General features: G+C 36.9%; 96 protein-coding genes and 1 pseudogene (1 of these 97 running past the window's edge). 24 read left to right on the top strand and 73 right to left on the bottom strand.

The features are described 5' to 3' along the window. A protein-coding gene (locus tag AB3M96_RS05610) for a tetratricopeptide repeat protein (protein ID WP_412966599.1) crosses the window boundary here: on the top strand, window positions 1-226 show its 3' portion. The gene continues 2,420 nt to the left of window position 1, outside the view; 226 of the gene's 2,646 nt are visible here — the last part of the coding sequence; its start codon lies beyond the left edge, outside the window; it ends in the stop codon at window positions 224-226. 531 nt (window positions 227-757) lie between these two features. Here the strand turns inward: AB3M96_RS05610 and AB3M96_RS05605 are convergent. The 32 genes from AB3M96_RS05605 to AB3M96_RS05450 form a co-directional block, all read right to left on the bottom strand. Then, window positions 758-1,762 carry a LacI family DNA-binding transcriptional regulator gene (locus AB3M96_RS05605; protein WP_412966598.1) on the bottom strand — a complete coding sequence of 335 codons (1,005 nt, stop codon included), beginning with the start codon at window positions 1,760-1,762 and terminating at the stop codon, window positions 758-760. Between the two features lie 101 nt (window positions 1,763-1,863). Further along, the gene (gene iolE / locus AB3M96_RS05600) at window positions 1,864-2,760 is read right to left on the bottom strand and encodes a myo-inosose-2 dehydratase (protein WP_412966597.1); all 897 of its coding nucleotides are present in this window, start codon (window positions 2,758-2,760) and stop codon (window positions 1,864-1,866) included. 25 nt (window positions 2,761-2,785) lie between these two features. Then, window positions 2,786-4,717, bottom strand: a complete 1,932-nt coding sequence (gene iolD, locus AB3M96_RS05595; RefSeq protein WP_412966596.1) for a 3D-(3,5/4)-trihydroxycyclohexane-1,2-dione acylhydrolase (decyclizing) — start codon at window positions 4,715-4,717, stop codon at window positions 2,786-2,788. A gap of 65 nt (window positions 4,718-4,782) precedes the next feature. Further along, complete coding sequence (locus AB3M96_RS05590; RefSeq protein WP_412966595.1) at window positions 4,783-6,243, bottom strand: CoA-acylating methylmalonate-semialdehyde dehydrogenase; 1,461 nt, start codon at window positions 6,241-6,243, stop codon at window positions 4,783-4,785. 33 nt (window positions 6,244-6,276) lie between these two features. Further along, entirely contained in the window at window positions 6,277-7,137 is an 861-nt protein-coding gene (locus tag AB3M96_RS05585; RefSeq protein ID WP_412966594.1) for a class II fructose-bisphosphate aldolase, read from the bottom strand. Window positions 7,138-7,158: 21 nt separating this feature from the next. After that, entirely contained in the window at window positions 7,159-8,154 is a 996-nt protein-coding gene (gene iolC, locus AB3M96_RS05580; RefSeq protein ID WP_412966593.1) for a 5-dehydro-2-deoxygluconokinase, read from the bottom strand. A 41-nt stretch (window positions 8,155-8,195) separates the two neighbouring features. Further along, entirely contained in the window at window positions 8,196-9,014 is an 819-nt protein-coding gene (gene iolB / locus AB3M96_RS05575; protein WP_412966592.1) for a 5-deoxy-glucuronate isomerase, read from the bottom strand. Between the two features lie 68 nt (window positions 9,015-9,082). Continuing rightward, a complete protein-coding gene (gene iolG, locus AB3M96_RS05570) occupies window positions 9,083-10,108 on the bottom strand; it encodes an inositol 2-dehydrogenase (protein ID WP_412966591.1) in 1,026 nt (341 codons plus the stop codon). A 238-nt stretch (window positions 10,109-10,346) separates the two neighbouring features. Beyond that, window positions 10,347-11,072, bottom strand: a complete 726-nt coding sequence (locus tag AB3M96_RS05565; RefSeq protein ID WP_412966590.1) for a glucosamine-6-phosphate deaminase — start codon at window positions 11,070-11,072, stop codon at window positions 10,347-10,349. Continuing rightward, window positions 11,050-11,994 (bottom strand): ROK family protein, encoded by a 945-nt coding sequence (locus AB3M96_RS05560; RefSeq protein ID WP_412966589.1) that lies wholly within the window; start codon window positions 11,992-11,994, stop codon window positions 11,050-11,052. The genes AB3M96_RS05565 and AB3M96_RS05560 overlap by 23 nt, the downstream gene beginning before the upstream one ends. Before the next feature lie 277 nt (window positions 11,995-12,271). After that, on the bottom strand, window positions 12,272-13,315 hold the full coding sequence (locus tag AB3M96_RS05555; protein WP_412966588.1) for an ABC transporter ATP-binding protein: 1,044 nt from the start codon (window positions 13,313-13,315) through the stop codon (window positions 12,272-12,274). Window positions 13,316-13,350: 35 nt separating this feature from the next. Beyond that, window positions 13,351-15,060 carry an ABC transporter permease gene (locus tag AB3M96_RS05550; protein ID WP_412966587.1) on the bottom strand — a complete coding sequence of 570 codons (1,710 nt, stop codon included), beginning with the start codon at window positions 15,058-15,060 and terminating at the stop codon, window positions 13,351-13,353. A gap of 60 nt (window positions 15,061-15,120) precedes the next feature. Next, complete coding sequence (locus tag AB3M96_RS05545; protein WP_412966586.1) at window positions 15,121-16,107, bottom strand: extracellular solute-binding protein; 987 nt, start codon at window positions 16,105-16,107, stop codon at window positions 15,121-15,123. Between the two features lie 52 nt (window positions 16,108-16,159). Continuing rightward, entirely contained in the window at window positions 16,160-17,152 is a 993-nt protein-coding gene (locus tag AB3M96_RS05540) for a CehA/McbA family metallohydrolase (RefSeq protein ID WP_412966585.1), read from the bottom strand. After that, on the bottom strand, window positions 17,149-17,610 hold the full coding sequence (locus AB3M96_RS05535; protein ID WP_412966584.1) for a hypothetical protein: 462 nt from the start codon (window positions 17,608-17,610) through the stop codon (window positions 17,149-17,151). Before AB3M96_RS05535 ends, AB3M96_RS05540 begins: the two co-directional genes overlap by 4 nt. A 47-nt stretch (window positions 17,611-17,657) precedes the next feature. After that, complete coding sequence (locus AB3M96_RS05530; protein ID WP_412966583.1) at window positions 17,658-18,416, bottom strand: sugar phosphate isomerase/epimerase family protein; 759 nt, start codon at window positions 18,414-18,416, stop codon at window positions 17,658-17,660. 28 nt (window positions 18,417-18,444) lie between these two features. Continuing rightward, window positions 18,445-19,416: an aldo/keto reductase gene (locus AB3M96_RS05525; RefSeq protein WP_412966582.1), complete on the bottom strand. Its 972-nt coding sequence runs from the start codon at window positions 19,414-19,416 to the stop codon at window positions 18,445-18,447. A 56-nt stretch (window positions 19,417-19,472) separates the two neighbouring features. Further along, window positions 19,473-20,210, bottom strand: a complete 738-nt coding sequence (locus tag AB3M96_RS05520; protein ID WP_412966581.1) for an MgtC/SapB family protein — start codon at window positions 20,208-20,210, stop codon at window positions 19,473-19,475. Window positions 20,211-20,507: 297 nt separating this feature from the next. Beyond that, the gene (locus AB3M96_RS05515) at window positions 20,508-21,632 is read right to left on the bottom strand and encodes an ROK family transcriptional regulator (RefSeq protein WP_412966580.1); all 1,125 of its coding nucleotides are present in this window, start codon (window positions 21,630-21,632) and stop codon (window positions 20,508-20,510) included. Window positions 21,633-21,839: 207 nt separating this feature from the next. Beyond that, the gene (locus tag AB3M96_RS05510) at window positions 21,840-22,652 is read right to left on the bottom strand and encodes an inositol monophosphatase family protein (RefSeq protein WP_412966579.1); all 813 of its coding nucleotides are present in this window, start codon (window positions 22,650-22,652) and stop codon (window positions 21,840-21,842) included. A 21-nt stretch (window positions 22,653-22,673) separates the two neighbouring features. Further along, window positions 22,674-23,783: an ABC transporter ATP-binding protein gene (locus AB3M96_RS05505; RefSeq protein ID WP_412966578.1), complete on the bottom strand. Its 1,110-nt coding sequence runs from the start codon at window positions 23,781-23,783 to the stop codon at window positions 22,674-22,676. Window position 23,784: 1 nt separating this feature from the next. After that, window positions 23,785-25,476 carry an ABC transporter permease gene (locus AB3M96_RS05500; protein ID WP_412966708.1) on the bottom strand — a complete coding sequence of 564 codons (1,692 nt, stop codon included), beginning with the start codon at window positions 25,474-25,476 and terminating at the stop codon, window positions 23,785-23,787. A gap of 76 nt (window positions 25,477-25,552) precedes the next feature. Continuing rightward, complete coding sequence (locus AB3M96_RS05495) at window positions 25,553-26,611, bottom strand: ABC transporter substrate-binding protein (RefSeq protein ID WP_412966577.1); 1,059 nt, start codon at window positions 26,609-26,611, stop codon at window positions 25,553-25,555. Between the two features lie 17 nt (window positions 26,612-26,628). Then, entirely contained in the window at window positions 26,629-27,444 is an 816-nt protein-coding gene (locus tag AB3M96_RS05490; RefSeq protein ID WP_412966576.1) for an HAD family hydrolase, read from the bottom strand. Continuing rightward, window positions 27,441-28,439 (bottom strand): LacI family DNA-binding transcriptional regulator, encoded by a 999-nt coding sequence (locus tag AB3M96_RS05485; protein ID WP_412966707.1) that lies wholly within the window; start codon window positions 28,437-28,439, stop codon window positions 27,441-27,443. The genes AB3M96_RS05490 and AB3M96_RS05485 overlap by 4 nt, the downstream gene beginning before the upstream one ends. Before the next feature lie 227 nt (window positions 28,440-28,666). Further along, a complete protein-coding gene (locus AB3M96_RS05480) occupies window positions 28,667-29,509 on the bottom strand; it encodes a carbohydrate ABC transporter permease (protein ID WP_412966575.1) in 843 nt (280 codons plus the stop codon). An 18-nt stretch (window positions 29,510-29,527) separates the two neighbouring features. Next, window positions 29,528-30,397 carry a carbohydrate ABC transporter permease gene (locus AB3M96_RS05475; RefSeq protein WP_412966574.1) on the bottom strand — a complete coding sequence of 290 codons (870 nt, stop codon included), beginning with the start codon at window positions 30,395-30,397 and terminating at the stop codon, window positions 29,528-29,530. 104 nt (window positions 30,398-30,501) lie between these two features. Next, on the bottom strand, window positions 30,502-31,806 hold the full coding sequence (locus AB3M96_RS05470; protein WP_412966573.1) for an ABC transporter substrate-binding protein: 1,305 nt from the start codon (window positions 31,804-31,806) through the stop codon (window positions 30,502-30,504). A 124-nt stretch (window positions 31,807-31,930) separates the two neighbouring features. Continuing rightward, entirely contained in the window at window positions 31,931-33,325 is a 1,395-nt protein-coding gene (locus AB3M96_RS05465; RefSeq protein WP_412966572.1) for a 6-phospho-beta-glucosidase, read from the bottom strand. A gap of 29 nt (window positions 33,326-33,354) precedes the next feature. Beyond that, window positions 33,355-34,269, bottom strand: coding sequence for a carbohydrate kinase family protein (locus AB3M96_RS05460; protein WP_412966571.1), 915 nt, complete (start codon window positions 34,267-34,269; stop codon window positions 33,355-33,357). Between the two features lie 270 nt (window positions 34,270-34,539). Further along, the gene (locus AB3M96_RS05455) at window positions 34,540-35,424 is read right to left on the bottom strand and encodes a helix-turn-helix transcriptional regulator (RefSeq protein WP_412966570.1); all 885 of its coding nucleotides are present in this window, start codon (window positions 35,422-35,424) and stop codon (window positions 34,540-34,542) included. A 395-nt stretch (window positions 35,425-35,819) separates the two neighbouring features. Continuing rightward, window positions 35,820-38,537: a sugar-binding protein gene (locus AB3M96_RS05450; RefSeq protein WP_412966569.1), complete on the bottom strand. Its 2,718-nt coding sequence runs from the start codon at window positions 38,535-38,537 to the stop codon at window positions 35,820-35,822. A 321-nt stretch (window positions 38,538-38,858) separates the two neighbouring features. On the opposite strand from AB3M96_RS05450, the gene AB3M96_RS05445 reads away from it, so the two are divergent. The 4 genes from AB3M96_RS05445 (at window position 38,859) to AB3M96_RS05430 (ending at window position 42,668) form a co-directional block, all read left to right on the top strand. Further along, window positions 38,859-39,587 (top strand): GntR family transcriptional regulator, encoded by a 729-nt coding sequence (locus AB3M96_RS05445; RefSeq protein ID WP_412966568.1) that lies wholly within the window; start codon window positions 38,859-38,861, stop codon window positions 39,585-39,587. Between the two features lie 145 nt (window positions 39,588-39,732). After that, a complete protein-coding gene (locus AB3M96_RS05440; protein ID WP_412966567.1) occupies window positions 39,733-40,956 on the top strand; it encodes a Gfo/Idh/MocA family protein in 1,224 nt (407 codons plus the stop codon). A 9-nt stretch (window positions 40,957-40,965) separates the two neighbouring features. Next, window positions 40,966-41,949: an ROK family protein gene (locus AB3M96_RS05435; protein WP_412966566.1), complete on the top strand. Its 984-nt coding sequence runs from the start codon at window positions 40,966-40,968 to the stop codon at window positions 41,947-41,949. Beyond that, a complete protein-coding gene (locus tag AB3M96_RS05430) occupies window positions 41,946-42,668 on the top strand; it encodes a glucosamine-6-phosphate deaminase (RefSeq protein WP_412966565.1) in 723 nt (240 codons plus the stop codon). The genes AB3M96_RS05435 and AB3M96_RS05430 overlap by 4 nt, the downstream gene beginning before the upstream one ends. 43 nt (window positions 42,669-42,711) lie before the next feature. On the opposite strand, the gene AB3M96_RS05425 is transcribed toward AB3M96_RS05430, so the two are convergent. Then, complete coding sequence (locus AB3M96_RS05425; protein WP_412966564.1) at window positions 42,712-43,515, bottom strand: helix-turn-helix domain-containing protein; 804 nt, start codon at window positions 43,513-43,515, stop codon at window positions 42,712-42,714. A 218-nt stretch (window positions 43,516-43,733) separates the two neighbouring features. Between AB3M96_RS05425 and AB3M96_RS05420 the strand changes: the two genes are divergently transcribed. Next, on the top strand, window positions 43,734-44,348 hold the full coding sequence (locus AB3M96_RS05420; protein ID WP_412966563.1) for a YesL family protein: 615 nt from the start codon (window positions 43,734-43,736) through the stop codon (window positions 44,346-44,348). A 276-nt stretch (window positions 44,349-44,624) separates the two neighbouring features. Beyond that, window positions 44,625-45,488: a phosphatidylinositol-specific phospholipase C/glycerophosphodiester phosphodiesterase family protein gene (locus AB3M96_RS05415; protein WP_412966562.1), complete on the top strand. Its 864-nt coding sequence runs from the start codon at window positions 44,625-44,627 to the stop codon at window positions 45,486-45,488. A 55-nt stretch (window positions 45,489-45,543) separates the two neighbouring features. On the opposite strand, the gene AB3M96_RS05410 is transcribed toward AB3M96_RS05415, so the two are convergent. From AB3M96_RS05410 to AB3M96_RS05360, 11 genes are all read right to left on the bottom strand, one after another. Further along, a complete protein-coding gene (locus tag AB3M96_RS05410; RefSeq protein WP_412966561.1) occupies window positions 45,544-47,652 on the bottom strand; it encodes a DUF5054 domain-containing protein in 2,109 nt (702 codons plus the stop codon). 27 nt (window positions 47,653-47,679) lie between these two features. Beyond that, window positions 47,680-48,438, bottom strand: coding sequence for a sugar phosphate isomerase/epimerase family protein (locus AB3M96_RS05405; protein WP_412966560.1), 759 nt, complete (start codon window positions 48,436-48,438; stop codon window positions 47,680-47,682). A 38-nt stretch (window positions 48,439-48,476) separates the two neighbouring features. After that, complete coding sequence (locus AB3M96_RS05400; RefSeq protein ID WP_412966559.1) at window positions 48,477-49,445, bottom strand: aldo/keto reductase; 969 nt, start codon at window positions 49,443-49,445, stop codon at window positions 48,477-48,479. Then, window positions 49,442-50,224, bottom strand: a complete 783-nt coding sequence (locus AB3M96_RS05395) for a glycerophosphodiester phosphodiesterase (RefSeq protein WP_412966558.1) — start codon at window positions 50,222-50,224, stop codon at window positions 49,442-49,444. The genes AB3M96_RS05400 and AB3M96_RS05395 overlap by 4 nt, the downstream gene beginning before the upstream one ends. Before the next feature lie 192 nt (window positions 50,225-50,416). Then, window positions 50,417-51,700, bottom strand: a complete 1,284-nt coding sequence (locus tag AB3M96_RS05390; RefSeq protein WP_412966557.1) for a CehA/McbA family metallohydrolase — start codon at window positions 51,698-51,700, stop codon at window positions 50,417-50,419. A 24-nt stretch (window positions 51,701-51,724) separates the two neighbouring features. After that, window positions 51,725-52,591, bottom strand: a complete 867-nt coding sequence (locus tag AB3M96_RS05385) for a carbohydrate ABC transporter permease (protein WP_412966556.1) — start codon at window positions 52,589-52,591, stop codon at window positions 51,725-51,727. Between the two features lie 3 nt (window positions 52,592-52,594). Beyond that, window positions 52,595-53,470 (bottom strand): ABC transporter permease subunit, encoded by an 876-nt coding sequence (locus AB3M96_RS05380; protein ID WP_412966555.1) that lies wholly within the window; start codon window positions 53,468-53,470, stop codon window positions 52,595-52,597. Between the two features lie 217 nt (window positions 53,471-53,687). Beyond that, window positions 53,688-55,091, bottom strand: coding sequence for an extracellular solute-binding protein (locus tag AB3M96_RS05375; RefSeq protein WP_412966554.1), 1,404 nt, complete (start codon window positions 55,089-55,091; stop codon window positions 53,688-53,690). Between the two features lie 137 nt (window positions 55,092-55,228). Further along, a complete protein-coding gene (locus AB3M96_RS05370; RefSeq protein WP_412966553.1) occupies window positions 55,229-56,254 on the bottom strand; it encodes a LacI family DNA-binding transcriptional regulator in 1,026 nt (341 codons plus the stop codon). Window positions 56,255-56,673: 419 nt separating this feature from the next. After that, a complete protein-coding gene (locus AB3M96_RS05365) occupies window positions 56,674-59,805 on the bottom strand; it encodes an alpha-mannosidase (RefSeq protein WP_412966552.1) in 3,132 nt (1,043 codons plus the stop codon). 369 nt (window positions 59,806-60,174) lie between these two features. Next, window positions 60,175-62,133, bottom strand: coding sequence for an HNH endonuclease (locus AB3M96_RS05360; RefSeq protein ID WP_412966551.1), 1,959 nt, complete (start codon window positions 62,131-62,133; stop codon window positions 60,175-60,177). Between the two features lie 104 nt (window positions 62,134-62,237). Here AB3M96_RS05360 and AB3M96_RS05355 point away from each other — a divergent pair, with 104 nt between their 5' ends. Next, window positions 62,238-63,212, top strand: coding sequence for a M20/M25/M40 family metallo-hydrolase (locus AB3M96_RS05355; protein ID WP_412966550.1), 975 nt, complete (start codon window positions 62,238-62,240; stop codon window positions 63,210-63,212). 34 nt (window positions 63,213-63,246) lie between these two features. Here the strand turns inward: AB3M96_RS05355 and AB3M96_RS05350 are convergent, their stop codons facing one another. Beyond that, entirely contained in the window at window positions 63,247-63,468 is a 222-nt protein-coding gene (locus AB3M96_RS05350) for a hypothetical protein (protein WP_412966549.1), read from the bottom strand. A 348-nt stretch (window positions 63,469-63,816) separates the two neighbouring features. Continuing rightward, complete coding sequence (locus AB3M96_RS05345; protein WP_412966548.1) at window positions 63,817-65,181, bottom strand: VWA domain-containing protein; 1,365 nt, start codon at window positions 65,179-65,181, stop codon at window positions 63,817-63,819. Between the two features lie 261 nt (window positions 65,182-65,442). On the opposite strand from AB3M96_RS05345, the gene AB3M96_RS05340 reads away from it, so the two are divergent. The 3 genes from AB3M96_RS05340 to AB3M96_RS05330 all read left to right on the top strand — a co-directional run bounded on the left by AB3M96_RS05340 (window position 65,443) and on the right by AB3M96_RS05330 (window position 68,358). Then, window positions 65,443-67,173 carry a methyl-accepting chemotaxis protein gene (locus tag AB3M96_RS05340; RefSeq protein ID WP_412966547.1) on the top strand — a complete coding sequence of 577 codons (1,731 nt, stop codon included), beginning with the start codon at window positions 65,443-65,445 and terminating at the stop codon, window positions 67,171-67,173. A gap of 191 nt (window positions 67,174-67,364) precedes the next feature. Beyond that, window positions 67,365-67,874, top strand: a complete 510-nt coding sequence (locus AB3M96_RS05335; protein WP_412966546.1) for an SMI1/KNR4 family protein — start codon at window positions 67,365-67,367, stop codon at window positions 67,872-67,874. A 25-nt stretch (window positions 67,875-67,899) separates the two neighbouring features. Beyond that, the gene (locus tag AB3M96_RS05330) at window positions 67,900-68,358 is read left to right on the top strand and encodes a DUF2691 family protein (protein ID WP_412966545.1); all 459 of its coding nucleotides are present in this window, start codon (window positions 67,900-67,902) and stop codon (window positions 68,356-68,358) included. A 27-nt stretch (window positions 68,359-68,385) separates the two neighbouring features. Here the strand turns inward: AB3M96_RS05330 and AB3M96_RS05325 are convergent, their stop codons facing one another. Together AB3M96_RS05325 and AB3M96_RS05320 are read right to left on the bottom strand one after the other, a co-directional pair. Continuing rightward, window positions 68,386-68,823, bottom strand: a complete 438-nt coding sequence (locus AB3M96_RS05325; protein ID WP_412966544.1) for a hypothetical protein — start codon at window positions 68,821-68,823, stop codon at window positions 68,386-68,388. Window positions 68,824-69,007: 184 nt separating this feature from the next. Continuing rightward, complete coding sequence (locus AB3M96_RS05320; RefSeq protein WP_412966706.1) at window positions 69,008-70,177, bottom strand: SEC-C metal-binding domain-containing protein; 1,170 nt, start codon at window positions 70,175-70,177, stop codon at window positions 69,008-69,010. 238 nt (window positions 70,178-70,415) lie between these two features. On the opposite strand from AB3M96_RS05320, the gene AB3M96_RS05315 reads away from it, so the two are divergent. Both AB3M96_RS05315 and AB3M96_RS05310 read left to right on the top strand, forming a co-directional pair. After that, entirely contained in the window at window positions 70,416-71,540 is a 1,125-nt protein-coding gene (locus tag AB3M96_RS05315; RefSeq protein WP_412966543.1) for a hypothetical protein, read from the top strand. A 73-nt stretch (window positions 71,541-71,613) separates the two neighbouring features. After that, entirely contained in the window at window positions 71,614-71,793 is a 180-nt protein-coding gene (locus AB3M96_RS05310; RefSeq protein WP_412966542.1) for a hypothetical protein, read from the top strand. Window positions 71,794-71,874: 81 nt separating this feature from the next. On the opposite strand, the gene AB3M96_RS05305 is transcribed toward AB3M96_RS05310, so the two are convergent. The 9 genes from AB3M96_RS05305 to AB3M96_RS05265 form a co-directional block, all read right to left on the bottom strand. Next, the gene (locus tag AB3M96_RS05305) at window positions 71,875-73,824 is read right to left on the bottom strand and encodes a metallophosphoesterase (RefSeq protein WP_412966541.1); all 1,950 of its coding nucleotides are present in this window, start codon (window positions 73,822-73,824) and stop codon (window positions 71,875-71,877) included. 264 nt (window positions 73,825-74,088) lie between these two features. Continuing rightward, window positions 74,089-74,625 carry an NUDIX hydrolase gene (locus AB3M96_RS05300; RefSeq protein ID WP_412966540.1) on the bottom strand — a complete coding sequence of 179 codons (537 nt, stop codon included), beginning with the start codon at window positions 74,623-74,625 and terminating at the stop codon, window positions 74,089-74,091. Window positions 74,626-74,639: 14 nt separating this feature from the next. Continuing rightward, window positions 74,640-76,127, bottom strand: coding sequence for a hypothetical protein (locus AB3M96_RS05295; protein ID WP_412966539.1), 1,488 nt, complete (start codon window positions 76,125-76,127; stop codon window positions 74,640-74,642). 167 nt (window positions 76,128-76,294) lie between these two features. Continuing rightward, a complete protein-coding gene (locus AB3M96_RS05290) occupies window positions 76,295-76,789 on the bottom strand; it encodes a hypothetical protein (RefSeq protein ID WP_412966538.1) in 495 nt (164 codons plus the stop codon). 295 nt (window positions 76,790-77,084) lie between these two features. Beyond that, window positions 77,085-77,234, bottom strand: coding sequence for a hypothetical protein (locus tag AB3M96_RS05285; protein ID WP_412966537.1), 150 nt, complete (start codon window positions 77,232-77,234; stop codon window positions 77,085-77,087). 25 nt (window positions 77,235-77,259) lie between these two features. Continuing rightward, the gene (locus AB3M96_RS05280) at window positions 77,260-78,183 is read right to left on the bottom strand and encodes a hypothetical protein (protein WP_412966536.1); all 924 of its coding nucleotides are present in this window, start codon (window positions 78,181-78,183) and stop codon (window positions 77,260-77,262) included. A gap of 128 nt (window positions 78,184-78,311) precedes the next feature. Continuing rightward, a complete protein-coding gene (locus AB3M96_RS05275; protein WP_412966535.1) occupies window positions 78,312-78,701 on the bottom strand; it encodes a hypothetical protein in 390 nt (129 codons plus the stop codon). Between the two features lie 118 nt (window positions 78,702-78,819). Continuing rightward, window positions 78,820-79,302, bottom strand: coding sequence for a peptidoglycan recognition protein family protein (locus AB3M96_RS05270; protein WP_412966705.1), 483 nt, complete (start codon window positions 79,300-79,302; stop codon window positions 78,820-78,822). Between the two features lie 14 nt (window positions 79,303-79,316). Continuing rightward, window positions 79,317-81,779: a tetratricopeptide repeat protein gene (locus AB3M96_RS05265; RefSeq protein WP_412966534.1), complete on the bottom strand. Its 2,463-nt coding sequence runs from the start codon at window positions 81,777-81,779 to the stop codon at window positions 79,317-79,319. A 314-nt stretch (window positions 81,780-82,093) separates the two neighbouring features. Between AB3M96_RS05265 and AB3M96_RS05260 the strand changes: the two genes are divergently transcribed. The 3 genes from AB3M96_RS05260 (at window position 82,094) to AB3M96_RS05250 (ending at window position 84,980) form a co-directional block, all read left to right on the top strand. Further along, window positions 82,094-82,819 carry a CBS domain-containing protein gene (locus AB3M96_RS05260; RefSeq protein WP_412966533.1) on the top strand — a complete coding sequence of 242 codons (726 nt, stop codon included), beginning with the start codon at window positions 82,094-82,096 and terminating at the stop codon, window positions 82,817-82,819. Between the two features lie 445 nt (window positions 82,820-83,264). Further along, on the top strand, window positions 83,265-84,158 hold the full coding sequence (locus AB3M96_RS05255; protein ID WP_412966532.1) for a hypothetical protein: 894 nt from the start codon (window positions 83,265-83,267) through the stop codon (window positions 84,156-84,158). A gap of 522 nt (window positions 84,159-84,680) precedes the next feature. Beyond that, the gene (locus AB3M96_RS05250; protein WP_412966531.1) at window positions 84,681-84,980 is read left to right on the top strand and encodes a hypothetical protein; all 300 of its coding nucleotides are present in this window, start codon (window positions 84,681-84,683) and stop codon (window positions 84,978-84,980) included. A gap of 353 nt (window positions 84,981-85,333) precedes the next feature. Here AB3M96_RS05250 and AB3M96_RS05245 read toward each other — a convergent pair whose 3' ends face one another. The 5 genes from AB3M96_RS05245 to AB3M96_RS05225 form a co-directional block, all read right to left on the bottom strand. Further along, the gene (locus tag AB3M96_RS05245) at window positions 85,334-85,930 is read right to left on the bottom strand and encodes a hypothetical protein (RefSeq protein WP_412966530.1); all 597 of its coding nucleotides are present in this window, start codon (window positions 85,928-85,930) and stop codon (window positions 85,334-85,336) included. 697 nt (window positions 85,931-86,627) lie between these two features. Beyond that, complete coding sequence (locus tag AB3M96_RS05240; RefSeq protein ID WP_412966529.1) at window positions 86,628-86,900, bottom strand: hypothetical protein; 273 nt, start codon at window positions 86,898-86,900, stop codon at window positions 86,628-86,630. Between the two features lie 223 nt (window positions 86,901-87,123). Next, entirely contained in the window at window positions 87,124-88,401 is a 1,278-nt protein-coding gene (locus AB3M96_RS05235) for a hypothetical protein (protein WP_412966528.1), read from the bottom strand. Next, entirely contained in the window at window positions 88,394-88,954 is a 561-nt protein-coding gene (locus AB3M96_RS05230) for a sigma-70 family RNA polymerase sigma factor (protein WP_412966527.1), read from the bottom strand. The genes AB3M96_RS05235 and AB3M96_RS05230 overlap by 8 nt, the downstream gene beginning before the upstream one ends. 170 nt (window positions 88,955-89,124) lie before the next feature. Beyond that, entirely contained in the window at window positions 89,125-91,377 is a 2,253-nt protein-coding gene (locus tag AB3M96_RS05225; RefSeq protein WP_412966526.1) for an ankyrin repeat domain-containing protein, read from the bottom strand. A 461-nt stretch (window positions 91,378-91,838) separates the two neighbouring features. On the opposite strand from AB3M96_RS05225, the gene AB3M96_RS05220 reads away from it, so the two are divergent. The 4 genes from AB3M96_RS05220 to AB3M96_RS05205 all read left to right on the top strand — a co-directional run bounded on the left by AB3M96_RS05220 (window position 91,839) and on the right by AB3M96_RS05205 (window position 94,554). Then, complete coding sequence (locus AB3M96_RS05220; protein ID WP_412966525.1) at window positions 91,839-92,399, top strand: sigma-70 family RNA polymerase sigma factor; 561 nt, start codon at window positions 91,839-91,841, stop codon at window positions 92,397-92,399. Then, window positions 92,392-93,075, top strand: a complete 684-nt coding sequence (locus tag AB3M96_RS05215; RefSeq protein WP_412966524.1) for a hypothetical protein — start codon at window positions 92,392-92,394, stop codon at window positions 93,073-93,075. Before AB3M96_RS05220 ends, AB3M96_RS05215 begins: the two co-directional genes overlap by 8 nt. Window positions 93,076-93,607: 532 nt before the next feature. After that, the gene (locus AB3M96_RS05210; protein WP_412966523.1) at window positions 93,608-93,904 is read left to right on the top strand and encodes a hypothetical protein; all 297 of its coding nucleotides are present in this window, start codon (window positions 93,608-93,610) and stop codon (window positions 93,902-93,904) included. A gap of 68 nt (window positions 93,905-93,972) precedes the next feature. After that, a complete protein-coding gene (locus AB3M96_RS05205; protein WP_412966522.1) occupies window positions 93,973-94,554 on the top strand; it encodes a HEAT repeat domain-containing protein in 582 nt (193 codons plus the stop codon). 275 nt (window positions 94,555-94,829) lie between these two features. Here the strand turns inward: AB3M96_RS05205 and AB3M96_RS23650 are convergent, their stop codons facing one another. Then, window positions 94,830-98,279 (bottom strand): immunoglobulin-like domain-containing protein, encoded by a 3,450-nt coding sequence (locus AB3M96_RS23650; protein WP_489672275.1) that lies wholly within the window; start codon window positions 98,277-98,279, stop codon window positions 94,830-94,832. Between the two features lie 252 nt (window positions 98,280-98,531). Between AB3M96_RS23650 and AB3M96_RS05190 the strand changes: the two genes are divergently transcribed. Then, the gene (locus tag AB3M96_RS05190) at window positions 98,532-98,654 is read left to right on the top strand and encodes a hypothetical protein (RefSeq protein ID WP_412966521.1); all 123 of its coding nucleotides are present in this window, start codon (window positions 98,532-98,534) and stop codon (window positions 98,652-98,654) included. An 874-nt stretch (window positions 98,655-99,528) separates the two neighbouring features. Here AB3M96_RS05190 and AB3M96_RS05185 read toward each other — a convergent pair. Next, complete coding sequence (locus AB3M96_RS05185; RefSeq protein ID WP_412966520.1) at window positions 99,529-100,479, bottom strand: DNA/RNA non-specific endonuclease; 951 nt, start codon at window positions 100,477-100,479, stop codon at window positions 99,529-99,531. Between the two features lie 733 nt (window positions 100,480-101,212). Next, complete coding sequence (locus AB3M96_RS05180; protein ID WP_412966519.1) at window positions 101,213-102,166, bottom strand: LCP family protein; 954 nt, start codon at window positions 102,164-102,166, stop codon at window positions 101,213-101,215. Between the two features lie 586 nt (window positions 102,167-102,752). Between AB3M96_RS05180 and AB3M96_RS05175 the strand changes: the two are divergent. The 3 genes and pseudogenes from AB3M96_RS05175 to AB3M96_RS05165 form a co-directional block, all read left to right on the top strand. Next, window positions 102,753-103,250, top strand: a pseudogene (locus tag AB3M96_RS05175) (peptidoglycan recognition protein family protein); the annotation flags it as partial. A 57-nt stretch (window positions 103,251-103,307) separates the two neighbouring features. Beyond that, on the top strand, window positions 103,308-103,589 hold the full coding sequence (locus AB3M96_RS05170) for a peptidoglycan-binding domain-containing protein (protein WP_412966703.1): 282 nt from the start codon (window positions 103,308-103,310) through the stop codon (window positions 103,587-103,589). Between the two features lie 148 nt (window positions 103,590-103,737). Next, the gene (locus AB3M96_RS05165) at window positions 103,738-104,661 is read left to right on the top strand and encodes a PspC-like choline-binding domain-containing protein (RefSeq protein WP_412966518.1); all 924 of its coding nucleotides are present in this window, start codon (window positions 103,738-103,740) and stop codon (window positions 104,659-104,661) included. A 321-nt stretch (window positions 104,662-104,982) separates the two neighbouring features. On the opposite strand, the gene AB3M96_RS05160 is transcribed toward AB3M96_RS05165, so the two are convergent. The 8 genes from AB3M96_RS05160 to AB3M96_RS05125 all read right to left on the bottom strand — a co-directional run bounded on the left by AB3M96_RS05160 (window position 104,983) and on the right by AB3M96_RS05125 (window position 115,070). Continuing rightward, entirely contained in the window at window positions 104,983-105,600 is a 618-nt protein-coding gene (locus AB3M96_RS05160) for an NUDIX hydrolase (RefSeq protein WP_412966517.1), read from the bottom strand. Further along, window positions 105,601-106,449, bottom strand: a complete 849-nt coding sequence (locus tag AB3M96_RS05155; protein WP_412966516.1) for a hypothetical protein — start codon at window positions 106,447-106,449, stop codon at window positions 105,601-105,603. A gap of 6 nt (window positions 106,450-106,455) precedes the next feature. Next, window positions 106,456-107,598 carry an ABC transporter substrate-binding protein gene (locus AB3M96_RS05150; RefSeq protein WP_412966515.1) on the bottom strand — a complete coding sequence of 381 codons (1,143 nt, stop codon included), beginning with the start codon at window positions 107,596-107,598 and terminating at the stop codon, window positions 106,456-106,458. A 63-nt stretch (window positions 107,599-107,661) separates the two neighbouring features. Further along, window positions 107,662-109,347 (bottom strand): ABC transporter permease, encoded by a 1,686-nt coding sequence (locus tag AB3M96_RS05145; protein WP_412966514.1) that lies wholly within the window; start codon window positions 109,345-109,347, stop codon window positions 107,662-107,664. Then, window positions 109,331-110,434 (bottom strand): ABC transporter ATP-binding protein, encoded by a 1,104-nt coding sequence (locus tag AB3M96_RS05140; RefSeq protein ID WP_412966513.1) that lies wholly within the window; start codon window positions 110,432-110,434, stop codon window positions 109,331-109,333. The genes AB3M96_RS05145 and AB3M96_RS05140 overlap by 17 nt, the downstream gene beginning before the upstream one ends. A 61-nt stretch (window positions 110,435-110,495) precedes the next feature. Next, window positions 110,496-111,530: an ABC transporter substrate-binding protein gene (locus tag AB3M96_RS05135; protein WP_412966512.1), complete on the bottom strand. Its 1,035-nt coding sequence runs from the start codon at window positions 111,528-111,530 to the stop codon at window positions 110,496-110,498. A gap of 652 nt (window positions 111,531-112,182) precedes the next feature. Further along, complete coding sequence (locus AB3M96_RS05130) at window positions 112,183-113,286, bottom strand: response regulator transcription factor (protein WP_412966511.1); 1,104 nt, start codon at window positions 113,284-113,286, stop codon at window positions 112,183-112,185. A 5-nt stretch (window positions 113,287-113,291) separates the two neighbouring features. Next, window positions 113,292-115,070 (bottom strand): cache domain-containing sensor histidine kinase, encoded by a 1,779-nt coding sequence (locus tag AB3M96_RS05125; RefSeq protein WP_412966510.1) that lies wholly within the window; start codon window positions 115,068-115,070, stop codon window positions 113,292-113,294. Window positions 115,071-115,343 lie beyond the last annotated feature (273 nt).

Below are 115,343 nucleotides of genomic sequence, written 5' to 3'. Positions count from 1 at the left end.
ACAAGATGTTAGTCTATTTTATAAAGAACCACTAGACCAGCTATCGATTTCAATTGAAGAAACAAAGAATCTAGTAGAACAACACAAACAAAACCTAACAAAAATGAGAGTTAACCCGGATCTCTACTATGATCCATTAAAACTATTTGAAACAAAACTCGTCAAATACGAACGCATTAACAAAAAACAATGGGTCAAGGATACAGGTTACTTGTCCCAGGTGTAAAAATAAGTTTACTATCCCCCATAAAAGGGACAGTAACCTATGCCGCCATAAGATGACTTCGGTATTGTACCGGAGTCATCTTATTTAATTCCACAGATATTGTTTATTAAACACTACATTCGTTAACTCTCTTAAACTTTTACACTCATCCACTTCATCCTAAAAATGACACAAAGCACCTTTTTAAATTCCATATATGCCTATCATCACAATAATATAAAAGCGTTTATAGAGGGACAGGGCCCTATACCATGGACAGCCTTTTATGAGATATTTATATCAACAGATATCTCCCAAATTGAGCTGAAGGACTCGTCAATACATTCTATTCATATAAAAATCACCGTACAAAATATCCTTAATACACGGAATCCCAATTTAAGAATAAGCCTCTAACCCTTTTAATAGATATAAAAAAAATGCCCAGTTTAATAACCAAGCATTCTTCAAAAAAGCAAATTAGTAGCCATGTTTCCGGCGTTTCAAAAACTATTCTCTTCAACCACAGTAAGATATATTTCGATTTTTCCCCTAACAAATACTTAAAACCCCTGAGGATCCTCTTACAATTAATTCAGGAACAAATAGAATTTGTTCTTTCTTCTCTTTGTGCTCTTCAATTTCTTCTAAAAGAAGCTCGACAATCTTTGAACCCATTTCTTCAACCGGTTGTGCAATCGAGGTTAAAGCAGGCACTGTTGTCTTTGCTAAAATGGTGTTGTCGAAGCTCACAATTGATAAATCTTCCGGTATACGTAATTGGAGCTCTCTTGCAGCCTGGAATGCACCTACTGCTAATAAATCATTTATTGCAAAGATTGCTGTTGGCCTATCTGACCGATTTAATAATTTAGAGGCAATAGTATACCCATTGGCTGCGGATGCATCTGTTCGGGTAATATTTTCTTCGTTAACTTGTAACCCATTATCTTGATAAGCATCACGGTATCCATATATACGCAAGTTACTACTACGCACATTTTCTCCGATAATTCCAATATTTGAGTGGCCTAAGGACAAAAGGTGATTTGTTGCTAAATAGCCACCCTTATAGTCATCTATAGAGACCATATGTACCGAAATAGAGGGATTATGCTGGGCAATCATAGCAACTGGCAGTTTGTTAGTAATTAAGTCTTGCAATATATCGTCACTCTGGAATCCAGATGAAAGAATCAGCCCATCCACCTGTTTTCGACGAAGAAGTTCAATATATTTTGCTTCCTTTTCGAGATTGTAGTCAGTACTGCACATTATTACACTTAGCCCTAGTTGATGAGCTCTATTCTCAATATGACGTGCTATTTCCGCAAAAAAGGGATTAGATATATCTGGAATAAGGAGACCGATAGTATTCGTACGTTTTCCAGTCAAGGCTGACGCTACAGCACTTGGATGATAATTTAATTCCTCCATTGCGCGAACAACCTTTTCTCTTGTGACAGTACTAATCCTTCCTCTATTGTTTATCACTTTGGATACAGTAGCAATTGAAACATTTGCTTTTTCTGCAACATCATAAATCGTGACCTTCATTATAAAAATAATCCTCTCATGACATAATTCAGTTATTATACCACAACAACTCGAGGGGTACCGCTAATCATTCTAGTTGTGGATGGACTTCACTAGTAAGACTAGATTCCAGCTGTTTCTCTTATATACTTTCGTGCAATCAATGCATACTCTAGAGGATTAGCTTTTGCAGGATCCTGCTCAGCTTCTACAAGCATCCATCCCTTATAATTCTTATCTGATAAGAACTGAAACACAGGGCTAAAATCGATCATTCCATCTCCTGGCACTGTAAAGACTCCCTCTTTCACAGCTGTTAAAAAACTTAATTTTTCATCTCTTACTCTTTGAGCAACCTCTTCTCGAATATCTTTTAGGTGCACATGTTTGATTCTTTCAAAGTGGCGTTCAAGAACTTCAAGATGGTTCTCCCCTGAAAACACGAGATGACCTGTATCATAAAGCAATGAAACTAAACTTGGGTCTGTGAGCTCCATAAGTTTATTGATTTCCTCAGTCGTTTGAACCCCTGTACCCATATGATGATGGTAGACTACATCCATGCCTTTTTCTTGCGCCAGCCTCCCTAATTCATGTAGACCATCTGCAAGCTTCTCCCAATCTTCTTGGGTAAAAATTGGCTTATTATCAAATAAAGGAGTTTCAATTTGCCCTTGAATACTGTGGCCTTGCTCAGAAACCACAATAACCTTTGCTCCCATTTCAAATAAGAAATCTCTATGCGTAATAAAAGCCTCAACAGTTTCGTTTAATGGCTTTGTAGTTAAAAAAGCACTAAACCATGCACTAGCGATATTTAATCCCCGTAAACGAAGTGCTTTTTTTAGAACTTCTGGATTCTTCGGATACTTATTTCCAACTTCTGTCCCTTGGAAACCAGCAAGCGCCATCTCACTGACGCATTGCTCAAATGTATTTTCTCCGCCAAGCTCTGGTAAATCATCATTTGTCCAGCCAATTGGTGCAATCCCGATCTTTACAAATTCATTTGAGAACATACTGTTCGTCCCCCGCTCTATTTTATTAATATTTACGTGCTTTCTCTAATTGTTGGTTGCGCTCAACAGAAACAGACGTTTCACTTTCGTTCTTTGTAACTTCTGCAACCCCAACATTCCACCATGAATCATAGCCATTTGTCATTGTTTTTGGGAGGACCTTAATATCAAGTAATGTTGAAACAGTTTGTTTCTTTGAATCCTCAAGTGCTGCACGTAACTCATCAACTGTTTTTACTGTATATGTTTTCACTCCATATCCTGCTGCACTTTGCGCATAATCGATTGGAATGATTGGACCAGTTAGTTGGTTTGTTTCATGGCTTCTTTTACGAAACTCAGTTCCAAAGCTACCCATACCGTTTGACATCTGAAGATTGTTAATACATCCAAACCCGGCATTATCTAATAAGATGACGTTGATTTTTTTCCCTTCCTGAATGCTTGTTACCAACTCAGAGTGCAACATGAGGTAACTTCCATCTCCGACCATCACATAAACTTCCTTTTCTGGTTCAGCTAGTTTCACTCCAAGTGCACCAGATATCTCATAGCCCATACAAGAGTAGCCATATTCCATGTGGTACGTATTAGGAGCACGATTTACCCACATCCGTTGCAAGTCTCCAGGTAAACTTCCGGAAGCACCTACAACAATTGCATCCTCAGCAATTCGTTGGTTCACTTCGCCAATCACAGCTGTTTGTGTTAATGACGACCCTAATACCTCTTCGTATTCCGCTAACACTTCATCAAGATGCCCGCTTACCTCCGGTTTATAGCCTTCTTTTCCGTAAGTAGTTTGATAGAGACGATTTAATTCAGCAGCCCAATCATTCTTCGCCACTTCAATTTCATTCAGATAATCAGTTTGATATCCCACTTTCTCTAACTCATTGTCTAATACTTCAAAAGTTGCTTTCGCATCTGCAACAACCTTCACCGCATCTAATTTCGAAGCGTGAAATTCGGAGATATTAATCGTTAAAAATTCTACATTTTCTTGTTGGAATAACTGTTTTGAAGCGGTTGTAAAATCTGTGAATCTAGTACCAACTCCAATAATTAAATCTGCGCTTTTAGCAATTCGGTTTGCCGCTAGGTTACCAGTAACCCCAAGTCCACCCAGATTCATTGGATGATCGCTCTCAGCTGCACTCTTACCTGCTTGCGTTTCTGCAAAAGGAATTTTATATTTAGCCGCAAAACGCTTTAATTCTTCTCCTGCTTCTGAATAGCGCACGCCACCGCCACAAACAATCAGAGGTTTCTTTTTACTTGTTAATAAAGCTACTGCATCTTGTAATTCAGCCTTTGTTGGTTGTCTTCTCTCAAAGCGATGAACACGTTTTTTAAAGAAATACTCTGGATAATCATATGCTTCCCCTTGTACGTCCTGTGGTAAAGCAATTGTTACAGCACCCATATCAGCTGGATTTGTTAAAACCCGTACTGCATTAAGCATTGCTGTCATTAATTGCTCTGGACGGTTAACCCTGTCCCAATACTTGCTGACAGGTCGGAACGCGTCATTTGTAGAAATAGATGCATCGTAGGTTTGCTCAACTTGTTGTAGTACTGGATCTGGTTGGCGTGACGCAAATGTATCACCAGGCAGTAAAAGGACCGGGATGTTGTTCGCTGACGCGGTTGCTGCGGCTGTTATCATATTGGCAGCGCCAGGACCTACCGATGATGTACAAGCCATGATTTGTTTTCGGTGTTTTTGTTTTGCGAAAGCGACTGCCGCCTGTGCCATACCTTGTTCATTTCTTCCCTGATAGACCTCTAAATCTCCACTATCTTCCTCTAAGGCTTGACCCATACCAAGTACATTTCCATGTCCAAATATCGTAAATATCCCTTTAAAAAGTCTTTGTTCTTTACCATCAACCTCAATAAACTGCTGATTTAAAAATTTCACAAGTGCTTGAGCTGTTGTTAGTTTCATATACATACACCTACCTTACAAAGAGTTGTTTTGAAAAACCGGATAGGTACTCTATCCGGTTTTACCATTCCTTACACCCAGCGAGATGTTACCATCTTCTTACGAGTATAAAATTCTACTCCGTCTTTCCCATTTGCATGTAAATCTCCGTAGAAAGAATCCTTCCAACCCGAGAATGGGAAGAAAGCCATTGGTGCCGGAACACCAATATTGACACCTAACATACCTGCATCAATTGTTTCACGGAACTGACGTACGCTACCACCGTCTTTTGTAAAGATACAAGCGCCATTTGCAAAACGAGATTGATTTGCTAGGTTGACCGCTTCAGCAAGATTTTTCACACGCGCAATTGAGAGAACAGGAGCAAAAATTTCATCTTGCCATATTTTCATTTCCTCTGTTACTTCGTCAAAAATAGTTGGGCCTACAAAGTAGCCTTTTGCTTGTAGCGCTTCATCTTGGCGACCGTCACGTACAAGCTTAGCCCCCTCATTTATTCCTTCTGCAATGTATTGTAGCGTTCGTTGTTTGTGTTGCTCACGGATAACTGGACCTAAGAAAACATCGTCTTCTAATCCATTTCCGATTTGAATTTCATTTGATTTTTGAACTAACAGCTCGATTAATTGATCCGCAATGTCTTCCTCAACAGCTACGACTGCACACGCCATACAACGTTCACCCGCCGAACCAAAGGCAGCAGCAATGATTTGCTGTGCAGCATTTTCAAGATTCGCGTCTTTTAATACGATGGAATGGTTTTTCGCTCCTGCCAGTGCTTGCACACGCTTTAAGTTATCCGTTCCTTTTTTGTATACATACTCAGCAACTGGTTGTGAACCAACAAACGAAATAGCCTTAACTGTTTTATTTTCAAGTAATCCATTTACGACATCGTGAGCACCATGAACAAGATTAAGGACTCCTTTCGGCAACCCTGCTTCTTCAAATAATTCGGCAAGACGGTTTGCTAGTAAAGGAGTACGTTCAGAAGGTTTTAACACAAATGTGTTACCTGTAGCAATTGCTAGAGGGTACATCCAGCAAGGAACCATCATTGGGAAATTAAATGGAGTAATTCCGCCAACAACTCCAATTGGGTATCGATACATCCCTGATTCTAATCCTGTCGCGATGTCTGGTAATTGGCTACCCATCATCAGTGTTGGTGCGCCCGCAGCAAACTCCACACATTCAATTCCGCGTTGAACTTCTCCATAAGCCTCTGTAAGGTTTTTACCATTTTCTATTGTGATAAGTTCTGCTAATTCATCCCAGTGCTCCACTAAAAGCTGTTGATACTTAAATAGAACACGAGCCCGCTTTGGTACAGCAACTTGACTCCATGAATCAAATGCTTCTTTCGCTATTTGTACAGCATGGTCAAGCTCTTCACGAGTTGAAAGTGGGACATGGGCAATTACTTCCCCAGTCGCGGGATTATAAACTTCTTGTGTATTTGTTGTTGTTGATTCTACCCATTCTCCACCAATATAATTTTTTACAGTTTTTATAATAGTTTGTGTCATGACTGTGCCTCCTAAGTTATTACATCTCTTTATCTACTTTACGTTTGCCGTTTGTTTCGCATAGTTTTCTAGATTAAGTAATCTCATCTTGTGTTTCGCTTCTTCTTTTACAGCATCCATCGGGCGCTTAAACCAATCAATACGGTCAAAACTTCCCACATTTTTATTTACTTCCTGTCGCAAGGTATTACCAAACGCCATTCTTATTGCAGTACCTATATTGACTTTCCCAATATTTGTGGAAGCTAGCTTCTTTAAATCCTCATCCGGTATACCTGTAGAACCATGCATAACGAGTGGGATACTTACTAGTTTTTCAATTTCACGTAATCTATCAAATTGGACATATGCAGTTTGTTCTTCCATTCGATGTACAGTCCCTACAGCAACAGCTAACGCATCAACCTCTGTCTCTTCTGCAAATCTTTTTGCTTCAAGCGGATCTGTTAATGCACCCGTACCTAACGTCGGATCACTATAGCCTACCGAACCTATTTCGGCTTCCACAGGAATCCCAAATGCTTTGGCCATTTGAACAATTTCTTTTGTTGTTCTAACATTCTCCACAAATGGTAATTGAGACCCATCGTACATAACAGAGCTATAGCCACTTGCAATTGCCTTTGCTACTGTTTCATAATCTTTACCATGGTCAAGATGTACAACAACAGGAACCTTAGCCTGTTCCGCTAGCCCTACGAGAAGCTTACCAATAATATGAATAGGCATATGCTGAATCGCTACCTTGTTTGTCGCGATAATGACGGGTGCACCAATTTCTTCAGCTGCTTCTATAACGGCTTGTGCATCCTCATAACCAAAAACATTAAATGCTGGAATCGCATATTTATTTTCGATTGTACCTTGTAATACATCAGTTAATTTAGCTAGCATTACGTTATCTCACCTTTCTTATCAAGCACGAACAGCCGTTTTTAAAAACTCATCGATATCTTCGACCGTTGGCATTGCTTCTGAGCAGCTATGGCGAGAAATCACAATTGAAGCAGAGGCACTTCCGAATTCCATAGCTCTTTCAACATTCCAGTCTTGCAGTAAGCCATAGATAAATGCGGATGCATAAGAATCTCCTGCGCCAAAGGTTTTAAGTACATTTGATTTAAAAATCCCGCTTGAATGCTTACTTCCATCTTTCAGATATGCAATGGAGCCATTTTGACCGTGCTTGATTACAACGATCTTAGCATGGTAACTGAACCATTTATTCGCTGTTTTATCATCGTTAGATTGGTGCTCTTTCACAAATTGCTCCATCATATCAAATTCTTCACGTGTTCCAATAATGACGTCACATTTTTCTGCAGCCAAGTTGTAGTAAACTGCAGTTTCCTGCGCCGACTTCCATGTATAAGGGCGATAATCTAAATCAAAAACGACCACTACATCATGTTTTCTTGCATACTCTAGTGCAAGGAATACAGCTTCTCTTGATGGACTCGCAGCTAAAGCAGTTCCCGAGACTAATAATGCTTTTGCTGATTTAATATACGCTTCCGAAACATTACTTGTATCAAGTTTAAGATCCGCAACATTGTCACGGTACATCAGAATGCTGCAATCTTCCGGACTAAGAATCTCTGTAAAAGCAAGCCCAGTAACAGTCCCAGTATGATCATCTACTACATTTGAAGTATCGATATTATTTTCATTTAAGTAATTTTTAATAAATCGGCCCATCTGGTCATTTGATACTTTGCCAATAAATCCACTCTGTAAGCCTAAGCGAGCGGCACCTATTGCAATATTTGCAGGAGATCCTCCCACATACTTCGTGAAGGTTCTTGTCATCTCCATCGGTCGATGGATTTCATTTGCATTTAGGTCCACACAAAGTCTACCAATTGCGATTAAATCTAAAGGACGATCTATAGGAAATGATATTCCGTTCATAGTGCAACCTCCCATTCTTTATGCAAAACAAATTTTATACATTACTTTGTTTGCATGACATTTTTAAATAACCATTCATGATCCGGATCATTATAAAACTTCCATGTACGTACTGGCCCAGCCATGACATTTAAATAATATGAACTATATCCTGGTACAGATGAAACAGGATGATATCCCTCAGGGACTAACACTACATTTCGATGTTCAACCGCCATAGTTTCATCTAAGCTTCTATCATCGTTATATACTCGCTGGAACACAAATCCTTGCTGTGGATTAATCTCATGATAGTACGTTTCTTCTAGGTACGATTCATGTGGTAGATTATCCTGATCATGCTTATGTGGCGGGTAGCTCGATGTGTTACCGTCTGGTGTGTAAACCTCAACAACTAGTAAACTATCCGCTGACTCTGATTCTGGTAAAATATTATGTACCGTTCTAGACATATGACCGTAGCCACGTGCTTCAACTCCAACATCTTCTGGCGTAATTAAACGCGCTTCATATGACCCTTTACCAGGAGCTAAGCAAACGGCAACCTCTAAATCAGTTTGAGCATTGATTTCATATTGGTCATCATTCGGTACATAAACCGAGTATGCTGGCGTACCTTCAAACACACTCATTCTTTTACCAATATTCTCAAATGCTTTTTTATCTGTTTTCACATCAGCACGACCGCTTAAAAGAACAATACAAGCCTCTTTATCTCCAGTTTGCTTTGAAAGTGTTTCACCTTGTTTTAAGGAGTACACTTCAAAACCAACATACTTCCAGCCTGCATTCTCGGGAGTAACCTCTAAAATCTTTCCCTCTTTATCACGTTCCTTTGGTTTAACAATCAACCGAGACATTTTATTCCTCCTTTTAGGTTAAGCGCTTAACTAAAAAAGCTACTAGATACCCATTCCCAAGCTTCAATCTATTTAACTACATTAAGTCCTATTTCTTTAAGAGCAACAGGGCGTTTTTCTTTTACAGAAAGCTTCGCTGCATATGCTAATAACTCAGCTTGTAATCCATCGTCTCCACTACAAAGGACAGGCTTTTTCTCAGCTATCGATTCAATAAATGCATTGAGTTCTGCTACATATGCTTCTTGGTATCTTTCAAGGAAGAAGTATTTTGGCTTATCGCTTGTTACCGCTTGGTTAGTACTAATTTCAACATTCGTTGGTTTTTCATTCGCAACGGTAACAACGCCCTTGTCACCAAATACCTCAATACGTTGGTCATAGCCATACGCAGCTTTACGGCTATTATCAATTACACCTAAGGACCCATCCTCAAATGTAACTGTGATAATTGCTGTATCTACATCATCGTGTCTAGCGAACATCGGATCCACTAGATTTGCCGCATTTACATAAATCTCTTTTACATTTTGTCCAGAGAGATAACGAATCATATCAAAATCATGGATGGTCATATCAATAAACATTCCACCTGACCGTTGAACATACGCTTCCGGTGGAGCCTCAGGGTCACGAGATGTAATCTTAATAACATGTGGTTTACCTACCGTTCCACTGCGTACTTCCTCAAATGCCTTACGGAAATGCTTATCAAATCTACGATTAAACCCAACTTGGAAATACACACCTGCTTCCTGTGCTGCTTCAATTGCACGCTGTGTTTCTTGGAAATTAAAGCTTATCGGCTTTTCACAGAAAATATGTTTTCCAGCTTTTGCTGCTTCTACAATGATGTCAACATGTGTATCTGTACTCGAACAAATAAAGACAGCGTCTATTTCTGGGTCTGCAAGGACTTCTTGGTAATCATTTGTTACATAATCTACTGACGTTTCAAGCTTTGTTCCTCTGATATGATCTAGATACACATCGGAAATCGCTTTCAATTTTACCGATTCTGACTGCAGTATATTCCCCGCATGTATTTGACCAATTCGACCAGCACCTATAATTCCAACATTAACTATTCCCATCACAAAACCACCTTTTATGAGTTCACTTCAAAAGTTAAGGTAAGCGCTTAACCAACCTTATTTTTATTATAAATATGAAACTGTATGACCGCAAGAGTAAATTTAGAAGATTCATATTATTATAGATAATATCACTTCCTTTTCTAACATGCTTAGCACCATTTTATAATGTTCAATAGGAACGGTTCTGTGGTTTTGAGTGACTTGGAGAACCGTTCCCCGGATTCTCGTATATAATTTACTTTAGCTTACTTGCAGCCCCTTTATCTAAAAATAGGCTTATGTTCCGGTGATTTTGTAACCAACTTGCGGGAATATCAGTTGTTATCTCTCCTTCTAGTCCTGCCTTCACTATATCTGCCTTTTTCTCACCATTTGCTATTAAAATAGCCTTGTTGGCTTCCATAATATGCTTCATGCCCAGAGTTATTCCTAATGGGGCATCTATTTTTTCATCAAAATATTTACCAGATACTTGTTTTGTCACCTGGTCTAATTCAATTACATGAGAATAAAGAGCAGGGTTTACTCCAGGCTCATTAAATCCAATATGCCCGTTCATCCCAATTCCTAAGAGCATTAAATCGATTGGGCCATTTTTAAAAATAAAGTCATCTACTCGGTGACATTCATTTTCCAGATTTGATGCCAGGCCATTAAAATAACATATCTTTTCTTCAGCTATTGAGAGGGGTTTAAAAACTTTATTGTAAAGTGTATGATGGCAACTTCCTTTTATATTTTTCCCTAACCCAACCCACTCATCCAAACTTACGAACTTGCAATCTTTAAAACTCACTTTTTCATCATTATGTGCTTCCACTAACAATTCATATGTACGTAAAGGTGTAGTACCTCCCGCAAAGCATAGAAAACTTGTAGGTTTATCATTAACAAAGTCAATAATACAGTCTGCTGTTACTCTTGATAATTGTTCATAATCATGTAATACTTTCTTCTCCATATTTACCCTCCTCCTCGCAAAGTACTTTATTTTCTAGACCAAATGCAATTGCACCAATTGCACCCGCTATTTCTCCCAGCTTTGATTGTTCTATCGCAACAGGGATTGGAGTATAGTTAGCAATTTTCTCTTCAATGAGGGGGATGAGCTCTCTTAGGGATTGAGAAACTCCTCCTCCAAGGATAATTTTCTCTGGGTTCAAAAGACTAACAACATTTGAAAGTCCAATAGATAGGTAACGAAGGAATTCATTTATTATTTCAACTGCTTCCTGATCTCCCTGTTTGTATAACGAGAATAATTGTTTGGGGTTTACTCCGTGCTTTGCTAAAAATGTACCAGATGTCTTTTGCTCAAAAAGGCCAAATTGACCAATAGTGTTTTTCGCACTGTTTTCAAAATCTTCTTCGAGAATAAAGTATGCAACTTCTCCTGCCATAAAATGTTCACCTTGAATAAGGGAATCATTAGCTACAATTGCGCCTCCCACACCTGTGCCAATTGCAATAAAAACGAAATTACGCATATTCTTTGCTGCTCCAAGCCATTTTTCTCCTAATGCTGCACAGTTTACATCATTGTTCACATAAACAGGAATAGGAATGTGTAACATTAGTTCTTTCTTAAACGGGAAGTTTATCCACCCTAATGAAGGCGCATCAAGAATAACTCCACTATTACTGTCTGTTGTACCCGGAATTCCAAAACTAATAAATTGCAATTGGTAAATGGAAATATCTGCTTCCTCTAAACAGGTAAGAATTGAATTTTTAATAATAATGATATTATTAGTAGTAGATATTTTTCTTCTATAAACAATGTTCCCTACTATATCTGTTATGCAAATCAATATCTTTGTTCCACCAACATCTACACCCATAAAATATTTCTTTTCCGATTCTCTAGAATTAGAAATGACCATTCTAAACGCCTCAATTTCTTTTTATATTGTTACAGTCTATTTTTTAGTTTGTTCTTGATGTGAACTAACCTACTTAAAAAAGTAGCATTTTCAGCACCATGGTTAAAATACCAACTTATTATCCGATACTTTTTCACCAGTATTAAATAACTGTATCCATGACGTCTGAAAACGCTAGTGTTTTTTTCTATTGCTCTAATTTATTCATTTATGCCATTTCTATTGAATTCTCTATCTGCGTATCTCTATAGTTCCATCATATTTAGTATTACTAATGTTATTCTTCAAAAAGGATATACTTTCCTATTTCAATCTTTATTCTGTCCCCTACCTTATACTCTTTCTTCGTTTCAAGAGTAAAGCTGGTATTTTCATTTATCTTTACTTCAATTTGTACATAGTTTCCACGGTAACTTGAATCAGTAACTTCTACATCCAAGGCGTGTTCGCTTATTGAGTCTACTATTATATTCTCAGGTCTAAAACTAATGCAGGTTTTAGTTGTATCTTCACTCTTCATATTCTGTAATGGTAGAAACTTGTTTCCATCGATAAAAAACTTATTATCCTTTATCTCCCCATAAAGAAAGTTACTTTTTCCTACAAAGTTAGCAACGAACTTATCATTTGGATTTTCATAGATTTCCTTTGGTGTCCCAACTTGGCTAACCACTCCATTATTCATAACTGCGATACGATCTGACATTTCTAATGCCTCTTCTTGGTCGTGAGTTACATATACTGCGCTAATTCCTAGCTTTCTTTGAATATCTTTAATATCTTTCCTCATTTTAATTCGTAACTTTGCATCTAGATTACTTAATGGCTCATCAAATAATAATACTTGCGGTCTTAGCACCATTGCTCTTGCTATCGCAACCCGTTGCTGTTGACCACCACTAAGTTGATTCGGATACGAGTCTACAACATGTTTTAAATCCACTAGACTTAGACTCCAATCCACCATTTCCTTAATATAGTTTTTATCCTTCTTCTGAATTTTCAATCCATAAGCAATGTTTTCAAATACTGTCATATGTGGCCATAAAGCATAGTTTTGAAATACGAAGCCCACATTTTTTTCCCAAGGTTGCTGGTTCGTTGTGTTCTTCTCGTTAAATAAGATTGATCCACTTTGCACTTTTTCAAATCCTGCAATACAACGTAATAATGTAGTTTTCCCACAACCAGAAGGTCCTAAAAGTGTAAAAAACTCACCTTTTTTTATCGTAAAGTCAATTCCTTTTAATACTTCTACTTTTTCAAAAGCTTTATATACATTTGAAATTTTAATATCAGTCGCTAATACCTCATTAGACATCTTTGTTTCCCTCCTAGACTAACTAGAACAATAAATTAAAATGGTCTTGTTCCTCTTGAAAATTTTGTAACGATAAATAACGGAACATAGATACAAATCATCAGAACCACACCCATTGCAGCAGCTACTCCGAAGTTTGATCCGGATGTTAGTGCATTTTCAAATATTACAACAACCATTGTGACCCATGGTGGTCTGTAGAGGATAATTGTTGAGCTAAGTTCTGCCATGATCATTAAGAATGCTAATGTTCCTCCGGAAACAACTCCACCTATCATGAGTTTAAATGTAATATCCTTAAAAGCTTTAAAAGGTGTTGCTCCACTAATTAGTGCCGCATCCTCTAAGGAAGCAGGAATTTTATATAAGGTGGACTCTGCGCTTTTTACGGTAAACGAAAGTTTTCGTAAGAAATACGCTAACACGAGTATGATCCATGTTCCTGTAATCATAACAGGTGGCTTATTGAAAATAATGACCAAACCGATAGCAAAAACAGTTCCCGGAATTATATAAGGGACCATTACCATGAAGTTTAAGAACTTCGAGATAAAAGGATAGCGTTTCCTAACGATAACGTACGCAATACCTGTTCCAAAAATAACGGAAATAAATATGGCTACAAAACTTAGGAAGAAACTTATTCCAATAGGTCGCAAGCTATCACTAAAGAGGTTAACATAGTTTTGAATTGTAAAATTATAAAGCAATACTCCCCATTTCCATTCCATGAGTGAAATAACTAAAAGCGTGAAATGTGGTAAGAAGGATATAAAAAGAACAGCCGAAATGAAAAATCCAATCATATACTTCAGCTTTTTAGAAGGTTGCTTTAAATGAATTTTTCTAGTGACGATAGAAGAGTAACTTTTCTTTGCAATAATATATCGTTGTGCCATTAAAGCAACGGTCGAAATAACAATCATGATAACACCCGCTGTAGAGGCCATTGATAAATTTTCTCCAACCTCACTAACAAACTCTTTATATACTAACGTCGGTAGAACCTGATAAGATCCACCAATAACCGCTGGAGTTCCAAAGTCAGAAAATGCCGATAACCCCGCCATTAGCATACCCGTAATAACTCCTGGTGTAGCTAGCGGTATTTCAATTTTAAATATGGTTTTTAACCGATTTGCACCAAGATTCATGGATGCCTCAATATGAGAGTTATCCTGAGAGCTAAATGAATCAAATGTTAATAAAAAGATAATCGGAAAAATTAGCCATGTAATAACCCATATAACACCTATTTCTCCGTATAAACTAAAGCTCAATTCCCAACCTGTTAGCTGGTTTATAAATTTATTAACTACCCCATATCTACCAAATAGAATAAGCCACGCATACGCACCTAAAAACGGAGGTGAAGCTGTTGCTAATGTAATAAAGGTAAGGATTGTATTTCTATTTTTAAAATTATATCTTGAAAGAAAATACGATAATGGAACTGCTATTATCGTTGCAAAAATCGTTGAGAAAATGGTTACCTTAAAGCTATTAAACAATGCTACAAGGTACCTTTCTTGCGTAAAGAAGTATGTAAAATTGCTTATCGTATATTGTCCATCATTGGTTTTAAATGCAGCTATTGCTAAATAAATTTGTGGAACAATGATGGCGAAAATTGTGATTAATATACAAATATACGAAAATATCATCCACGGACTTTTAAGCTCACTGTAGTTTATTTGTTGCTTCCACCCACTGTTTCGCACATAATCACCCTTATCATGTAACAATTTTAAATAGGAATAAAGCGATTGTTAACTCACATTAACAATCGCTTTTAACACTATTTTTTAACGGAGTTCATTAAATTTCTCAATAATTTCTTCATTTGATATTGTATCGGCTTGGATTAAATTATAATTACTTAAATCTACAAAGCCCTCTGGTGGTTCTACATCGGTACGGGCAGATCTTCGTAAGACTTCGTTTCGTACGATCTCATGAACTTCCTTTGATCCCATAAAATCAATAAACGCCTGCGCATTTTCTAGGTTTTTTGCACCAGCAACGATTCCTAATGCATCAATTTGGTTTGTAATTCCATCTTCTGGGTAAATCATTTTTACTGGTAAATCTAAAAGCTCCCATTTTGCACCTAAATCTTCATTGATAAAACCAACTGGGAGTTCTCCATCCTTTACAGCATTAAACATTGCTGTTGATCCATCTAATACCTTCGAATTTTTTAAAAATTCCCCCACAAAGTCCCAATCATACAACGTTGCTATTCCTTTAACGATTGTTATACCTGTTCCAGATTTACTAGGGTCAGCTAATGCAATTTGCCCCTCAGCTAGCCATTTACCATTTGGATCAGCCAATTCTTTTAATGTTTTCGGATAATCACTTTCGTTTTTAACTAGGTCTGTATTCACAAATATTGCCTGTGGTAGGTTAGAAAATGCATGCCATTTATTATCTGGGTCTTTAACAATCATATCCTTATCTGTTGGCGACTCGTACGCTTCAAACAAATCTTTGTTTAGTTCATAGGAAACAATCTCTCCACCCCAGAGTACATCTCCGGCAGTGTTTTCTTTCTCTGCTTTTAATCTTGCTAGAAGTTCTCCTGTTCCAGCATTAATAACTTCAACCTTGATGTCAGGATACTTCTCATTAAATTTCGCCAATATCGGATCAGTAATTTCTTCCCCATTTGCAGAATAGATTACAAGTTTCCCAGACTTTCCGTCACCTTCCGTTCCTTGCGATGAACAACCAATAAGTGAAATAAGTACTACCAAACTAATTACCAATAAATTAAGCTTCTTTGCCATCCGTAATTCACTCCCTTTAATTTTTTATAATTCTATCTATAAACTTTTAGAATTACCTGACGTAAATAGGATTTGTAAAACCTATCATTGTTTTAACACCTTCAAATATCCCGTGTAGTTCTGCATAGAAGTACTTAACCCCGTCTAGGTTTAAAGGAGTTTCAACTTTAGGGTTCTCTTTTGAAATTTGTAGTTTCTTTTCCATCCCTTTGTTGCTATTTATTATTACTTGTAAGGTTTGGTCTTCCAGTTTCCAACTGCCATTCCTTACTTCGAAGTCTACTTCTACTTTGATATTTGGTAGTTCCAAAGTATCTATTGCCACTCTATCTCCTATAGAGTAAGACTTGCCTTCTCTATCAACTATATCCATAAGGAGTAAAGGCCCCATCGAAACACTTATTCTCCCGCTTTTTATAGCATCTAAGATCGTATCATCCGATATTTCTTTCCCTTGATCTATTTGTAAAAACGTTGCTGCCACCGGTTGTTCATTATTACTCGAGCGATGCCAGTCCCTTCCACTCACTCCTGAGATTTCATTTCCTTTGTTTAATCTATCAAGCCATAGGTCGAAGGCTCTCCTATTGCTTTTTTTAATAGATGGAAAGGTTTCAGACCATACTTCGATGTAATCTACTTCAGTCCAATCCGTTATTTGATATTCCCAGAAGCACCCTGTACAAATCGGACTGCCAATTCGGTAAGGATGAACAATCCCAGCAAGTCCACCTTGCTGATGGATTCTTTCAATTCCTTTATGTATTTCGACTGGGGAGAGATCTCGCCAATCTGCATAATCCTTAATTCCAAGTGCCACCATATGGCCATAAAAAGTAGTCCATTCCAACCCTCTTGCAACATAAACACCTGTCTCTTCCATTACTGCTTCCCTATCAACTAATCCTGACATTGTGTTATGGTCTGTTAGTGCAATCCCTTGAAGTCCGAGTTCCTTTGCTTTCCGAGCCATTTCAAGTAAGGTATGCGTTCCATCACTATGCGGAGTATGTGTGTGTAATTCAAATGGGTACCAGTTCTTCAATTAACATCCACCCCCCACACCTCTAATTGATACTCAACCTTTTCAGAAATGACACAATGCATGTTTAACATAACCTTCCATTGCCCTGGCGGGTTAATGTCAGAAACAATTCCAGGAGATGATTCTTTTTCGGATATTACTAACTCCAAGGTTGAATCATGTCGATGGGTTGCCCCTCTAAATTTATTTGGGTCATCAAATGACAATGTTATGTGATTTTGTAGAGGTAAAAAGTCCCTCCACTTTTCCATTCCGTCATAATTTCCTTGATACCCGTACTTATCAAGGCTCTCGAGAATCAACTTTTTCGATAGTTCCTCATCTTCTAATTTTTTTGGTGAATAACTAAAGAATACTTTAATTGTTTTGTAGGCCTCTTTAACATAAAAGGCATGCGATGTATGAGTTCGATCACAACTTGGATTTACTCGTCCCTCAAATGAATACAATAGATTCATCATTACCCTCCTTGACCTTGCTAGACTTACAGGATGTCTGAGATAGATTAGATGTGCACTTTCTCAGAGATTTTTATTAAGTTTGATAGACTAAGTTCTAAACTATCTAAAGGGTTTCCTGGACAGAAATCCTGTTCAACACAATAGTATTCAACTCCGTTTTTCTCACCCCATTCTAGTATTGGTCCAAAGTCTATAGCCCCAGTACCTATCTCAGCAAAATACTTTTGCTCATCATTGGTCATATCCTTAAGATGAAGAACAGGGATACGATTAGGGTATTTTTTTATAAATGTTAATGGGTCAATTCCTGCGTATTTAACCCAATACGTATCAATCTCAGGGTAGATGGAAAGGCCATCCTGTTCCTCAAGGATATATTCAAGAGCAAATTTTCCACCAATTTGAGTTTTGAACTCAAAATCATGGTTATGGTATCCGACTCGATAACCCTTTGCTTTTTTGGAAACTTCTAATAGGTCTTGCTTAGCTTTCAAATACCCCTCAAGATTTTGCATGTCATCTTCTAGGTAATGACAGAAAAAATCAGTTGTGCCGAATAAATCTGCTTCCAGGAGTACTTTTTCAAGTTCATGATTCATACGATCCAGACTAATATGCATACCAGCAACTTTTAGCCCTGTTTCTTTTAAAACCTCTGTAATCTCTTCAACTGAGTAATCATAGAGTCCATCAATTTGTACAGACTGCCAGCCCATTTTTTTCAGTTCTCTCAACACACCTGGGAAATCCTTACTTATTTCATTTCGCAGTGTATATAATTGAGCAGCAAATTTATGCTTCATAAGGTATTACCCTCTTCCTTGTTTTATCTTAGTTTTTACTCGTAACAACTTCGTCCAGTAGATTTAAATAGTCGATTTCTAATTTAGTTAGTTGGACTTCTGATCCTTTGATTGATGAAAATAACTCATCCACCTTTTCAGGACCAATAATTGCCGCTGTTGGAAATGGCTGATTCAATACATATGCAAGTGCAATTTCTATGGGAGTAACACCCTTTACTTCCGCAAGCATTTTTGCACGGTTATATCGCTCCCAGTTTTCATCGCTGTAATAAACACGTACGAATTCTTCATTTTCTCTATTTTCTGGTGTAAAGCGTCCACTGAAAAATCCGCCTGCCTGTGAAGACCATGATAATAAAGGAAGCTGACTACCCTTATGCCATTGGGCCATTTTCTCCTCTACTGATACACAACCTGGCCACCTCGGTACGTTACACTTTGCTAGGCTTAAGTTTGGACTATTAAACATAAAACCAAGTAAACCATTCTTTGACGCATAATCATTCGCCTCTTGGATACGTTCATGTGACCAGTTGGACGCCCCAATTGCATGGAGCGTACCTGTAGCAATATGTTTATTAAGCGCTTCCATTATTACTCCAACTTCTACATTTTCGTCGTCCCGGTGAAGTGCATAAAAATCAATATAATCTGTACGGAGCCGTTCCAGGCTTTCAGTAATGTCCTTTGTGATTGAAGTAGAATTTAGTCGATTTCCCGGTTCACCATCATCCGGATGAGCACCTTTTGTAAGGATATAAACTTTATCACGAACACCTCTTTTTTCAATCCATTCTCCTAATACTGCTTCACTATTAATATATTGATGCGCAGAATCAAATGTATTTCCACCAACCCCGAAAAACTCATCCATTATTGAAAAGGCACTTTCCTTATTATCAAGCTGATAAAAGCTTGCTGTTCCCATAATCAGTCTAGAGATATTTTTTTCAGCGGCTTTGTTATCTTTCAGGCAACGTAGTGTTATATAATCCATTGTCATCATCCTTCTCATTACAATTATCTGAAACCAAAAATGTTAAACTACTATTTTTAATGATTTGCATTTACGTGATTGCTATTTTTATAAATCTCTACTTTTCGGTTTGATACCTCGATAACCCCTTCAATCTTCTGAATTGCCAGCAGAACATGCTCCAACCCTTTGTGTGCTTTAACCTTTATTTTTAAACAAACATTATTATCTTCGTCCTTAATTTGAGACGTTTTAATTTTCAATATATTGATATTGTGTTTTCCTAGAGATGAAGTGATTTCGCCTAAAACTCCTGGTTGATTTTTAACAACACATTCTAAATCCCATTTTGATCTCCGGATAAGTCGTTCTTCTACATGAGGGAGTACAGTTAATACTAATAACACTAATGTTGTAGTAGCGATTGCCATTAAGTAGTTCCCTGAACCTACTGCAAGTCCTATTCCCATAGCAACCCAAAGAGATGCCGCTGTCGTCAACCCTGATACTACTAGGTTGGGCCTTACTAATATTGCTCCTGCCGCTAAAAATCCAATCCCGTTAATAACCTGTGCTGCTAATCGTGCCGGGTCGTAACGAACGTTAGGATGGTCAATCCACTCTAAAAATCCGTAAATTGATAATAGCATCAACAAACAACTTCCCAACGAAACTAGTAAATGCGTTTTTAATCCTGCAGTTTTATTTGAATACTCTCTTTCCCATCCAATTAGGCATCCAAGCAATGCAGATAAAAATAGACGTTTGACGAAAAGAAGATCATATGTGTTGATATGTAAGTCTAGGAAGTCCATTTACTTCCCCCTGTTCTTAAGTAGTTTGTTACTGGAGTGAAAGATAGAAAGATAGTTTAAAATGGGTATTTTATGTAAAAATCATACAAGAATTTAAATATTCCACTGAGGCTATATTTTTATGCTTACTATCAGTTAGTTAGTTTGTTTTTGAACAAAACTAACTTAATTAAAATATAAGCGTTTTCAATTAACTGGTCAATACTTTTTTAAAGAATTTTCTAAATCTTTATTCTTCAGTAAATTCCCTTTTTAAAAGAGAACAAAATAAAAAACTGATTTACCATGTAAACCAGTTTAAATAACAGTATCCTTTACTTGTGAGAAAGCGAAAGACATAATTCCTAGCGCCCCTATATTATCCTTCATACTATCTTTTTCAATCGCAAACTCTATGGGTGTAATATTTTTTATTTGCTCAATAATTACCGGTTTTAATAACATGAGCTGTCTCCCTGCTTCTCCTCCAATAATTAGCTTTTCCGGGTTTAATAAACTAATTATATTCGCTAGACCTAAACACAGTGTTTGGATAAATTGATCGACCAACAAGCGAGTTTCCCCATGTAGCATTTGATAGTTTTGAATAAGTTCATTGAAAGGAGTAGGTATTTTCTCAAATGCGAGAAGTGAAGCTTTTTTATCAAACGTTCCAAATTCACTTAGCTTGTTTCTCTCCATATTTTGCAAGTCTGACTCGAACGCAAAATAACCTATTTCTCCAGCCATGAAGTTCTTCCCTTGAACTAAACTTCCATTGGCCATAAATGCTGCCCCAATTCCTTTTTCAATTAAGACATAAGCAAAATCGTCGATATTTTTTGCATTTCCTAGCCATCTTTCACCAAGTGCTAAACAGTTGACATTATTATTAATAAAGATGGGTTTATCAAAAAAATCCTTCATGTACTTAGTTAAATGAATGTTTTCCCAATGCAGTTCTGGTGAATCAATAACAATTCCTTCAGCACTATCGGTTATTCCGGGAATGCAAAATCCGATTGCAATAATTTGCTCAACTGAAATAGTGGACTCTAAAATACATTTTTGAATGGCATCGCGAATATCATAAAGTTCTCTTGCGTGAGCTACACTTTTGGTGAATACTACATTCCCATCTAGGTCGGCAATACACACTGTTACCTTTTCGCTTTTAATTTCAACACCAATTCCATAAGCTGAAGCCGGATTAAACCCTAACTGAATAGCGCGTCTTCCACCTTCCTTTGTAGATTCACCATATCCTTGTTCTACAACAAATTTTTTTTCAATTAATTGATCTACAATGGATGATACTGTTGAACGACTAATTCCCAGGTTACGAGAAATTTTCGCACGACTTATTGGTTGCTCGTTTCTTATCGTTTCTAATACAAGCTCCCGATTGATTTTCTTAATTAATTCAATATGACCTATTTTCATAGAAAACCTCTCAATAAAACTATTTAATAGTTCCATCATAACTCACGACTACTATTAAATGTAAGATACCATTTTTAATATTATGAAAGCTAGTTTTCTGTTTATGAGTAAAATAATAGCTCTAAAAGTAGAAAAGACCCTTGGAAAATTTTATTCCTAAGAGCCTTTTTTATTAGGGAGCAAACATCTGGTGTTTTTATTAGTAATCTAAACTCTAATCTTACTTAAGTGTCCCAGTATCTCCTGATGCACTCCTCCATTGCTGCACATATAGTGTTTAAATGACAAATCAAAAGGGCTACCATCTAACTGAGTCACGGTTCCACCTGCTTCTTCTACTAGTAGTGTGCCTGCAGCAATATCCCAAACATTTAGGCCTGGTTCCCAGAAGGCATGTAATCTACCTGCAGCAACATATGCACAATGTAGTGCTGCAGAACCAAAAACTCGTATATTTCTACATAGAAGACCAAGTTCCTGAATTCCTCTAAGTACTTCACTTCGATTATGTTCAAGCTCAGACGGGAAGCCTGTAGCTAACACGCTTTCTGCCAGCTCCGTCCCTGAAGCAACTTTTAATGGGACATCATTCAGATAAGCTCCCTTGCCCTTTTCTGCCCAGAACATTTCATCATTACTAGGGTTATAGATTACTCCTGCTTGAATTTCCCCATAGCAGATTAAAGCAATTGAAATAGTGTAGTTAGGAAGCTGATGTACATAGTTTGTTGTACCATCGATTGGGTCGACTACCCACACATAAGGCTCTGTTTTCATTTTTTCAATGAAACTTTCCTTGCTCTCATGCGAAAGAAAGATACTTTCTTCTCCGTGCACCTGGTGGTCCGGAAATGCTTCAAGTATTCTTTCACGAATGAGTGTTTCGGATAGTTGATCCATTTCTGTGACCAAATCAACCGCTGAACCTTTTTCTTCAATTGAATATTCTGTGCCAATTCGTTTCGTTAACATTTCACCAACTTCTCTTGCTGCTTTTATACCGACTCTTACCATTTCCATCAAAGATACTCTCCTTTACGGTTAGCGTTTCTCTAAAAGACTTACACATTCCTTTTTGAGATGTAGGGTAATTTCTTCTCCATTACTTTTCATTCCATTTTTGATATGTTCATAATCCGTAAAGGTAATTAGAGTTTCCCGACTAAATTCAATGTCGTATTCAACACTATTACCGAAATAGGTTACTCTACGTACAATTCCTTTAAAAGATCCTTGGTCATCAATTTTCCAAAATTCCGGTCTCACAACGCAGTCTACCTCATTTCCTTCGTTGACGAAAAATTGAGGGTCGCGGTTGATTGAGATTACATTATCTAAAAGTTTAATTGTCACTTCAGTAGAACCAACATCTACTACCGAAGCCGGTATGAAGTTTGCTTTCCCCATAAAATCCGCTACGAAGTGATTTTTAGGTTTAATATAGATGTTATGCGGGCTATCTGCTTGCTGGATTTCCCCCTTGTTCATAATGACAACTTTATCAGAAATAGCCATTGCTTCTGTTTGATCATGTGTCACATATAGGCTAGTAATACCTAACCGCTGCTGAAGCTTCCGTAGTTCATCTCTCATATATTCTCGCAATTTCGCATCCAGGTTAGATAATGGCTCATCAAATAGTAATACCTTTGGTTCCGTTACAATTGCACGAGCCAATGCAACACGCTGTTGTTGTCCACCTGATAATTGCGCAGGTAACCGATCCTTGAACTCCTCAAGGTGCATTAAGGCAACAACGCGATTTGTTCGTTCCACAATCTCTTCCTTTTTCAGTTTTTTAATCTTTAAGCCATATGCTATATTTTCATAGACTGATAGATGCGGGAATAACGCATAGCTTTGAAATACCATTCCAACATCGCGCTTGTTTGGAGGTACCATTGAAACATTTTTATCACCAATGATAATGTCCCCTGAAGTCGGAAATTCAAATCCTGCTAACATACGAAGTGTTGTGGTTTTCCCACAGCCTGAAGGACCAAGTAGAGTCACCAATTCACCCGCATTAATTTTTAAATCCAGATTTTTAACAGCTACAAAGTCATCTCCACCACTTTCAGATGGAAATCTTTTAACTAATTGTGAAAGCTCTACTGGTGCTGAATTCACCTTAACTGGTACTTCTATCATGTTAAGACAACCTCCGTTTCTTTGATCCTAGTTGATTTACAAGTAATTCTAGTAATCCGATGACTGTTAAAATGATTACGATTAGAATAATACAGTATGCAGCTGCTGCTCCTAGGCGGCTTGCCTCTACTTGAGAGAGAATTGATACAGTCATCAGGTTCCAGCTAACTGAAACAAGGAAAATCACTGCACTTATTGAGGTCATCGAGCGAACAAATGAATAGACAAGCCCAGAGAAAAAGGCTGTTTTCATTAATGGTAATGAAATTGACCAAAACGTTTTAAATGAGTTAGCCCCCAAGATTGTAGATGCCTCTTCAATCGATTTATCTACCTGCCTCAAACTATTAGTACCTGCTTCAATTCCAACTGTAATGTTCCGGAAGGTAAATGCAATAATTAAAATCGCAGCTGTGCCTGTTAGTACCAATGGTTTACTATTAAAAGCCAATATGTACCCAATCCCAACAACTGTTCCTGGAACAGCAAAAGGTAAAATGGTAGCAAACTCCATCAGCTTTTTACCGACAAATTGCTTACGAATTAATAAAAACGCTATAATCATTCCTAAAATACCTGTTATCGGAGTTGATACTAGTGCTAAAAACAGTGTATTTTTTATTGAATCTGATCCAATTGTGAAAATATATCGGAAATGATCTAGAGTTAATGAATTATTCACACCCCATACCTTCACGAATGAACCCCATAATACAGATCCGTAGAATAATAGAACTGCTCCTGTTATAAGGCTACAAAATGTAAATAACGGAACAACTATGTATTTTTCATGAATTTTAATCGAACTTTGACTTGGCTTACCGGTAACGGTTACGTATGATTTTTTACTAATCCAATATTTTTGGATAAAGTATGCCGTCATCGAAGGGAGTAATAAAGCTACTGCTAAAAATGCACCTGAACGCAAATCATACATGCCTGTGATTTGTAAATAAGCTTGTACGGCTAAGGTTTGATATTCCCCCGCAATTACCATTGGGTTTCCAAAGTCTTCAATAGACTTAATAAAAACAAGCAGTAACGAACTTAATACACCTGGAACTGCTAACGGAAATGTAATTGATTTAAAAACATCCCAGCGTGATGCCCCTAAATTGAGTGCCGCATCCTCGACCGACGAATCGATTGATTCTAAGACTCCTCGTAAATTCAAATATGCAATTGGAAAAAAGGCTAACGTTTGAATGAAAAGTAAACTTCTAAATCCATAAACGTTTGAATCTTCTAAGCCAAACAGCCCATTTGAAATCACACCATTACGACCAAATAGGAGAATGACAGAAAGAGCAATTACAAATGGTGGGGAAATGATAGGAAGTAGTGCAATTAAATGAAAGAACTTTTTCCCCTTCATTTCTGTCCTAGTGACTGCAAATGCAAAGATAAAGCCAATAATGGTTGCAAAAATGGCGGCGATTATACCAAGCTTTATACTATTCCATAACGCATGTAGGAAAACATTACTCGTTGCCGCTTTTGATAGGACTGAAAGATCAAACCCGTTTTCACCTATTACTGTAGCTTTTAAGACCTGAAAAATGGGATAGATTGAAAAGATAAATAAGGATAAAAAAATGAGTATGACTAAAAGTAAAAGAAGAGGTTCTTTCGTCAATGATTTCATTTCTTTTTTCTTTATGGTTAGTCTATGTTGAAGATTTTGCGTGTTCACTTTTGCCAATTAAGTCCACTCCCTTCATGTTACTATTAGTGAGATAACAATTGTTATCTCACTAATTTCTAACCTGTTATTCTTTTGCAGCCTCTTGGCCAACTACTTCTTCTTCAAATCTTTTTAATAAACGGCCACGGTTTTCCCCTGCCCAAACAGCATCGTATTCTATTACTTCTAGCTCCGATAAGCTAACTGCACCATCAGGAACTGCAGCATCTGGATGAACTGGCAGACGGAATGAATTAGACTTTGCATAAAGGTCTTGTGCTTTCTTACTTATGGACCATTCAATAAATTTCTTTGCATTCTCAACTTCGTCTTTTGGACCATTCTTGATTAGCGCTACTGCTCCAACTTCATATCCAGTACCATCTTTCGGGAATGATAATTCTATTGGATATCCTTCATGCTTCGGAGCTAAAATATCATGTGCAAATGAAATACCTACACCAGTCTCACCTAGACCAGCTTGTTTCGCAGGTGCCGAACCTGATTTTGTGTACTGACGCATATTTTGGTCTAGTTTTTTAGCGTATTCTATTGCTTCATCTTCTCCAATTAATTGTACTAGTGTAGCAAATACAGTATAAGCTGTACCTGATGATGCTGGGTGAGCCATTGTAATTTCACCTTTAAATTCTGGCTTTAATAAATCTTCCCAGCTTGCTGGCGCTGTAAGACCTTTCTTACTTAGCCAATCAGCATTACTAGCAAATCCAAGTGCCCCAACATAAATTGGAGTCCAAACCCCTTTTTCATCAGCAAAGTTTTTAGGTAGCTTATCTGCTCCTTCAGGTTGAAATTCTTCTAGTAATCCTTCATTTACAGCTGCTACGAATGTGTCAGATGGACCACCAAACCACACAGATGCTTGTGGATTCTCCTTTTCCGCTTGAAGTCTTGCTAACGTTTCCCCAGCTGATAGACGAACAAATTTCACATCTAATCCTGTTTCTTTCTCAAATTCTTCGATATAAATAGCAACTTCCTGCTCAGGAAAAGCTGTATACACAGAAACAGTTTTTGACTTTGGTGAATCTGATGAACCATTCGCATCGTCAGAACTACAGCCCGCTAATGCAACACATACAATCATTAAAAGACTTACGAAAAACAATACACCTTTTTTCACTACTTTTTCCCCCTTTTTTAGATAGCGCTTTCATTTTTACTATTAAATTGTTGATATAAAATGTCAGCTATAGCGTGGTGCTCATGATGTACAGTCTTCTTATATGTTGCGTTCTTTAGTTGCTCATGACAATTTTCAACAAGATAACCATGGGTTGCGACTTGCAGCATTGATACATCATTCAGATTATCCCCAACCGCAATCGTTTGAAGATCACTTCGTTGTAGATATCGCACTAGTTCTTGGAGAGCATTTCCCTTAGAAGCATTTATAGGTAAAATTTCTAAATAAGTTGTTTCTGAATAAATAAGTTCACAGTTAACTCTAGATTGAAGTACCATTTTTTCGCAATATTGCAAAATCTCTTTTGATGAAGAGATAAGAAGAACCTTTGTAATTGGTTCTGCAAGTATCTCCTCAGGAAGTACTTTGCAAATCACACCATCCTTCTTTTCGTGAGCTCTGACAATCTCGTTTCGGTTGTGAGTATAGACGTCTCCATCCTTATAAAGCAAAAAACCAAGCTCCTTATGAAACTCTTTTTTCATAAGCTGTTTAGCTAGTTCCTCATAATTCTCAAGCTGTCTTTCAAATATCACTTTTTTTGAGAGAGGGCTATAAATCTTAGCTCCATTATATAAAATAACCGGGATATCGATTTGAAGTTCATCGATAAACGGAAGTACTGATTGCTCCATTCGTCCCGTTGCTAATGTGAATAGCCCACCTTGTTCTTTAAAGAATTTAATCGCCTTCTGATTCTCTTCACTAATTTGTTGATTTCGATCCAATAAGGTCCCATCTAGGTCTGAAACAAGTAAGGTATTTTTCAAACAGTCGTCACCACCCTACAAGTTTTTCTTTCTACTAGCTTGGCTTTTAATAGTACAGAATCGTTTTCCTCTGAACCATTAATCATTGAAAGTAACAAATCCGCAGCAAATCTCCCCATCTTCTTTCGAGGCTGCGCCATAGTTGTTAATTGAATCCAGTACAAGCTTGAGAATACTAAATCGTCAAATCCAATGATTGAAATTTGTTCTGGTACCTTAATATCTTTAATAGCTAACCATTCTAACGCACCGATTCCGAGTAAATCATTACTCGCAAATACAGCTGTCAGCTGTGGATTTTTTTCATGTAATTTCTCCATCGCATTTCGACCAGATTCAATTGTTCTTCCCGCAACCTCAATTGAATTATCAGTAGGCGTAAGCCCATGTTTTTGCATTGTATCCATATAGCCTCTTAATCGTTCTTTACTAACAAATGAATCCTGGGTCATTGCGAGGAAACCTATATCTCTATGACCGTTTTCGATTAAGTAACTCACCGCCTCACATGCCCCAGTGTAATGATCCACATCCACAAAAGGTGCATTAACCTCAGCTGGAGTTCTTCTCCGTAAAAACACGATTGGAACTTCCAAGCGGTTCAGTAACGAAATGAGCTCTTCATCGACGTGATCTGGTGTAACGATGACACCATCCATTTTTCGTTCAAAGACACTTTCAATAAATTGAAGTTCTTTTTCTTTATTTCTCATCGTATTTCCATATACAACCTGATATCCACTATTTGTAAAAATCTCTTCAACCCCAACTGCGATATTTGAAAAGAATGGGTCTGCAATATCAGGAACCATTAACCCAACCGTAAAGGTTTTACGTTGAATTAAACTTCTGGCAATACTATTTGGCCGGTAATTAAATTGTTGTGCAGCTTCTAACACTTGTTTTTTCGTCTCTATATGTATATCTGAATGGTTGTTTAAAGCCCTCGATACAGTTGATACAGATACTCCTAAATGTTTTGCAAGATCTTTGATGGTTACAATGACAATGGACCTCCTTCCTTTGGTTTGAAGTTTGAATAATGAAGTTTCGGAAACGTTACCGGAAACGTTCCCAATTCAAATTCTATAATTTTGACAAATTAATGTCAATATATAATTTTCTGTATATTTTTTATTTTTACAATTATCTTTTAAAAATACTATAACAAATGTTATTTCAAAACAATAAAAAGGCCATTTTGTATAAAATGGCCTCATCTTTATCCTTTTACAGAACCCGCACTAAGTCCACTTACAACTTGTTCCTGAAGGGCAACGAATACTATGATACTCGGGAGAATAATCATCGTGATTGCAGCAAACAGTGCTGTATAATCATAGCTAAACATAGATGTGAAGTAATTTAATACGAGGGGCAGTGTCCTCGACTCTTCACTGGAGGTCAATGTTAAAGCAAATAAAAACTCATTCCAACAGTTAATAAATTGTATAATTGCAGCTGTTGCAAATCCAGGTCTCGCTATTGGAACTGTTATTGTAAAGAAAGTTCGAATAAAGCTTGCTCCGTCTATGTATGCTGACTCCTCAATTTCTTTTGGAATTGTAAGGAAAAAACTTCGCAATACAAAAAGTGTAATTGGTATTCCAATTGCTGTGTAAACCAATATTAATCCAAATTTTGTATCGTACAAGCCTATACTGCCCATCACTTTATATATGGGTTGTATTAAAGAAGTAATTGGAATGAACAACGACACAGATAATAAGGCTAATAATAAATTAATTACTTTTGATTTTACTCTGGCAAATACATAAGCAGCCATCCCCATAAAAACGAGATTCAGGATTGTCGCTGCAATCGCAATAAAGACACTATTACCCATAAATTTAAATAAAGGTGAAATTGTCAGTGCTGTCACATATCCATCAAAATTAATGGATGTTGGCAGTGCTAAAGGAGAAGTCATGATTTCCCTTGTTGTCTTAAAGGAAGAAATGAGTACCCAAAAGATTGGAAGAACCGATATAAATCCTATGATCACCAGAAAGATGTACATTAGTGTTTTTAATGATATTGTAGTTATTTTGGCTCTAGTTTTCATGCTCACCTCTCCTTTTTGTTACACATCAGATTGTCCAAATCTAAATAATCGTGTTGTTGCAAGAATTATAATAAATCCAAATATGATCAGCAGTGTTCCAATTGCATTTGCATATCCGTAATCATTTAGCATCATTGCAGTTTTGTATAAATATAGAGGGAGATTTAATGTCGAATCATTTGGCCCTCCGTTTGTGGTTAGAAATATTAGTTCAAATTCCTTTAACATACTCGTTGCAGCTAAAATGACACTTATCCCGATTACATTGCGTAGCTGTGGCAGCACAACCCGCAAATTGATTTGGAGTTCAGTTGCCCCATCAATTTTAGCTGCTTCATACAATGATTTTGGAATCGTAGATATTTCTGCCATTACAATAATCGTGATAAGAGCTGCGAAAAATAACCAACCACTTGTTACAGACCAAAATGAGGTAGTTGGGTCATAGTACCAATTGACATTAAAATCTTCAAAACCCAGCAATTTTACGAAGGAATTTATTAAGCCCATTTGGGGATTAAATACATAGAGTAATAGCATTCCTCTTGCTGCATTTGAAATAATAATTGGAATCATATATGAGGTTCTAATGAATTTCCATCCAACAGGTTTGCTTGATAGGATAAGGGCAACTAACACCCCTAATGCAACGTGGAACGTCCCTTGAAGAATGACCCATATAAACGTATTTTTAAAAGCAATTCCAAATTCACGATCTGAAAACATGGTAATATAGTTTTCAAACCCTATAAATCTCATAGGTTGTGTAAGTTTCCATTCAAAAAAGGAAGTGACAAATACATTAAGTACTGGGTATCCAAATATTAATAAAAATAAAAGAACAGCTGGTGTCAAAAAGACTGTGTACCATATACGGTTTGCTCTCAAGATGATTCACCTCCAACTTATAGCTTACAAACAATCGAAGGACCGTGAAATCTGTATCCAGAACCCAGCCCTTCGACCGATAAAAAATTTATTTCGACTACAAATTACTCATTTTTTAGTGACGCCTCTGTTAGTTTCTTTGCTGCTTCTTCAGGAGTTAATTGGCCATTTGCTAATGCAGGGTAGATATTACTCACTTCATTAGTAACATTGTTATACCAAGTTTTTTGATAGTATAGAATACGATTTTCTGCATCCTTAGCTTGAACGAGGAAATCAGCTAATACTGGGTATTTCTCTTTTACTTCGTCAGTAATTTCTACTTTAGGCGAATCTGGCAACTCACCTTTTAATAATAACATTTCGTATTGACGTTCTGGGCTAACTAGCTCTTTCAAGAATTCAAATGCTGCATCTTGATGTTCTTTGTCCTGCGATAGAATATAGAATCCTTTTTCAGGAGTATCAAATACCGTTTGTTCCGGGAATAGCGCAACTCCCACTTCCTCCGCTAAACCTTCTTTTGCTTTTGCTGGATCATCAAAGTCACCAATCATCCAAGGACCATTTGCGATCATAGCTGTTTCTCCATTTAAGAAGTGCATAGCAGCTGTATCATATTTTGCACCAATAGCATCTTGTGTTGTATAGTCTTGAAGCATTGTTTGAACTTTTGTTAATGCATCTACAATGTACGGTTTATTAAAGTCTGTTGGGAAATAGGTATTCATAAACTCTAATCCCTCTGAACCACTACTTCCAATCATCGCATTGAACCACAGTGATGTAATCCACCCTGTTTCAGCTGTATCTAATGAAAGTGGTGTAATTCCGGAAGCTTTCAACGTTTCAAATTGCTCAAATAATTCATCCCACGTTTTCGCAGGAGCATCAATTCCAGCCTTTTCAAACAATGTCTTGTTATAGAAATATCCAATTAAGCCTTTGAAGTTTGGTAGACCGTGTACTTCACCATCAAATGTATTTACTTCCATTGATGCTGGATCAAATTGTTCTTTGAACTCTGGATTTTCTTCTAAGTAAGGTGTTAAATCAACTGTTTTACCAGCTTCATAAGCAATATCTAAAAGACCTTGAGGTGACATTCCGATATCAGGAAGTTCATCCGATTGAAGAAGAAGCTTCATTTTATCAACATAGTTTTGTTCTCCAGCAATTTCTTCTGTGACAACCTTAATTTTACCTTTGTGCTCGTTATTGAAATCTTCAACAACTTTATTAAACCATTCTGCATGTGGATCTGTACCAACATACATATGAGGGAAACGGATAATGATTTCACCATCTTTTGAAACCTTTTCCCCACCACTTTCCTTCGAACATGCTGTGATGAACACTAGTAGTAGACTCAACAATACAAATGTTGCCGCTTTCAAAGTCTTCTTCATAATAAACCCCCTACTTTTTTTGATTTTTTTACATTTCAAAAAGCTAATTCTATAAATCTATATTACTAGTATGAACCCCCTCCTCTATCAGAATCAGGAGTTCATAGGAAAACCAAAATAACCTTTATACCTCAACCTTCTTAGTTGAAAACTGTGGCAGGTAATCGGCATGCACCTGTAAATACTCATCTAGAATTGCTTTTGCAACTGTAAATGACGGCACTAATGGATGAACAGTTAGTGCATTAAGCGCAGCTTCATAGTCGCCTTTTACAGCTGCCTCTACTGTTAATCTTTCATATGTTTTGACAGGTTTAATCAGTGACATCGCCACATCAGGAACTTCACCAATAGCCAATGGGAAATAGCCATTTTTATTTACAAGGCAAGGTACTTCAACTACATCGTCATCATGAAGTCCAGCTATTGTTCCATTATTTGGTACATTAAGGGTTAATATTTGTTGTTTATTATTCATGATACTTCGAATTACATTTAATGCGAGGCCCTCATATCCTTCTTCTTCAAATGTAATGTCAACCTTTTCTTCATGCTCGAATACATTATGAACATTTCCAGATGTTTCTCGGGACATGTAAGTTGAAGATCTCGCTTCTAAAGTTACATTATAGTCATCAACCGCTTCTTCAATCTTTCCTTCCTTTATAAGAGCGGATAAACGCGCAAATAGTGGACGACTTAGTTTTACAATTTGTTCCCCTCGGGTTTCGTTCGACTCATTAATATTTTTTACAGCCTTATCATGGTAGTAGAAATAATAGAGGTACTCATTTGGAAGCATACCTACGTTACGAATTAATTCTGCATCGAAAAAACTGAATATATGTGCAATATTTGAAAGTTTTTCATAGTTTGCTAGAATCTCAGGAAGCTTCTCTTCCCCATCAACAAGTACAGAAGGTACCCACCCTAAGTGGTTCAATCCAAAATAATCTGCTTGTAATCTTGTATGTGGAACATTTAGAAATTTACAAAGTGAATTTTTAATTCCTGCATGCGCATCGCAAATGCCAATTACTTTGTTATGGTGTCCGTATGTATTTAATGCTTGAGCTAGTAGGCCAGATGGATTCGTGAAATTTAAAAGCCATGCATTTGGCGCTAATTCATTAATAATTTTTGTGTATTCAATCATAACAGGAATTGTTCGCAACGCCATCGCAAAGCCCCCTGGCCCTGTTGTTTCCTGACCGAGCACTCCATGTTTTAATGAAACACGCTCATCATTAATACGAGACTCTTCTTGACCAACTCGAATTGCTGAGTAGATAAAGTCTGCGCCAGCAATCGCTTCTCGAACATCAGTTGTGAAGGATACTTTGAACGGATTGTTATTTTTACTAACTAAATATTGAGCAATTGTTCCAATGGTTGTTAGTCTTTCATTGTCCGTGTCAAAGAGTACTACTTCATCTATTTGAATATCCGTATGTTTAAATAATCCATTAATTAGCTGTGGAGTACGAAATCCTGCTCCACCAAGCACCGTTAGTTTCATGAAATCTCCTCCATAGTCCTTGTTGTTCCTTACTCTTGTAAAAATTCTTTTTTTACTTTATCCCAATGAGGGGCATTTGTCGTCCCACCCATTCCTTCAACCGAGCAGCCACCACAAAAGTTCCCTAATCGAACAGCTTCGCTCAATGGTAAGTCCCTAAGAATACCTGTTATTACACCAGCTGAAAAAACATCTCCTGCACCTGTTGTATCAATAGGCTTTCTTTCAAATCCTGATATAGTTGTCACTGCACCACCAGTTTTCATCATGGCACCTTCTGCACCAAGTTTGATAATAATTGTATTTCCAGGGTTTACTACACTTAATGCGTTGATTGCCTTTTCCGGCGTTGTCTCACCAGTAATCACAAGTGCCTCTTTCAAATTGGGGGTAAATAGATCTCCCTCGTGTATTAATTCCTTTAGTTTCTGACTCTGTAGCCATTCCTCGTCCCAGCTAACATCCAGGGAGACAAAGATACCTTTTTCTTTTGCCTTTTTAATAACGGAAAGTGAGTCAGGACCAGTCCCCGTATGAAGCACTTTCGTTTCTACCTTATCTAAAATGGTATGTAAATAGTTTTCTAGACTAATGTCACTAATATCGTCTTGATATGAAATAAAAGAGCGGTCTCCACCGTAGTTTAACCCAACAGATAATGCTCTCAATGGCCGATTTATTTCATACATTAGCTCAGTTGAAACACCTTCCGTATGTAAACTATCGATAACAAATTTACTTAAAAAGTCATTTCCGATCGGAGAAACAATTGCAACCCTCATACCTAGTCTAGCTAGGGCAACCGCCGTGTTGTAAACGCCTCCACAAGTGAATTCAAAAGCACCACAATATACTTCTTCTCCCGGGTTTGGCATTCTCGGAATGGATGAAAAAATAACATCTGTTGACACTTGTCCAGAGACAATCACATCGTACTTTTCCATAACTCAGCCCCCCTTTACTATTAAATTAGTATTTATCTATCTATTTATTTGTTGTGTTGTTATTACAACTATATGGTAACCTAATGAAACTTATGAGTCAATAAAGAATATTAAAAATTGTTTATAAAGTCCATATAATCCTTTATACCTAATAATTATAAGATCTGACTATCTAAATTAAAGGGTAGTCCGAACATAAGAGTTGTTAATTTGTTATAACATTATACCAATACCAATATAGAAGAGTTAAATATACTTATAGCCTATAATCTATTCTATTTTCCTACTATATTTTCGGTACTCACCAGGGCTCATTCCTACCTCTTTTTTAAATATCCAGTTGAAGTGAGTGACATTGTTATAACCTACCTCACCTGCTATTTCAGTTACTAGTAACAAGGTATTGGATAGAAATTTTTTAGCATGTCTAATTCTTTTAGAGGTTATGAACTCTGTCAATGTTACGCCAGTCACTCGTTTAAATTCTCTACTTAAATAGGATGGATTGACAGACAGTTGATTTGCCAGTTTAGCTAATTTTATTTCTTCATGATAATGTTCGTTTATGTAATCTAACGCTTTAGAGACAAGTACATTTAATTGAAATGAATATTTCTCATATAAGGGTGGAATCTTCTTTTTTTGAGTATGCTTCCTTTTTAAGAGGATAATAAGTACGTTAAGCAAACTTGCAATCGAACGAATAGAGTCTTCTTGACTTTCTTCATATTCCTTTTGCAATTGCATGAAAAGGCATTCCAGAAAAAACTGGTCCTCTCTATTTGCTTTGATCTTATGTGTAAAACCAGGTGGACGAAGATTGAAAATGGTAAGAGGATCATCAGCTAAGCTATCCGTTTTTAACATTTGAATAATACTTGGGTGAAACATCAAGATTAATGCCTCAAAGGGCTCACCATCTTTTATTTCGCTTTTATGTAGCTCTTTACTGCCAATAACAAATGTATCTCCCTTTTGAAAATGGTAGACATTATCACCTATGAACATGCGACCTTGCCCACTTAATGCATAAAAGATTTCTAATGAATCATGCCATTCAAATGGCATTTTCCAATCTCCTTTATTTTTGTCAACAAAGATTTGAAACTCGAATGGCTCTTGAAAGGTCTGTAATGCTCTTGGTAAATTCGACACTTAGACATCCCTCATTTTCTGGATTGGTTTGTATTTCGAATTATACTTCTCCAACTATAGGGGTTTGCGGTGTTCTTAACTACTTTTGAGGATAAGGAATTATTGTCCCAAAAAAACGACTTCATTACATTATATTGCGGCTATGTTTAAGAGTGGACAAATACTTTCTTAATTAAAAAATAAGTTGTTTAACAAATTATGTAAACCCATCAATAGATTCATTTGAGCATATTCATTTTCAAAAACAATGGAATAACCTAAATAAGGAGGCTCCTTTTGTTGTCTACTTTATAATTTTTTTATTGATTCTAAACAGTTATACATATTAGTATTTTTCATAGTAGACATAATTTTCAAATTCCCCTTCGAAACAAACGAAGGGGAATCTTCTAAATCTATTTACGTAATGAGTAAGAGAATGCTTTTGTTTTGCCATCGTGAGTTTCGTAAGAGATTAATAGATAGCTGTTCTCACCTTGCTCAGCAGATGGATAATCCAATACAACCTCACTTTGTTGTTTAGCTTGTAGATTAACAGTTTTACTGTCTACAATTCTGTTATTTGACCAAACAAATACGTTAGCCTTACCTGTCGTTTTGGCATTTAATTTTACTGCTACTCCGTTTGATGTAAGTTTCGGTTGACCGACAATCTGCAAGCTATTTTTATCAGCTGCCACCCCGCTTGCAAGCGGAACCCCATTTACAGATGATTGTAAAATAGATTGTGGTGATAGCACACTTTGTGTTACATCCGTTGGAATAATTGCCTCTTTTGGCTCAGCTGGATTACCAGTTGGTTCATAACCATCTACATATCCGCGGCCCCAACGATATGGGTCACCCTGAACACCCCGGAATGTTGACCAACCAAGTCTTGTTTGACCCGTTTTATCTTGTGTGTCTGAATCATAGATAAAAATATTAAATGCTAGCTTTTCAGGATCAATCTCTGTCGGAAGTGCTGAAAATGGAATTTTTGCTTCAATTGTATATCCACTATAGTTTTCCAGATCTAGTGTTGAAGCAATCTCCATACCAGGGGCAGTATCTTCTATCGGCCCTTGGAAGTTGTCAGCATCACGGTAAGCAGCAGGTGTACCGCTCGTCGTTGTCGGGAAGATACCTACCTTGAATGTAGAAGAGGTATTTTCCGAGCCTCCCTGTGGATCAATTGTGATCTCTACTGAGTCTGTTCTCCAGTGGCGTTTCGCATCGCTTTCTTCTAATACAGTACCGAGAATGTCATCTTGAACATGTACATAAAAATATAATGCTTCATCGTGCCAGCTAACCTTGGCACTACCGGATCCGTCAGCGGCTGAACTTGGATTTGTTCCTTCCCAAACCCTGCTTAAATCGATTTCGTCTTGACCATATTCATGGTCATGCGCGTCTCCATCTACGGTAGGAGCATTTGCAGCTTGAGAAATCGTAGTTACTGGGACTAAGTTAATACCGGCTGTTGCAGCTTTTTCTTTACCATCAACCTTGGTTGTAATTGTAAAATTATAATCTCCGCTTGAGCCACCCTCATTAGATGTCTTTAGAGAAGGATCTGTGTTTACGACAATAAATTGAACCGCTTTCATTTCATTCGGCTCTAAAGAAACTGTTTTTGTTGCTTCGTCTGATGCAAAGCCGGCAGGTAACTGCAAGGAAACCTCTCCTGTCTTTGCTAGATTGCTGTTATTTTCTACTTCAATTTGAATCGTCTTTGTTTCCCCTGTTCCCATTGAAAACACAGGCTTAATTAAGCTCTCAAGATTTTGTACGCTATGCTCTACTGCCCATTCCTGGAATTGCTTAACGTGGGAAAGTGGTTGCAGATTCGCTTCAACGTCTGAAACTCCCTCTACTACCTTACTTGAATAGCCTACTTTTGAATCAATTGACATCTGTGCATGTAAACGATATCGTTTCGTTTCTAAATTAGTTGGAGCTGTTACCTGAAATTCAATTGTCTTTGATTCACCTTTACCGATCTTTTCGATATTTGTTTCCTTTGTGTCTTTCACAGCCCAACCTTCAGGCAATTCTGGTAGGATATTAACACCTTTTAGGTTTTTGTTGCTATTGTTTGTTACATCTACAGCCATTGTAAATGTTTCTCCCACGCTTATTTCATAGTCTGAGGTAGTAACAAACAATTCCACACCAAGTGGTATACCATTTTCTTCAGAATAAAGCGCTCCTTCTAGAAGTGCAATTGAACTCGTATTGTCTTTTAAAGTAGGAACTCGGGTATCAATCTCGGTAAATGTATCGCAGCCTAATGCATTTGGGTCTGCGGGTACATCACCAAATCCTCCCCAGCCTTGAGATACATACATTCTTTGTGAGTCACGCTCAAGCTGTCCCCATGTTTTATTATGCTTTTCAGATACTTTACCACTCCATACACTATATACCTTATCTGTTGGCTCAGTTGGAACAAATGAGCGTTCACAAACTAAACCATTACCATTTGCCCCAGCTGTACCAGAAGCACCGCGATATGCTATTTTCTTAACGCTCCAAGGTTCTAATCCCTCTTTAGTTAACTGCTCAGGGAATACGTTCGGGTCTGCCGCAGCATAGAAAGCCTCAACAGCCATTCTCGCAGCGTATTGATGATGTCCATGGTTTCCAGGTGTCGGCGATGGATTCATCGTAAAGATAACCTCAGGTTTGGTCATTCGAATTGTTCGTACAACCTTTTCTAAGGTAGAGTCATGGCTCCATACCTGCTCTGTTAGGGGAGCGCTTACATTATAGTAAAAATCAACCTTATCAAGATTAAATACATTTTCAATTCCAGCTAAACCTACTGCATCTCTTTCTTCTTTCTCACGCAGTATTCCTAAATCAGGACCTTCTTCAGGACCAACTGCATTACCTCCGCCTTCTCCACGGGTTATTGTCATTACACCCATGTCATAATCATATTCTTCAATCCATTGCCCATATGTAGACAATCCCCCTGCCTCATCATCGGGATGCGCCCCGATAAATAGCATATCAAGATCGACTGGACCCTTGTTCGAATCAGCAAAGGCAGTTCCAAAAGGAAGTAAACTGCACATCATAGTGAATGCTAGCGTTTTAGCAGTTAGAGAGGTTTTTTTCTTCATTTCATTTCCCCTTTCTCTTTTTTCTTAAAAAATATGAACCTCCTTTACTTTTATTTCTACCTCACTGTAAATGTTATAACAAATACGACTATCAAACTAATGATATTTTTACTAAAAATTTAGAAATATTTAGAATTATAAAAATAGTAAAAATGTCCTATTTATCCATTCTGCACATTGTTTTCAAGGGGTTCCTAGGCAAATTTTAAAGACTAGAAAATTATTCTTTCTTAAAATCCCTCTACCTTTTTTCGTAAATTTGTTATAACATTATAGCAAAAGAACGTTTTGTTGTATCTTATAGGTTATGGAGTGAGTAAAATGTTTAATAAACCCGGAACGGCTCTCTATTATTCCGTTAAGGAAGAAATACTCGAATCAATTAATTCTGGTACCTATCCGGTAGGCAGCCAACTTCCTACGGAAGCCGAACTTTGTAAAATATTCGATGTCAGTCGAACGACGATTCGACTAGCTTTACAGCAATTAGAACTTGAAGGAAGAATTAACAAAGTTCAAGGGAAGGGCACATTTGTTTCTAAACCAAAAATCAGGGAAAGTCTAACTCAAAATATTAGAAGCTTTTCTGAACAGATGAGGGATGCAGGTCTAAGCTCATATTCAAAGATAATAAGTATGGACGTAATACCTGCCACAGCTCTACTCGCTCATTCTTTGGAAATTGAAGAAGGTGATCCAATTATACAACTTGTAAGGCTTCGTTTTGCAGGAAAAGAGCCCTACCAATATGCAACCTCTTATATTCCATGGAAAGTTGCCCCAGGATTATTACATGATGACTGTTCTGGTTCTTTATTTCACTTACTTACGTCAAAGTATCAAGTACAATTATTAAAATCAATTGAAACACTCGAACCTATCATGCCTGATAAAAAGGTTTGCGAATTGTTGCATATACCAGAGAATACACCTTCCTTTTTAACAGATTCACTCACATATTCAACCGATAATGTTCCAATAGAATTTTCAACAACGATTGTTCGAGGAGATTTTGCAAAATTTGTATCAGAACGGTTTTATAAATCGTAATAGACCTAAAAACAGCTAAACTCTATTGGTTTAGCTGTTTTTTTATTTTTGTGGCTAATAGTCAAAATAGCGAAGAAAATAGTCAAAATTTTAAAAGAATTATACAACTTCTCCTTTTAAAATGGAGAGAAAAGGAGGAGTAAAAATGAATAATATGTTTCGCGTAGGATGTATTGGTACTGGTTCAATTTCAAATACCGCCCATATTCCCGCCTTTGTTTCCCTTCATAAGGAATTTCGGATTGTGGCCATTTATGATTCAAACCCTAAAAATGCAGAATCAACAAAAAGTAACTATATTAAGCTCATGAATGAAAAAGGAATTACAGTGGATTGGGATATACACCTGACAGAAAGTGCAGAGGAACTGCTGCAGCAAGTCGATGTTGTGGATATTTGTACATCATTACGCTTTCACTCTTACTATGCAGCGCTTGCATTAAAGCATAATGTTCACGCAATGTCTGAAAAGCCCATGGCACGTACCTGGTGGGAAAGTACCAGTGTTGTGGAAGCTGCAAAAAATACGAATTCACTATTTCAATTAAATGATGACAACTTATTCATCCCCCGTTATTTACACGTAAAGAATGTTATAGAAAGTGGAATGCTTGGTGATATTCAACAAATTTTCATAGCACGAGGGAAATCCTCTTCTGACAGAAGTTCGTGGTTTTTTGATCCCATAGAAGCCGGTGGTGGAAGTGTTCTCGATTATGGAACTCATGCTGTAACATCTACATGGTTTATGATTGGTTTTGATAAGATTCCACAAGAAGTCCGCTCTCTTGGTATACGCGTGAAGGACCGTACTCGGATCGTTGATGGTCAACTGAAAGAAATAAATGTTGATGATGATGCACATTTCAAAATTAGGTACCTTAATCCACTCAATGGTGACTGGATAAATGTAGTCATAGAGGCAACCTGGTCTTGGCCAGAGCTGGGCAAGGATGGTAGCGATGTACGTGGCTATATCGAGGTACAAGGTAGCGAAGGAACCGCAACACTTGTATTTGACGAGGATGATCAGGAATTTATTAAGATAACAAATCGAATGTATGGTGAACGCTGGCTTCCAATTAAAAGCTATGCTTCAGAAGACCTATCCTTTGAAGATGAATTATACCATTTTTATAAAACACTTGTTACTGGTAGCTCCTCTTTATTGGATGCTGAAAAAGGCGCAATGATAGTGAAACTTATTAACTGTGCTCAACTATCAGAACTTAGAGAAAGAAAAAGCATTACACCAGGTGAATTAGAAGAGTTTACAAATGAAATTGTTGATGGCATTGATGATTTTCTTGTCGCAGGTGATAAGATTTCTAAGGTTCTAAACAAACCATATGCATCTACTGCATCGTGAGGTGAGAACATGATTCATCATAAAGATCCTTTTGTTATCGGAGTAGATGTCGGTGGGACTAAAATTCAAATAGGCTCAGTTTCTATTGAGGGTCATGTTATTACTACTCAACGTTATGCGATGGACAAACGTAATCAGGATCATGCTGTCCACTCGGTACTATCAGCTCTTGAGGATTTTTTTAACACGCAGCTTCACAATAAAAAACCACTTGCAATTGGAATAGGTCTAGTTGGACACATTGATTATCAGCAAGGTATCTGGCTAAACGCTATAAATATTCCTATAAATAAGCCCGTAATGTTAGGAAAAGTGATACGAGACCTTTATGGTGTACCTGTCTATCTAGACAATGACGTGAATGTGGCAACACTTGCAGAACTAAAGTGGGGAATAGGGCGTTCTACTAACGACTTTATTTTCCTTAATATTGGAACCGGTATCGCTGCAGGCATTGTTTCAAATGCATCTTTAGTACGGGGTGCAGCAAATTACGCAGGAGAATTTGGCCATATGGTTGTAGATTCAAACGATGATATGAAATGTACTTGCGGCCAAACTGGATGTCTGGAAAAGGTCGCTTCTGGGGGAGGAATACTATCATCGACCAAGGAACTATTACCTCAATACCCAACATCCATTTTACATACGCATTCTGAGCAAGGACATTTATTGCCAAGTACAATTTTTGAAGCTGCAGAAAATGGCGATTTATTAGCATCACTCATAATGGAACGTGCTATTCGTGGTTTACAAATTGGTATTACGAATATCGTAAATCTACTAAATCCGGAATATATCGTAATAGGAGGTGGTGTCTTGCGTGAAACAAAGCTTCTCCAAAAATTGTCAGAGACTGTTTACTTACATGCATTACCGGTTTCTCGCAATGTATTAAAAAGCATTAGCTTTTCCCAACTTGAACCGGACAACGTTGGAATGATTGGGGCAGCAGGATTAGGCTGGTACCACTATAAGGGGGAATTTAAATGAAGGTAGAGATCGTAGATCCACAAACATTTGACGAAACAGCTGCACAGCAAGCAATTTCACAAATTGAAGTAAAATCAAACTCTCGGATTGGCTTTGCTACTGGAAACACAACAGTTGGCTTGCATCACGTATTAGCAGATACTATTAACAATCAAAAGGTTTGTATAGATAAGATAGCTGTATATAACCTTGATGAATACGTAGGACTGTCACAGGAGAATCCATTAAGCTGTTTTTATCGCATGAAAAATCAATTATATAATCGGATTGGATTATCACCTCAGCAAATTAACTTTTTAGACGGGGACACCCTGGATCCATCTGCGGAATGTCAAAGGTTTGAAGAGAGTATTAGAAATTCGGGTGGAATTGACCTCCAATTTGTTGGTATTGGACTTAATGGACATATTGGTTTTAACGAACCACATACCCCTTTTGAATCAACTACTCATGTGATTAACATTGATTTAACATCACGCACATCAAGGGTTTCCGATTTTGGCTCCTTAGAAAAGGTTCCTGCCCAAGGAATAACAATGGGAATAAAAACAATTATGATGTGCAGAAAAATAGTGTTACTTGCAAAAGGTAAGCATAAAGCTGAAATAGTAAAAAAAGCCTTACTTGGCCCTGTTACAACTGAAGTTCCAGCCTCAATCCTTCAATTGCATCCCAATATAACCGTGATTTTAGATCAAGAAGCAGCAGAGTTACTATGAATTTTTTATATTGACAGTCCTATGGTGATTAGGACTGTCTTTTTTATTTTTGACTCTTAATAGTAATTGATGCTTTCCTAAATTGCGCAGGAGACATACCCACTATTTCTTTAAATACTGTACTAAAGTACGAGGTATTACTGAATCCCGCATCATAGGCGACTTCGGTAATATTTTTATCAGTTTTTGTTAATAGATTTTTAGCAAATTCAACCCGTCGGGATGCTACAAATTGGGTAATAGTTAATCCCGTACTCTGCTTAAACTGGCGGCTCAGGTATGAAGGATTAATCCCAAGGCTATAGGCGATTTTAGATAAGTTTAACTCCTCTTTGAAGCGTTGATTTATAAGCCCAATGGCGTCAACCACCCCCCGCGGCAAACCTAACTCGGTAATAACTACATTACGTTTGCTTATGACAGTTTTACTAAAGATTCTGTTCAACTCGATTAATAATATATGGAGTAGCGATATTATATACCCTAGAGAATCGGCTTCCTTTATTTTATTCTCAACAAACATCGCATGGATGATAGACGTCAAACTCTCTCTAACTTCCTTTTCCAAAAACAACCTTTCTGGATAGTCTGCAAAGTTCAATTTGATAAATTGAAGTACATCCATGTTATCATGATTAGGAAAGTATTTTTGTAACTCTATAGAAAAAAGCACAATATAAACCTTAAAATCTTGTTGTGGTAATAGTTCCGTTTTATGTAGCTTGTGAGGTCCAATTACAAATAGATCACCTTCAGAGAAGGTATACACCTTATCCTCTATATAACATTTACCAGTACCAGATAACACATACATAATCTCGACCTGTTCATGCCACTCCCAAAGCATTTTCCAGTTGTTTTTCTGGTGGTCTAGCTTTATATCAATGTCCGTTAGTTCTTTTCTAGTTTGAAGATTCTCATAGTTTTGTATAGCCCAGCACCTCCCTTTAACACTATTAATACAAATATAGAAATAAACAAAATGATATATTACACTTATTATAGTAATATATAAGTAATAATTCTATATTTTCTGTTTTCTACTTTTTGCATGGGGTGAGTATAATGAGGTTTCTTAACAGCAAATTCTATAGCATTGCTGAAACATTGACCAATTTCTTTTTTCTAAATATTATTTGGTTAGTAATGTGTCTACCTATTTTTACGATTTTTCCAGCAACTGCAGCTATGTTTGGCGTGATTCGGCAATGGATTATAAACAAAGATACAAGTGTATTTCGAACTTTTTTTAAGATGTTTAAGGAGAACTTTAAACATAGTTTTATCATAGGTACAACTTGGATGATTTATCTTGGTGTTGCCACCATTGATTATTTAGTCATAAATCAATGGGATAGTTACGTAAAAACAATAATTGTGGCTGTATTATTGGCGATTGGTTTACTTTTGTCACTAGTTTCCATACGCGTTTTTCCAATGATGGTCCACTTCAACTTACCATTATCAGGGCTTATAAAAAACTCTTTTTCCTTTTCACTTCTTTACCTACCAACCACCTTATTGATGATAATAATACTTGCTGTCATGATGGCTAGTCTCTATTTTGCGCCAATAACATTTTTATTCATTTTCAGCTTAACAGCTTACATCATTTATTATTTATGTCATAAGGAGTTCACAAGATTAGAACAACTTCCAAACAGTAACAAAACATTGTAAGGTAAACAGGTCTTTGTGTAAGACCTGTTTTTTTGTATTACAGTACCCCGTCAAGCCGGAATTTTACACTATTCTACATAACTAGACATTTAATAGGCGGATATACCCAGCATCACCTAATAATCTGTCAAAACAATAGGAGAATTTAATCATTTACTCTTTAAAATACAGAATGTTAAGATAATTTCGACTCGCTAAATATTTTATATAAAAAGGAGGATTGATAAATAAAGTAGGGAAAGTAGATTTAAAATATATTTTGCTGGAGGGAATTAAGTGAAAAAGTATTTGTTAATGTTAGTCTTTCTTTTAGTTTTTAGTCCTGTTTCGACCGTTTTTGGAAACGTTTCCAGCCAAGAAGAACTTACTCCTCTGGCTAGAGCTCACGCTCATAATGACTATGAGCATGACCGTCCATTATTTGATGCTCTAGACCACGGATTTACTAGTGCGGAAGCTGATGTATGGCTTGTTGATGGCGAATTACTAGTTGCACATGATTACGAGGACATTAATCCTGAGCGTACTCTTGAGTCACTCTATCTTAAACCATTAAAAGAGCAAGTGAAAGCAAATAAAGGTTCTGTTCAACCAGGTTATGAGCATGACTTCATCCTGTGGATTGATATTAAGTCAGAAGATGAAGCTACATACCGTGCTATTCACGACCAACTACGTGAATATCAAAATATACTTACAAGATTTTTACCATCTGGTGTGAAGCCTGGAGCTGTGTCCGTATATATTTCAGGTAATCGCCCACGTGAATATATGGAAAACCAAACTGTACGTTATGCAGCTTATGATGGACGCATGACTGATCTTGGGCAAGGGGATTCGCATGAGTTTATTCCGGTAATCAGTGATAACTGGACAAAACATTTCACATGGAAAGGTGAAGGCGAAATGCCTCAAGCTGAAAAGGAAAAATTAGAATATATCGTTTCTACTGCACATTCTAATGGTCAGGAAGTACGTTTCTGGGCTACACCAGACAGTGATACACCTGCCCGCGAGGCACTATGGAAGGTTTTATTAGATGCTGGAGTTGACTTACTCAACTCAGACGATTTAGCAGGACTTCAGAAGTTTCTACTAGAAAATGACCCAAATCCTTCTGTACCTGTTACTCCTTGGTAAAAAAAAACAAGAGGTGTGAGGATTTTTCCCCACACCTCTTTGTTGCCTCAGCACTTTAGAAGGATTTTAAATTTAATCTAAAACGACTCTTCCCATCTTCTTCATACCACATAGGGAAGTTTGTGCCCCAAATGTTGTTGTAAATGTTGAAGTGGATACCACCCTCCAAAGATGCAAAGCTATTGTCGAACTGTAATAATCGTTTTTCACCAGGTGAAACAAGTGGCGAATCCTTCGTTTCAAGAACAATTTCTCCATCTGCACCGTTGTAGTAGACACCTTTATCAACAGCATGTAAGTTTCGGTTCCCGTTTTTGACGACTTCTAGTGGAGATAAGCGCTCCCCCATTTTTTCAAGTTTCCAACAGTTAGGATTGTCTACTTGTAATCCAAAGGAGAACCACATTGCTTCAGGTAAACGATTGGCATCCTTTTCAAACCATTGAAGTTCAACATCTAATGTCTCACTATACCTAGCAAAAGTATATTCAATCGTCAATTTTCTAGGAGAACCATATTCCGTAACAGCATGCTCTGACATTACAAGTTCCACAAGGACAACTACGTTCTCCTCCGTTTCCCGTTTACTAATGGAAACAACTGAAGGTTTATAGACCTGATGTCTTGGCATAGGAACAACAAGCTCCATTCCTGGCTTTCCTTGATCTGCATCTGACCAACTGTGAGTTTGGCTAGTGTTTTCAACATATTCATGGAACCAGCGCATAAAGTTTTCTACGCCAAAGCTTTCGTATGAAAAGACGCCAAGACGGTTTTGGTTATTTGACCATTCCTTCCCCTTACTATCTATTAGAGAAGAAATCGACCCATCATCTGCAAACATAACCTTAAATGCTCCAAGTGAATACAGAGTGTTTATTTGTAAGAGGTTGCTCCCACTTTCTTTCTTTTGCGGATCCAACAAAGCAAGTGCATGCCGGGCTTCTTTTTGACGTTCTTCAGATAAAGCAGAAATTGCTTTTTCAATATATGAACGTTGTTCCTTCCAGGAGCTTTCAAACAATTCATAGCTTCTATCATTCCATGAAGTAGTAAATAATTGTTCTGATAAACTATCAAACTCATTCATGGCAAATGAACCGATGTAACTGTACTTCTCAGGAACTGAATCCTCTGAAATGGTATTCCTTGAACGTGCAGCTTTAAAATCACGCTTTGCATAATGTTTGTAGTCATTCAAATACTTCTTCTCATCTAAGCCCCATGTATGCTCAGGAATTAACAATAACCAGTCTGAAAATCTTATATGTTCCTCACTTGTTACGTCCAGCTCTCCTTGAGTAATCCATTTGTTTCGAAGGCGTAGAAGTTCACGATAGTATGCTACTTTTTTCGGGTCTGTTGCTACACCATGAATCCAAGAGTCACCAATTTCCTCGTGGACTACCGGTAAGTTATGCTTATGATCCTGTAGTTTCGCTGCGAACTGATCCATCGTTGATGCCTTAATAACTGCGTTTGGAAACTTCGTTTGCAAGCTAGCAAACTCTGTTTTAATATCTTCAATGGACGGTGGCCCACAATTATCACCCGTATGTGCAAAAACCATGACCTCTTTTAATCCATCAATTCGTAAAACATCCCCATAGTTATCCGCATAGTTCACGATAACCTCTGAACCGTCTTTCCCTCTCCATACAAAAATGTTCGGTACAGACGGAACCTTTGATGCGGGATTTACTCCAAAATGAATATATTCAATACCAGCCGCTGCTAAATAGGGGATCATGGCCTTTGTGTGGCCCGGTACATCTGTCATTTTAGCTGAGATAGTTTTCTTTCCAAATTTCTCGTCTAATCTCTTTGAAATCGAAATACCATACTGAAAGAGCGATGCGTCAATCAGTTCTGTATGTGTTGTAAAAGGTAGACCGTGCCATGAGATGTAGCCTTTGTTTATGGCTTCTGTCATCCTTTTGAATGCTTCCTGGTCTGCTTGCTTTAAGTACTCATGAATTAACCAAGAGCCTGTTGTCCATAAGAAACCCGCTGTTGTGTCTTCTTGTTCCAGATTTTCTGCTAGTTCAATAGCTTTTGGTATATATGATTTGATATATTGCTCTGTGACATTTTCCGCTAAATCTGTAAATCCAATGTCTAAATGCGTTTTGAAGATGACATGAACCACTTCAATATCGTTCACGCTGCTATTCACCACCTAGTCTGCGTCTTATAGTTTCACTTTTTCTGAGATTTTAATAAGATTTGTTAAGCTAAGTTCTAAGCTGTCTAAAGGGTTTCCCGGACAAAAGTCCTGTTCAACACAGTAGTACTCTACTCCGTTTTGCTCGCCCCACTCAAGAATTGGTTCAAAATCAATGGACCCCGTACCTATTTCAGCGAAATATTCACGATCATCATTCGTCATATCTTTTAAATGTAAAATAGGAATGCGATTTGGGAACTTTTTTATAAAACGTAACGGGTCAACACCGGCCTTTTTTACCCAATACGTATCAACCTCTGGATAGATAGAGATTCCATCCTGTTCTTCCGCAATATACTCTAATGCATATTTGCCATCAATTTTTGTTTTGAATTCAAAATCATGATTATGGTAGCCTACTCGGTAGCCTTTTGCCTTTTTCGAAACTTCTATTAAGTCATGCTTTGCTTTTAGGTACCCTTCAAGATTTTGCATATCTTCCTCTAAGTAGTGACAGAAAAAGTCTGTTGTTTCAAACAAATCTGCTTCTTTTAATACATTCTCTAATTCATTGTTCATTCGATCTAAACTGATGTGCATTCCCGCAGTTTTCAAGCCAGTCTCTTTTAAAACATCTGCAATTTCTTCGGGAGAATAATTATATAAACCATCAATTTGAACTGCTTCCCAGCCCATTTTCTTCAATTCTCGTAAAACACCTGGAAAGTCCTTACTAATTTCATTGCGCAACGTATATAATTGAGCCGCAAATTTATGTTTCATTTTTCCTACTCCTTTTCAAGTAGAGTATTTGTAAAAGATTACTTATTACTTACGGTGTCTTCTACTATATTAAGATAATTCATATCTTCAGCAGATAATTGGATATTTGAACCTTTAATAGAAGATCGTAATTCCTCCACCTTTTCAGGTCCAATGATTGCACCGGTCGGATATGGTTGATTCAGTACATACGCAAGTGCAATTTCAATAGCTGTGGCACCCTTGATTTCGGCAAGTTTTTGGGCACGCTTGTAACGCTCCCAATTCTCATCACTGTAATAAACCTGCGCAAATTCTTCATCTTCTCTATTATCAGGTGAAAAACGGCCACTAAAGAACCCACCTGCTTGTGAGGACCATGATAACAACGGAAACTGATTTCCAACATGCCAATTAGAGATTTCCTCATTGACTGATACACATCCTGGCCATCTAGGCACATTACATTTCGCTAGACTTAAATTAGGGCTGCTGAATGTAAACCCAACAAGGCCATGCTTAGCAGCGTACTCATTTGCCGCTTGAATTCTCTCGTGCTTCCAGTTTGATGCACCGATTGCATGCAATCTGCCTGCGGCAAGATGCTCATTTAAGACTTCGATAATAGGTCCAACCTCAACATTTTCGTCGTCTCGATGTAATGCGTAAAAATCAATATAATCTGTTCGTAATCTTTCTAAGCTTTCGGTAATATCCTTGGTAATCGTCTTTGGTTTCACACGTGGCCCTGGCTCGGGATCATCCGGATGAGCACCTTTTGTAATAATATGTACTTGGCTGCGGATATTTCTTTGTTCAAGCCATTCTCCTAAGATAACCTCACTATCAATATACTGATGAGCAGAATCAAACGTATTCCCACCAACATTTACAAACTCATCCATGATTGAAAAAGCATGTTCCCTGCTCTCTAATCGAAAGAAGCCTGCGGTTCCCATGATTAATCGGGATACCTTTTTCTCAACAGATTTATGATCAATTACTCCTCTAATGGTAAGGTAGTTCATTTGTGAATCCCCCTCTCTGCATAAAATTTCGCCCTTTCCTCAATCATAACGTCAGGAAAATTCGTATCCATTGCATCAATTCCCCACTCTAAAATAGTCCTCCAGACAAATGGGTCATCACTCATACTACCGTGGACATAAAATCCATGATTATGTAATGACTCTACTAGACTAGGAGACAAGTGAATGATAGGTACGTTCAATATTTGTGCTTGAATGGATCGTAAATATTCAATTGGATTTATAAGTCTTGATGCACTAATTGCTCCACATAACACCTTTTTATTGTATCTCCTTGCTTCCACTAAAGAAGCGTGGTTGAACGACATAACTTGTACCTGATCCTCCATCCGGTAATGCTCAACTAGCTCTACAACCTTCTTGGCAAGTGGTTCGTGCAAATGCTCAAGTTGTTTTAGTTCAATATTGATCCAAATTTTGTCCTTTGACCATGCTAATACTTCCTCGAAGGTTGGAATTCTCTCGCCTGCAAATTCCTCAGAAAACCACGAACCTGCATCCAACTTCCGAATGTCTGCTAGCGATTGTTGATGAACATACCCTTCTCCGTTTGTTCGCTTATTAAGGAAAAAGTCATGGTATACAATGACTTCCCCATCTTTTGTTAACTGAACATCTAGTTCAAGCATATCTGCCTTCAGTTCTACAGCCTTTTTAAAAGCAGACATTGTATTTTCAGGACAGTAAGTTGAAGCTCCACGATGCGCTCCGATATAACTGGTGTGGTTACCCTTGAAAATGCTTGTGATTTTCTTCACCTTCTTTTATTTATAGTAATAAGTCACCCTTATTTACGTTCAGATTCAAATTGCTACCCTTGATAATAACCATCCTAGAAGTGTGTGTTTCAATGAATCACTACACTCTAAAAATGAGCTTCACCTTAAAGTTGCGTCTGTTTCGTTGAAGTTAAATTTATTTCAACTTATTTTTATTAATATACCGAGAAACTAATTCGTAAAATAGATCGGGTTACACAATGCTGCCATCAATCGCTTTTTGACTTCAGGAAAATAGCGCCACACTTCTACTCTATAAAAAGAACAACCATTAACTTCCCATGTTTGTGCTAGTTGATCTTGACCTTCTTCAATCATAATTTCTTTTTCAATGCCTTTATTTGAAATGATTTTGACAATATCGCTATACTGAACATCATTGACTTTTAATTCAATCATTTCATCTGCTTTTTCACATACATCCCCGACCATGCTATCTCCGCAGGTTAGGTCAATAAATGGTCCTTCTGGTGAATAGGTTAATACCACATGACCTTTATCAATGGTTTTTAATATTTCTTGGCTTGTTAATGCTTTGCTGTATACCCAATTCGTTGGCATTCCATGCTTTACATAAAGTTGCTGCGCATTATGAGCATCACTTCCGCCAACAGCAACTAGTCTTCTTCCTGCAACAAGCTGTTCATGCCACCAGTTAACAGCATCCTGATTATCTTCTCTCCAAGGGCCGTTCCAAACTTCTACCCAATCATAATCAAAATTCCAATCTAATCTCCAACCTGTATTCGGACAGTACGGATGATTTAAGGAAACATAGGCACCATGCTCACGAGCTTCTTTAATTCGGCTATGCAGATCTTCCATATTGTTTACACGAAAATCCTTTACAGGATCCTTTACTCCATAAAAATTCAGATGACCCTTATTCGTGGTTAGTTCCATGCCCGGAATAAACAGTGTATTTGTATCACGTGGGTATGCCTCATTTTGACTTGCTGCATTATGATCCGTTAAACCTACAAAGTCTAAGCCAAGACTTTCCACAAGGTCTGCTTTTTCCCGAAGGGTAAACTTTCCATCACTATGTACACTGTGTGTATGAAGATCACCTTTTAACCAACGGTGCGTTTCCAAGGCGTATTCAATCGTTAGATTTACAGAACACCCTTTTTCTGCTACCTTATAGCTTCCAAGAATAACTGCCCATTGTCCCGCTTCAATCTCACCATGTAAATAACCAGGAGTAGCTTTTGCCTGATGAATAAAAAACTCCGTGCGTGCACCACCACTCCAGCCGCGTACTCGATATTGATCTTGCACTCCCAAATCGATAATACTAGTAGCGACTCCTGCATGTATAACTTCCATTTTTACATGAATTTGCTCTACCCCTTCGGGAACTGTAAAAGGAACTTCGATATAGAGTCCTTCTTCTTCGCGTGAGATAAACCTTGAAACAATTTCTGACTTCGAAGTAGCAAGTATATTTCCCATGTCCTTTACCTCCTAATATGGATGCTATTCTTTTGTTGAACCCAGCATAATTCCTTTAACAAAGTACTTTTGTACAAATGGATAAATGATTAATAGCGGTATTAGCGCAATTACAATACCTGCCATCCGAACATTTGCTGTCATAAAATCACTACTAGACGTAGCATCTGATGTTAAAATAATCGAACGTAGTGCGAGCTGTAACGTATATTTCGTATCATCGTTGATATAAAGTAGTGCTGACGTGAAGTGATTCCAACGGCTGACAAATTCAAATAATGTAACTGTTGCAAGTCCCGGTTTTGCTAAGGGCAGATAGATTTGCACGAAGACTCTGAAATCTCCTGCTCCATCCATTTTAGCGGACTCAGCTAAACTGTATGGTACAGACAAGAAAAAGTTTCGCATTAAGAGAACACTAAAACCAGAAACCAACCCATGAATGATTAATGAAGATAATGTATTTAATAATCCTAAATCTTTATTTACTACGTAAAGAGGAATCATGATTGCTTCTCCAGGAATCATCATGGTTAACATGATTAGTGTTAGCATTAATTTCTTACCTGGCAAGCCTCTTTGAATTAATACATATCCTGCCATTGCAGATAAAAACACATGGATTACTGTTCCCACCACAGTAACATAAACGTTGTTGGCAAAAGGTCTCCATAACTCCATCTTTTTCCAAATAGTTTCATAGCCTTCGAAACTTATTTCAGTAGGGAATAACTTTATTCCAGGCTTCATCGATTCGATATTCGAAGATAACGAAACGGTTATTGTATTTAATAAAGGGATAATCATCGTTAGAACTAGTAGCAATAGAAAGATCGTATTAAACACGTAAAATAATCTTCTCTGCCAACTCCAATGGCTCCATTTCTGCATCTTCTATACCTCCTCATCGAATCGCGTTAATCTTCTAGCAACGAGAGTCAGAATTAAGGTTACTAGGATAACCAGGAATGACGCTGCTGTTGCTACACCCATTTGAAACTCGAGTATTCCTTTTTCATAGGTGTATGTCATTAATACATCTACTTCTCGTGTAATAGCTGGGTTACGCATAACAAAAATTTGATCAAATATCTTTAATACACCTAATAAGTTTAATAGAAATACAACCTTCATCGTTGGAACTAAAGACGGTAACATAATATGTTTGATTTCGTGCCAACGAGATGCACCATCTATTCTTGCTGCTTCATATAAAGAAGGATTAACTCCGACAATCGCAGCCAAATAAAGAATACAGGTATACCCCATGTCCTTCCAAATTGCAGATAAGATCATTAAAGGACGGGCAAACTTTTCTTGAGTAAAGAAATGGACCGGTTCTCCTCCAGCTGCTTTTATAATCTCATTAACAAGCCCTCCGTCTGGAGAAAGGATATATATCCATATCCCACCTACTACAACCCATGAGAATAAATGAGGAACATAAATGACCATTTGAGTAAACTTCTTAAAGGAAGCACGTATCACTTCATTTAATGAAATAGCTATAAGAATTGGAAAGGCGAATCCAATTAGTAAAATTCCTCCACCAATAATTAATGTGTTTACTAACACTCTCCAAAAGATTGGATCTTTTAAAACAGTTATGTAGTTTTCAAGTCCAACAAATGGACGATCACCAATAAGTCGAAATTCTTGCAAGCTAATAATAAATCCTTTTGCTAGTGGATAATAAGAAAATAAAATAAAATAAGCCGCAATTGGTATCATCATTATATAAAGCCATGAATATTGTTTAAGAGCTTTCATTCGTATCATCACCTTTTCACACGGTTTCTCAGGAGTTTGTATAAATACACGTTTTCCCTTTTCCGCATTGTGGATAAAACAAAACCTGGATTTCTCCCACAAAGGGAGTAAAGCGTATCTTTATTTACTTTGTAATGTCTCTATGTGGCGGCCATGTAAAATTCATATTGTAAAAAAGAAGGAGGGCTTTTCAGCACCGCCCTCTTTTTCCACTGATTTACTTATCAATTAAACCTGCATCTAATAATTCTTTATGCATTTTGTTAACAGCTTCTTTTGCATCCATTTCACCCATCATGGCTTTAAAAGCATAGTTTTGAATGATTTTCTCTGCTAGTGGCCAATCTTCAGTTGAAACCTCTAAAGAAGAGTTACTTAGGATAACTTCTTGTGCTTCTTTAACACCTGGTAGCATACCGAATGGGTTTTCCCAGTTTGTGTTGTTTGGAATAACAACCCCATGGTCCATTCCGTGTTCTTTACCAGTATCAGTTAACTCATACTTACCATCAGCAAATGTGTAGTCATTGTCTAAAATACCAAGCGTACTTAATACGTTTCCATCTTCAGAATGCCAGAACTCTAAGAATTCTTTCGCTACATCCGGATTTTCAGCATTTACAGGAATCGCCCAAACACTTGGGTCCCCACGACGAAGCATCTTCTTACCATCTGGACCTGCTGCAGCATTAATACCTTTTGCTACAAACTCAGTATTTGGATCTTCTTCTAACTTAATGTTATTAAATAATCCAACCCAAGCATCCCAATAAGTCACCATACCTACACGGTCTGTTAAGAATAGTTCACGCATCTTACCAGTGTCGTTTGTTGCAAAGTTAGGATCTAATAAGCCCTCTTTATAAAGCTTTGCAAACCATTCAAATACTGGAACAGCCGCTTCTGTTGCAATTGGTATTGTACGATTACCATCTTCATCAATTACATAACGATATTTCACACCAGCTGCACTGAAGAAACCTTGAACATCATACATACCAGCAGTTGAAAGTCCGTATGTATCATCTTTACCGTTTCCATCCGGATCTTGCTCTTTAAACGCTTTGAATACATTATAAAAATCATCAAGTGTTTCAGGCTCTTTAAGGTTTAACTTTTCCATCCAGTCTTGACGAACAGTTGGAAGTGTACCACCTTCAAATTTGTTAAATACCCCATAGATTTTTCCATCATCATATTTAATTAGATCCCATTCCTCTGTTGGAATAACGGAAGAATCAGATAAAACTTTAGAACTGTCAATTGTGTCATTTAACTCTGTTAATACTCCTTGGTCTACTAAAATATCCATTAGGTTTTTAGTAAGTAGGACTAAGTCAAATTGTTCACCAGATGACATAGAAGCCATTAGCTTTTGATCGTAGTCAGAAGGTGGTTTAACCATCTCTAATTTAATTCCTGTTAATCTTTCAACCTCTTTAATGAACAAATCATTTTCTTCAGGAGTTTTCCCACCAACAACATTCGTTAACATACGAAGTGTTTTTACTTCCCCATTGTCTTTTTTGTCATCATCGCTACTAGATTCCTTAGATGTACAAGCTGTTAATAATAAACTAAAAATCATCAAGACAATTGCAAATAACTTAATATTTTTCATTACTTTCCCTCCCCTTTTTTCGGAAAAATATAATTACAAACATTAAAAAACACCTTATTTTGCTATTCACAGATGTTGAGTTTTAACGAAATGTTATCTAAAAGTGCTAATCCCCCCCTTCAATGAATTTATTACTACTACTTCATTTCAACCTGGGTGATGTTTTTACAAGAATCCCGAACAACAAGTTTTGCAGGAATCATTTTTTGTTTTGGAGCTAGTTGATCATTTAATACATTAATTAATACTTCCGCTGCTTCCTCACCTAATTTTTCCGGGTATAATTCAATACTAGTAAGCTTTGGAGTCGTTTCTAGTGCAAGAGTTTCGTTATTACTGAGCGCAACTAACGATAAATCATTTGGAATTTCGATTCCACTCTCTCTAGCAGCACGAAGCACACCAAGTGCAACTCTTTCAGTATCAGCAATAACAGCTGTAAACTTATTTCGTTCACAGGCTTCTAGTAAACTATAAAATCCATAATCCGAAGCATGTTTATATTTCTCCAAGTTGTTATAAATGATATTCTCTTCTATAAAAGGAAGATTATAGTTTTCAAAAGCCTGTCGCAGCCCCTCTTTACGATCCTCAGCAACAGTCATACCTTGTTCAGCATTTAAAAACAGAATATCTTGATGACCATTTTCAATTAAATATTCTCCTACCTGTTTAACAATCTCGATATTATTGTTGTCAACAAATTTCGAATCTTCATCGCCTGTATTCGGTCTACCAATCACAACAAATGGTATATTGAACTGCTTATATTGGATGATTCTCTTATCGTTCTCCTTCGGATTTAACAAAATCACCCCATCAACTGGATCTCTTGAATAGAGAGATGATTCTTCATCTTCAAAAATCCGGTCTAAGAGTACCCTATACCCATGTTCAGTACACTTTTTTACAACGCCGTTAATAACCTTTAAATCGAAGCTCCCCAGCTCAAAATCTAAGGTTGGCATCTTTAATCCAATAATCATGGTTTTCTTGATTGCAAGACTCCTAGCAACATGATTAGGAACATAGTTTAGTTCTTTCGCAACAGTTAATACCCGTTCCGTTACCTCGGTGCTAATCGGTCTTTTTCTACTAAACACATTTGAAACAGTCCCTTTTGAAACTCCTGCTTTCTTCGCAACATCTTCTATAGTTACCATATGTACTCCCTTATTTCCGTATATTTAGTAAAACCGGTTTAATGATTTGGTTAACAAATCTTGATATTTTCTATAATTCATAGTAATTAAGTATTACTATTCATAAGAAATCTCTTATTTTTATATTAAAACGGTTTAATGATTTACTAAAAAATAGGTAAATATCTCATAAAACACATTATGTATTCATTGTTTTTCAACCCTGTAACCCCATTTTAGGACAACATTTTTAAGCTGATTTGCAAATGAAGTAAAAGAATTGTAAATATTTATTAAAAATCTATGAAATTGTAAAACCGGTTTAATAAATGATTACGCTTTCATTATAAAGAATATTCATAAATATAACAACAATAAATTTTATTTTATTTTTCAAAAACATAGAAAAAGAGAGTCAAAATAATGACTCCCTAGTTTCCTTAAAAATAGATTGCTATTGTTTTTATTTCATATGGGTTTATTGTAAATTGAATTGGGCCATCTTGCTCTTCTGATATCCCTTCTTCCATAAGATCGGTTTCCTGCCACTTCAGAAATGCTTTATTCAATTTTATTGTAACTTCGCCACGTCTGCCCTCAAATTCATGAAGACGAATAATTACAGCTTCCTCATCCTCTTTTTTCTTAATGGCATCAATCTGAACATGCTTACTATCGAGAGTCAATAAGGATTGGATCGCCGAATCAAATTGTCCTTTTATCGGAAGTAACGGCTGATTTACAAACCAAGCTTGCTTTACCGTTTCGCCAATCCGCCAATCTCCCTCATGGGGAAGAAGTGAATATGTAAATAAATGTTCCCCTTCGTCAGCTAACGGATCAGGGTAGATTGGTGATTTTAACAGTGACAGTCGTATCACATGATCCTTAATGTCATAGCCATACTTACAATCATTCAGTAAGCTCACACCATAACCTGCTTCAGATATGTCGGCCCACTGATGTCCCACAGATTCAAATCGTGCCATGTCCCAACTCGTATTCCAATGAGTTGGACGTTTCACATTTCCAAATTGAATATCATAAGTTGCTTCGGTTGCACGAATATCTACTGGGAAGGCAACCTTAACAAGCTTTTGTCTTTCCTGCCAGTCAACTCTTGTTTGAAAATCAATACGTCGGGAATGAGCATAGAAAATCATATCCTGTTCAATTAATGAATTACGATAGCGCCATTTCGTATGTATGACAGCTCGAACTTCACCATTTTCAACAAGGTTACTTTCTATTAACTCTGTAACTTGCTCTTCTTTTTCCTGATAAAAAATATCAATATCCCACGCGTCCCATTGAACAGGTTTATCCTCAAAGACTTGAATCACATTTCCTTTTTCGTGCGGTTTTAAGACTTCCCGGTTTACTGTTTTATCATAAAGTCTTGTCAGTTGTAAATTTTCATTCCATTCAATAACGTAGAATTGTGTTTCAATACCTTTTTCACGTAAAGTAGCTGTTACGCCTTCATATTCAGGTAGAGCACTGTCATTTTGACAGAAAGTTATTTTTGTAGCCCCATAGGAGCGCAGTTTCTGCAGCTTGACTACCCAGCCTTCCGCAGTACGTTGGCATTGCAACCTGTTTCCTTCGTCATCAATCCAATACCCACCCATTTGGTTTTGTTCATCAATAGGAATAGTTACGTGCCGGCTATCTTCCCAATGTGTGGCATTAAAAATCAAGTAATTATCCGGGTTATCTTTCATTAAATGCTGCAGGGAATCAATTTTGACCTTTCCGCCAATTTGGGCAACTTGTGCATATTCTTCTTTTGCATCCTCATACACCTCGTGGATGGAGGATCCTGGAATAATATCATGAAATTGATTCCGAAGTAGTATCTTCCAACCTTCTTTCAACTGATTTTCCTGGTACTTATCCCAATTGGTTTCAAGTGCAGCCCATACTGACAACCACTCTACCTCCCGATACAACAATTCAAGCTTACGATTCATCCGCTTTGTATAAGCCTGACTTGTGTAGGTCCCCCGATGGTATTCAAGATACAGTTCACCATCCCATGTATGCACGTACTCGGTTGTGTTTTCAATGGTTTTATGTAGCTCCTTAAAAAATTTACCTGCTTTTGTGGTTTTCACCTGTGGGAGCCCTGGCATATTTTCAAATCTTCGTCTGAGTTCAAGCATTTCGCGGTTCACACCACCACCGCCATCACCGTACCCATAAGCTAGCAGTAAGTCTTGATTTATTCTTTTATCTCGATATCCTTCCCAAGAACCAATAATTGTTTCCGCGGTGATCTCACCATTGTATGTATAGAACCATGAATTATCAGGCATGGATGGAACAGGTGTTGTAATGAAATGAGTTACGATATCACTACCATCTATACCTCTCCATTTGAATGTATCATGTGGCATGCGATTATATTGGTTCCAACTTATCTTTGTTGTCATAAATGTTTGTATACCGGATTTTTTTAAGATTTGTGGCAATGCCCAGCTATACCCAAACACATCCGGAAGCCATAAATAGTTGCAGTCAATTCCAAATTCCCGTTTTAGAAATTGTTTTCCATATAGAATTTGGCGAACAAGTGACTCACCGCTGGGAATATTGCAATCAGCCTCAAGCCACATCGCACCTTCCGCTTCCCATTGTTCAGTCTTTATCTTTCGTTTAATCTCCTCGTAAATCTCAGGATAATCTTCTTTTATATACTCATAGAGCTGCGGCTGTGTTTGTAAGAACGTATACTCCGGAAATTGCTCCATTAGGCGAAGAACTGTTGAAAAGGATCGAGCAGTTTTTTCACGTGTATGCTTCAATCTCCATAGCCATGCAACGTCAATATGAGTATGACCAACACAATGTATCGTAACCTTATGGTGTTTTTTAATTGTTTGCAGCTGTTTCAACAAGTAGTTTCTTGCATCTTGGCAGCTGTCATAAAAAGTGAGATCTCCTGGGTAACTCCAATTTATAAGGTTAAATGCCTGATTAAGCGCAGTGGTAATCTCATGCTTCTCAGGACTCTCTTCCGGAAGCTCATTTACTGTTTGCAAAGCTGCTAAAGCAGTATAATACAGGTCATCTACCGTCTCATCCAACCAAGAAAGCATTCCAACTTTAAACTCATAATGCTGCTCTGTTGGTTTTCCTCCCCCTTCAAGTCCGGACCATAAACGGAAATCCAATTGAACATCTTTCCCTACTTGTTCAGGTGAAAAAAACACCTCCTGATGGTTAGAATCTACCCCTTGATATGGATGGTTGTTAAGGAAAAGCAAAGATTCAAACCCTTTATTATTACCAGGACCAGTTCTTCCAAAGTTAAATACACCAACTACCTTTTTTCCTTCCCATGAAGCAGGAATGTGAATCTGCTTTGATAGCCAAATATAACGATCACGTCCGCTCCAACGGTCCCCTATTCGAAATGTTTCAGTACTCGGAACACTCTTTGGAGGAAACGCACCAATCTCTCCATTATCCTCTAATAGAGTAAAGTCATTTACGTCCGAACAATCACGGTATCGATAATTGGAAAGCTCCTTGATTCTTGCTTCAAGTTTGTTTTCTGTAAAAAACATAACGCTCCCTCTTTTCTATTTACTTTTGTAACTCGGGAATTCGTTAAAAAAGATAGAAATCCTGCTAATAGGGTGAAGTTTATTAGATAGAGGTGAAAATTGAAGGAAAGACTAACAGTGGATTGTATGGCTAATCGGTTGTATGTATGAGCAAAAAGCTTTTAGTCAGGTTTACCCTTTTTCTTTATTGTTGAACCTAAAAAAAGCCCAACTCCAAAAAGGAGTAAGGCAATTATATTGAAAAGGCTTTTTGAATCTTTTAAGTACTTTTTTATATACTTCCTCAATTACTACAACTGAACGAGTATCTTTGAAAATAGTAAACAACAACGAAGGTAGTCCAACATAAGCCTAGATTCTATACCCTTTTTATTCATAAAAGATAACTTCAAGTCGGTTCATTACCTCGATAATTTCGCCCATAAGCTCTTCTTCACCTTTATTGTTCAAAGTAACCAAAATTTTATCTAGCGTTTGTTCCACTTCTTGTTTTAATAAAGACTTATCTTTCGAGAGTTCTTCTAGTAAATTACGATTAGAACGAAACTTATTCTTTTTAAAATTTGCTAAACATTTTTGGAAGGCCTTCTTTACATCAGCAGTTTCAACTGCTGAATGACACGAAGCACAAAGAGTAACCAGATTATCCTTATGGTGAACTCCACCTAGTCTACGTGGAATCTTATGATGGACATGTAAATGGGTTTCAGCTTCACAAACAACACAGCGCCAATGGTCCCGATCAAGAACCTCGTTTTTAAGTTTTTCGGTAAAATCCACATTCCATAGATTACTGAACATGATTTTCCCATTCTTATTTTCAATTCTATCTAGGACTTCTACATGCGGTAAAATAATCATTTCCACTAAAGACATGATTGACTCTTCTACCGAATCATTGAAAATAAACTCTTCACCTTCGCTATCACTTTTTTCTTCCCGTTTTTCTTCGAACACAACTTGCGAAAGATCAATAACAAACTCATATACCTCTTGGTAGGAAGACGTGCCTCTTACTACTTCCATGACTTCTTTTGCACGTTCATAAAATAACTCAATCCGCTCTGTCTTCCAATTAGGAATTTTTTGTTTCAATAAGGTAGGGACATATTTTCGCCAAAGCTCTTCTTTAGATTTTTCCTCAACCTCTTCCTGTACAGCACCGTCTCTGTACCGGTTGATAACCTCAAGAGGATTGATAACATCAGTTTCTTCTTCTAAAAAATCCACTAAATATAGTTCTTCCAGTCTGGTAACAAGAGTACTGAGTTCCAATTCGCTCATTTCATTTAATTGTTTACGGGTTAACTTTCTAAAATTAAGTTTTTCATAACCCGGTAATGAAAAAAGATCCATTGCTTTAACCAATTGCAGAATACGTCCCTCTACCGAATCATCAACCTCTATGGAATCCATGTTTTCGATTTTTAGTAATAAATCTTGAAGCTGTTTAAAGGTACATTCATTTAATTCCTCTTTGGCTATTTCTCTGTTATAAAAATCAATCCATTCAAATCCTTCAACATCGATTACATTTTTTTCTTCAGCATACTTCAAGATTGAATCTACCATTTCTGTGAATTCTGTATGCTGATCATACAGATCCTCTAACTTAACAAGTAATGCTTCTAATTGTTCTTGATTTAATTTGGCTAACTCACTTTTAGCCATTTCAACATTTGTAAAGGTAATACCTTCAACAACTTCAAGGGATAGCTTTTTTACATGATCTAATATGTCTTCAATAATAGTATCAATTTCTATTTTCTCATTATTTAGGGGAGGTATCGTTATACTTTCTTTTTGAGGCACTGTAGTCTTCAAAATCTCCTTTATTGGAGAAGGAGTCATCCTTTTTACCGGTAATTCATCATACGATAGTTGATTGTAAAGAAAAACAAGCTCATGCTCAAGTAAGCCTCTTAATGCATATTTGGCTACACTAATCTTGGAGAAATTAATATCTTCATAGCCTTTAAGAGTAGTGATATGTTTTTCCTTCACCATCTCTATGATTTGCCGAATTAACTCATTTTTAATCAAGTTGGGATTATAAGTTTTCTCAAGTAATTCAAATAAAACATCTATCTCTTCAACACTTAATTGCTTTCTCAGCGCAATGCTGCCCAGCCTATTAAAATGTAAATCTTCAAAACCGGGATACTCCCTAATCCCCATCACTCTGGCAATTAATAAAATTCTGTAAACCTTATCCTCAATCCCTTTAACGAACTCAGCCATTTCCCCACCCCATTTACCTCTTATGATGACTATTCTACCACCATTCCGGGATACAGGGACAGGTACATTGTCCCAAAATTGGTTCAAGCGACACATTAGGTCAGACCACAAATTCCAAGGTCTAAATTCATTCCTCAGAAGATATTATTCTATATAAAGAATAAATAGTAAGTTGGGAGGGGTATTTTTTTATGAAGAGTAAATTGGCTCTAGTGGTAATTGCTGTAATGGTAAGTTTACTTGGTTTTGTTGGTGGCGTTTCTGCCGAGGTTACATATCACCCTTCGTTGGCACATAAGGATGGTGCTATGGCGTATGAACATATGAAGTACTTAGCTTACGAAATTGGCCCTAGAACTGCAGGAAGTCAAAATGAAAGAATGGCCGAAGAGTACATCCAAGGACAATTCGAACGTATGGGGCTACAAACGGAAATTCAAGAGTTCACCTATACAAGAAGAGGTACTACTAATTCATCCTCAAACGTTATTGCATATAAACCGGGTAAATCTAAAGAACAGATTATTGTTGGTGCTCATTATGATTCTGTCTCTGCTGGAAAAGGAGTAGATGACAACGCCTCAGGTGTTGGAGTGATGTTAGAAGTAGCGGAGGTATTAAAAAAGATTCCTACACCATATTCTATAGTCTTTATCGCATTCGGAGCTGAAGAAGTAGGATTACGAGGTTCTAATTACTATGCTGACAATATGACTGATGATGAAGTAGCAAGCACAGTGGGGATGATTAATTTAGATAGTCTTGCTGTTGGCGACAAGATGTATGTGTACGGCAGTGGTGGAGCAGATGGCTTCATCCGTGATCAAGCACTTCAAATCGTAAAGAAGAAAAAACTAGATGTCCACACGAACCCAGGTATCAATCCTGAGTACCCTGAAGGAACAACTGGAGATTGGAGCGATCATGCTCCATTCAAAGCGAAAGGTATCCCAATCGGTTACCTAGAAGCAACGAACTGGGAAATTGGAGATTTGGATGGATATACACAAACTGAAAAACACGGCGGTGTATGGCATACTCCAAATGACACGATTGAATTCATCGAAAAAGAATTCCCTGGTAGAATTCAAGATCACCTCTCAACATTTAGTACATTACTAACAGATATGTTGAAGTTTATGAATAAAACTAGTACATCTAAATAAACAAGGTGGGACGGTAACCTGTCCCACTGCACTTTTACGATATTCCCTTTTGTTTCTTCAATAATTCAAATAACTCCTTATTATACCGGTCTACTTCTCCTTCTAGTCGGAATTTATAATGGCGTAATGCCTCTCGGACAACATTGGAATAGTCCCAGTTTCTTAACTCCTTTTCACATTTCTCAAGGTCAAACTTTCTATCGTTTATCATTGCATGTAAATTATTAATTAAAACATCCTCATATTTTTCTTCCACGGTTTCTCCTCCTACCTTTAAACGAATTCCGAAGCTACTTTTTATAAATTTCCCTTTGCCCAAACTAGTTTCATAGTCTCGTTATGGACAAAAAATGAAGAAGTTATACAAGTACAATCTGAAAATTTACGTATAAACCCTTTATTAGTCTATCTAAGTTTGGGAATCAGGCAAATCTCTGTGTTATTTGAAGTAATCCGGCAAACCAGCTTGTTTTTCCGACATTAATTTGTGGTTTTCCGACAATAACTGTATTTTTCCGAAAAAACACAACTGGAATTCGGCAATAAACCAATTTATTCGGACAATCCCATTAAAAATGAAAAAAGAGACAGTCCCCTGTCCCTTCTAATTCCCATTCTTCTTATCAATCGTCTCATTTATCTTTTCATTACCTTCATCTACATACTCACGCCATTCGGCATTTCCACTATCTACGCTTTCTCTCCAAAGGCGATTTCCTTCATCGACCGCGTAACCCCATTTTGCATTCCCGTAATCTACAATTCTTGAAAACATTTTGGAAACTGGATGATCATAATCATCAAACCTTTCCTTTAGGTAGTCCTGTGCTTCCTTCATGCGCTCCTTCTCACGCTCACTTTTTTCTTTCATGCTCTCTTTTGTGCTATACGCTAATTCCTTTTTCTCTTCTTTTAGTTTATACGCTTGCTCTTTTCCAGCTTCTTTCCATTCGTACCATTTCTTCTGAATCTCTTCATATTGCTCTCTCATGTATTCTTTCAGTTCTCGCTCAGAATTTACATATGTAAACTCTCCATTTCCTGCGTCAGCTACTTCCTTTAGTAGTCTCTGCCCATCGTCATCTACATCAAACCCGATAATGTTTACCACCGTCTCAATATCTGCGGAAACCAGATTTTTAGCTTCTTGAACAGGATCTCCATTACAAGTTTCAATTCCATCACTGACAACATATACGACTACATCACCTGCATTTTCAGGGATATCTTCTTTGACAGATTGCAAACCAAGAGCAATTGGCGTCCAGCCAACCGGCTTCACCTTACCCAATGCATCTTGGAATCCAGCCTTTTCAAAACTATCATTATATAAAACTTCCGTGCTTCCACATGATAGTTCTTTATCAGCATCCTTGTTTGAACCTCCATGCCCGTAAACACGCAGTGAAATGGTTGCATTTTCAGGAACCTGCTCTGCAAATTCCAGTACCGCTTCCTTCGCAGCATCCATTCTCGTTTTACTTCCTACCTTTGCCGCCATACTCCCGCTGGCATCAACCAAAATCGCGTAGTGAGCTGATTTTAAAATTGGCGAGTCAACACTTTCATCTGGGCGCTCAATTGAAACATCAACTGTTGGATCAAAATGAAGAAGAGTTTCCATTTCCTTATGATAATCCTCGGCAAATAAATAGAGGAGTTCCTCCATATATTGATCCTCTGTGAGGTCAGCTGGTAATTCATCCAGCACCTCTTTCACTTTTCCTTCATCATATTGATTACCACTAAAAATCCCTGGTTGACGGAGCATCTCCTTCTCTATGTCAGTTAACTCCCGGCCAATGTCTTTTATCTCAAAATACTTCGCTTCTTTAGCTGTATACGTTTCTTTAATTTCTTCTTGTTCAGGTTCTTCTGGTTTCACTTGTGCAGGCTGACTCTCCTCTTTTGAAGAACAAGCCGAGAGCATCATAATCAAAATAACCAAACTAATAAATAACCGCTTCAATACGTGTTCTCTCCTCCCATAAAAAAACTCATAACGATTACATAATACTTCATTTCCACGTCACATTTTCCAATAAATGAAAAAACGGTAAAAAAGTCTGTAATAAACAGGATATCACTACAGACTAAAGTAGGATTTTAAAATTACTTTCATATTAATTGTCAGAAATTAGTCATAGACATCACGCTATTCCCATTTTTTGATGGATGACTTACGGCTCATTGATTTCTATAATCTATTTAGGATAAAAGGGGGAAATTTATGAAAAAGATTAGTAGTAAACTAGCACTTGCCTTAGTAATAGGCTTTTTTGTGGTTCTAATAGGAAATACATATATGCTTTATAAAAGCACACAAAATACAGTGGTCTCATCAGTTGCAAATTTTAGTATTGATATAGCCCAGAACATTGCCGACGGGGTTGATCCTGATAAATACGAAGAGTTCATGGATAATCCTACAGAAACGAAAAACTATTGGGCCCTGAGGGAACAGCTTAATGATTACCGTATAAAGACTGGTGCATTATACGTTTATACATTAAAAGCAGATAAAGAAGAAGTTTTGATAATGGTAGATGGTTTTGAAAAAGATTCTGAACTAGCTTCCGCTATAGGCACACCAACAACTGCTACAACTTTCGAAGATATCGAAAAAACCCTAAATGGTGAAGCAACAAGTACACCAATCGTTCATGATCCTGAGTATGGAGATTATCTATCCGCTTTTGTACCGATTATGAAAAATGATAAGGTGATCGGTATCCTTGGTGTAGATATTGATGCTGCCAATGTGAATGATATTAGTGCAACCGTACTTCGTACAGAGCTTCCAGGTACACTTATTGTAAATACTGTAGTTATCTTAGTTATTATTAGTCTTTTAACGTGGTTTGTTAGTAGGAAACTAAAAGCACTACCAGCCATTAATCATGCAGCGGATCAATTCGCAAAGGGTAATCTTCTAATTGCACAAGAAGAAGTAATGAAGATAAAAGTAAAAGGAAAAGATGAGGTTCAAGAAGTAACCGAGTCATTCAAGCACATGATACAAAATACCATTCAAATGATATATGAGATCAAAGAATCATCTCTATTATTAGTTGAATCAACACATAAAATTAATAACAAAATGCAGTCAATAACGGAAGCAAGTGATGAAATACGCACTAGTATTCAAGAAGTTGCTGGTGCAACAGATACACAAATCAATAGAAGCGAAGAATCCGTTAGAGCAATTGAAGAAATGGCAATTGGCATTCAACGGATTGCAGAAGCATCAAATGATGTTAGCTATCAATCTGGCAATATGAATAATCAGGTAAAAGAAGGCTTTGACGATATCACGTTAATCAATGAACAAATAAATAAAATAAAAGACACCGTCTTTGAATCCTCAAAGGTTATTCAAAACCTGGGCTCTCAAGCAGGAGAAATTGGTACAATTGTAGGACTGATTTCGAGTGTAGCGGATCAAACAAACCTACTTGCCTTAAATGCTGCAATTGAAGCTGCTAGAGCAGGCGAGCATGGTAGAGGATTTGCCGTTGTTTCCCAAGAGGTTAGAAAACTTGCTGAGGAATCAAATAAATCAGCAAAACTTATCGAAGATCGCTTAACACAATTTAAACTTACAATTGAACAAGCTGTTACAAACATGCAAGAAGGTACGGAAGAGGTTGAAAAAGGAACGGTAGCTGTTAGCAATACACAGAATAAATTTATCTCTATTCTAGAAGCTGTCGACCTTGTAACAAGAGAAATCGAAGAAGTATCTGCTGTCACAGAAGAAATGTCTGCAGGATCAGAGGAAATTTCAGCATCGATCGAAGAATTTGCAGCACTCTCAAAAAATACAGCAAACTACTCTAAAAACATGGGTGAATCAACAAACAAACAACTCGAATCAATGGAAACAATCAGTGAACTAACAACATCACTCAACAACCTGGCATCAAAACTTGAAGAATCAATAAAGAGATTTCATATCTAAGCGTAGTGGGACAGCAAATAGGTGGCCCTTCCCTTACTAAAACACAACGAAACAACGCACAGTATTTCCAATGGAATCACTGTGCGTTTTTAATTACAACAATAGCAAAGTACCACGATTTTTGAAGGAATATGTGATGCTTGCATCGAACTATAGAAAATATAGAAATAAAAGGAAATAGGTGAGTATATATGCAGAGTAATGTGTTACTAGATTCCGCGAAAAATCTTATTGAAAGATCAAATTTTAAAACAAGAGTTGCTACGAAAGATGAGATAACATTACTTAAAAAAGAACTAGGTGAAAATCTTCCGGATTGGCTTATTCAATTAATGACGAGTTTCCCTATTTGCAGCAGCCAGCTTTTTATTCCTTATACAGTAGAAGGTGATGACGAGGAGTATGAGCTTCTAATTGACTTACTCGATCCAGAAGAAATGATCGTTGAAAACAAGCATGCAATACCTGGATGTGCGGTATTTGATAGAGGGTATCTATGTATTGGAGTTGAAAGTCGGATAGGTGATTCATATGCAATTAATATTTATGAAGGAAATAATCCCCCTGTTTATTTATTAAATCACGAGTACGGAGAAGAAACCGAGAAAATTATTAACAATAAAGAACTAGTCATCGAACAGTTATCTGACCTGTTCTCACTTGCTACACTGAGGAATCACAGAGAAGAAGGATCTTATTAGATTAGTTTTAAAAGGGGGATTCGTTGTGATACGGGGAATCAGTTTTTTAATTCCAAATGAGTGGGGGAACTATCTACACAAAATATGTAATGGTATCGATATTACAAATTACAGTTGGCGGATAGGTGATGGAGAAATCATTGAGGACACAGATGACCACAGTGATTTGTTTAAAGGATATAACCGTGAAATAAGCGGCACTGAACTAAAATCATTAATAGAATCGAAAAACTACTATACCATTTTTGCTGACTTGCAGGCGTATCCAACTGGAAATATCTCATCGATTGAAACGTATGAAGAATTTATACAAAGCGAATGCGAAATCATAATAATTATTATTGATAGTATTTATACTGCAATCTACTGTAAGAATGCAATAATACGAAAAACTCTGTATCAGAATGCTTTAGAAGCAGGCTTTACTAATATTGAGTACATATCAGATGAGAATGATTTTAGAACACGAATAACGGCTTGGTAAGACAAGGGAACATAGAATAAAAGGTGTTTATTGAGATATTTCCCAACTAAAGTCTTCAATTAATATATTCATATAAAGATCCATTGCTGTTTCTGTAAAGTAGCGCTTATTATTGATCGTCATGCTCTCCTCATCAAAGCCTATTTCGTATGTATCTTTATTCGTTTTGATAAGTAAAACATTATCTAATATTGGTGGATTGTTGTATACAGTTATTTCCTTCCTAAGTTTTATCTGTGCATCTATTAACTTATCTATCATTACAGGGTCGCTTATTGTAGCAGAAGCAGTTTTCTTTATAAGCCCAAGTTTCGTGTGAACTTCTACCTGTTCTACTTTCTCATCTTCCTCGATTAACGTTGCAAGAAGTTCTTCATAGGTTGTTGTCGTTAATAGTTTGAAAAATAAACCCCCAACTAGTAGGGAACAACCCAACACTATTTGTAATATCCTTTTTTTGTCCATTTAACAATACTCCGTTTCAGTTATTGTATTATTCAACCCTACTATTCTAATTGCAAAAACTACAACTAGTTATCATAAGTTTATCATAGGTTTCTATATATGGTAATAAATCCCTAAACAAAACAGAGTAAATTCATAAGCGAATTACTCTGTTTTTTAAAACCACTTATTTCTTTTATGTTTTTTATTTCCCACAACACTTCTTATATTTCTTCCCACTTCCACATGGACATGGGTCATTTCTGCCCACTTTATTTGTGTTCAGGGTAGGTACATTGTTAGGCTGCCCCTGCTGGGTTTCATTTCTGTAATCTAATTCTCTGTTTAATGTTTCTTGTTTCCACAACATCAACTCTGGATGTTTCTCACCTAAAATCATGTAGGTACTGTATGCAGTCATTTCAAGGTCAACGAGCGAGGTTGTATACTCATTTTCCATGTGAGCACTTATAGTCGGTAACGCCTTTTTCGAAAAATGATGGCAAAGTGCTTCAATTAAAAGCTCCTGGTCTTCTAATTCTTCCGTTACCTGATATGCCTCGATCAGCACTTCCACAGCAAGGTCTGTTTTGATGTTCTCTACAACAGAGGCAGCAAAAATCATCGTTTCAGGATTTTGCAAATAAGGGACAACCGCCCTAACAACCTCATCCGACTGAAATTGAATTAATGCCTCCGCAACCTCTTCTAACAAAGTATCTTCCTCGCGTCCCAACAAGCCAACTAACAAAGGAATATATTTTTCATGTTTCAGTAAACCAATCATATAAACATGAAAAATCCCATTAATGGAGAACCAATCTGATTCCAGCTCTTCAGCTAAAATAATATCGATTTCACGCTCATTTATCCAGCCATTCTTTACAAGACACGCAGCCAGCTTTTTCCCTCTTATATAAAGGTCTTGCCTGAAGCTTTCAGCATTCTCGATATCGTTTAAAACTTGGCCATATTCCATATAAACATCTTCTTCTGTTCCGTTTACGATAAGTTCGTACAATTCCCATGTTTCTTCTGGAATATACTGCTCTAGGTGTTTTCTATACGTAATAGCAAGATCCGGTTCCACATTGTCTAATAATCGTAGAGCTAAATGGAGGCTGTCTTGCTCCATCGCAGGAATATGATCTAGTATCACACGTAGCGCTTCTTCCTTTATTTCCTGATTCGAAAGATAAATTAATATAGAAGGTAGCTTCTCACTCTTTGCGAAGGCTTCTTTCAATAATTCAACTATCCACTCTTCAGGCACTCTCGGGTAATCGTGAAGTGCCTGCAACACAGTTTCCTGAACCAATATATCTTCACTAATTACATACGGTTTCACTTTATCTAAAAATGTCACAAAAAACATCCTTTCAAATTCCAAAAATGCTTATCCCCACAATAGTATCAAAAACTGAGTTACATGGACAGGTCCTTGACCTACTAGCCACTTCTACATCTACAGAAAAAGCTGAACGCCAACAAATTTTAAGTGTCTTTATTCATTTTATATAGTAAAATATTACTATTATTTTACTATTTTTGGTTATTTTTCATTTCTACACGTAAGCTTTCCATTCAAAATACTATAGTTCGGAGGAACAACGTTGAAGAAACTCCTATTTACTTTACTATCCATATTAGTCATCTTGGTTTCCTACTCTAACAAAGAGACTGTTGAAAAGGCCCCGGAACCTAAAGAGGCCGAAATAGCAGAACCAATCGTTGAAGACCTACCAGAAGATACTTCCGAAACATCTATTAAAATATTTAAATCAAATGAAGATGGCAGTTTTAATGTAGATGAATCGATTGATTTGGATGGAGATATGATTCCAGAAACACTGCTAATAAGTGGTGGCAGTTTAGGTGACGATTACATAGGTGAGATTTTACTCTCAGTTCAAAAAGGAGAAGAAACGTATCAAGTAGACTTATACAATGAAGGCTCTACTACGTTTTATGTTCATGACTTGAATAGCGATGGAAAACTTGAAATTACTTTTAATGGCGGATACCGAATAGGAGTAGTGAAGTTATACGTTCTAACCGATACAGGTTTACAAGTGACACAAGATGACATTTCGGGTTGGGTTGAAGAAATTACTACTAACGAAATAATCACAGATCGTGGTACATACACGTTCGATGGCACTACTCTTCTAGACCAGCTTGGTAATACAGTTGCTAGTTTAATAGATACTCACTTGATTGCCGAATATCAAGAAGAATATCAAGAAGTAGAAGAGGAGCAAGTTAGCAATGTTGAAATTGAAGTTGTAGAAGAACAGCCCATTGTTCCTGCACCGACTCCTAAAGATGAAGCCACCCTTACATATGAAGCAGAAATAAATGAAATACTTAGCGAATTGTATACTATCAATTCTTACTTCAATGAAGTAATCGCTAATGGGTATCCAGGGGAAGATTACCTTGAACTAGCTGACGTCATGACAAGTATAGCGCTCAAGAACCATTCTTTGGAAATGATAAAATATGAAGGGAAAATCCCACCTTCATATTATGATGCACATGATGATATGTCTCGCGCATTAGGGTACTATGTAAAATCAGCAGAAATTCTAGCTGCTTTGTGTTATTCAAACGGTAGTATCGGAGACTATCATATACGGGAATTCGAGGAAAAATACGCAACTAGAATAGACCTTGCGATTTCTTATCTAGGGTATGCAATGGATGATTATATAGAGAATGGGTTTGTGGTGGAGTAGTAGAGTAATATATAAAACTTTACTATACAACGGAAATAGGATTACAATACTATCAAAGATAGAGGCGATACTTGTGAAACTTAGTAAACTAAACATAGTAGGTTGGTTACTCTTACTAATCTGGGGTATTAGTGGTATCTTGTTTAAAGAAGAACTATCAATCATTACTACTAGTATTGGCGGGCTACTCTTTTTAGTTACCGGATTATCTCTGGCTTTTTACAAAGTTAATAACAGAAGTAAATCTAATTAATTACTACTAAAAGTAAAGGCATTTGGGAATACGAGATCTCCCAAATGCCTTTTTCGACAATAAGTCCTTCTAAACAAACTTTTAGCCAACCCATAAGCCTGAGTCATTGAAATAATACCAAACTCCGTCTAGTATAACCCAACCGGTTTGCATAACCCCAGTCTCATTCATATAGTACCAGCCTTTACTCAAAGAAACCCAGCCTGTTTTCATAACTCCTACATTGTCTAAATAATACCAGGCAGACCCAAGTTGAATCCAACCCGTCTGCATTGCTCCGGTTTTATTCAAATAGTACCAATTGCTACCTTCCTTGATCCAACCGGTTTGCATTTCGCCTTTTTTATTCAGGTAATACCAGGTACTGCCGTCCTTTAACCAACCTGTCTTCATAGCGCCATTACTACTCAGATAATACCAAACTGTTCCTTGTTGCAACCAACCTGTCTGCATGATACCATTGCCATTTAAATAGTACCAATTACTACCGTCTAATACCCAGCCTGTTTGCATCCACCCATCTTGATGCAGGTAGAACCAATTCCCGTCAATTTGAATCCAACCTGTTTTCATAGCTCCAGTTGAATCTAAAAAGTAACGTTTATTATTAACAGAAATCCAGCCAGTCTGCATTTTGCCATCTTGGTCCAAGTAATACCAGTTCTTATCGTCAAAAACCCAGCCGACTTTTTTCACTCCTGTTTCAGGGTCATAATAATACCAACTACCATCACTTTTAACCCAACCACTATATCTTTCAGTTTTAAAGGTAACGTTAAGTGGTAAAGATTCATTTTTCCACCCATCTACCGCTATTACTTCAACACTGTATTCCGTATCAGGTTCAAGATTAGTAAGTTTTATAGGTATGTTACTAGATTCTGAGTCTTTCCAGAACTGGGTATATTTTGAATCTATCTTTTCTCCATTTGCTAAAATATCATATCTCTCAACAAGGGAGTTATCAATTGCCTTACTTAATTCCAAAGTAGCAGTTGTTGAAGTAGTCGTAACTGTATAAGTAGCATCTGAATTAAACCTTGGAGGCTCTTGATCAACATGCGTTTTTTCAAAAGGCACCTTAATCTCGTATTCGCCAATCCAAGTGCGTTTCGTAAAATCCCTTGCTTTTATCATTACCTTATCTTGATATACATTAACTAACAGTCCTTGTGAACCATCCACATATCCACCATCATAGTACATATATTGAAGTGCACCAGTATTAACCATTGTAAAGCCATCCTGATAGACTGTTCGTGGATGATTTAATAGGTAATGACTGTGCCCTGAAAATAATATCACTTGAGGATATTTTTCCAATATACCTTTCAATCTATTATCTACGCCACCGCCATAAAGATCGCTGCCAAAGACTGTTCCCGAAATAGGCTGATGTAAAAAAACAAAAATAGGTTTACTTGGGTCTTCATTAATTGGTAACGTATCTTCCAACCAATGATATTGATCCTCTGAAAAAATAGGCGAATTATTAGGACCAAGACTCTCGTTGCCTAAAACAATAAAATGATAATCCTTTATCCATTTATCATAATACACATTTGGAACACCAGTATTTTTTATAAACCGGTCTACCAGTGTGTCATCTGTTAAGTCAGGATTAGGCCAATATAAAGGTTCAAAGAACTCATGATTACCCATTGTAATTATTTTTTCAATACCTAAGGGTGTATAGTTTCTGTTGGTAAGAATGGACATGAATTCTTCATATTGAACGTCAAGTCCCTGGTTTGTTATATCCCCTACTGTTGCAATGGCTTGATATCTTGGGGAGATTCCTTTGAGATCAAGTAAAGCATTTTTGAACTTAGCACTTTGACTTTCATCACATGAAGTTCCATTCCATAATGGTTGCATTTTACTACATATATGGATATCACTAATCACTGGAAACTCTAATAGGGGCAAACTCCCTTGATTTGTATTCTCTTGTGCAGTAGTTGCAAAAACAGTTGAAGAAAACCCCAGTATACTTAGTGCTAAAATAGTAATATAAACTAATTTTTTCATAAATTACCTTCTATTCTACTAGATTATTAAATGAATCAAAACTCATCTTACACTAATTTTCAGGTGTTGTCTTTGCCGCTTTTTTCCTATTTTTGCTTTCACAAAAGTTGATATCACTATTTATTTTTCACCGGAGAATTTATTATTATTCATTTTAGTAGTAGGGAATATGCTGGCTGAAGTCTAACGAACTTAATGACAGTATACCCTGTCCAACACCATAAAAAATAGGTCAGAGGAATATGTCCCTCTAACCCACAACCACTACCTAAACTTCCCACTCTTCACCAAATACCTCAATACAGCAGCCAATCCTCCACCATGCTGAAATTCACCTTTGGCTACTAAATCCAATAGTTCCTCGATACTTACTTTATGAACATCAATTTGCTCGCTACTTTCTAATGCTTGCTTGGATTCTACTAAATCGCTCGCTGCAAACAGAAAGATTTCTTCACTAGTAGATCCAGCTGATGGATGGAAGCTTCCTAATGAAGTCCAGGTTTGTGCAAGATAACCGGTTTCCTCTTCCAGTTCCCGCTTCGCTGTATCTAATGGAGATGCGTCCTCCACGTCAATCATCCCTGCAGGAATTTCCCATTGCCAGCTGTTCACGGCATGGCGATACTGTCGCAAACAAAGTACATGGCCATCATCCGTGATTGGCAGCACACATACACCTTTTGCAAAATCTATGTATGAGAAAGTAATCTCTTTATCGTCTGGTAACTTTACTTGTTCTTTTACGATTTTAAACCGACCAAATTTTTCTAATGTACTTGTAAGTACCTTCCAAACCATTGTTCTTCCTCCAATCATCTTACTTCAAGTGGGTGTCTGTCTAGGAAAGACCAGTCCCCGCTGTTGACAACATCTAATGTGTCCCATTCTTTTATCTCTTCCGAAGTAAAAAACGCACTCCCTTGGTACGGAAGCTCATAGGTTAAGATTCCTCTTATTTCTGTTGCATACCAGGGTAGCTCCTGTTTGTTGTTCTCAACAATGTTTTTAAGTAGTTTCAGCGCTGCAATTTTCGTCATTGGTGCGCTATAGCCATAGACCGATATGACGTGAATAGCACCGACCGAGAACGAAAACACTTCCGCACTTGCACGATTTTTATCTTCGACTTCACGACCAACAAGCTCCTTTTTAATCCCATATACGAGGCTCTCTGTACCGACTTGAAACTTTGTCATCCGATAATCGTCAAATGCATTTTCTGCAATTCCAATTGTACAAGCAGAGTTCTCCCAACGGGCACGGTTTACAAAATACACGAGTGCAAGATTCTGTTCAGCACCTCCAAGAGAAAGTACCGTTTCTTTCTGTAAAATTGAATCATCGACCGGCAGAGCAATAAATCGTTTCACCGGAAGGCGCAGTTTCTTATTTCTGAAATCCCGAAACCAACGAAAACTCCTTTTGCCAACTCCATCAAGGTACTCAATGTCCACCACTTCCATTTTTCCTTCTGCCGAAAAAGCGAGCGAAGCCGGTGAAGAACAAAGCTTCAACAACTCAGTTGCCATTTTTCGATCATGATCAGGTAGTTGTTTATTAAAAGAGACCTGTAGATTTTCGTTTCCAAACCACTTTTCTCCTAGCAATGTTTTGAAAAAGCTGCTAACAAACAAGATACCAAATACAGAATGGCTTACCTTCAATGTCCGTTGTTCCAACGCATATTGCGCATCTTCTGCGTGACTTGTTAACGTTTGAATCGCGTACTCTTTAAAGAAACGACGGTACAACCTTCTTATTTTTATGTATTCTCGCCATGTTCCATTCCACTGAAGCGTGATAGTATCCACAGCTTTTATTTGGAAATAGGGCTGTCCCGTGTAAACAAAGGAAGCATTATGATTCGTTAATTTAGCTGCAGGTAAAAGAATTTGTGAATCTGAAGGATTAGCTCCTAATGTATACCATAAATCAGCTGGATGTTTTGGCGCCTTTTCTGACCAGGCGTATCTATAATAAGACAATAGATTGAAAATCTCCTTTGTAATAGCCTGAATGGTATGTTTAATATTCGCCAGTTCCCAAATGATTAAAATAACAGACACAAGCAATGCCCAATTCAGAGCTGGCTCCATTGGTTCAAAGTCCTTTAACTTCCCCATGACATCTAATACATTTTTTAAAATCGTAAACAGCAGAAAGATAGATAAATAGAAAAAGAACTTTTTTCGACTTTTCCCCGCCTTAATCAGTTTCTTAATATCCTTATCTGAGTTTATTCTTCGCTGAACCTTCAGCATCATGCCTTTATCAAAATTATTGCCACCAAGAAATAACATGCTCTAGTACTCCTTATTAATAGGTAATTCTTATTATAAAGTAGATTCCCTTTATTAGGCATTTTTTTCTGAATTTAGTTTTCGCAAGTGGAAAAAGAGCCTTTTCCTGAAATGGATGGCTCTTTTAAGCTAAAGATTCGTTGGGAACAAAAGAACCGTCCCCATATTTACAAGTTGTTATCAGTTATTTTTGTAATTTCAACATCATATTCTTCAGCAAGCTTATTAATTTCATATTCATAGTCCCTCATCATTTTACGTGCTGTTGCGAGCATCTCATTTACTTCATTAATTTCGCCTGCGTCTTGGTTTTCTATAGCAAAGATAAGTTTCGTAAATGCACCATGTTGAATATTCGCAGCCTCAATATACTGTTCATGCAAAGAACGTATTTCTTCAGATTCAGGCTTTATTGCTTCTAGTCCATCAATAAATAATAGATACTGAGGTACAATTTCTTCAGTTAGCGCCATATAGACAGTATAGTCATCAGTATAATTCGCACCAGTTACACTGTCATATGCGGAAACAGCTTGCATTTCAAGTTCAGCTAACGCTGACATATCATCATTGATATAAGTTAGGAACTCTTCTTGGACAGGATCTGAACAACCGACTAACAGAACAAAAAGCACACTGAGTATTCCAAGTAACTTCTTCAATAGGGCCCCACCTTTTCTCACTTTTTATTACAGCCACTTCTCATCTTTATGCACGATTAGGATGTTTGTGCCTGCCTCCTGGTGGGGATAAGCAATAAGTATGGATTTTTGGTGTCCTATTTGTATGAAAATATGCTAATTCGGCAATAAAAACAATAATCCGGTAGTTTGCAGGGATTTCCGACAATAATCAATAATAATCCGACAATAATTCCAGTTTTCCGGCATTAAATCTATTTATTCGGCAAACTGCCTATATACTGGTGGTCTCTTACTCCCGTGTCCCTTCCCGTCTTTATATCAATCTCTCAAAATACCCACATCTATTCATACAGACAAATGCCTCAAAGCTATCTAAGATGAAACTCCCATCTTCTTGCTCTTCAACCGTGTCCCAATAGCTTTCGACGAGTTGCACATTACAATTCGGGCACATCTTACTCATAATAAATACCTCGCTCCCCTATAAACTAACTGAAAGTCAACGCCATTGGATCAGTGTGTTCATTTAAATAATCGATCCAGACTTGTACCTTTTTCGGTAACAAATTACGATGGGATACTATAAACTCTCTTATCTCTACCGGATCGAGACAATGAATATACTCTTGTTCTTCACCGATATATGGACCTTTTGATGTAAATAAAAACACTTCATCACGATTTTCGTTTCTATACTTTTCTATATAAAGTGGTACATTTCCGTTTTTCACCTGAACTGTTGCAGGCTTTTGTGTTTCCTTATGGAGAAGTACATACTCGTAAAACATCGTATCACTCTTGCAGGTGCTCGGGATAAACATGTAGTTAAACTTATATTGAAGATAAATACCGACAATGTCTTCACAATCATCCGATGAAAGTAAGGAATAAATGTCTCTCTCCGCAGACTCTAAAGGATAGTGAAATTCCTCAGCATTCTTGTTAAACAGGTATTTCGAAAACTCTAAGATAGTTGCGTCTGATATACGTTGTACAGTCCTAGATGGTATAAAGCTATTTACTATCTTACCTGGTATGGAATCCACAGTACCGATCTTGATCCATTGACACTCCCTCGTATTGACTAAATCAGCCTCTTTAAATGGTTTACTATTTTGATACAACCAGTCACTTTTGATTCTTCCAAGATAATAGACTCCCTTGTTATCTCTGGTCCAACATAAATCATTGACCTTCATTTTATTTTTCACAGCATTGATTGCTGGCCACCAACCCTTGTACCCTTTTTTACCATATGTACCATTTGCTAGGTTCATATATGTTTCCCAATCATAACATTCACCATCTACCGCCCAACCAACACCTATATAGCCGTTTTGTATCGCGAATTCTCTTGGATCTATATCCGGTTGGGAAGCTGTTTTTATATTTATTCTCCAAACTTGAGTCACTAAAATACCTCCCTATAAATTGATTCGAAGATCTACACTTTAATTTTTGAAAAATGACCCTAAAACATTGGGGCTTTAAATAAGAAAAAAACTTATACAAATATTACTTGTACAAGTTCCTTCATAAATTATTTTACAGAAGACAGAGATTTCCGTAATGCATCCAGCTCTGCTTTTAGACGTTGATTTTCAGCCTCGAGCTTTAATGCTTCGATTTCCGCTTTTAATCTCTGATTTTCATATTGGAGCTCTAATTCCTTGAGTTCCTCTTTTAAGCGCTGATTTTCAGATTCAAGGGATTGCGGTTCACTCGAAGTCGTAGTAGAAGGTAATAGATTTACCTCATACCAGCACTTTCCATCTGGTGATTCTTCTGAGCACTTTTTCATGCTTGCGTTTGGATACTTTTTCGAAACATAGTCTGCTTCTACATTTGATAGCCTTAATTCCCTGAAATACACATCATTGGCAAATGAGTCTTTCAGGAATTCTTCAAAAGTTTCTTCTTTCGAAGTCATCATTTCTCCTCCCTTTCAACGATAACTCTATTTTTTAGCAATATTTTATGTTTATCATTCTATTAAAAACCTTTTAATTACCAAATTCACAGCTTGAAGCTTCCGTTTTTCCCAAAAGCTAGGACTTTGAAGAACCTACTTGTGCTTTTTCTAACAACGTACGAAATTCATTCATGTTAAATAACAGTCCTGGACACGTAGTATAGTCGAAGCCCTCCAGTTCCCTATGCCCAAGAACATCCTTCGGTTTTAATTGAAACTTGTCCATAAAATAATGACAAATCTCAATTAATGACTTGATCTGCGGGGTCGTAGGAAATTCAATATCGAAATCACCGGTAGCACAAATACCAAGCGTGTTACGATTATAACCATATGTATGAGCACCCACATGTAGTCCTCTACCTTCAGTTATGGTTCCATCTTTTTCAATGAAGTAGTTATATCCTATACCGCTCCATCCTCTTTCATTTTGATGAAATAGATGTGTATCTTCTGCTGTGAAATTAACACGAGATGTATGATGAATAATTAATTTTTCAATTTTCTCCAATTCCTCGAATGGTTCTATAAAATCGAAGTTATTGGACTTAATGGTAATCATGTTGTCACCCTCTAAAAATTAAACTTTAATTGGTCATATTCAAATGTGTCTTGTTGTAATAACTGCTGCATTTCCGCGCTATAACTGTAGTTTATATTATCTTCTCTTAACGTTCCAATGCTGACCATTTTATTTTTTATTTCCAGGCACTTACTCATTGCATCGGCGCTTTCGGTTTCTTTATGTAACAGCTTATATATGATAGAAAAGTTATGTAATACCTTTGATACATATAGACTTTCTTCGCCCAACCGATTTTTAAAGATATCATACGATTCTTGAAGTAACTCAAGTGCTTCTTCATTCTGACCAAAAGCCGTTTTAGTGATCGCAAATACATTTAGTGCCCTTGCATAATTAAGTTGATGGAAATGCTCGTCATTTCTTACAATGTCCATAACCTTGATGGAAAATTCATAAGCCTTATCATACTGTTGGTAATCATGATAACAGCTAATTAAATTCATCATGCTGGTGGAAATTTTGCCATAGTCAGATTTTTCAAGGCTCTCATAGATGTCAATCGCTTTTCCATAATACTCTAATGCTTTTTCATAATCCTTTCGATTTTGATAAAGCATGGCTAGTCCATTTGCAGAATAAGCTAACCCTAAGATATTTGTTGAATCACAGTATTGTTCACGTAGCGAAAATGCCTTTTCATGGAGCTCTTCAGCTTCCGAATTTCGCCCCATCCTTTGATATAGTGTTGCTAAACCAAAGTATGATTTTGCAAGCAATAACTTTTCATCAATGAACTTCTGTTCCCGAAGCTCCATAACCTCTTTAAATAATTGCTCTGCTTTCTTGTAATCCCGATTTTCATCCATATAGACAAACGCAATATCGTAGAGAATAATACCTAAATATCTCTCATCATCTTTACTAACTCTGTTCTCTAAAAATTGTTTCAACTGATCTAAAAGAGGCATTGTTAAATAATTTGCCTTGCTATTTAAGAAGAAGTTATCGTACTTCCTAAACCATTCAATAAAATATTCTTTTGCAATTTCTTCTTTTTCCATTAAATTAAAGCCTTGGTAAAATGCTTGATTAATGATTTTCCCAGCGTAATGAGTCTCTCTTCTAGCGATTTCTTTTGGAAGTTCCTCTTTATAATAATGAAATAAAGTTTTCCTGCCCTTCACCTTTTTTTCATGGCGTTGATGGTGAATAAGACTATCTCGCATTAACCGGTGCATATCCCATGTATGATTATCTAATTGTGTGATAAAAGAAAATCGAGTTAACTTATGATGATCGTCCTCGTTCAGATGTATACGAAACGAATCCATTAAATGTTCAAATGTTTCAATGTCCCAGCCTTGGGTTAAAGCCAATAGCTCCAATGCCTGTTTCTCGGGTTTTAATAGATATTTTATAAACCTACTAAATAATTTGTCTGACGTTCTTAATCCAATAAAATCTGATACAACTGGATTAGGTATACTATTATAGGTGTCGATGGAGAGTTGAATAGAATAAGGGTGCCCCTCTGAATTTCGATAGATCTCATCTTGAATGGCTACATCAAATATTTGGTGCTTTTCTAAAAGTTCTTTTGTTTCCGTTTCTGATAATGCGCCAAGTGGCACATGGGTTATATCTAAGTCCCTCGTTTCATCATATCGTTCCCAATCAATGGGTTCCCGTCCAAATACTACCCAAAACACATTAGGAAGTTCAAGTACCAGGTTTCGTATCCATTCATCTACCACACTGTCATAAGCCTTCATTCTCTTGTCAGTCCATAATGCTTCATATGTATCAATAAAAATGACGAATGTAAAATCGGAATTTTCCAAGTACCTCTCTAAGTCTTCCGCAAAAATCTCTGGAAGAAGCTCTTGTAGTTCCTTCACTTCTAATGATTCAAAATCCCGTATTAAATCCATATCTTCTTTAGATAAAGGTTGTACTAGACGCTTTGAGATAACGCTAATCAGTTTTGTCGCAATCGATACATATGTGTTATCCGCGAATATATTAACAAAATCTGCAAGCCATGTTCCCTTTTCGACAAACGGCAACGTTTTTTCATTAAGGGTTATTGCATTATTGGTTTTATCCATATAAATGATGTATGCCGCATCAAATAATGTAAACGATACGGGATACTTTTTACCAATTTCCGTCCTTAAATAGACAAGTGCTTTTTCTACCTGCTGCAGCTCAACGGTATCAAAGTCAATAAAAGTGAATTCCACTTCGGATTCACTCTCTAATTTCTTCATCATTTCCTTACGCAATTCCGTTTTGCCAATTCCGCCAACACCGTAATAAGATAGGATTTTATATTCATCCCACTCTTTGCTTTCCAAGGTACTAGTAAATATACCTAGTTCAGTTTGTCGTCCTGTATATTTATCTTGTTTTCCATTTTTAAGCCTAGATATCCCTTTTCTTTTTCTTTTTGGGCGTACCGCAGGCTTATCTGCTACTTCTAAAACCGTAGTACTATTTTTCTCTACCATCTTACACCTCTCCAAACAAGTACTTCTTCTCCCTACGCAAGAGCTTTTTCTACGAATCTATCTTCTTTACTATATTTTCTCTTAGTACTTTTTCACTATTTTACCATTTATCCTTGCTCTTTTAATAGAATCCACTAAACAATTTAGCAAATCTGGTAAAAGTATGAAAAACAATTCGATTTCCAAATAGATTACTAGTAAATTTCATTGTGCAATTTCATCCTACTATTATCCTGGTTTTGTTATAATTGCAAATATATATTGTACTATCCATCTACTAAAATAGACTAGCTATTGAAAGGACTTACATAAAAATGATAATTAATATTGATAAAAATTTATCTGAACGCTTCGAAGTTGCCTTCAATCAAATTCATGAGGTTTTAAAGAAAAAAGTAAAAGCGCACACTACTAGTTTTACAGAGCTTGTCCGGATTGGTGCCCCACATCATCAAGTAATCAAAAAGTATTCCGATGATCTGCTGCAATACGCTAAACTTCGTAATGCAATGGTCCATGAAAAGACAGATATAGGGTTTTATATTGCTGAACCCCATGAAAATGTTGTGAATCGCTTAGAAAAAATATCAAATTTGTTTAACAACCATAACTATGTTTTGACGATCGCAACGAAAGAACCGATTACTTACAATGCAGAAGATACGATACAAGATGTAATCTTAGGGATGAAAAACCACGGCTATTCTCAGTACCCGATCTATGAAGGAAAAGAATGTATTGGTCTTTTACGAAATTCCGATATTATCAATTGGCTTTCTACAAATATGGCAAGCCATATTGTAGATTTAGAGAACATTAAAGTAAAAGATATATTTGCATGTGAAAGCATGAATCACCCTATTTCATTTGCTCCAAAATCTTATACGATATTTGAAATAGAGGATGTCTTCGAAAAGTATCATCAAGAGAAAAAAGATTTAGAAATGGTTATCATTACTGAAAACGGACTTAAAAATGAAACGCCTCTTGGAATCGTCACTGCTTGGGACTTAATTGAGATTGATTACACAACGGATTAAGTATATAGAATAGGACAAAAGGCAGCAGGCCCTATATGAGGGTTCCTGCTGCTTTTTGTATTTGAGCTGTCCACTATCTGCGAGATATGTTGGTTTACGTTGCTATTACGCAATTACTCCATTTAGTAAGCAATTATTTGGTTTATCCTGCAATTATTTGGTTTATCCTGCAATTATTTGGTTTATCCTGCAATTATTTGGTTTATCCTGCAATTAATTTTTTTATTACGCAATTATTGTATTTATCCCGCAATTAATTTTTTTATTACGCAATTTTCTGGGGACTTTCAGGTAAACACCGGGACGGTTCCGTCGTTTCACCAAATTTATACCCTCCACCTCCCTTACGACACAAAACATTCACAAACACAAAATTTCCTCAAACCCGATGCCCCTTTTCACCCCCTTGCTCACTATAACAACAGTGAAAGGGTGGTGCATGTAGATGAAAATTAAATCAGCAGCTACTTACAGTTTTAAGGGGTATTCACAATTCACTAGTTTAGAAGAGTTCAATACACAAATGGAAATGTGGATGGCAAGTTATAAGAGTGAGTTTTCAAAAGGAGAAATAATTGGGTTAAAACGACTTGTTCGTTTTGCCGCAAAGGTTCCTGGAGTTTGCAATGCGAAGATTGGAACAATGTTAAAAGCAATTCACGAGGAGCACGGGTTAAACGCGATTTCTCGTTCTACGTTTAAGAGAATGATCCAAAAGGCAAATTCAATTGGCATTTTTACTGTTTATGAAACAGAACGAAAGAACGGTTCACAGTCGAGTAATCTGTATGTATTCAATCATTTTCCCATTCAAAATGAACCACCTAAGCAATTGAACCACCCTGAAACTAGTAATCTTTCTAAAACTAAAAAAATAAATACTATAACTAAACGTAGAGACGACGTGGTTACACAAGCAGATGTATCCAGCGAACCAAAAGAATCACAAACCAAAAAGAAACTGGACCACACCTACACAGGGGACCATGTACCCACTGAATTCACAAAACTAGTGAAATGCTTCTATGACGATGCAAAAATGATTGAAGAATACTGGAAAATGACAAAAATTGCTGCCTATCGAAACAATCGCGAAACCGACATGAACTGTGTACTTGAAGTGGCAATACAGTCATTTAAACAAATGATTCAAAAGCTAAAGAAATATGTAGTGAAGAATCCATTTGCCTATTACTACGGTGTACTGAATAATAAGTTCAATGATGTGTTTGTAGAAGAACTTGCTGGTATGGGCTTTGATGTTGAAGAGGACATTGAGTGGGAACCACTATACGAAATAGTCGATCGTATTACGGAACGTAAGACCAATTTCTTGTAGAAACTGTCTTCTTTGTTTTGGAAAATGATATGAAATCTCTTAATTTGAACAATAAACTTAGGAATTGCACAATAATTTTAATAATTGAACAATAATCCGAGGAATTGCACAATAAATTCCATAATTGCACAATAATCCTGGTAATTGCACAATAACTAATTTCACACCACACATTGATACTTAAAAAACGAATGGGGACCACTATATAAATTGTGACCAAGGTTTAAGGTTAAAACTCTGACTATAACAGACCTATTTACCCTTCCCATCCTAAACTATCCAAACGTTTGTTTAATTTTCAAACCCCCTGCAATCATTGGGCTAAACCGCTAAACAAACGTTTGATTGAAATCGAATTTTACAAATAGTACAGATGTTTCCGGAAGTTAGTTCCAATAGATTATCATAGATACTAATTAAGTAGTATTTTCATAGTTTTTTGGGTTCTATGGTACTAATAGACTGCTAAATACTTTTCTACTATTTGATATAATAATGATAGAAAACAACCTGGAGGTCATCATGAAAAAGATATTGATGCTAGTAATTCTTACAATTCTTCTATTCGGCTGTGGTCAGAAAAATGAAACAACTAGTGAAAGTAAATCGGAGCCAGAGGTTTCTCCACCAACATCTGAAAATGAAGTGGTAGTTGTAGAAGAAGAAACAGAACAAGTAGAAGAGAGCACTAAAACGAATGAAGTCGAAGAAACAACTGCCCCTGAAGAGAGTACAAATTCGCTAATCATGCTAGAAGATAACATTATCTATCTAAAAGGCATAACACTTGGAATGAGTTCAGGGAAGTCCTCACTATTTTAGGAGAACCGCTATTTAATGGTGCGGACCTAGAGGATGCTTATTACGACACAATCACTGAGTACGAAGATATCTCGATTGGGTATTATAGTGACCAGGCTAGCAGCATTTACTTTAATGGCTCAATAAACTTAGAGGAAACATTACAAGGGTTCGAAGGTCAAAAATATAAGTATGAAGATGATAACACGTACTTCCTATATTCCCCTGAAGGACAAATGTTAGTAAAAATCAGCTCAAATGGAGAAACCTACGACACCTATTTGTTATACGAAGATGAAAATTTCCACTTTTCATTAGACAATGGGATGTTCATTCCGGTTGAGTAGGAATAATGGGACAGGTCACCTGTCCCATTATTGTTCTGCAAATAGGATCCGTAGTTCATCGTCTGTAAATTGCTTGTTGTTTTTATCAAAGTAGAGAATTTGAGTGCGCTGATCAAGATCTTCCGGGATCTTCTTATAATGAAAGAAAAATTCATCTTTAGATACATCAATTAGGTAGCTATAAGACTTAGTATAGTCTACAAGTACTTCTATATGATCAATCTGCAGTTCTGGATTTTCACCCATTACAAAGAAATACCTTCCTTTATTAGTCTTCAAATCTTCATATCTATATTGAGAGAAACCACCATAACCTGCCTCTTTAATTCTTAATTTATTATTCTTACCTTCAACTAGTTGCGCTACGCCTAATTGATTGTCTTCTAGCTCAAACAACACAATATATGAGCTGGTGTCCGCAATTTTTTCTACCTCAAAGACCTTTGGATCAAGGGTCATACTGCCATCACGATTTAACCATAACTTAAGATTATATTGAATTGAACTCTTTTCATTAGTAATATAATACTTTTTTTCATATTCCTTCTGCTCCTTATAGTTCCAACCATAAATCGCAAGTCCGATCACAAAAACAATTAATAATAGATATAATAATTTTTTCAAATTACGTCCTCTTTTCCCCACAAATTGTAGAAATAACTAATAAATGTCCCTAAATTATGTTCGACAAAATCATTCATAGTCCTTCTTTTACTATGCAAAAGTTATCCTCATGTCTTCATGGCATAATTAACGGTTGACTCAAGTCCTATCACCTCTACTAATCATGAGATTTCCTTTAAATGCACAAAAAAACGCCAGACTCCAATTCACCGGCAGTCTGGCATTAAACTTTTAAAAATGCAATTCAGTTTTATATAAACTCTATGTAATTATTTGTTCTTCAAAATAATTTATATAGTTATATAGTTTTTTTCATAAAAGATTATCTAAAAGGAATCATTTTTTTATAGTTTTTCCCACATCAAATAAAATCTTCTAATTACTTGTATCCTCAAAAATCTCTGTATTAACTTTTAAAATTATTTTCTATAAAATCTTTTACTATTTTGTTATATTCCCGCTCATTTTGATTCAAGTTATTCTACATGTCATAATTAGTTTCGATCATCTACCATTCTCTTCTCATTTTCCTATGATGGGAGTTGGAAATAGGACAAATGAGAGAAAGGTTAGTATGTTCTTATCTAATTATTATTTACCTTCACCGGTCTACGAAACTAAGCTATCCATATGGAGGATTTGTTCTTAGTTTTACGTCAAATTGGTGATTGTATTGGGTTTTCATCTTACAGCTCCTTTAAATTGCTTCTTGATACTCAGCGAAGTTATACACAGTGATTAATACGATATTCCAAGGATCCTTGGTGTCAATGATGAACACTAAATCATCACTGATTACCTTCGATACCTTTGATCCATTAAGTACTGTAAAACTAGGCTCTCGGTTTGCTAACGCTCTTCTGCAGAAATCAACTGCTTCACTGCGCGTTTCGAAGTACGTAACTCTTTCATTCAATCTATCTAGCATATGGTACGTACACTTAAAATTAGCTCTTCCACTTATTCTCAATTAATTTTCCTCCTAAAATACCTCCTCTCTCATTTTCACGTAATATCCAACTCCAACAGATACATCCATTATAATGCAAAATGTACCAATTAACTTCAATTTTCGAACGCTAATTATTGACAATACTACGCAGGATTCGACATTACTATTAGGATTTGAGCCACTTTAAATTCTAGAATTAAGAAAAGTGCCGATCTAGTCGACACTTTCAAAGTGAATCTCTCTATTCCCATTCAATCAAAGGATAACCATCTTCATTAACCCCATTCATTCTTCCTTTTGAAATCACTCCCTCAGAGGGGGTGATTATGATTATATCGAACATATATTGCCCCAAGTCTTTGCCCCATATGGTTGTTTCTTTAGATTGGTATGCTTCCGAGTTATTTGCAGCATCAGTATAGTAGTTAATTGTTTTTTCTACCAATTGTTGTACCTGTTGTTCAGAACCATTTTCTTTTAAATACAGGCCAAAGTTTAGGTAGCCTCCTTCTCCCGTCATCCCGAGATGATCAAAAAGTAATTCTTCCTTCATATAGTTATTGGTTGCAGTCATCCATGATTCCTCTAACTTTACAAGATTTTTGTACTTTTCATTTAGATCTTCATAGTGATCTGGTATGGAGATATCAAGATCAAGCTTATCTATCTCTTCGTTAATCTTCAGTTCTTCTACGATTAATCGAGAAGATTCTTCATTATTTCGCTTGGACACAGCCTCCAGTATAATCCCATGTTCAATATCTATCTTCAGTGAATTATAGATAATAACATTTACTGGCCCACTTTCTTGATAAGAAGATGATAACACTACCCACCCCTCTTGCTCGTTAAACTCATCTACCTGCCATGTTCCCTCTTCCATGTTAAGCAACTCAACTTTTGGAAGTAAAGGTTCTATATATATTGGATCATAATAGATCTTTTCGATGGAAACTTCCACCTCAAACGTTTGAAAGGATTTGCCGCTATGAAAAATGGTCGTTATCTTCGAACCTTCTATTATTGTTTCATCATTTAACTGGTAGTCACCATAATCTTTAACAGAATTTGACTTTACGATTATCTGCCCATCCTTGTACTCTGAATTTACGACGTATGAGGACTCTATGTTCGTTGTTCCATTCATTTTACTTGAGTATGTTAAGTACAATTTTTCAAAGGGTTCACGAGGTACACTCCACATCTCAGTAAAATAGGAGATCCACTCTTCTGCCGTTTTATCGGTAACCTTTTCATTATATTCCTCTGTAATTGGAGGTGTATCTACTTCCTCAGTGGGCGTGTTTTGCTCTTTATCTTGAAAAATGAATGAAGCTGATAGTATCGATACAAGAAAAATTGCAGCCATTACCATTAGACCCTGTTTTAGCCCAGGTCCTTTTTTAGTAGATTTATTTTTAATTCTTCGCAAGATTTCATCCTTTTGACTTTTAAATTCGTATTTGGTGAATACTTCCTCATCTAACTCCTTCTTTAAATTACGAAAGTCTTCATTCATTGTATTCACTCCTTTCACTGCTGTCTTTGAGGATCTTTCTCGCTCGCTCAAGACGCGTCCTTATCGTGGAAGGACTTACCTCGAGCATGTCACTAATTTCATTTGATGATAGATTCTCATAATAATATAGAATAATGACTTCCCGATACAACAGCGGTAGCGACAGAACCTTTTGCGCTAATGATTGGCTTGTTTCCTTCTCCATAAATATAGACTCGGGAGTGTTTGTTTCCGACTTTTTTGTAACATGTGTGAGTAATCGTTTAACTATATTTCGCTTGCTTTTCATTGAACGAAGATAATCCTTTGACTCATTTGCAGTTATTGTATAAATCCAAGTCTTAATATTGCTTTTGCCTTCAAAGGTATGATATTTCTCATACACTTTAATAAAGACGTTCTGTGTAATTTCTTGCGCAGCTCCCCAATCCCTTACATAGACAAAGGCAAACTTTGTAATTTGCTGTTCGTATGTATCAATCAAATCTTTTACTATAGCCGTTATGTCAAGCTCCTCTGGTTGAGAAGGTACGCTTGATAAGAAATCCCTCAAATCTTCACCTCCAGTTACTTTTGTTTCTACTTAGACGGAATGAGTTTTGGTTGTGTCTCAGGTTTTGTAAAATTTAAATAAAAAAGGCGTTAAATCTCCGTAATAGAGTACAAATTTTTTTACGATAATAACCAAAATGGGACAAGTAACACTTGTCCCATTTTTTTGTTCTATCTCCCCATTACAATATTGTAGAGTTCAAGGTATCTTTCTTCCATTTGGTTTTCTGATATTCTTGTGAATTCTTCGTTTAAGATATTGGCATCGTTATGGTCCAGGTATTGAATGTTAAACGAGTTCTCGGAGTTTATTGTCATAATAAATCCCCTTACTGCATGGGTTTTGTAAAATCCTTTCGATGTATAAGTTGCAAGGGCTGGTTTTTTCAGACTTGAGATTGTGTTGCTGGTCAACTCAACACTTTCATCTGTTATGGTATATTCCCCTGCAGCTGTTTCGCTCCATTCTGAAACGAGGTTCATTCTCCAAGAAGGAACAGAACCATAATTATTCTTTTTCACAAAAATATATCGAATACCATGTGCTTCATTTACTAGTGGCGAAACACGTTTCCACACTCCAACTAAGCTTTCCATTTTCTTACTCAACAAGCTGGGCTCCGGTACCTTCTGAGTTGTCGAAGTTGTTGTTGAGTTAGTAGATCTAGATGAAGGACTAGTTGTAGAAGTTGATTGTTGCGTCTGTGCAACAACAGCCTCCTCCACGGTTCGTAAACGCTCCTTCTCATCTTGAAACTCTTCTTCTGTTACCTTCGTAAAGTTACCATCCGATACTTTGATCTCAAGATCTGAAACCGGTGTAAATGCGCCAGCTCCAGGAATGATTTGAATTACTTCTTCTTTATTTCCGGTCTGAAGAACCATGTACCATGCTCCGGCGTTGTCTTTGTTAATTTCTATTATTCTTTCAGGGGTTTCCCCTTTTTCTTTCCAAAATCCAGCATAACTAGGAAGTTTGATTTCAAATAGGGTCATACTCTTGTATTCCAGTAAAATTGACTCAAGTTCCTTCATATTTCCTTCATGCGCTAGTTCAATTGGGTATTTCTTGTTACCATCCATTTGATTCGGACTGGCTCCTGATTCTAGCAACATTGTTGTCAGGTTGATATTTTGTTTTTGAACAGAAGCGTGAAGTGGGTATTTCCCACTTTTCGTTGGTAAGTTAGGGTCGGCTCCATAATCAAGAAGCATTTTTACAACTTCCATTTTATTCTCTTCGATAGCATGGACTAGAAAAGTCTCTCCCTTTGGCAACTGGAGATTAGGATCCATGCCACTTTCTAAAAAGAACCGCAACATCTCAGTATTATTTGCTTCACTTAACTTCTCTACTATTCCATTCTCTAAATCTGAAACATTTTTGTCTTTTAATAGAGCTTCTACAAAATAAAGGTTTTCCTTCTCCACAGCTACCTCTATTGAGCTAGTTCCTGTTTCCTCTTTTAAAAATGGATCGGCTCCACTGGTTAGCAGTTTATTGAATAAGTCACGGTTATTTTTCTCAATCGATAAATTAAGTGCTAGTTTCCCAGATTCTGATTTGGTATTTGGATTTACTCCAAGGGTTAGGAGGCTTTCGATTCGCTTCGTATCCTCTTGATCAATTGCTTTTTTATATGCATAAACTTGAAATGATTCTCCATTTACTTTCATAGTAGACTTTAAAAAATAGTCATCCATTGAAGCTACCATAAACTTTCCTGTAGCAAACGCAGAAACTGCATTGATAGAAAAAAATAAGAATAGCATAGCGGCAATTGTTATAGCAGCTATCTTTATCCTAGACTTAGATTGTTTCTTTTTCTCCGGATCCTTCTTTTGCTGAGTAGTTTTCGACTTTTTTTGCGCTTCGGATGGAGCAGACCCTTGTAAAGCACTCGTATTGTTCTCTTTTACACGTTGTAACTCCTTTTCTAGTTCGAGTAACTTATCATTAAATGCCTTTTCGAATTCTACAGACATTTTCGGTTCGCTGTTAGATGTGTGTTGTTCAATAGGAGTAACATAGGCTGGATAAACAATATTTTTGTCTACATAGATTGAAAGAAACCAGACTATCAGATCAAACGAATATCTTGCTAATTGAATGGCCGATGGTATATCTCCATACCCCGCATTATGTACAGCTGTGTTTCCCTCTTCTCGTATCAATTCTAATTTCTCATAGATATCAACCGGTATTATGCTTTTCTCTTTTAGTAGAATTAACCGATTGTATTGACCCTTAGGTAATACAAGTCCCTCCATTACGAATACCGCTTTTGTGAGAGTCTCACCTAACATTCGTAGCTTTACCATTGCAGTATTCGGGTCTTGATAAATATTATCCTCCGCCGTTTTAACGAGATATTCTATAACTTCCCACTCTTTAGGAATAAATGTAAAATTAGTACTCTCCACTGGACTCTCTCCCATTTGATGCTGATTAGGAATCTCAAATTATATTACTTTCCTATTTTAACAGAATCCAGTTTTAGTAGGAACCGGGAGTGGTAGGAAATGGTTACTTGGAAATATCCATTCGTTGTAGTTTCTTAGTTTCCGCTCACCCAAGCATCTAACTGGTCCCTAATCGCACCTATAAAGGGTTAACTAATTATGTTGTCGAATAAGTTTATACAAAAATAAAGGGAGAGATAAATAAATGAAGAATGAAACGCTAGAATACGTAAAAGTTGTAAGTTTAGTTTAGCAGTTATCGCTTGGAATTCCGTTGATGTAGATGACTATCTAAGACTGATTCAGTAGATGAATTGTAGATTTCATATTCCAATCCAAATTTTTTAATAAATGCTGGGACGTTGGCACCATTCCATACGTCTAATTTATAAAAACAAGAATATCAAATTGGGGGTGACACGGTGAGAAATGTTCTTCCTGATCCATCGATTCACAAACATTGCACAGATACTTCCACTTTCATTGAGGATTTAATTAATAAATATGAACGCCAAATTACCAATTTTGTTTATACCTATGTGAAAGATTGGTCAGCTGCACAAGAGATAACACAAGATGTATTTATTAAAGCATATGAAAAGAGTTACACCTTTGAGGGTAGGAGCAATGTAAAAACTTGGTTATTTACAATTGCAGCAAATCAGTCAAAGGATTACCTTCGGGCTTTAGAAAGAAGAAAGAAGGGGCTCAAGTATCTATTTTCAAATATGATAACAAACGTGGAAAAAAACACACCTGAAACTATTTTTATAACAAATGAATCCAATCAAACACTTGCTGAAAGTGTACTAGCTTTGCCAGTTATCTATAGAGAAGTTGTAATCTTATTTTACTATGAAGATTTGCCAACAAAGGAAATAGGTGATTTATTGCAAATGTCATCCTCAACAGTTAGAACTCGTTTAAATCGAGCGAGGCAAATGTTGAAGAGTTTAGATGAAGGGAGTGAAATAAATGAGTGAAGGGCATAAAAAGTTAAAAGAGCAGTTGGATAAGCAGGTTTTTGCAAAACACCATTTTCAAAGCCAAAAAGAACAAATCATAAAAAAACTTGAAGTAAAACCTAAAAAATCAAAAAAGGTATATCATGCACTAATGGTTTCGGCGGCGGTTATCTTATTTTCAGTATTATCTGCCCCTTATATATTACAGCAAAAGAATAATAATCTAGTTCAAAGCAACGTAAGTCCACCAAATAATGAGATAATCACTAAAGAGAATAAGCCTGAGAATGAACAAGAAGAGGCGGTGTCATTTTCATCTTTAATCAAAGCCCCTTTTCCGTTAGGTACACCATTAAGCGAGCTAAAGGAGCATTATGGTACACCTTCCTATGATGATTACTATAATGGTGGAAAACTGGTCGCGTTCGACAAGGAAGGATATTTTATTGATGAACTGAATGAAACTGTGAGGGGCTACTATTTTTCAGCACCAACCCTATCTGTGTTCGGTGCCACTGTCGGCATGACTGTGGAAGAAATTAACCAAGTGTTTGCTGAATCCGTTCAACCAGTTGAAGATTTAGACTCTGACGGATACCTCCTTTTTTATAATAATAAAAATGGATTCAAAATCATTTTTACGTCCGAAACAAAGAATGGACCAACTACCTCTGTAAGCTTGACGCGTGAATAAGATTATATTTAACGCTTTTTTCATAGAGATTGGCGTTTGGGGGACTTATAGCTTTGCTTTGATAGGATTTTCAATTTTGAAAAGAATTCTTTAGCCAAATAATAGATATCAATTCTTTTCTGGCCTTCTTTATCCATAAGAGTAAAATGCAATAAAGAAGTAGAACATTCTTGTAAACTGGTGCAAGGGTTGAAGAGCAGAGCTGTCCCGAAGGGCAGCTTTTCTTGATTGACTATCTGTGCAGGTTAGATCAATAAGAATTAGATGGATTAGATAAAAGTTAAAGGGAGCATTGGTCCATGCAGGATTAATGCTCATTTTTGTTGAAGTTCTTAGGTACTATTAAATAAGGAAATCTATAATTGTGAATTACTTATTGCGATAATGTCTTTTATTTATGGTCTTTTCGTGAAGTTTGTGGAGTTAAAAAGTTAAATAATTTAAAAGGAAAAATATCACTACTTTTAGTAATAAAGTTTGTTCAACTAATTTGAAACAGAAAATAGAATCAAGTTTGTTGAGGGGGAGAAAAATGAAGAAATGGGTTAATTATCTTCTGATAAATCTAGTTTTATGTTTTGTATTTTTTTTGTTTTTTCACTTTTGGGGAGCATACTTTGCATCTAGATCCTTAGCTGAACTAGCACTAGTAATTCTAATGTTATTGCCCTTAGGTTTTGCTCTAATCATTAGAGAAAAGCTAAATATTGGAACCAGAAAAGATAGAATATTTTTTGTGTTATTTTCTGTGGTTACAATTCTAATAGTTAGAAAAGTATATTTTAGCTATTTTTATTCATCAGGCCTATTAGGCTTACATTTTATGTAAGCTTAATTTAATTGTATGTAATCAACATTAAATGCTAACATAGCGTTGTTTAGATAGGGGTAGCAAGGGTGGAGAAATTAAACAAGGATCTACTTATTTCAGAGGTAAGGGAATTAGGATATAGTATTTTATCGATTGAAGAATTGAAGAAAATAGATAATACAAATGAAGATGTCATTCCAATTATACTAAGACACTTATCGCAAATTACTGACATTAGTCATAAGGAGTTTTTGGTAAGGTGCCTGGGTGTAAAGGGATTCAATGCTGCCTCTAATCCGTTAATCAATGAATTTATAAACTCGTCTAATAACACTTACAAATGGGCAATTGGTAATTCATTATCGTTAATTCTCGATAAAAGTTCATTAAATGAACTTTTGGAGATTGCAACAGATAAGAAACACGGTACGGCAAGGCAAATGATTGTTGATGGACTAGGAAAATTTAAAGACAAAAAGGTAATTCCTATTTTACTGGAACTATTAGAGGATAAAGATGTCCAAGGACACGCATTATCAGCACTTTCAAAATTTAAAGAACCTGAGTTAATAACCTATATAAAGCCATTCGTGAATCACGAAATAACCTGGATTAGAAATACCGCTAAAAGGGCAATATCAAGAATTGAAAAAATAAACAAAGAGTAAATAATCCTTATTCAAATATCGGGTGCTTTCGTTTAACAATACCCCTAAAAATGGATATTAAAAATAGGCTCAGTTTTAAATGAACCCATACTTTTTATCAAAAACGTCTACAAAAGCACGTACAATTCGAGCTTTAATTTTCGTTCGGGTTCCGAACCCAATCCATATTTCTTGGTGCTTTTTGCACTTTACTATTAGTTTATAAGTAAATTTAACGTAGAATTACTACTAATAATTAGAGGGACATGGGCCTTATCCCCTTGTCCCTCCCAACCTTACTTCACCCAAACCCCACTTGCATTCAGATAGTACCATTTGCCACCATCCAGAATCCAACCGGTTTTCATTACTCCGCTTGCATCCATGTAGTACCACTTGCCACCGTCACTTACCCAGCCAGTTTTCATGGCTCCGCTTGCGTCCATGTAGTACCATTTGCCGCCAGTACTTACCCAACCGGTTTGCATCGCTCCGCTTGTGTTCATGTAGTACCATTTACCGCCACTACTTACCCAACCGGTTTGCATTGCTCCGCTTGTGTTCATATAGTACCACTTACCTCCTACACTTACCCAACCGGTTTGCATTGCTCCGCTCGGGTTCATGTAGTACCACTTGCCGCCACTGATTACCCAACCAGTTTGCATCACCCCAGTAGCATCCAGGTAATACCACTTGTTGCCGTCTTCTAACCAACCTGTTTTCTTCTTTCCAGTCAGTCCCACATAGTAGAACCAAGTGCCGTTTTCTTCAATCCAACCAGATTTCACAACGGTAATTGTTCTTGTCTTAAATGTAGTGTTGTCAGAAGAATCTGTAACGGTATACGTAATGAAGTACTTACCATCTACATTTGTGTCAACCTTGCCTGATACTAGTACTTCGCTTGTAAGGTCACCGTCAAAATTATCTGTTGCAGTAACTCCCTCCATTACGTTAAATGAAGATCGCATTGGGATAACTACATCATCCACACCTATTAATACAGGTGCACCCTTATCTGCAACTGTTACAGCTCTCTCCAATGACGTCATATTCCCCGCGTTGTCCACAACTGTGTACCGTAAAGTATATGTTCCAGGTACCGATACATTTACTTTGCCTAGTACTTCAATGTATGGGATCTCTCCGTCCACATTGTCATGTGCCGTTACGCCTGCCAGTGGATCGAATGAGTCATTTACGCCAATTTCTACATCCTCTATTCCAGTTATTACTGGAAAAATATCATCAATTACAGTAATTACTCTCTCTGCAGTTGCGATGTTTCCTGAACGGTCTTCCACTGAATAAGTCAGTACATGTTCCCCAACTTTTAGCGTATCCACAGTACCAGTGACAGTTATATCAGATGTTACATCTCCGTCCAAATTATCAATGGCTGACACACCTTGCATGCTGTTCCAATCACGTCCATATCCGATAGTTGTGTCTGTAACACCTTGAAAAACAGGAGCCTCTTCATCTACTACAATAATGTCACGCTCTTTTGTTACCTTATTACCAGCTTGATCTGTTGCCGTATATATTAGGGTGTATGTCCCTAATTGGTGTGTATCAACTTCTCCGTCAACCATGATGTTTGAAGTGATAAATTGATCCACTGTATCGTACGCTGTAATTCCTACCAAAGGATTAAACTCGCTATGCACAGGTATAGTCAGCGTTTCTCCACCATAAAATTTTGGTGCCGTATTGTCGATTTGTACTAGATTGTTAGCGAACCGGTCATCGTATAGAAAACCTTCACTATCTATTATGTTAGTAAAATGAAAATGAATAGCCCCTTCTTCTTCCAGAGCATTAAATTCATATTGATATACACGCCCATTACTATTTTCCACTTCTGTCATTTGCATAGATTCTGAGTTTTGTGCGCCTCTTAAGGCAATTCCAACACCATGTTGAATACTCTCCGAAAAAGCAACAGTTACAAGCACCTTTTCACCAGAAGAAACGTTAGTCTTATTCACTTGAACAGACTCCACAATATCCGTTAAGTAGTATCTTAATGGAGAAATATTTATTTCTCCAGCAGCGTTTGGTCCAATCGCTACTGATGTACCATCTTCCTTTAGCCCGACTAGGGAACTACCACCCGCAGAAAAGGACACAATATCAGTCCAGCCCATTTCCTCCGTTAGATTACCCGTGAAAAATTCTCCAACCGCCAAAACCGTACCATCTGCTTTCTGTCCTAGTACACTTCCACCCCTTGCTTCAATTGCAACAATATCTTCCCAGCTTTCTACTTGTTCTTTATTTTCTAGATCACCCGCTACTAGAACAGACCCATCTGCTTGTAAACCAACCGAAAACGTAGTTCCACCATCAATGGCAACAATATCTTTCCAGTGACCTACTTCTAATTGAAGATGGCCAGTGTATCCGGCTGTTACTACGGTTCCATCAGCTTTTAACCCTAAAGTAGTTGAAAATCCTGCTGAAATATCAACAATATCCTGCCAATCAGTTACGCCTAATTGCCCGTAATAATTATCTCCGACAGCAACTACAGTTCCGTCAGACTTCAAGCCAACAGTATGGTTTGAACCCGCTGCAATCGAAATTATATCTCTCCAAGCTCTAACATCTGTTTCACCTTTATAACTATTATTTCCTCCGGCTGCTACCACGGTTCCATCTTTTTTTAATCCAACCGAATGAGAGAAGCCACCAGCAACGGCTACAATATCCTCCCAATCTTGGATATCAAGCTGTCCATTCCAGTTAGTACCTTGACCAATAACTGTTCCGTCCGGCTTTACTCCTAGCGTGAATTGTCCCCAAGGAGAATACAGAGATGTGATATCCTGCCAGCCCTTAACACTCACTCGATCCAACCAGTTATCTCCTGTTGCCACTAATGTACCGTCTTTTCTCATACCAACAGTATGATTAGAAGATGCTGCTATCGCAACAATACCGGTCCAATCCTCAACATTTAGATTTCCATAAACGTTCTCACCCGTAGCGACAACTGTACCATCTGCTTTTAGCCCAACTGTAGAGACCTCACCAGCAGCTATCGAAACAATATCTGTCCACTCACTAATGTTTAATTGCCCATATGAGTTATCACCAACAGCTACTACAGTCCCATCTTCTTTTAAACCAACGGTATGATGAGAACCAGCTGCTACAGCTTCAATATTTGTCCAGTTACCAACTTCACCATGTCTCTCATAGCTTGTTGAAACAACAGTACCATCCGCTTTTACACCCACTGTATGATTATATCCTGCTGCAATTGCAACAATATTCTCCCAGTGTTGGACATTGGTTTGGCTTTTATCGTTTAAACCAACTGCCTCTACTGTCCCATCTGCCTTTAGGCCAACCGTATGCCACTCACCAGTTGCTACTTGTACAATATTGGCCCAATCAGCAACTTGATTTTCTCCATATACGTTATCACCATTTGCAATGACTGTTCCGTCACTATTTAGCCCAACTGCATATTGTGAACTGGCAGAAATGGCTATAATATCTCTCCACTCACCAATCTGCTTATGGTCAGATATAAATGTTCCTATCACATTTCCATCTTCCCTAACTAGATAAGAACCATCAAGAGAAGCAGATAGTTTCCCTTCAAATTGCTTGGCTTCCTCCCGTGTTAAAAATGATGAGGCATACACTTCACTATTAAAATTCATTGGAAGTATTTGTAGAATAAAAGTTAAAATGATTGCTAGACTTAAGGTTTTACGTCCTACCTTCATGGCTTAATCTCCTTTATTTGAGCTATTAATCTCTATTGATATTGTAACACCACTCTCACTAAAAGAGGATATCTTCAAGTACTTACCACCTATTAAAACTACTATTCTTGTAAAAGTTAAGCTTCCATTAACAGTCGCTGGAAAATTGAGAATGGAAAATGGGTTTTTATTAAGACCGGTGTAAAGCAAAAGGATTGGGTACTTGATAATGGTACATAGTATTTTTAAATAGTAGCGGTGTAATGGTAACTGGTGGCAAAAGTCGGAGGATTATGGTATTACTTCTATTCTAGTGGTCAAATGGCTTCTAACACTTACATTGGAGGATATAAACTAAATTCTAGTGTGCTTGGATTCAGTAAATCATTTATATGATGATTTAATTAAGTTCTTTTAGGGGCTGTTCTCACTACATTGAGGCTTGAACATTTGTAAATTCCCTCTCCATTTAAGTCCCTTCTTGGAGAAAAGTAGCACTATAACAGGCATTTTCTTACTACCTAATTTGAAGTAAACAAACGTTTGTATAAATTTCAAACCCTATGCGGCGTCTGGCCTCTCCCACTAAACAAACATTTGATTGAATTAATACTTTAGGATTAGTACAGATGTATGTGAAATGTAAGTTTATTAGATTTTAAATAGTAATACTTTTGTATTAATAATCATTGGATAGTACGGCTAACTGGTTTGGTTGAGAGATAGAGTATGTAATTTCACACTTAAGAGTATAAAATAGCAACACAAAAAGACCAGATTAAAATCTGATCCTTTCTGGTCTGGAAGCACAGGTTGTTCAACAAAGTAGCCTATAGTGTAAGTACAATCTAATCTAAAATAATAGTTATCCTATTTAGAAGTTACCGGAAAGAAGCTGACAACTCCCACAAGAATCATAAGAATAAAATATGCTATAACACACCATAGAATTATAGTTCCAACACGATAGCCTTTTCGTTTAAATATTTGGTTTAAAAGTAAAAATAATAAAATAAAAATTAAGATGGGAAAAATTAAAGGTGTAACAGTACCTAATAATTCCAAGTTACATTCTCCTTTAGGCTCTACGTTTTTTTAATAATTATAATTCTACTTTTTCTCTCAAATACCTTTTAACCCAAACTAAAGTTCCGTATTTTTTGCTAATGTAACTTTAGCTTCATAGTTCAATAACTTTAACAAAAATAAGGCGATAATCCTTCTGGATTATCGCACCCGTTAAAACAATAAGACACCAAAATTCTAGGTTTTACTCCCCCACCATACCGTCATTATCATTATCACGCATATATGGGTATAACCAATGATCTCTCGTTATTGGCATACTGAAACCTGCTTCTTTTGCTTCTTTAATCGTCACCTGTCCATTACCGTTTGTATCAACACTTGAAATATCACCGTTAGAATCTGGGTTAGTGGAATTTGTGTTTGAACTAGTTGAATCGGAAGGTTTACTTCCTGTTAAACCAAGCGATTCGTTTACTTTATCAGGGTTTACATTGTCAAATGTATCAACAATCACGTTACCCCTTAAAGTATAGGTATATTGGTAACTTGAAGGTATCTGAGTTTCTGTGTTTGGATATGTGATAATCGCTTCAAAATTAGTAGCTCCTCCTGCCTTACGGATTGCGTCCTCCATATAAGCCTGATCACCATGTCGGTTGAGCGTACTATCTTGTGGAGTAATATTATATGCATTGGATACCCCACCCAAAGAATCAGCAATGATATGTCCTTCATCTAAAACATCACTTTCAACACCAGGAACCTTCGCCTCATCAGAATAATATCTGCCAGACGATAATACAGGTTCGTTACTGTCATCTTGTAGAATGATTTCGTAAGCAATGACACGTACGAGTTGCCCGTATTCATTCGTAAATGCCCAATATTCACGGTCCCCATAACCAATGTCAACAGCAACGTTTGGTTCACGAATTCCAGACAAATCACCACCATCAACTTCTATAATTTTGTATCCTGCGAACAGTTCATTATTTGGTTGGGTTGGTGTTTCCTCTACTACTAGTTCATCAACAACAGTAGTGATATCTTCTTCTTTTTCACTATTTTCAGCCGTAGGAGCTTCTTGTAGATCTGTTGCTCCATCTGTAATGGACCCATCATCTACGTTGGTACAACCAACCAGATAGATGGTCGTCAAAAGTAAGATTAAATAGGTCATTTTCTTTTTCATATTTGGACTCTCCTATAATAGTTTTATATTGTTCATTCTAAAAATCTCGGAATGGTAAGATAGATAAACTATGTTAACATATTGATATAGTATATTCCAAGATTAATGTTGTTAAGCCTTTAACTATCATAGTCCAAGATTAACTTTATATTAATACTTTTTTCATAGTATGCAATTACATTTAATAAATGCGGTACAGTTTCAAATTGTAACTCGAATTACGAAAAGATAAAACCCCTTGTGACTTCCATTTCCTTCCCAAACAACTAATACGCTTCCAACCGGTAAAGCTAAAGCAACGAGAATTTTAACTAGAATCTAACACTTGAGCTAAAGAGAGAGTGTTTTTTCTCCATACCTTAGCAGCCTGTTTTCATCTCACCACTTTTAGAAAGGCAATACCATCTACCTCAAATACCCAACCGATTAACATTCCAAAGGGAACAAGATAACCGTCACCTGTTCCTTAATAAAAAATTTCTACTAAAATACTCTTTTAGAGAGGTTTAGTAAAACTATAACAGGCATTTTCACATCTCCTAGTTCAAGGTAACCAAACGTTTGTTTAATTTCCAATCCCTTTGCGGCTACTGGTTTCTCCCGCTAAACAAACGTTTGATTGAATTAATACTTTAGGATTAGTACAGATTTATGCGAAAAATAGTTACAAATAAGTATACTCATTAATACCTTAACCCTATATCTATGAGACACTAGGACACTTCCACCGCTTCTATCGCTCTTCCCCATTCAGAAAATTATTTAGAGCTATCTTATTTGTCTCCATATCAATTTCTAATACGGCCCCCGCATGTGGAAATTCAGCATCTCTATACGAATTGTCTATTGGAATTCGCAACGTCTCTATTTCGTCAGGTTTATTAAGAATGAAGTCTTTCAATACGCCCATCATTTCGATTCCTTCTAGGTTCGTTTCCACATAGGGTTGAATGGTTCCTACTAGTTTAGGAATTTTGGAAATACCATTTAAACTAAATACTTCATCTTTTAACGCACTAACAACCTCTTGTTGTCGTTTAACTCTTCCAAAATCAGCCTCAGAATCAGCACGGAATCGAGCATATGACAAAAGTTCCTCACCATTAAGCTGTTGTTTTCCTGGTTCTAATACTACATCAAGATACTTTTCCATTCGTTTTTCTACATTCATTTCAATTCCGTTTGGTGCCAGTGTGTTGACCACCGTTGTAAATCCATTGAAATCTATTAAGGCATAATATTGGATATCAATATCAAAGTTTTGCTTGATGGATTGTCTAAGCAGCTCAGGGCCACCTAAAAAGTAAGCGGTATTGATTTTATAATTTCGATACCCTGGAATCTCTGCATAAATATCTCGCATAACAGAGACAAGTTTTGCTGTTTGTTCTTTAGGGTCAAACTGTGCAATCATGATTGTATCTGTTCGTGATTCAGCTTCTCCTCTTGAATCAACTCCTAATAACAGTACATTAACTTTTCCAAGTGTATTTTTTATATCAGCCCCGTTAAATTCCTGGTTGCTTTCTTTCACTGTGGTTGGTAGATTTGCGTCTTTTTCTGCGATTTTTATACCTTGATAATATTGATAGAATATATATCCGCTTAACGAAAGAATTATTAGTAAAAAGGTGATTAAAAACTTACGAAAACGTTTTTTAGGCTTTCTTCTTTCAGTTCTGTTCACTTTTAGTTGTCCCCTCACATCTATTATCTAACGCTTCATGTTCTAAGAAACTACTTCTACTTTTACATTTCTCTAGTCTTTTTCGTTTACCTCTCATCTCATACATTATTAATATCAAAATTTTACCATTGTATTCTTAAATTAATCTTAAGTAAAACTTATTTTTCCATAAATATTTGTCTTTCTATAGTGAAAACACTCTCTCACCCTATACAAAGACTGAATAAGCTGCATTATCAAGGTTTTAGGTGGAACTTTTGAATAACACAAAAAAAAGACCCACCTTTTAAGGCGGACCTTCTCAATCACACAATCTATCGAAAACAAGCACTATCAGAGCCTAATTGGTAGCCAGCCCGCTATAACATAGAAGATAACATTACACACATCGACGTTTATTAAGTACCCGCCCCCTCTACCAATAACGCTCAATGAGTCTTAAAAATTATTTATACTCAATGCCCCTTTCCACCATTCAAATCACTATAACAATAATGAAAGCTAACTCAACTAGATAGAGTTTGATCTGCTACACTAGTTGGTTATTAAATTCACCAGTAAAAATCCAACCAAAGGGAGCTGAAAAATGTACAAAATCACAAGAAATTACATCCGACACGGTGATTCACGGAGTGGTCTAAATCTCGAAAAGGTACGTTTTATTGTAAGTCATGACACAGGAAATCCTGGTTCAACGGCACATGGAAACCGGAATTGGTTTGATCGGGATCAGCCGTTAGCGTCTGCTCATACGTTCATTGATGATACATACATCTTGGAGATAATCCCTCTAACTGAAAAAGCGTGGCATGTTCGCTACAATCAACCTCAGGATAATAAATTGTTTGGGTATGATGCCAACAACAGTGCAATTGGAGTGGAGCTTTGTCATGGTGGCAAGATCAACTTTGAGGAAGCATACAAACGCTATGTTTGGTACCACGCATACTTGTGTAAGAGGTATGACTTGAATCCTCTTAAAGACATTGTTGCTCATGCCACTCTTGATCCAGGACGAAAAACTGATCCAATTCAAGTGTTACAGAGCAAAGGAATTTCATGGACAAATTTTATTAATGATGTAGATGAAATATGTCTTGCAGTAAAGGCGAGTGTTGAATTGATAGAGGAGGAAGTTAAAGTGTCAGTATTTAAACGTGGAGATAAAGGTGCAGGTGTCTTGGCATATCAGGAAGACTTAAAACTTGCAGGCTATGAAATTAGTGCGGACGGAAGCTTCGGCCCGGAGACAGAGGCCGTCACGAAACAATTCCAGAAAGACAATAACTTGATAGTAGATGGAAGCGCAGGGGCGCAAACTCTCTCGGCTATTGATGACCTTTTAATGCGTAAGGACCCTCCATTAAGGGATTCAGTAATATTTTTTCTAGGTAAAGAGCGGTATATATTAGGCAAGTTATAATTTGCTTGTTACTTTATTTCCCTCTCCTCCATTAGGATAGTATCTGCCTTGTAAGCATGTACTAGGACCTAGGCACTTCATCCCATTGATACGACATGGATAAAAATGGTAGATTAGTAGATAGATTACCATTTTTAAGGAGGACATAATGAAAAAGTTATTGGGAGCATTATTGTTAGTTACGTTATTTACTTTTGCACACTTACCTGAAGTCGACGCAGCTTCTGGTGAATGGAAATATCAGAATGGAAGCTGGTATTATTATGAATCGAACACAATGCAAAAAGGCTGGGTACTTGATGATGGAAATTGGTACTACCTTGGCACGAATGGAGCAATGCAGACTGGTTGGGTAAAATATAGCGGTTACTGGTACTTCCTCGGTACTAGTGGTGCCATGCAAACGGGATGGTTGCAAGACGGAGGAAACTGGTATTTTCTTAACTCGAGCGGTGCGATGAAAACAGGGTGGCTGCTAGATCGTTCAAACTGGTACTTTCTCGACTCTAGTGGCGCAATGAAAAAAGGATGGATACATGACGGTATAAGCTGGTATTTTCTTGCCTCTAGTGGTGCCATGCAAACAGGATGGGTATTAGACGGAGGAAACTGGTATTACCTTAATTCAAACGGCACTATGAAAAAAGGATGGTTACTAGAAGGATCAAGTTGGTACTTCCTTACATCTAGCGGTGCTATGAAAACGGGTTGGATAACTGACAAAGGCAATCATTATTTCTTAAAAAGTAATGGTGTATGGGATCCACATGCAAAAACAGTGAAGCAAGTGATAGCTGGATTAGCTGGCAAGGAGCTAGTTGGTAAGGTAATCAATCATGAAACAGATACAGAGGTGCCATTAACGATTAACAGCGCAGATTCAATGCTGTTAGGTTATGTACTTGCGATTAAAGATATTACACTAACTTCAGGAAACACTGCTACTTTTAAGTATTATGACATTGATTACCCGGATGCCTTTCTTTATGATGGCGAATTAAAATTTGAAAATAATTCATTGATCATCACAGTACTTGACGGTGATGTTGTATGTTCGTTTCCAATACAATAATAATTTTAGGGCTTTTCTCATCACATGAGAAGAGCTCCTTTTTTGTGTGCGAAAGGCGCTAGTATGCAATTATTCCATTTAACCTGCAATTATTCGGATTAGTATGCAATTAATCTTAGTTAGTATGCAATTATCGTATTTAACCTGCAATTAATCTTTTTAATATGCAATTCCTCCCTCCCCCCGCACAATTTGAAAACTCGGCGAATGCCGAGCCTTTAGGCGACAGCAGAGCCGTAGTTGCACTTAGCAGATAGGAAAGAATTTTATGCTTTCCTATCTGCTAAAAAAATAGTGGGACAAGCAACTTGTCCCACCACATTAGTCAAACCAAACTTCAATATGTTCCATCCCGTTATATTCAAACATTCTTTTTATCTGATCTTCTGTAACCCGCTCGATTGATAGTGGAGGTAGAGAGTCAGCACTGAAAAATCCTACATCTGATGTTTCTACACTGGTTTTCGGTTCTCCACCTACCAGTATGCATTCGATAAATAGTTTGTAACTATGGTGGATGTTTGGTGTGTGCCCATGCATGTTCCGATCTAACACCGCCAGTAACCGCTTAGGGGTTACAATATAACCGGATTCTTCTTCTACCTCTTTAACAGCATTTTGGGAGGGTGATATTCCGATATCTGCCCAACCGCCAGGTAAAGTCCATTTGTTATCGCTCTTCTCTTTTACCAACAATATCTTATCCTCACGAAAGATAACGGCCCGTACATCTACCTTAGGAGTTTGATAGCCTTCTTCATTAATAAAAACCTTTTTAACATCGTCCAGATTTTTATTCGAATACTCCGCAACAATCTCTGCACTTATGTTTCGTAGCTCTTTAAATCGCTCAATATCATATACATCCTTTGAATACGCCAAACCCGATTGCGATATCGCCTGGATTTGCTGTGCCCATTCCAACCATTTCATACTCATTTAGATAACCACTCGTTTCGTAACAGAAAATTTAAGATATGTCCTGTCATCAAAGGATAAATTGCCTTTCTTTAATCCCTTGGCAGACTTATAAAGACGGAAGCACAATGGATCTTCTGTTAAGACCTTTTGTAGCAATTCCTCTGATTCCGCAAGACTACTCTTTACATATGGATAACCATCTGAAGCTAAGACAATGTAAGTAGCATCTGTAGGAACCTTAATAATCTTAACCTTTGAAAAATCAACTTCAAACCCATTAATAATCTCAAATCCGTACTGGTTTTCAGGATCATTTTGTAGAAAATACTGCTGCTGAATCAGTTCTTGAATAAATGTCCAACCGGGATCATTCTCAAGTAATTCAGTAATGGTTTTACCTTTAATTAATTCCGCTTCTAAGTATAGTGATCTCGCATTAGCTGTTATCTCATCTATTACTTTTTCGTTTTTATAGAGCTTGTCGTCAATCATACATTGACAATCTCCAATTTGCCAAACTTCGCGATGATAATCACTATAGACAATTAGACTCGCTGTCGGGGCCATCCATGCGTTTTTCTTAATCTCTTCAACCAACCCAATTTCGTGGTAGGTGTGCTGCATAGAAAGATTAATTTCTTTAATCATATCTTGTAAACTAATTTCTCTTGGTAGGGATTCGATTGTTGCTTTTATGATTTCTGCTGCAAGTCTACCTGGAGTTTTACCATTCATTTTCCTACCAGATATATTTGTTGCACCATCAATAACGGCAACAAAATCGTTTGTATAGACAAATAAATCTTCACATAAATCTGCTTCTCCAAGCTTTCCCTCTGATAGTGATTCAATCATAGAAATACTCATCTGATCTCACCTATCTTCCATTATATTTTGGTCTAGCTCCACTATCCTTTCCCATTGCTCTTCATCATCTATTAACGGTATTAAACCTCCTGCTTGTAAACTACTATATATCGCTTGTTGGTAGCCAGGGTACTGACGATAATAATCGATAAAAGTAGGATCCTGTGTAACATTACGATAAGCAGGAATCAAGGTTTCCTTAACGGCCAATGCTTGTAATTGTTCCTTTTGTAATAAAAAAGTGATAAAGTTCTTTGTTAAACTTTCCGATTCAGGATGGTTGAATAACACGAGTCCGTTACCGCTAGGAATCAGGTTTTTCTCGTTTATCGGAAAAGGGAGCGTCTGCCATTTGAATTTTGTCCCAATTAGTTTTTCAAATAATTGAATGTTCTTTGAGGTACTTATCAAAATGCCGCCTTCCCCATTTACAAACTGGGTAATCGCCAGATGATAGGTATAAGGAGGTATTAATCCTTCTTGTTTCATTTTTACCCAAGAAGACTCATTAAATTGGGTTAGCCCAATTCCCTCGTTTTGAAGTAAATTGGTTATATACCATGGGTATAAAGGGTCAGAATGTATTCCCCATATCCCTTCATGCTGCAGTTCAATTTGCTTACCAATTGAAATGAGTTCCTCAATTGACTTCTTTTCTATAGTAGTAGATTGACCATCTGTAAAATTACTATTTACATATAAAAGCGGTACTTCATATCCAATTGGAATTGCCCATAGCTTACCTTCATATGTAAACCGCTTTTCAATTGACTCTACAAGCGAGGCTTTTATTTCACTTGGTATGACATCGTCAACCTGTAATACAGAACCTGACTTTACTAGAGGGCTTAAGCCATAGTAGGAAGGCACCTCTGCAACATGTGGAGGCGTTCCAGCTGAATTTGCAATATACAATTCCTCTAACAATGTATCTGCATTTTCAACTCGTTTCGTAACCACTTCAATTTCAGGATGGTCCTTCTGATATTCTTTCGCTTTATCTAGTAATGCCGCAGAATAGGCCCATATTTCCAGCTTTTGTTCAACCTTTGCTTGACGGTTCAACTCTTCCTCAGGTCTCAATTTGTATAATAGTAGCCCTAATCCAATGATGGTAAAAATGCTTATTAAAAATAAAATTCTTCTCATAAAAGTAAGTCCCCTATCTGTACTCAATATAATTATTATAGCGCGGATAGAGGACAACCTACATTACATTGATATACCTTTTTTACCTGATAACATATTAACAACTACTAACGAAAGAATTGTACAGAATGATAGTATTGATGCTAATGCAGCAGCAGTACCAAAGTTTGCCGTAAATACCTCTCGGTAGATTGTAACCGTGATTGTGGCAGTATGACCTGCATAAAGCACAATCGTTGAACTCAACTCATTGATTGTCGTTACCCAGCTTAAAATCGCTCCTGATAGAACACCAGGCAACATTAAAACTGCCGTCGTTTTAAAGAATGTCTTCATTGGCGGTACGCCTAAACTAATTGACGCCTCTTCCACACTTTTATCAATTTGATAGAGAATCGCTGTGCTCGAACGCATCGTGTAAGGGAGCTTTCGAATACAGTAAGCGATCACCAGGATAATCCATGTTCCTGTTAAAACCATTGGTGGTTTATTAAAAGCAATGATTAAACTAATCCCTAGAACTGTTCCTGGGATAACATACGGAATCATAATAAAAGCATCTAATAGTGAAGATAGCTTCGAGTTTCTTCTTACAATGACGTATGAAAGTAACAATCCGGAAATAACCATAAACACAATCGCAATTGAAGAATACGTAAATGTATGGATAATCGCCTGTGGAACTTTAAATAAAATTTCGCGATAGCTATCCAAACTGAATTGGTTTGTAAATACAGGACCATTTGTTTTTAAGAATGAAGTGTAAATAACAGTTGCTTGAGGAATCATTGAAACTCCAACAACAATCGCAATAAACAACATCGCGAAAAACTTCTGTAATGGCTTTAACTTGATTACTTTTGGTGGTCGCATGGAACTCATCGAGAATGACTTTCTTGTAACAAGATATCTTTGTAAAAATAAGATACTCGTACTTACCGCTAGTAATATCATACTAAGAGTACTTGCCATCGCAGGGTTTGAGCCCATTTCATTTATAAATTGTTCATATGCTAGGATTGGTAATACTTTAATACCTTGTCCTAATAACATCGGTGTTCCGAAATCAGCAAATGATGCCATGAATACCATTAATGCCCCGGTTGAAAGAGTAGGAAAGATTAGTGGTAAAGTGACTGTGCGCAGCTTTCTCCATCTTTGACTACCTAGGCTTTCTGCCGCTTCCTCTAGGGAACTATCTACTGTTTTCAATGCTCCTGAAACATATAAATATATATGCGGGTAAAACTGGATTGAAAATACCCAGATCATCCCGTGTAATCCGTAGATTGATTTTACATTCAGGCCAAGATCATGAAGGAAGTTAGTTATATATCCATTATTACCAAGCATTAAGATCCATGAGTAAGCTCCAATAAATGGAGGGGATAATAATGTTAAAATGATAAGAATATGGATGAGTCCCTTAAACGGAATATCGAATCTTGTCATGATGTAAGCTACCGGTACACCGATAAGTGTTGCAAAAAAGGTAGCTGAGATACACACGATAAAGCTGTTAATAAGGGCTCCATAGTAATACTTGAGGGTAAAGAAATCCTTATATGTTTCTAGACTAAACTTACCTTCATAGTAAAAACTTTTCACAAATATATTAAATAGGGGATATAGTAAAAACAATAGGATTAATGCAAATGCAGCAATCATGACTAGATTCCAAAAATCCCATTTTATCTTCTTTGACTTTTTTGTCCGGTTCATCGGTGCTGGTTTAATTGGTGCTTCCATGGAGATTTAGTGCCTCCTCTCCGTCCTCGGTATACACAACAGATTCTTCAGGGTTTAAGTATAACTCCACCCCTTCACCTTCATTCATTAATTGGTAATATGGAACGGCATGTTCATGTACCTGAATAAACTCACCAGAATCCTTTAGTTCAACCTTGTACTCTACCTTTTCACCTAGGAAAACAGCTTCAACAATTTTCCCTTTTACAGTTGGTCCAAGATTTTTATTTTGGTCGCGAATGACCTTAATTTGTTCTGGACGAATTGAGTAGATTACTTCTCCTGAATACGGCTTTGCTAGTTTAATTGGAAGTTGAACTCCTTCAACCTCTACATTCACTTCTCCGCTGCCATTTACTTTTCCTGAAAGAAAATTAGTAGAACCGATGAAATTTGCAACAAATTGATTTTTAGGAGTTAAATAAATTTCATGTGGCTTTCCGATTTGTTGAATCTTCCCATTGCTTAACACAGCAATGCGGTCAGAGACTGCAAGTGCTTCTTCTTGGTCATGCGTAACATAAATGGTAGTAATACTAAGTCTCTTTTGTAACTCACGAATATCGGACCTCATTTTTAAGCGGAGCTTTGCATCAAGGTTTGATAGTGGTTCATCCATTAATAATAATCCTGGATGGATGACAATTGCTCTTGCAAGTGCAATACGTTGTTGCTGCCCACCACTCATGTCAGACGGCTGGCGGTCTTTTAAATGAGCAAGTTCAACCATTTCGAGTGCTTCCATTACTCTCTTTTGGATTTCTTGTTTTCCAACTTTTCTTGCCTTCAATCCATATGCGACATTTTCAAATACCGTCATATGAGGGAAAATCGCATAGCTTTGGAATACCATACCAATGTTACGATTATGAGTAGGTGTATCATTGATATTGGTTTCATCGAAGTAAATATCTCCCTCTTCTTGTCGATAAAAACCCGCTAGTGTACGAAGAAGGGTTGTTTTACCACATCCACTTGGGCCAAGCAGCGTAAAGAATTCTCCCTCTTGAATGTCGATTGTTGCGTTGTCTACACCTTTTACGTCTCCAAAATATTTGGATACCTCATTTATTTTTACCTGTGTCACTTTCCTTACATCCTTCCTATTAAAGAGAGAATCGTTAGCTATCAACGATTCTCTCAACCTATTATTTACCGATAATTAGATCCTGGAACTTCTTCATTACATCTTCTTGGTTTTCAGATGCCCAGTTAAAGTCATAGTCAACCATTGGGATATCCTTTGTAGCAGGTAGCCCTTCTGGTGCATTCACATCATCACGAACTGAACGTCTATTAAATTCAGTTACGATTAGCTCTTGAACTTCTTTGCTAGCTAAGAAGTCTAAGAATTTTTGAGCATTTTCTTTGTTTTTAGCCCCTTTAATTAATGCCATACCATCAGGAACAGCAGAAGTACCTTCACTAGGGTAAACTACGTCTACATTTGCTCCACCTGCAATATAGCGGTAAGCTGCTTCTTCAAGTGTTACACCAAGTGGGAATTCTCCATCAGCAACACCTTTGTATACCATACTAGAGCCGCTTAGGATTTTTCCATCTAAGTTCTTTACAAAGTCAGCTGCATAATCCCAACCATCATTTTGATCGCTGAATGCAGTTAGCATTGTTACTAATTGCGTATAAGAAGAGCCTGATTTTGCAGGGTCTGCATATGCAATTTTACCTTTCCATTTTGCATCTAATAGATCTTCCCATGATTTCGGAGCATCTGCATCAGTTACCATATCTTTGTTTAACATGATAACCATTGGTAAAGCAGAGAAGCCTGTCCAAAGATCATCTGAGCTCTTATATGCATCAGGAATATTTGCATCGTCTGCTACTTGGTATGCTTCAAAGTGGCCTTTGAAAGCTTCAAGAGATTCTGCTCCCCCACCCCAGAATACATCTCCAAGTGGATTTGCTGATTCTGCTTCAACACGGTTTAAAAGTTCACCAGTACCACTAGATACAAGCTCAACTGTAATACCTGTCTTGTCTTGAAACTCTTTAATAATTGGGTTAATAATTTCTGCTTGGTGTGGTGAGTAGACTGTTACTTTAGTAGACTTCTCTCCACCTTCTTCTTTATTGCTACTTCCTGTTTCTTCCTTGCCACTACATGCAGCCATAGTAAGCATTAACACTAGTGCAAGAAACAATGCGAACGTTTTTTTCACTACCTTTTCCCCCTTATTTGAATTCAGTAGAATATACAAAGTATATTTTTGTTTGGAAGCGATTACAATGTGGTATTTTTTCGTAGATGTTTGTTATTTTTCGAGTTACTTCTTTTTAAAAGATTGCTACTATTTGTTTTATACAAAGACATGCTTTTTTTACATAGTTTGGTGATTTCCGCTCCTGACACTCGCTTTCCGCGGGCGGACCGTGAGCCTCCTCACTGAAATGCTGAAGCGGCTTGGTCAGAAACGAGGAAATTGGAGACTCCGACAAAAGAGGCGTCTTTTGCCTCTGGCGGAGGAGTTGAAATTTCTCGAGTTTCTAGCCGCTGAAGCTAGACAAGTCGCAGGCTCCTGCGGGGTCTCACCTGACTTGCACAGGATGTGCTGACGTCTACGTTCGCCACAGGACGTGGCGGTCGTTAGTAGACGTTCCTTTTGCTTTTCCGGCAGGACTTTGAGAGGCTCCTTTGAATTCTCCCACGCACGAAGAAAATGCAAAGCATTTTCGAGGAGTCTCGTGTCATCCGCTCCAACCACCCTTCTGAAATCATGATTAACAGATAAAAGATAGTTTTCCATAAAAAGCTAAAAACGCAACACAGTACTGAAAACAAAATAGAGACCTGATTTACTCAAGTCTCATAAACTAAGGTTTCGCACTCCTATATTCCGAAGGCGTACACCCTGTATACTTCTTAAAAATCTGACTAAAGTACCTTGGATCTGTGTAGCCGACAGCTTTGCTAACTTCGTTTGTTTTTAGTGAGGAGTGAGCAAGGAGCTCTTTGGCTCGGTTTATTTTTAGGACCGTCACATAATCGATAAAGTTTTGTCCCGTGTATTGTTTAAAGATTCTACTTAGATAGCTGTCTGATATATAAAAGGTTGCGGACAATTCATGTAATGAAAGTTGTTCACAATAATGTTTGTGTATATAGTCTAGTAGATCTTGAATATTGATCGGCATTTCGTGTTGTTCATAGAATGTGCATCCAATTCGATTTTCTTGTTTTCTCTGCTCCTTCGCTAGCTGCGCTTGTTTATATAAAGTAGGCAGTTCGCTTGCGTCATCAGAGAGTTCACTCACTCCACCATACAAATACTGTTCTTCGAAAAATGCTTTAATTGATTCTGTTTCCTCTTTATTATTTTGAAGATTATATAAAAGTAGTAACCCGTCACTTTTTTCATCTATCAGGAGCCACTGATGAGGCAGGCTCGGCAATAGATTTCGCATCGATGTTTGAGCTTTCTCAATACAAACAACCCGATACGATGTAAAAAGGTCTTGGGATCCTTCAAGATAACTCGACTCATAATTTAATTGGCCCTTCATAATCGCTAACACAGTCATTTTTAGGGTAGCAACTCTATCTTGCTCCTCCTTCTCAATGCCTATTGCGATTGAACCGACACTCTTTTTTAACTCTATTTCATCAATTGGTTTTAGATGAAAATCAGTTACACCTAAGCGAATTGCTTGCTGTGCGTATGAAAACTCACTATATCCCGTCAAAATGATCGTTTTCATTTTAGGGTTAACCTCTGTTATCGCTTCAATCAAAGCAAGGCCCGACAAACCCGGCATACGAATGTCGGTAAGAAGTATATGCGGCTTTTCACTTTTCACTATTTCCAGAGCTTCATTCCCATTGGCAGCAACTCCACAAATAGTAACCCCCATTTGCTCCCAATCAATTGTTTCAGCAAGGCTTTTTCTTATCATCCACTCATCATCTGCAATAACCATCTTAATCAGAGCAAATTCCTCCTATCTCTTATGATTGGGAGCTTCATCATTACAGTCGTTCCACAATCTTTTTTGCTAGTAATAGAAAGGCCGTATTCCCTACCAAAGAAAATTTCGATTCGTCTTCTCACATTTTCAAGACCTATCCCTGTATGATCTTCTTTTACAGGTGCATTCTTAAAAAGGGTTCTTAATGTATCTTCATCTATACCCAAGCCATTGTCTTCTACTTTTATTAATAGGTATGTTTCATCTTCAACGATATCAATAGTTAATTCCCCTGTTCCTACTTTAAGTTCAAGACCGTGGCTAATCGCATTTTCAATAATAGGCTGGATAAGTAGTGGTGGAACATATAATGATTTTGTTGATTCTTGAACATTGACAGTAATATTGATCTTATCTTGAAACCTCACCTTTTGTATAAAAAGATAATAATCAATTAACCTCAGATCTTCTTCTAGTGTTACAAATTGCTTTTCTTTGTTTATCGAGTACCTCAGCATCTCACCCAGGGCAATCGACATTTCACTAACAACCTTCACTTTTTCAAGCTTTGCAATTGCACTCATAGTTTCAAGTGTGTTGTATAAAAAGTGAGGATTAATCTGCGCCCGAAGCGTCTTAATTTCCGCCTCCTGCAGCAACGTCTTTCGTTCAACACTCTCTTTTATAAGTTCCTTTAATTGCGAAACCATGTTATTAAAGTTATTTCCCAATGATCCAATCTCATCAGAGTATGTTGTTTTATACGTTACATCAAGATTCCCTCTTTGTACCTTCTTGAATAAACGGTTCAAGCTTTGAATCGGATTGGTCAGTGACTTTGAAAAAAAGTATGACATCCATATTGCAATAATAAAACTAATTAACGCTACTATAATCGTTATATAACCAAGTAAGTTACTATTTTTTGTTACGGTGCTTTCTGGTATAAAGGTTGCAATTTTATAATGTGAATCCTCACTCGTATCATAGATTAAAATCGTTGATTCATCGTTCCAATTAGTTCTTGTATATCCGCGAGTACCCTCCAAAATGGTCGGTAATGTCGGGTGATCCAATCTCATACCTATTGTTGCTTTGTTAGGATATCCAGAAATAACATACCCACTCTGATCCAAGAGAAACAGTTGAGATATTTCTTTCGTCTTCTGCTGATAAATATCAGCAATCGTAGATTCGAGAACATCGATAACCAGATACCCTACAGGTTCTCCCGTTTTTGGATTCTTGATAAGTCTACTAGCACTCAAGACGATATCTTGGTCCTCAACCTTCTTAATGGTGTAATGGGTATCCCAAACCAAGGCACCATTTGCTTCTCGTGCTTTTCTAAATATTCCCCAGTTATCCTTATAATGTTCATACTGGTTCGGCAAATAATCTCCAGTAAAATACCGGTCACCATTAAAACCCATCACATAAAAAAGCAGGTTCCAGTTTTTCGAGCCTTTAACCGTATCGAAAAGAGAAGTGATTGCTTGAAAGTCCTCATGCTTTTCATAATCACTTCGGTCTGGACTTTTTAATAACGCATCCTGCACAACTTCATTACGATAAATATAGTTACTTACCTGTTCCAAATCCTTTGTAAAAAAAGATAGATTTGTATTAACCTGAATCAACCGTTCCAGCACACTCTCACTGACCTGCTCGGTCACGATCTCCGATGACTTTTGATAAGTAAAACTCCCAAGCATAATCAATGGGACCATCACGATAAATGTAAAAAATATCATTAATTTTTTCTGTATAGATAAATTCATAAAGTTTCTAATCATGGAACCACCTTAAAATAGACAATCTATTAAGTTCTTTCTATACTTTATAGCAAATTTTTGAAAAGTTAAATAGTTGATTGTTGGTGACTGATTTTTCTCGAAGAATATTCGTTTTTCGGGCTATTCTCATCACGTGAGAATAGCTCCTTTTTTGTGTGTGAAATTTGCTATTATGCAATGATTCCATTTATCCTGAAATTAATCGGATTAGTATGCAAATAATCTTAGTTAGTATGCAATTATTGTATTTATCCTGCAATTAATCTTTTTAAT

This window comes from Ferdinandcohnia jepli (assembly GCF_047246645.1).
Lineage (GTDB): Bacteria > Bacillota > Bacilli > Bacillales > Bacillaceae_L > Ferdinandcohnia.
This window is presented reverse-complemented; position numbering and strand designations above follow the sequence as displayed.

Bases quoted from the DNA above. Each gene is read 5' to 3' on its own strand.
- AB3M96_RS05605 (WP_412966598.1), bottom strand. From the start codon at position 1,762: ATGAAGGTCACGATTTATGATGTTGCAGAAAAAGCAAATGTTTCAATT.
- iolE (WP_412966597.1), bottom strand. From the start codon at position 2,760: ATGTTCTCAAATGAATTTGTAAAGATCGGGATTGCACCAATTGGCTGG.
- iolD (WP_412966596.1), bottom strand. From the start codon at position 4,717: ATGTATATGAAACTAACAACAGCTCAAGCACTTGTGAAATTTTTAAAT.
- AB3M96_RS05590 (WP_412966595.1), bottom strand. From the start codon at position 6,243: ATGACACAAACTATTATAAAAACTGTAAAAAATTATATTGGTGGAGAA.
- AB3M96_RS05585 (WP_412966594.1), bottom strand. From the start codon at position 7,137: ATGCTAGCTAAATTAACTGATGTATTACAAGGTACAATCGAAAATAAA.
- iolC (WP_412966593.1), bottom strand. From the start codon at position 8,154: ATGAACGGAATATCATTTCCTATAGATCGTCCTTTAGATTTAATCGCA.
- iolB (WP_412966592.1), bottom strand. From the start codon at position 9,014: ATGTCTCGGTTGATTGTTAAACCAAAGGAACGTGATAAAGAGGGAAAG.
- iolG (WP_412966591.1), bottom strand. From the start codon at position 10,108: ATGGGAATAGTTAATGTTGGAATTATAGGTGCTGGTCGAATTGGTCAA.
- AB3M96_RS05565 (WP_412966590.1), bottom strand. From the start codon at position 11,072: ATGGAGAAGAAAGTATTACATGATTATGAACAATTATCAAGAGTAACA.
- AB3M96_RS05560 (WP_412966589.1), bottom strand. From the start codon at position 11,994: ATGGTCATTTCTAATTCTAGAGAATCGGAAAAGAAATATTTTATGGGT.
- AB3M96_RS05555 (WP_412966588.1), bottom strand. From the start codon at position 13,315: ATGTCTAATGAGGTATTAGCGACTGATATTAAAATTTCAAATGTATAT.
- AB3M96_RS05545 (WP_412966586.1), bottom strand. From the start codon at position 16,107: ATGGCAAAGAAGCTTAATTTATTGGTAATTAGTTTGGTAGTACTTATT.
- AB3M96_RS05535 (WP_412966584.1), bottom strand. From the start codon at position 17,610: ATGAATCTATTGTATTCATTTGAGGGACGAGTAAATCCAAGTTGTGAT.
- AB3M96_RS05530 (WP_412966583.1), bottom strand. From the start codon at position 18,416: ATGAAGCATAAATTTGCTGCTCAATTATATACACTGCGAAATGAAATA.
- AB3M96_RS05525 (WP_412966582.1), bottom strand. From the start codon at position 19,416: ATGGATTATATAACACTACGTTGCCTGAAAGATAACAAAGCCGCTGAA.
- AB3M96_RS05520 (WP_412966581.1), bottom strand. From the start codon at position 20,210: ATGGACTTCCTAGACTTACATATCAACACATATGATCTTCTTTTCGTC.
- AB3M96_RS05515 (WP_412966580.1), bottom strand. From the start codon at position 21,632: ATGAAAATAGGTCATATTGAATTAATTAAGAAAATCAATCGGGAGCTT.
- AB3M96_RS05510 (WP_412966579.1), bottom strand. From the start codon at position 22,652: ATGGAAATGGTAAGAGTCGGTATAAAAGCAGCAAGAGAAGTTGGTGAA.
- AB3M96_RS05505 (WP_412966578.1), bottom strand. From the start codon at position 23,783: ATGATAGAAGTACCAGTTAAGGTGAATTCAGCACCAGTAGAGCTTTCA.
- AB3M96_RS05480 (WP_412966575.1), bottom strand. From the start codon at position 29,509: ATGAAAACTAGAGCCAAAATAACTACAATATCATTAAAAACACTAATG.
- AB3M96_RS05470 (WP_412966573.1), bottom strand. From the start codon at position 31,806: ATGAAGAAGACTTTGAAAGCGGCAACATTTGTATTGTTGAGTCTACTA.
- AB3M96_RS05465 (WP_412966572.1), bottom strand. From the start codon at position 33,325: ATGAAACTAACGGTGCTTGGTGGAGCAGGATTTCGTACTCCACAGCTA.
- AB3M96_RS05460 (WP_412966571.1), bottom strand. From the start codon at position 34,269: ATGGAAAAGTACGATGTGATTGTCTCTGGACAAGTGTCAACAGATGTT.
- AB3M96_RS05450 (WP_412966569.1), bottom strand. From the start codon at position 38,537: ATGAAGAAAAAAACCTCTCTAACTGCTAAAACGCTAGCATTCACTATG.
- AB3M96_RS05445 (WP_412966568.1), top strand. From the start codon at position 38,859: ATGTTTAATAAACCCGGAACGGCTCTCTATTATTCCGTTAAGGAAGAA.
- AB3M96_RS05440 (WP_412966567.1), top strand. From the start codon at position 39,733: ATGAATAATATGTTTCGCGTAGGATGTATTGGTACTGGTTCAATTTCA.
- AB3M96_RS05435 (WP_412966566.1), top strand. From the start codon at position 40,966: ATGATTCATCATAAAGATCCTTTTGTTATCGGAGTAGATGTCGGTGGG.
- AB3M96_RS05430 (WP_412966565.1), top strand. From the start codon at position 41,946: ATGAAGGTAGAGATCGTAGATCCACAAACATTTGACGAAACAGCTGCA.
- AB3M96_RS05425 (WP_412966564.1), bottom strand. From the start codon at position 43,515: ATGCTTTGGGAGTGGCATGAACAGGTCGAGATTATGTATGTGTTATCT.
- AB3M96_RS05420 (WP_412966563.1), top strand. From the start codon at position 43,734: ATGAGGTTTCTTAACAGCAAATTCTATAGCATTGCTGAAACATTGACC.
- AB3M96_RS05405 (WP_412966560.1), bottom strand. From the start codon at position 48,438: ATGAAACATAAATTTGCGGCTCAATTATATACGTTGCGCAATGAAATT.
- AB3M96_RS05400 (WP_412966559.1), bottom strand. From the start codon at position 49,445: ATGAACTACCTTACCATTAGAGGAGTAATTGATCATAAATCTGTTGAG.
- AB3M96_RS05390 (WP_412966557.1), bottom strand. From the start codon at position 51,700: ATGGGAAATATACTTGCTACTTCGAAGTCAGAAATTGTTTCAAGGTTT.
- AB3M96_RS05385 (WP_412966556.1), bottom strand. From the start codon at position 52,591: ATGCAGAAATGGAGCCATTGGAGTTGGCAGAGAAGATTATTTTACGTG.
- AB3M96_RS05380 (WP_412966555.1), bottom strand. From the start codon at position 53,470: ATGAAAGCTCTTAAACAATATTCATGGCTTTATATAATGATGATACCA.
- AB3M96_RS05375 (WP_412966554.1), bottom strand. From the start codon at position 55,091: ATGAAAAATATTAAGTTATTTGCAATTGTCTTGATGATTTTTAGTTTA.
- AB3M96_RS05370 (WP_412966553.1), bottom strand. From the start codon at position 56,254: ATGGTAACTATAGAAGATGTTGCGAAGAAAGCAGGAGTTTCAAAAGGG.
- AB3M96_RS05365 (WP_412966552.1), bottom strand. From the start codon at position 59,805: ATGTTTTTTACAGAAAACAAACTTGAAGCAAGAATCAAGGAGCTTTCC.
- AB3M96_RS05355 (WP_412966550.1), top strand. From the start codon at position 62,238: ATGAAGAGTAAATTGGCTCTAGTGGTAATTGCTGTAATGGTAAGTTTA.
- AB3M96_RS05340 (WP_412966547.1), top strand. From the start codon at position 65,443: ATGAAAAAGATTAGTAGTAAACTAGCACTTGCCTTAGTAATAGGCTTT.
- AB3M96_RS05335 (WP_412966546.1), top strand. From the start codon at position 67,365: ATGCAGAGTAATGTGTTACTAGATTCCGCGAAAAATCTTATTGAAAGA.
- AB3M96_RS05325 (WP_412966544.1), bottom strand. From the start codon at position 68,823: ATGGACAAAAAAAGGATATTACAAATAGTGTTGGGTTGTTCCCTACTA.
- AB3M96_RS05320 (WP_412966706.1), bottom strand. From the start codon at position 70,177: ATGTTTTTTGTGACATTTTTAGATAAAGTGAAACCGTATGTAATTAGT.
- AB3M96_RS05305 (WP_412966541.1), bottom strand. From the start codon at position 73,824: ATGAAAAAATTAGTTTATATTACTATTTTAGCACTAAGTATACTGGGG.
- AB3M96_RS05300 (WP_412966540.1), bottom strand. From the start codon at position 74,625: ATGGTTTGGAAGGTACTTACAAGTACATTAGAAAAATTTGGTCGGTTT.
- AB3M96_RS05295 (WP_412966539.1), bottom strand. From the start codon at position 76,127: ATGTTATTTCTTGGTGGCAATAATTTTGATAAAGGCATGATGCTGAAG.
- AB3M96_RS05285 (WP_412966537.1), bottom strand. From the start codon at position 77,234: ATGAGTAAGATGTGCCCGAATTGTAATGTGCAACTCGTCGAAAGCTAT.
- AB3M96_RS05275 (WP_412966535.1), bottom strand. From the start codon at position 78,701: ATGACTTCGAAAGAAGAAACTTTTGAAGAATTCCTGAAAGACTCATTT.
- AB3M96_RS05265 (WP_412966534.1), bottom strand. From the start codon at position 81,779: ATGGTAGAGAAAAATAGTACTACGGTTTTAGAAGTAGCAGATAAGCCT.
- AB3M96_RS05260 (WP_412966533.1), top strand. From the start codon at position 82,094: ATGATAATTAATATTGATAAAAATTTATCTGAACGCTTCGAAGTTGCC.
- AB3M96_RS05255 (WP_412966532.1), top strand. From the start codon at position 83,265: ATGAAAATTAAATCAGCAGCTACTTACAGTTTTAAGGGGTATTCACAA.
- AB3M96_RS05250 (WP_412966531.1), top strand. From the start codon at position 84,681: ATGAAAAAGATATTGATGCTAGTAATTCTTACAATTCTTCTATTCGGC.
- AB3M96_RS05235 (WP_412966528.1), bottom strand. From the start codon at position 88,401: ATGAATGAAGACTTTCGTAATTTAAAGAAGGAGTTAGATGAGGAAGTA.
- AB3M96_RS05215 (WP_412966524.1), top strand. From the start codon at position 92,392: ATGAGTGAAGGGCATAAAAAGTTAAAAGAGCAGTTGGATAAGCAGGTT.
- AB3M96_RS05210 (WP_412966523.1), top strand. From the start codon at position 93,608: ATGAAGAAATGGGTTAATTATCTTCTGATAAATCTAGTTTTATGTTTT.
- AB3M96_RS23650 (WP_489672275.1), bottom strand. From the start codon at position 98,279: ATGAAGGTAGGACGTAAAACCTTAAGTCTAGCAATCATTTTAACTTTT.
- AB3M96_RS05185 (WP_412966520.1), bottom strand. From the start codon at position 100,479: ATGAAAAAGAAAATGACCTATTTAATCTTACTTTTGACGACCATCTAT.
- AB3M96_RS05165 (WP_412966518.1), top strand. From the start codon at position 103,738: ATGAAAAAGTTATTGGGAGCATTATTGTTAGTTACGTTATTTACTTTT.
- AB3M96_RS05160 (WP_412966517.1), bottom strand. From the start codon at position 105,600: ATGAGTATGAAATGGTTGGAATGGGCACAGCAAATCCAGGCGATATCG.
- AB3M96_RS05155 (WP_412966516.1), bottom strand. From the start codon at position 106,449: ATGAGTATTTCTATGATTGAATCACTATCAGAGGGAAAGCTTGGAGAA.
- AB3M96_RS05150 (WP_412966515.1), bottom strand. From the start codon at position 107,598: ATGAGAAGAATTTTATTTTTAATAAGCATTTTTACCATCATTGGATTA.
- AB3M96_RS05145 (WP_412966514.1), bottom strand. From the start codon at position 109,347: ATGGAAGCACCAATTAAACCAGCACCGATGAACCGGACAAAAAAGTCA.
- AB3M96_RS05130 (WP_412966511.1), bottom strand. From the start codon at position 113,286: ATGGTTATTGCAGATGATGAGTGGATGATAAGAAAAAGCCTTGCTGAA.
- AB3M96_RS05125 (WP_412966510.1), bottom strand. From the start codon at position 115,070: ATGATTAGAAACTTTATGAATTTATCTATACAGAAAAAATTAATGATA.